The organism is Acidithiobacillus sp. AMEEHan (assembly GCF_030996345.1).
GTDB lineage: Bacteria > Pseudomonadota > Gammaproteobacteria > Acidithiobacillales > Acidithiobacillaceae > Igneacidithiobacillus.
This window is the reverse complement of sequence record NZ_CP118747.1, coordinates 468,254-578,240: the sequence shown is the minus strand read 5'-3', so window position 1 is coordinate 578,240 and position 109,987 is coordinate 468,254. Positions and strand designations below refer to the sequence as shown.

Here is a 109,987-nt window from a genome sequence, read left to right as displayed (position 1 = left end):
GCCTCCAGTGAGCACGACGCCGGCGGCGACGAGGTCTTCGAAGCCGGTGCGACGTAGTTCGGCCTGAATGAGTTCAAAGAGTTCTCGCACACGCGGCTCGATGATGTCATTGAGCACGCGACGCGAGATGGTACGCGGGGGACGGGCGCCGACACTCGGCACGGGGATGTCGTCATCCTGTTCAATCAGGTCGCCGAGGGCGCAACCATAGAGCTTCTTGATCTGCTCTGCCTCGACGGGTGGGGTACGCAAGCCCAGGGCGATGTCGTTGGTGATCTGGTCGCCGGCAATGGGAATGACCGCCGTATGGCGCACGGCGCCATCGCGGAAGATGGCGATGTCGGTGGTACCGCCACCGATATCGACCAGGCAGACACCCAGTTCTTTTTCATCCGCTGTCAGCACGGCATCGGCCGAGGCCAGCTGTTCGAGTACCAGCCCCTGCACCTGCAATCCGCAGCGTTCCACGCACTTGGCAATATTTTGGGTGGCGCTGATGGCGCCGGTGACGATGTGCACCTGAGCTTCCAGTCGGACCCCCGACATGCCGATCGGCTCGCGCACCCCCTCTTGGCTGTCGATGGTGAATTCCTGGGGTAGCACGTGGATCACATTCTGGTCCTGCGGAATGACGATGGCGCGTGCGGCATCCATGACCCGACCGAGGTCGTCATTGCTGACTTCCTTGTTCTTGATGGCAACGATGCCATGGCTGTTGTAGCCGCGGATGTGCCCACCGGCAATGCCCACGACCGCGCCGTGGATCTGTACCCCGGCCATGAGCTCGGCTTCCTGCACCGCGCGGTTGATGGCCTGCACGGTGGATTCAATGTCGACGACCACCCCTTTTTTCAGGCCACGGGAGGGATGCTGGCCAACGCCGATGATTTCCGCCTCGCCCGTGGAGCGTGCTTGCGCCACGATGCAGGCGACCTTGGAGGTACCGATGTCCAAGCCAACGATGAGTTCCTGATTGCCGCGTTTCATTTTCTTTCACTCCTTGGGGCTGCCGGCCCCTCACTGACACTCGTAGAAGGCGCCTCAGGCAAGGCGACCGCGAAACCGTTGTTGTAGCGCAAATCCATGCTGGCGCCGGGCACCATATATTGTTGGATCTCCGGGACGACGCTGACCCAGCGTTGCACACCCTCCATGATCTTTTCTCGACCGAGGACCAAGCGGACCCCGTTACTGAGGATGCAACGCCAGCCACCGCGCGGATCGAGCTCCAGAGCGTGAACCTGCAGATGCACGGGCGCCAGGGCTTGGTCCAGCTTTTGCCGCTCCTGCAGCATCTCTAGCCCTGCATCAGCCGGACCAATGAGGGCGGGGAGCTGCTGCGGGATCTCGTCTGCGGGTACTGGATAGACTTTACCGTCTTTCCCCAGGACCTCGCCGGCGCTCCCCAGCCAGCGGGCTGCCGGCAGCACCGCCTGCAGGTCGATGTCGATGCGATCGGGCCAGACCCGGCGCACATCGGCACTGGCCACCCAGGGCACTTGCTGCAGGGCGTCGCGCACCTGGGTGAGATTCAACCAGAGAAACCCCTGCCCCAGGAATGGAGCAATGGCGCGATTGATTCGATACACCGGGATCTTGGGCGAAAGTCCTTCGATGTGGATGCTATCGATGGGCATCAGCGAGGGTTGGCGTACCCAGTTCCAGGCCTGCCAGGCGCCGAGGCCGAGGGCGAGCAACAGCCCCCCCGCGAGGGTTCCGCGTATGGTTTTGCCCCAGGGGAAGGGGCGACTGGGAGCACTGGCCGCGGCCGGTTTTTGCCTCTCTTGCGGTGGCGGCGCCTTGGCGACCGGTTCCCGCCGGTATCCTTGCAAATCGCGAATGGCACTTACCATGATTTAACTCCCTCCCCTGCGTCCAGGATACGCCTGCATAACTGGCCAAAACTCCAGCCGATGGCCTGTGCCGCCATGGGCACCAGACTGTGGCTGGTCATGCCTGGCACACTGTTGATTTCGAGCAGCGCCGGCGCTCCGCTCGTATCCAGTAAGAAATCCACCCGGCCCCAGCCGCTGCCACCGATTTCGCTAAAGGCCTGCAAGGCAAGATCCTGCAGTCGGCGATCGAGCGCATCGCCGAGCCCCGAGGGTAAGAGGTAGCGGGTGTCGTTGGCGATATATTTGGCGTGGTAATCGTAAAACTGACCGCTGGCCTCGATGACGATCGGTGGCAGGGCACGTCCGTGGACGATGGCGACGGTCACTTCCTTGCCACTGATGGCGGCTTCCACCAGCACTTCGCTGTCGTGGGCGAAGGCCGCGCCGAGGGCAGTTTCCAGCTCCTGCGCGTTGCCCACGCGACTGACGCCAATGCTGGATCCGCCGCGGTTGGGCTTGACGAAAAGCGGCCAGCCCCAGCCGGACAGACTGTCGGGCAGGGCGTCATCGGCATGCAGCAGGATGCCGCGGGTGGTGGGGAGGCCAGCGCTCTGCCAGAGACGTTTGCAGCGCCACTTGTCCATCGACAGGGCACTGGCGAGTACTCCGCTTCCGGTGTAGGGGATACCCAGGTTGTCCAGACTCGCCTGCAGATGTCCGTCTTCGCCGAAAGCGCCATGACAGACGTTGAAGGCCATGTCGATGGCCGCATCGTGCAGTTGCGCAGCAATGTTTTGCGGCTCGACGTCGATGCCGCAGGCGTCCAACCCGGCATCCTGAAGCGCCCTGAGTACCGCCGCACCACTGAGCCGGGAGACTTCTCGCTCCTCCGAGGGACCGCCGTAGAGTACGCCAATGCGCTGCGGTTTCGACATCCTGTGCTCAGTCATCAAAATCCTCCCCCAGCACGCGCATTTCTGGCCGCAACACGACGTCGAAGCGTTTCCGTACTGCTTCCTGCACCTCCACGACGAGGGCCTCGATGTCGCGCGCGCGCGCCTGTCCGCGATTGAGAATGAAATTGGCGTGTTGCGTGCTCACCTCGGCATCGCCGATCCGGCGTCCCTTGAGTCCTGCCGCCTCGATCAGACGCGCGGCGTAGTCGCCTGGAGGATTGCGGAAGACCGAGCCACAACTGGGCCAGGCCAGAGGCTGCGTTGCCGCCCGCTGATTTTGCCAGGCGCGCAGCTGCGCGCGCAGTGCCTCGGGCTCTCCCGAGGGCAAACGCAGGCCGGCGCGCACAAAACAGGCATCGCCCTGGCCGCGTACCGACCGGTAGCCCACCTGAAATGCCGCTGCCGGTCGACGCTCCAGCTCACCGTTGGGGTGGAGCAGTTCGACCCATTCCACCAGAGGCCAAGTCTCTCCACCATGGGCACCGGCATTCATTGCCAAGCAGCCGCCCAGGGTTCCCGGAATCCCAGCGAGAAATTCGGCGCCCGCCAGACCAGCGCGGGCGGCAAAATGCGCCAGTTTCACCGCGGATACTCCGGCCTCGACAACCAGTTCGCCATGCTCGCCGGTCGCCATCTGATCCAGACCATGGGCGAGGCAGACGACCGTCCCAGGGATTCCTCCATCGCGTACCAGGACGTTGCTGCCAAGGCCCAGCCAAGTGATCGGCCCGTAGGAAAAATTCCGCAAAAAGCCGACCAGATCCTCTATGGTGGCGGGTAAATAGAAACGCTCTGCTGCACCCCCTACCCGCCAGCTGCTGTGCCGGGCCAGAGATTCACCGAGGCGCAGACGACCCCCGATCATGCCTGCCTCCCCCCAGCAAAGACGGCATCCCACTGACCGGCAAGCTGGCTGATATTGCCCGCTCCCATACAGAGCAGCACCGCATTCTCCGGTAGCTGGGCAGGGATCTGTGCCGGCTGCTGCAGGGCGCTGGGGAGATGTATTGCATCGACTCCCTGCTGCTCTAGGGCTGCTACCAGACTGGCGCTGTCGGCGCCGCTGATGGGAGACTCACCGGCGGGATAGACATCGAGCAGAATGCTGCGGTCGGCTTGCGCCAATACCGCAACAAAGTCGGTGAAAAGGTCCCGGGTTCGGGTAAAGCGATGCGGCTGAAAGAGGAGTACCAAGGGGCGTTGCGGCCAGATCCGGCGCGCGGCGGCGATGGTAGCGGCCAGTTCCCGGGGATGGTGACCGTAGTCATCGACAATGGTGTGGCCCTGCCAGTCGCCGAGCAGCTCGAAGCGCCGCGCCACGCCACGGAACTCGGCCAAAGCTTCGGCGATGGTCTCTTGGTTGACTCCGACCTTGCTGGCGATACCGATGGCGGCCAGGGCATTGAGGACGTTGTGTTCGCCGGGAATGTTCAGTTGCAGGTCGAACCAATGTACCGCCTGGCCATCGACCCGGCGCCAGATTTCTATCTCGCTGCCCAAACCGCGATAGCGGATGTTGCGTGCCTGCAGGTCACTATCCTCGGCCAGCCCATACCCGAGTACTGGAGTGCGTAACTCCGGCAGCAGGCCGCGCACCATGGGCTCATCGGTACAGAGTACCGCCAGGCCATAGAACGGCAGGCGTTGCAGGAATTGCAGAAAGGCGGCGCGTAATTGCCCCATGGTATTACCGTAGGTTTCCATATGGTCGGCGTCGATATTGGTGACTACCGCCATCACCGGAGACAGGTACAGAAACGAGGCATCGGATTCGTCGGCCTCGGCCACCAGATATTCACCGCTGCCGAGGGCGGCGTGGGTCCCGGCGCTTTTCAGGCGCCCGCCAATGACAAAAGTGGGATCCAGGCCCGCCGCTCCGAGGATGCTTGCCACCAGACTGGTGGTGGTGGTCTTGCCGTGGGTACCGGCGATGGCGATCCCCTGCTTGAAGCGCATCAGTTCTGCCAGCATCTCCGCACGGCGGATGACGGGGATACGCTGTTCGCGGGCGGCGACGATCTCGGGGTTATCAGCGGGGATGGCAGAGGAGACGACCACCACATCTGCGCCGCGCACATTGGCTGCTGCATGACCACTGAAGATGCTCGCGCCCAAATCACTGAGGCGCAGGGTTGCCGGACCAGGACGCAGATCGGAGCCGGAGACGGCGTAGCCCAGATTGAGCAAGACCTCGGCAATCCCCCGCATACCGGCACCGCCGATGCCCACCAGATGGATTTGTCGTACCCAGTTACGCATGTGCCATTCCTCCGCAGGCATCGGCGACATCCGCCGCGGCGTTGACCCGCGCCTGGCGGCGGGCCGCCTCGGCCCAGCGTAGTCGTAGCGACGGATCCTCGAGCAGCGGCAACAGAATACGGTGTAGTTGCGCCGCGTCGAGCCCCTCCTGACGCAGCATGCGACCGGCTCCGGCATCTTCCAGAAAGCGGGCATTGGCCGCCTGGTGATCATCCACGGCATAAGGAAAGGGGATCAGGAGACTCCCGAGGCCGGCGGCGCAGAGCTCAGCCACCGTCGCTGCGCCGGCCCGGCAAATTGCCAGATCGGCCCAGCCGAGGGCCTCGGCCATATCGTCGATGAAGGCATCGACCCGTGCGCTGACGCCTGCGGCCCGGTAGGCCGCCTGGGTCTTTTGCAGATGCGCTTTGCCACACTGATGCCAGATTTCCGGGCGTTGCTCTGGCGATAACTTGGCCAAGGCGGCAGAACAGATCTCGTTCAGGACCTGAGCTCCCTGGCTACCTCCCATGACCAGGACACGCGCCTTCCCGGTGCGTCGCGCAAAGCGGAGATCTGGTGCCGGCAGGGCGGCAATCTCCGCCCGCACCGGATTGCCCACCCAGCGGGCTTTCCTGAGCCCGGTATCGGGAAAACCGGCAAAGACCTCGGCTGCGAATGGCGCCAGCAAGCGATTGGCCAGTCCGGGAATGGCATTTTGTTCGTGCAGGCAGAGGCGCCGACCCAGGCTCCAGGCGGCAATCCCGGCAGGGGCCGAGACGTAGCCCCCCATGCCCAACACGGCTTGCGCATCGCACGCGCGCAAGATGCGCCGGGCCTGCAGTGTCGCTCGCCCCAGGCGCCAAGGAGCGCTGAGCCAGCGTTTCCAACCCTTGCCACGCAGACCCTGCATGTCCAGTTGGTGTAGAGGATAGCCAGCGGCGGGAACCAAATGCTGTTCCATGCCTTGCGCCGTGCCAATCCAGTCGACGGCGACGCCTCGCGCACGCAACTCCCGCGCCACGGAAAGGGCGGGGAAAATATGGCCGCCGGTGCCGCCGGCAGCAATGACGACGCCCCTAGCCATGCGCCACCTCCTCTGCCTTTGCCTGCTGCACCTTCGCCTGTTTGGCAAGCGGCGGATAGCGACGGCTTACCGCGAGCACCACCCCCAGGGTGGCGCAGAGGAAAACCAGGGCGCTGCCGCCATAACTGATCAGAGGCAGGGCAAAGCCTTTGGTCGGCAGGGCCCCCAAGTTGACGCCCATGGACATCACTGCCTCGCCCCCAAACCAGACCAGGGTGCCGTAACAGAACAGGGCATAAAAGGCGTCACCGGCGGCCGCGGCGCGGCGGCCAATGCGATAGATGCGCCAACAGGCCACCGCATAGAGGAGGATCAGGGCCCAGATACCGATCATGCCCAGTTCTTCGCCGATCACCGCCGGAATGAAGTCGGTGTAGGACTCCGGCAGGTAGAAATACTTCATGATGCCGTTGCCCAGTCCCACCCCAAACACACCGCCGCGACCGAAGGCGATCAGCGATTGCACCAATTGAAAGCCGCTACCGTAGGGATCGGCCCAGGGGTTGGAAAAAGAGGTGATGCGGGCAAGGCGATAGGGAGCGGATACGGCAAGTACCCCCAGAGCCGTACCGGAGGCGATGCCGGCAATGAGCACGTAGCGCATCGGCAACCCACCCAGGAAAAGTAATGTGCCAGTGATCGCCACGACCATGAAAAAGGAGCCAAAGTCGGGCTGCAAAAGTAGCAGCACGCCCAAAATGAAAAGCAGGATGAAGATTGGCCACAGACCGTCCTTGAAGCTGCCGAGCAACGCTCCTTTCCGCACCACATAGCGGGCCATGAACAGGAGCAAGGCAAACTTCAGTAGCTCTGAGGGTTGCAGGCGGACGATGAGAAAATTGATCCAGCGGTGCGAGCCATTCACTCCCACGCCGATGATCGGCACAAAGACGATCAGAAGAGCGATGAGAGAGATGCCCATGAGCGGAAAGGTCATTCGTTCCCAGAATTCCAGCTCGATGCGGCTGATGTAGTACATCCCTGCGAGTCCGAGGATGGCGTAGAGCACCTGTCGCTCGGCAAAAAAGAGGGGGTTGCCGGTTTCCTGTTGGGCGACCGGAGCGCTAGCGGAATAGACCATTACCAAGCCAAAACAGATCAGGATGATCAGGATCCACCACAGCAACGTATCGGCCTTGCCGTTTTCCGCCAACCACCAATTGGGCCTACGCATGGGCAGCTCCGGCCAGGGCATGGACGGCAGCGGCAAATTGCTGTCCGCGGTCATGATAGTCCTGGAACATGTCGAGGCTGGCACAGGCAGGGGAGAGCAGTACTTGATCGCCAGATCGGGCGAGGGCCGCGGCCTGACGCACGCATTCTTGCATGCCGCCTCTTCCGGTACGGCGGATGGGCAGCTTGCCAGCGAGGATTCCCGCCAGTTCCTCTTCTGCCGTGCCCAGAAGCACGGCGCCGCGCTGCCCGACGCAGGCCGCAGCCAGTGGCGTAAGGTCAGCACCCTTGGCGTCGCCTCCCAGAATCAACACCAGTGGTCCGGCGAGCGCCTCGATGGCACGCAGGCTCGCGCCGAGATTGGTACCCTTGGAATCATCGAAATAATCGACCCCATCTACCGATGCTACCCACTGCAAACGATGCGGCAGACCGGTGAAATTCTGCAGAGCCTGCCGGATGGCCGTCTGCGGAATCCCCGCCGCCTGTGCCAGAAGTGCCGCCGCTAAGGCGTTCTCCTGATTATGGAGTCCGGGAATACGGAGCGCACTGACGGGCAGGAGCATCTTGCCATCGATGACGATTTGCGCGTCGACGATCTCGCCTACGGCACCGGGGCCGAAGCGGCGTAATGAGAGCTCCGAAGAAAGGTTGGGGGAGGCGTTTGCAGCTCCGCATCCTGACTGGGCAGCACCAGGGTGTCCCCAGCGCCCATGCACCGGGCGATGCGCCATTTAGCAGCGACATAGCTGGCGAAATCGCCATGCCAGTCGAGATGATCAGGGCTGATATTGAGGATGGTCGCGGCGCGTGGGCGCAGGCTCTCACAGTATTCCAGTTGGAAGCTGGACAACTCGAGGACGTAGAGCTCGGGTTCCGGATCTCCTTCCTCCGCCAGCAGGTCCAACGCCGGCGTCCCGAGATTGCCCCCCACCGCCACCTGCAGCCCCGCCGCTTGCGCCATCTCGCCGACCAGGGTGGTGACGGTGCTCTTGCCATTGCTGCCGGTGATGGCAATGACGGGCGCCTCTGCGCATTGGGCGAAGAGTTCGATGTCGCCCCAGAGCGGAATCCCCGCGCGCCGCGCAGCCGCCAGGGCCGGCGTCATGGGCGACAGTCCCGGGCTGCACAGCACGCGCTCATAAGGCAAAAAGGCATCCTCTGGCCAGTCGCCAAAATGGATATGGACTCCCGGATAGCGTTCCCGCCAGGCTTGGGCGTCCAGTGTTGCACGGGTATCCCACAAAGAGCACTGGGCCCCCCGTGCCAAGGCAAAGCGCAACAGGGACTCTCCGGTCTTGCCGGCTCCGGCTATTGCCACCCTGCGTTCTCGCCAGTCGATCTTCTTCATCGGATTTTCAGGCTCGAAAGGCCAATCAAGACCAGGATCACGGTAATGATCCAAAAACGCACTGCCACCCGTGGTTCCGGCCATCCTTTCTTTTCGTAGTGATGATGCAAGGGAGCCATGCGGAAAACGCGTTTGCCGGTCAGGCGGAAGGATGTGACCTGGATCATCACGGAGAGAGTCTCGACCACGAAGACTCCACCCATGATCACCAGCACCAGCTCCTGCCGGGCGACGATGGCGACAATGGCCAGGGCCGCGCCCAGGGCCAGGGCGCCGGTATCGCCCATGAAAACCTCGGCGGGGTAGGTGTTGAACCACAGAAAACCCAGCCCCGCGCCGACCAAGGCGCCACAGAAGATGATCAACTGGCCCGCGCCAGGGACGAAGGGAACCTCCAAATAATTGGCAAAGACGGCATTGCCTGCCACATAACTGAAGATGCCCAGCGCCCCAGCCACCATCACGGTGGGCACAATGGCGAGACCGTCGAGACCATCGGTGAGGTTGACGGCATTGGAGGTGCCGACGATGACGAAGTAGCTGAAGACGATGAAGCCGATGCCCAGCGGAATCAGCACATGCGGGACGAAAGGCACGATCAGGCTGTGGGGTACGCTCCCCTGGCCCCAGATGTACAGGGCGGTGGCGGCGGCGATGGCGAAAAGCGACTGTAAGCCATATTTGCCGCGGGCTGAAAGTCCCTTGCTGTTCTTCCGGCGCAATTTGCGCCAATCATCGATGAAACCCACAGTGCCAAAAGCAAGGGTCGTCAGCATGGCGATCCATACCATGGGGTTGCCGAGATCGGACCAGAGCAGAGTGGTCAAGAGCACGACCAGCAGAATCAGGGCGCCGCCCATAGTCGGGGTGCCCTGCTTGCTCAGATGGCTCTCCGGTCCATCACTGCGCACCATCTGTCCGATTTTGTACTGGCGCAGACGGGAAATGACGATGGGGCCCAGACCCAGAGATAAGACCAGGGCGGTGAGGATGCTCAGGACCCCGCGCAGGGTCAGGTAAGAGAAGACGTGAAAGCCGTGGTAGACACTCTGTAGCTGGAGCAGAAGATAGTAGAGCATTCAGCTAGCCTCCTGCCGCAGGGCAGCGACCGCCCGTTCCATATGGGCGGCACGAGAACCCTTCACCAGCACCGTGACGTCGCTCGCCAGTCGTGGCTGCAGGGCGGCAACGAGGGCGCCGATATCGGCAAAGTGGCTGGCGCCGCTGCCGAAGGCGTCCACCGCTGCCGCGCTCAGGGGACCGGTGGCAAAGAGCCCGTCGATGCCCAACTCCCGCAGACGTTTCCCTGCCTGGGCGTGATAACTGCGTGCCTCCGGGCCCAGTTCAGCCATATCCCCCAACACCAGAAAACGTCGGCCCGGCTGTTGCGCCAGCACCTGCATCGCCGCCTCCAGGCTCGCCGGGTTCGCATTATAGCTATCGTCCAGGAGACGGCTGCCCTGCCGCCCCGCGACCCACTGCAGGCGTCCGGAGACGCCACGCAGCTGGGCGACGCTACGCACGATCGCGGCGATGGGAGTGTCGAGAGCCAGGGCCGCGGTGACCGCCGCCAGGACATTGGCACCGTTATGCCGGCCAGGCAGGGGGATTTGCAGGTCAAAGCTTCCCTGCGGCGCCCGTACCTGCATCTCCCCGCCCGTCGCACTCGCCCGCCAGCTGCCGCGCACACGCGCTGGCTGGTCTTCCAGGCTGAAACGCCAAACTTCACCCGGTGCTTGGGCCGCCCAGTCCGCACAAAAGCGGTCATCAGCGTTGAGCACGGCGATGCCATGGGCGCCCAATCCTTCGAGGATTTCTCCCTTGGCCGCGGCAATGGCCTCCACCGTCCCCAGATTTTCCAGGTGCGCCGTGCCGGCATTGTTGATGATCGCCAGGTCGGGTGCCGCAATACGGCTCAATGCCCGAATTTCGCCGGCGTGGTTCATGCCCATTTCCACCACCGCATAGCGATCCGTCGGACGGAGACGCGCCAGAGTCAAGGGCACGCCGATGTGGTTGTTGAGATTGCCCTGGGTGGCGATGCCCGGTCCGGTCTCCTGCAGGATTGCCGCCAGGATTTCCTTGACGGTGGTCTTACCGCAGGAGCCGGTGACGCCGATGATCTTGGCAGGACAAGCTTGGCGCCAGGCAGCGGCCAGGTCTTGCAACGCCTGCAGGGTATCGGGGACCAGGACCCCGGGCTCGGCTACCGCCCTGCTGACGAGTACTGCCGCTGCACCGTTGCTGCGTGCCTGGCCGACAAAGTCATGGGCATCGAAATGCGGTCCGGAGAGCGCAACGAAAAGCGAATCGGCTGGCGTGCTGCGACTATCGGTGCTGAGCCCGCGAATGCGCAGCTCTGCCGGGCTACCGGGAAGGACTTTCCCGCGACAGATCTTGGCGACTTCCCGGAGACTCAGCTCGATCATTGGCGTAATGCCTCCTCTGCGTGCTGTGCGTCCGCAAAGGGCTGTTTCTGCCCGCCGCGATCCTGATAGCTTTCGTGGCCTTTCCCGGCGATCAGCACCCAGTCGCCGGGCTGCGCTTCGGCGATGGCCAGCCGGATGGCGCGCGCCCGATCATGTTCTACGACCGCCCGACCGGCCGGGATCCCGGCCAGAATCTCGGTGGTGATCTGCTCCGGGTCTTCCCTGCGTGGGTTGTCGTCGGTGACGATCACCCGATCCGCCAGACGCGCGGCGATGGCGCCCATCTGCGACCGCTTGCCGCGGTCGCGGTCACCGCCGCAACCAAAGACCACCGTGATCTTCCCTTTGGCGATAGCACGCAGGTCTTGCAGGACGGCATCCAGGGCATCGGGGGTATGGGCGTAGTCGATCATCACCCGTCCCTTGCCTGGCACTGCCGGCAGACACTGGTAGCGTCCGGCCGGCAGGTCGAGGCGGGCAATCTGCTCGTCATCGAGCTCCCAGCCGAGGGCCGTCGCGCAGGCCAGTGCCGCCAGCAGATTGTAGGTGTTGCTGCGCCCGAGCAGAGGACTGCGCAGCCGACGTCTGCCCTGGGGCGTATCCAGCTCCAGCAGCGTACCGCTGGCACCCGGATGGTAGTCGCGCACGGCAATGGCACCCGCGCCGAATCCATAGTCCAGAATCTCGACCCGCGCGGCAATTTTTTGTCGCAGTTGCTCAGTGAAGGGATCATTGGCGTTGAGGATGGCATATTGCAGTTCCGGCATCTGAAAGAGCTGCGCCTTGGCCGCGCCATAGCTGGCCATGTCGCCGTGAAAGTCGAGGTGATCCTGGGTGAGGTTGGTGAAGACGGCGACGTGGAAGGGGACCGCGGCCACCCGCCCCAGGGCAAGGGCGTGGGAGGAGACTTCCATACTGACCGTCTGCGCCCCGGCGGCACGTGCTGCGACCAGCAGGCGCCACAACTCGACCGCCTCGGGGGTGGTGTTGGGCAGTGCCTGCAGCGCATCCACCGGCCCATGGCCGAGGGTGCCGATGATCTGTGCCGGCGCCGGCGCCAGTTGGGCGATCAGCCGTGTCACACTACTCTTGCCATTGGTCCCGGTCACCCCGATGAGCTGGGGGCTTGCGTCCGCATCCCAGCGGTGGTGGCGGCGCAAGGCCAGCCCCAGGAGCGCGCGGGCATCGGGGCGCGACCATACCGGACCGGCGTCGGTTGCTGTAAACCCTTCCTGCTCCGCTTCGACGATGGCAGCGACGGCACCCGCCTGCCAGGCATCGGGCAGAAAATGCGCAGCGGATCCATGGCGCGTGTTCAGGGCGACAAAGAGCCCACCATCGCGCAGGCGGCGGCTGTCGCTGTCGATGCCGGTAATCGGAATGGCTCGTGCAGGCTGCAATTCCGGGAGGAGCTGGTCGAGGGTGTCAATGTTGGACATCACCCGCTCCTTCTGCCCAGCGCTGCTGTTCGGCAAGGCTCCGTGGGCGAATGGCCTGGGCAGTCCCTCCCTGGGGCGGAATGCCGGCGTTGCGCAAGGCCACGCTCATGGTGCTGCGAAAGACGGGTGCCGCGACGACACCGCCATAGCGCCACCCTTGGGTAGGATCACGCACTGTCACGGCCATGACGAAGCGCGGATTCTGCGCCGGCGCAAAGCCGACGAAGCTGGTATTGACCTGATGCCGGTGAAAACCACCCTTGCCGTTGGCCATGGCCGCCGTGCCGGTCTTTCCGGCTACCGTGTAGCCGGGGATGGCCGCGAGAAAGCCGGTACCCCCCGGGGCGACGACCCCGGCCAGCCACTTGCGCAGATCGGCGGCGGTGCTGGCCGACATTACCTGCCGCTCGTTGCTTCGCTGTCCCAACAGCAAATGCGGTGTGACGTAGACGCCATCATTGGCGATTGCCGCATAGGCCGCGGCCAGTTGCAGGGTATTCACCGAGATGCCATAGCCGTAGGCGATCGCGGCATGCGCTGCTGGTCCCCATTGTTGATCGGCAGGCAGGCGGCCCGCGCTCTCGCCGGGCAACCCCAAGCCCACGGATTGCCCGAACCCAGCGCGGCTGAGCAAGCCATAGAGATCTGGCGCCGGGGTACGCAGCGCAATCTTTGCTGCACCGATGTTGCTGGAGTATTTGAGAATTTGGCCGATGTCGAGGGTGCCGTGCCGGGCGTCGTCCTGAATGCAATAATTGGCGACACGAAAGCAGTTGGTATTCACATCGAAGTGGCTAGTGGCCTGAATACTGCCGCTATCCAGAGCGGCGGCAACGGCAAAGGGTTTCATTACGGACCCGGGTTCGAAGGTATGGGTGATGGCGCGATCCGTGGCACCGGCGGGATCATAGTGCTCCCGATCGTTGGGATTGCTCGCCGGATAGTTGACCATTGCCAGTATGGCACCACTGTGGGCATCGAGGAGGACGGCTGAGCCGGAGCGCGCGGCAAAACGCTGCACGGCAGCCGCCAGCGCCGTGTAGGCGGCATACTGCAGGCGGCGATCGATCGTCAGGGTCAGGGGCTGGCCGGAGTGGCTGATATGTTCCGGGGCGCTGGACAGCAAGTGGCCGTGATTGTCGCGCAGAACTTCGCGCTGGCCAGCTCGGCTGCGCAGGACGTGATCATAGGCCAGTTCCAAGCCTTCACTACCAACTCCTTCGATATTGGTAAAACCCAGCAACGGACCAGTGATCTGCCCGCTGGGATAGAAGCGTCGGTACTCCTGCATTTCATGCAGCCCGGGGATGCCCAAGGCGAGCGCCCGTGCGGCCAGTTGCGGGTCGATCTGCCGAAGCAGATAGGCAAAGGCGCTACCGCTGTGTTGCAGGCGTTTACCAATCTCTGCTGGCGATATTCCCAAGACCTTGGCCAGCTCTGGCCAGCGCGCCTGCTGTTGCGCAAAAACCTTGGGGTCTACCCAGAGGGTGCTGCTGGGCACGGACAACGCCAGGGCTCGGCCATCGCGATCGAAGATCTCCCCGCGCGCTGGCGCTGGCAGTGGCAGTTGCCGCTGGTAGCGCTGCTGACCCTGGGCGCGCAGGAAACCGCTCTGCTCCACCTGGGTCTGCCAGGACTGGTAGAGAATGGCGCAAAATCCAGCGCCCAGCATCCCGAAGATCAGACGCGGTCGCCAAACCGGCAGGGGCGCTTGTGCCAGCGTGCTCACTGTGACTTCACCATGATGATCTGGCTGTTTTTCGGCGCCTCGAGCCCCAGCTTTTGGTGGGCGATGTCGCCAACACGAGTATCGGAGGCCAACGTTGCCTGCTCCAGCTGCAACTGCCCCCAACGGTTGTTGAGGCTGAAGATACGATTTTGCAGTGCCTGCAGATGGATGAATTGCGCCCGGCTGCTTTCCCGGGCGGCGACAATGCCAAACAAGGTCAGCGTGATCAGGATGACAAGAATGATCGTACTACGACGCATGGCGAAACTCCGGATTCTTGCTCGCCGCACGCAGTACCGCCGAGCGGGCACGAGGGTTGTGAGCGATTTCGGCTTCTTGGGCGCGTATGGCGGGGCTGATCTCCACCCACGGATGGGCGGGCAACTCCGCCGCACGCAACGGCAGGCGAGGATCGGGACGCGCTTCTTGCGCACGGAAAAAATGCTTGACCAGACGGTCTTCGAGGGAATGAAAGCTGATGATCGCCAGTCTGCCACCGGGGCGCAGGGCAACCAAAGCCTGGGGCAGGAAACGCTGCAGTTGGCCGAGTTCGTCATTTACCTGGATGCGAATCGCCTGGAAGCTGCGGGTGGCGGGGTGGATGCCTTTGCCTACGGGGAGCAGGTCCGCGATCAGCTCCGCGAGCTCGCGCGTGCGCAGCAGAGGTCTTTCCGCGCGTCGCGCGATGATCGCCTTGGCGATCCGCGTTGCCGCCCGCTCCTCGCCATACTCCTGTAGTACGCGCCGCAAATCGCGAAACTCCACTTGCGCCAGCCACTCGGCAGCAGACAGCCCCTGACTGGGGTCCATGCGCATGTCCAGTGGACCGTCGCGCAAAAAACTAAAGCCACGCTCGGCCTCATCCAGTTGTGGCGATGATACGCCCAGGTCGGCGAGGATCGCGTCCACCCGTCCGAGCCAGCCGCGTGCCACCAGCAATTGCGCCAGGGCGTCGAAGGGTGCTTGCACCAGATCCACGCGCGGATCGTCGGCAAAGCGTTTGGCAAGCGACTGAATGGCCGCCGGATCGCGATCGAAGATACAGAGCCGATCATCGACTTCCAGTTGTGCCAGGAGCAGGGCGCTGTGGCCGCCCCGTCCTCCGGTGACGTCCACCAGGCGTCGCGGCCCTGGGGCCTGCCAGACCGGTTGCAGCGCCGCAAGCACTTCCTTCGGCAGTACCGGCTGGTGAGCGCCGCTCATAGCCGCAACTCCCCAAGGCCGGCGAGCAGGTCTTCGTCAAGGGACAGAGACTGCTGTTGCTGCCAGAGCTCTGCATCCCAGATCTCGAACTTGCCGACTTGCCCCACTAGCACGACGTCGCGCTCGATCTGCGCATATTGCCGCAGATTGGCGGACAGGAGGATGCGGGACTGATTGTCGAGACGGAGTTCTTCCGAGTGGCCGATGAAGAGGCGCTGGAAGCGGCGGGTGCTGGCCTGGGTGCTGGGAAGATCGGCTACCTGCCGTTCGACTTCCTCCCAGCGGGGCAGGGGATAGGCCCAGAGGCAGCGCTCGGCAGCTTCGTTGGTGGGGTTGATGGTGAGCACGATCTGCCCGTCGCACAGGGCGTTGAGCTGGTCACGAAAGCGCGCCGGCACGCTGAGACGTCCCTTGCTGTCTAGAGTATGACAATGCGTGCCGCGAAACATGACCGGGTGGCTCTCCGTTTTTTACCACTTTGCCCCACTTCTTCCCACATCGACAAGGTTAAGGATCGGTCTTGTTTGTGTCAAGGCAAAAAGACTTATATTTTCTGTATCTTAGCGATTCCTGAAGTGATTTTCGTGCGACTTCTGAGGAAAAGTCGACAAGCATCTAAATTTACGTGGATTTTTTGCCTAGATGGCGAGAACGACTGGTCAGTGGGGAAAAGTGGAGTGAGTCGATAAGCCGGGTTCTGTCGTGGACGACCATTCCTCTAGGCCGACCCTTACGAGCCGGCTCCAGCAACCTACCCGCGCACGCTGCGGGCCACAGCCTGGTGCGCCTATTTGGTCTTGCTCCGGACGGGGTTTACCCTGCCACTCCCGTTACCGGGAGCGCGGTGCGCTCTTACCGCACCTTTTCACCCTTACCGGCGTTTGCACGCTTGGGCGGTATGTTTTCTGTGGCACTTTCCGTAGACTCACGCCTCCCGGCCGTTAGCCGGCGTCCTGCCCTGTGGAGCCCGGACTTTCCTCCCCGGATCGCTCCGCGGCGGTCGTCTGACTCACTCCACGGCGCACTATACGCACTTTGCTGCGCGGTACAACTCCGCGTCCCACTGGACGGGTACTATACTCAAAACACAAGTTGATGCGAGGAGGGACTGCCATGATCGATGACAAATTTCTGGATGAAGCGCGCGAACTGCCGTCGGTGACCCCCATAGAGCGGGTGGTGGCGTGGTCGGTGTTTCGCAGCAAGGACGCGGCGCGACAATTGCTGGAGCATGTCCATCTGGCGCCAGGTCAGGCGCTGGTGGGCGGGCATGGCAAGGACAGCGTGGCGGAGTATTGGTGGGTAGGGGTGCAGGTGCAGAATTTGGAAGCCTGGGGCCACAGCGCCTCAGTACACAAACATGGGCGCATGGGCGACTAGCCTGCAGCGCTGGATCAGCGCTGCAGGGCGGTGAGCTCTGCGGCGTAGCGTTCGGCGACCCGGCGCCGTTTCACCTTCAGGGTGGGTGTGAGGGTGCCGGCGCTTTCACTCAAAGGTTCACGCAAGATGGCGAAGCGCCGCACCTGCTCAAAGCTCGGCAGGCCATGCAGGGCGTGATCGACGGCTTGGCGGAGGGCCTGTTCGAGCTGCCGTGCATCGGGATTTTCCCCCAAAGTGTCGCGCACGATCTCCGGATCGGGGTAGAGCAACGCGATCAGGTAGGGAAGATGATCGCCGAAGACGACTGCTTGGGAAATGAGCGGCTGGCTGCACAGGCGCATCTCGATTTTTTGTGGCGCGATGTTTTCCCCGGCACTGTTGACGATGATCTCTTTTTTGCGCTCGGTGAGGTGCAAATATCCATCGGCATCCAGTTCGCCCACGTCACCGGTGTGTAACCAGCCCTCCACGATGGTCTCGTGGGTTGCGGTGTCGTTGTTCCAGTAGCCCTGCATGATGGAAGGACCACGGACGAGGATCTCGCCATCCTCGGCAATGCGCAGCTCGATATTGGGCAAGGGCTTACCCACGCTTCCCGGATGAATGGCGTGCAGTGGGTTGGCGGCGATGACCGGGCTCGCCTCCGTCATGCCATAGCCTTCGAGAATGGGTAAGCCGAGCTGCAGAAAAAACCGGGCAATGGCCGGGTCCAGAGCGGCGCCGCCGGAGACGAAGTATTGCAGCCGTCCTCCAAGCTTCTTGCGCAGCCGTTTGCGCAGCAGATAACTGCTCACCGCCTGTTGCCAATTCGCCCGCGCCTGTCCTTCTAGCCCCATGCCTTGGCGCAGAAATTTCCCCAGCCAGTCATGTCGATCATTGAGGGTCCGCAAAGTGCGATCGTAGAGCACTTGAAAAATGCGTGGAACGGCAATCAACAGATCGGGACGGGTGACGGCCAGATCGCGCAGCACGGTATCGGGCCGTTCGGCATAGGCGGTCTCCAGACCCAGGAGATAACCGCCAAAATGGCCGGTGGCACGTTCAAAGACATGACTGAGGGGTAAGACGGAAAGGAGTCGTTGCCCAGCGCGTAACGGTACCAGGTGCAAAAAGCCCTCGATGTTGCTGAGAAAGTTTCCGTGACTCAGCATGACGCCCTTGGGCCAGCCAGTGGTGCCCGAGGTATAGACGATGCTGGCGAGGTCTTGCCGACGCAACGGCTCTGCAGGGACCGCCGGTGACGCCTCCCCATCACCTCCCAAGGTGTCCAAGTCTTTCCAAGTGGCCATCCCCATCGCGGGCTCCTGCAGAAAGACATGGCTGGGCGCGACCCCCCAGGCCGCGGGCTCCAGACGGTTATAGATCTCCCCATTCTGCAGCAGGATCAGGCTGGGGCTGCAGTCACCGAGAACATAGTGAATTTCGCGTGCCCCAAGGCTCGCATAGAGCGGCACGGTAACCGCGCCAATGCTGAGAATGGCAAAATCGAGAATGGCCCAATCGACGGAATTGGCAGCCATGAGCAGAACCCGGTGCCCGCGGCGGATGCCCAGACGGGATAGCGCCCGCGCCCGGCGTCGCACGGTTTCCGCGAAGTCGGCGGCGCGCAGGGGAAGTAACTGCTCCCCCACCCGCTGCCAGGCGATATTTCCGCTGGGATCGCGCTGGCAACGGGCGAAGAGCCCGGCCGCGAGGTGATCGAGACCGGTTACCGAAAGTGCCATCAGCGCAGCGCTTTTTCTGCCGGGGTCAGGCTACGCTGGAAGCTTTCCAGAGCAAAAATCTGTTCCGCATAATCTCGGGTAGCCTTGGCCCCCTTGGGAATCTCGATGCCGAGACTTGGCAAGCGCCACAGCAGTGGTGCCAAGGCGCAGTCGGCGATGGACAGCTCATCACCAAAAAGGTAGCGTTGCTGGCTGAACAGGGTGCTGAGCTGAGCCAGGGAACGACGCAAGGAATCCTTGGCGGCGACTTTGTCCTGCTCGCTGTATCCAGGTCGGAATAAGGGGTTGAACCAGTCGCGATCAAATTGCATCAGTCCCACCCGGACGCGCGCGCGCGAGATGGGGTCGACGGGGATCAGGGGAGGGTGGGGAAAGCGCTCGTCGAGATATTCGATGATCAAGAAGGATTCGATGACGGCCAGGTCACGGTCCACCAGGGTGGGTACCTCGCCGTAGGGATTCAGTGCGAAGAGGTCTTCCGGCTTGTCAGCGAAGTCGATATCGACTACCTGATACTCCATGGCCTTCTCTTCCAGTACGAAGCGAACGCGATGGGCAAAGACGCAGTCCTGCGCAGAATACAGCGTCATCAGGGTCTTCTTGTTGCTCGGTGTTGCCATGCAAGGGTCCTCAAAATATCTAGTGGAATGTTTCGCCGCAGTGTTGGAATGATGAGTGTATCAGAACGTGTGGAGGAATGGGTGGGGAATCGTGAATGGATGTCAAATGTGATTGCGCGGCCCTGAGGGGTGGCGTTACACTGGCGCGACAGAAGAAAGTTGTAACTTCGCAACAGTCGTTGTATCGTTAGCTCTAGTGAAACGTGGGAGGGCGATCCCGGCGATCGCAAAAAGGTAGATGATTCAACAGCGCACTCTGAAAAACATGATCTGGGGCACCGGGATTGGTCTGCATAGTGGCAAGAAGGTGTATCTCGGTTTGCGCCCAGCGCCAGTGAATACGGGAATCGTCTTCCATCGTAGTGATCTCCCCGGCAAAGCCTACATCAAAGCCGATCCTTTGCATGTGGTCGACACGCGCTTGTCCACCAATATCGGCGATGGGGAAATGCGCGTTGGTACCATCGAACATCTGATGTCTGCCCTGGCTGGCCTCGGGATCGACAATGTGTATGTGGACCTGGACGGTGCCGAGGTGCCGATCATGGACGGTAGTGCCGCGCCCTTCGTCTTTCTCATCCAGTGTGCCGGTGTGGAGGAGCAGAACGCTCCCAAACGCTTCATCCGCATCATCAAGACGCTGGAGATGCGCGATGGCGACCGTTGGGTGCGTCTCGAGCCTTTCGATGGCTTCAAGGTCAGCTTTACCATCGATTTCGATCATCCGGTCGTGCGCAATGGCGGCCAGGAAGTCAGCGTCGATTTTGCCCACACCTCCTATCTGAAGGAAGTGTCGCGAGCGCGTACCTTCGGTTTCATGCGGGAAGTGGAGACCCTGCGACGCATGGGGCTGGCATTGGGCGGAAATCTCGACAACGCCATCGTTGTCGATGACTATCGCGTGCTGAATGAAGATGGCCTGCGCTACGCCAACGAGTTCGTCCGTCACAAAGTGCTCGACTCCATTGGTGATCTCTACCTGCTGGGGCATCCGTTGCTGGGGCATTTCTCTGGTCACAAGGCGGGGCACGCCCTCAACAATCAGCTTCTGCGCCTGCTGCTGCAGCGCGAAGATGCCTGGGAATATGTGGATTATTCCTCGCCGGAGAAAGCACCGTTTTCCTTTGTTGATTCACTGGCGACGGTCCCGGCCTGATCCAGGGTCCGTACCAGTCGTTGGAGGGCGGCGCCGAGGGCGCCGTCGCTGTTTTCTGCCAACTTGCGCAGGGCGTCCGGCGCGGGTCCGGCGATCTGCGTACGGTTGACTGGACGCGACGTAAGCATCGGCGGCCGCCACGGTCGCACCACGGCAACGATTCGTTCCACTGGTTCATCGGGAAAACGGCTATTCCACTGCTGGCAGATGCGTTTCTGGTTGCGTCGCAACCAGGCCAGCCAGACGCTGCTCTCCACCAGGACCTGCAGAGTTCCCTCCCGCCAGTCCAGCAACCAGCTGCGTTCCTGGGCCTCCAGGCTCAGCAGGGCATTCCAATCCATCTGCCGACCATGCAGCGCTTGTCCATGACGGAACACAGCAGCGAGAGCGGGCCCGATTTGGTCGCGGGCGCGGCGTTTCGTCCGCGCGGGCTTCGTGCTACCCTCGGGCATATTTTTTTGACTTAGAGTTTTGGCATTCATGCTGGGAACCATCATCCGTCATGTGGTGGGCAGTCGCAACGACCGCCTGATCAAGAAAGCCCGCGCCGTTGTCGCCAGGATCAATGGGCTGCAGGAGCAGTATCGCGCCATGAGCGATGCGGAGCTACAAGGGCAGACGATGCGCCTGCGCGAGCGGGTCGGAAAGGGGGAGTCGCTGGACGGCATCCTGCCCGAGGCCTTTGCTACCGTGCGCGAGGCGGCAAGCCGGGTGATGGGCATGTCGCACTATGATGTGCAGTTGATTGGCGGCTACATGCTGCACGAAGGCAAGATTGCCGAGATGCGGACCGGTGAGGGTAAGACCTTGGTCGCCACCCTTCCGGCCTATCTCAATGCCTTGTCCGGCAAGGGCGTGCACGTGGTGACGGTCAACGACTATCTGGCCAGGCGTGATGCGGAGTGGATGGGGCGCGTGCACCGCTTTCTGGGCCTATCCGTCGGGACCATCGTTGCCAATCTTTCGCCGGAGGAGCGCCGCGCGGCCTATGCCGCCGATATCACCTATGGCACCAACAACGAGTTCGGCTTCGACTATCTGCGCGACAACATGGCCTTCTCGCCCGCCGAGCGGGTGCAGCGTGGTCTGCACTACGCCATCATCGACGAGGTAGATTCCATCCTCATCGACGAGGCGCGCACGCCGCTGATCATCAGCGGACCCACTGAGGAAAACACCGATCTGTATCAAAAGGTGAATGCGCTCATCCCCCAGTTCGTCGCCGACGAAGACTTCACCATCGATGAAAAAGCGAAGCAGGTGCTGCTCACGGAAGAGGGGGTCGAAAAGGCCGAGCAGTTGATGATCGACAATGGCCTGCTTCGCGAAGGTAACCTCTACGACGTGCAGAATGTGAGCCTGGTACATCATCTCAATCAGGGCTTGCGCGCGCATCATATCTACCACCGCGAGACGGATTATATCGTCCGCGATGGCGAGGTCTGCATCGTCGACGAGTTTACCGGCCGTATGATGACTGGCCGGCGTTGGTCCGACGGGCTGCATCAGGCGGTGGAAGCCAAGGAAGGGGTGGAGATCCAGAACGAAAGCCAGACCCTGGCCTCCATCACCTTCCAGAATTATTTCCGCATGTACGAAAAGCTGTCGGGCATGACCGGCACCGCCGATACCGAGGCCTTCGAGCTCAATCAGATCTATGGCCTCGAAGTGGTCGTCATTCCTACCCATCGCCCCATTCAGCGCAAGGACCTTGCCGATCAGATCTACCGCACGGCGGAAGAGAAGTGGGATGCCATCATCAATGACATCAACGATTGCCAGCAGCGGGGGCAACCAGTTCTGGTCGGTACCACCTCCATCGAGCACAATGAGTACCTGTCACGGCGCCTGCACGAGCGCAAGATCGCGCACGCGGTACTCAATGCCAAACAACATGAGCGCGAAGCCGAGATCATCGCCCAGGCGGGCAAAACCCGTGCGGTGACCATTGCCACCAACATGGCGGGGCGGGGCACCGACATCGTCCTTGGCGGCAATGTCGCGCATCAGATCGAGATGATCAAGGCGCGGGAAGATCTCGACGAGGCCAGCAAGGAAGAGCAGATAGCTGCCCTGCGCGATGGCTGGCAGCAGGAGCACGAAGCGGCCCTGGCCGCCGGTGGCTTGCACATCATTGGCACTGAGCGTCATGAGTCGCGCCGCGTCGACAACCAATTGCGCGGTCGTGCGGGTCGTCAGGGAGATGTCGGCAGCAGCCGTTTTTATCTCTCCCTCGAAGACCCGTTGATGCGCATCTTCGGCAGCGATCGCCTCGGCGGCCTGATGCAGAAACTCGGCATGCAGCCGGGAGAGGCCATCGAGCATCCCTGGGTGACCAAGTCCATCGAAAATGCCCAGCGCAAGGTCGAGGCACGCAACTTCGATATCCGCAAACAGCTTCTCGAGTACGACGATGTCGCCAATGAGCAGCGCAAGATCATCTACGCCCAGCGTAATGCCTTCATGGACAGTGACAACTTGCACAGTGAAGTGGAATCCTTGCGGGTCGATGTGCTGGAAGCCCTGCTCGAAGACTATGCCCCGGCGGGCGTCATGGAAGAGCAGTGGGATATCGAGGGGCTGGAAATGTCCCTGGAGCGGATTTTTGCCGAAAAATTCCCGGTGGGGGAATGGCTAGCAGCCGATCGCACCCTGAACCATGAAGGGTTGCAGGAGCGGATTCTGGCGGCGGTGCATGCCCGCTGGCAGGAGCGCGAAGCACTGATGGGCGAGGAGATGGCTCGGCATCTGGAAAAGAGCGTCACCCTGCAGGTGCTCGATAGCCAGTGGAAGGATCATCTGGCGAGCATGGACCATCTGCGCGAAGGGATCCACCTGCGTGGCTACGCGCAAAAGAACCCCAAGCAGGAGTACAAGCGCGAATCCTTGACCTTGTTCAATGCCATGCTGGCGCGGGTACGCGAAGAAATTGTGAGCACCTTGTCGCATGTGCAGGTCAGCCCGGTCAGCGAGACGCCTGCCGAGGCCCTGGACTGGAGCAGTCTCTTCCCGAGTCGGCCGACGAATCAGGGCTTGGTCTTTCAGCATCCCGATCTGCCGGGTGGTTCCAGTGAAGACGAGGACCGCGACCTCCCCGCCGTAGCTGCCTTGGCTGGGTTGGCGGCGATGCCGGTGCACACGCAAAAGGTGGGTCGTAACCAGCCTTGCCCTTGCGGTTCCGGCAAAAAATACAAACACTGTTGCGGTCGCCTCGCCTGAGATCCTGTCATGCCCGTTGCTCTCGATCCTCCCAGTTCCCTTCTGCCGGTTGCTGGCGTGCGTATTGCCGTCGCCGAAGCGCAGATCCGCTATACCGCACGTCGCGACCTCACCTTGATGGAGCTCGCCCCGCGGACGCAGGTGGTAGGGGTCTTCACCCGCAACCGCTTTCGTGCAGCGCCGGTCTTGGTGGCCGAGGCGCACCTCGCCGCCGGCCAAGGCATCCGTGCCCTGATCATCAATACTGGCAACGCCAATGCCGGAACCGGGGAGGCCGGCCTGGCGGCGGCACAGGATTCCTGTCGCGTGCTGGCGGAGGCCCTGGGCTGTGCTCCTTCGCAAGTCTTGCCCTTTTCCACCGGGGTGATTGGGGAACCGGTCGATTTGGCGGGCAAGATCGCGGCAGCGTTGCCACGCTGTCTGCCAGCCTTGGCCGAGGACCGCTGGCTGGAGGCTGCCGAGGCGATCCGCACCACCGATACGGTAGCCAAGGGCGCCTCGCGCCAGTTCGAAGTCGCCGGTAAGCGCATAACTGTCACTGGCATCGCCAAGGGCTCGGGCATGATCCGCCCGGACATGGCCACCATGCTCGCCTACATCGCCACGGACGCGGCCGTTGCGCCGGAGGCGCTGCAGCCGATCTTGGAACGGGCGGTGAATCGTTCCTTCAATCGCATCACCGTTGATGGCGACATGTCCACCAATGATGCCTGTATACTCATCGCCACCGGTCAGGCGGGCAATGCGCCCCTGGCGCTGGGCGAGGCAGGCACCTTGATTGGCGCAATCACCGAGGTGGCAATGGAATTGGCGCAGGCTATCGTTCGCGACGGTGAGGGGGCCAGCAAGTTCATCCCTATCCGGGTCAGTGGTGGACGCAGCGAATCCGAGTGTCTGCAGGTGGCCTACCGGATGGCCCATAGCCCGCTCATCAAAACGGCGTTTTTTGCGTCGGATCCTAACTGGGGTCGTTTGTTGGCGGCTATCGGTTCGGCGGGGGTGGAAGATCTCCTTGTTGAACGGGTACAGATTCATCTTGGCGATCTATGCATCGTGCGCAACGGCGCCCGTGCGGCCGAGTACAGCGAGGAGGCAGGGCAGGCGGTCATGGCTCGGGCGGAGATTCCCATCCATGTCGATCTGGGACGCGGGTCGGCGGAAGAGCAGATCTGGACCTGTGATCTTTCCTACGACTACGTGCGCATCAACGCCGACTACCGGAGCTGATGCATGGCGGTCGTGCCCGTGGCCACAGGGGTTTTGCAGCGCGCCGATGGGAAGGTGCTGATTTCTCTGCGCCCGGAAGGTAAGCCATGGCCGGGGTTCTGGGAGTTTCCCGGTGGCAAGATCGAGCCCGGCGAGGCCCCAGAGGCGGCCCTGGCGCGCGAGTTGGCCGAGGAAATCGGTGTCCGGGTACAGGTAGCGGAGCCCCTGCTGCGCCGGGATCATCCGTACCCGGAGCGCACTGTTGCCTTGCACTTTTATTTGCTGCGTCGCTGGGAGGGCGAACCCTACGGACGCGAAGGCCAACAGATTCGTTGGGTTCATCCCTGGGAGATTGCCGCTCTCGACTGCCTCGCTCCCAACCTGCCGGTGGTGGCCAAGTTGCTGAATGACCTGCTGCCCCAGCCCCCCCTTTGGCTCATTGCCGACCCGGCGCGGGTGGCAACGGAGCGTTTTCTGCCTGCCCTGGGTGCCGCCATTGATGCCGGTCTGCGCGCCCTGGTGTTGCGCTGCAAGACACCTATCGCGGCGGAGTTGGCGCAGCGCTTGCCGGCCTTTCTGGGCGAGCTGCAGGATGCGGGGGTGCAGGTCTACCTGAACCACCCGGACCCCCTGCCGAATTGGCCTGTGGCCGGTCGTCACCTGACCGAGGCACAGCTCGCACACGGCTTGCGTCCCGAGCAAGCCTTTGGCGTCTCCTGCCACAGTCCCGCTTGCCTGCAGCAGGCCGCCCGTCTCGGCGCCCGCTATGCCTTTCTCTCGCCGCTTTTTGCTACCGCCACCCACCCCGGCGCCGAGGCCCTGGGTCCCGAGCGCTTTGCCGAATGGGTGGCGCCGGCTGCCTTGCCAGTGATTGCCCTCGGGGGAATGACACCGGAGCGGGTTGCGCTGGCACGACAGGCAGGTGCACAGGGAGTCGCCGTACTGTCGGGGATCCTCGAAGCCGCCGATCCTGCCCAAGCCACCCGCGCCTATCTCGCTGCCTGGAGCGAAAATGCCTGAATTGTCTGTCGTCATCCCGCTCTACAACGAAATCGACAATGTCGAGCCCTTGGTAGCCGCCCTGCGTGCCGCATTGGCTGATGCCAATGTCGAGGTCATCATTGTCGACGATGGCAGCCGTGATGGTAGCGCCGCCGCCCTCGATCGCGCCCAGGCGGAATGGCCAGAGGTACTGACGATCATCCATCTGCAGCGCAATTTTGGCCAGACGGCAGCGATGCAGGCGGGCATCGACGCCGCGCGGGGCGAGGTCATCGTCACCCTCGATGCCGATCTGCAGAACGACCCGCAAGATATCCTGCCCCTCGCACAACGTTTGCTGGCGGAAAATCTCGATGTGGTAGCCGGCTGGCGCAAGAACCGGCAGGATGGTCTGCTGCTGCGCAAAATCCCTTCACGCATCGCCAACCGCCTCATCCGCCGCCTCACCGGTGTGCATTTGCACGACTATGGCTGTACCCTCAAGGCCTACCGCGCCTCCGTCCTGCAGGGGGTGCGTCTGTATGGGGAGATGCATCGTTTCATTCCTGCCTGGCTCTCGACCCTCACCTATACCGATCGCATCGTCGAGGTCCCGGTGCGGCACCATCCGCGGCGGGCCGGCAAGAGCAAGTACGGCATCACGCGCACTTTCCGGGTCCTGGTGGATCTGCTTTTCGTCAAATTTTTCCTGGGTTACAGCCAGCGGCCCATGCATTTCTTCGGGGTGATTGGGCTGTTTTCCCTGTTCATCGGTAGCGGCATGCTGGTCTATCTTTTCATCGATAAATTTGCCGAAGGTGCCGCCATTTCCGGGCGGCCCATGCTCATTGCCGGGGTGCTCTTCTTCCTTGCCGGGCTGCAGTTCCTCAACACCGGCATCGTCGCCGAGATGCTGTCGCGCATCTATTTCGAAGGGCAGGGGAAGACGACCTACGTGATACGCCGTCGGGTGCCCGAAAAGCCCTGAGATGCCCGCCATCCCGATCCTGATGTATCACAACATCAAGCACGCGCCGCCACGGGTGCGCCTGCGCGGTCTCTACGTTTCGCCGCGGCGTTTTGCCCGGCAGATGGCCCTCTTGGCTTGGGCGGGGTATCGTGGCCTGTCCCTAGCAGATGCCATGCCCTACCTGCGCGGCGAGCGCGTGGGGAAAATCGCGGTCATTACCTTTGATGATGGCTATCGCGATAATCTCGAGCATGCCCTGCCGGTCCTGCAGCAGCGGGGCTTCAGCGCGACCTGCTTTGTGGTGTCTGGTGCCTTGGGTGCGCACAATCGATGGGATGCTGCCGAGCTTGGGGTCGAGAAGCCCTTGATGACGATTGCGGAGCTGCGGCAATGGGCGGATGCCGGGATGGAAGTCGGCGCTCATACCCGTGCGCATGTCCATCTGCCTGCTCTGTCTGCTCGCGAGGCCGAGACGGAGATTGCTGGTAGCAAGCAAGACTTGGAAGACTTGTTGGGCCGGGAGCTGGGGAGTTTTTGCTATCCCTATGGCGAATGGGGTACGCGGGAGAGGGATCTGGTTGCCAAAAGTGCGTTCCGAGCGGCGGTGAGTACGCGCCGGGGCCGGGCGCGGATTGGCGATGATCTCCTTACCTTGCCGCGCATTACCGTGGGCGGACACCATCTTCCCCATGTATTGCCACTGCAGCTCTGGACCCGCTATGAAGATCGCCCGCGGCCTTGAAGGATGCTGGGTGAAGAGGCAAGCGGGATGAGGGGGCCACTGCTCTGGGTGGGAACCAACCCCGGTGGCGGTGGCACCGAGACCCACATGATCACCCTGCTGCGCGCCCTCGCCGGGCAGGGGGTGGAATGCCACGCACTAGTCCATCCCCAAGGCAAGATCGCGGCGGCGCTTGCGGCTTCGCCAGTGCAGTTGCATCCCGGTATCTTCCACAACAGTGCCGATCCGCGCGGTATCGCTGCCCTGGATCGAGCCTTGCGGCAGCTGCGGCCGCAGCTGCTGGTGGGCAGTTTCAGCAAGGAATATTGGCCCTTGGCGCTGCTCAGTCGTCTGCACCGTATTCCCTTGCTGCTGTTCCGGCACATGGATCTGCGCCTACGCCCCAGTACCCGCTGGCTCCTCTCCCATTGGCCGCTGCGCCTCGTGGCCATCTCCCGGTACCTGCAGCAGCGCTTGCGGGCCCAGGGCATTCCTGCAGCACGGGTGGAATATCTACCCAACCCCGTGCGGCTTGCGGATTTCGTCCCGCCATCGGGGGCGCGGGAAGCGCGGCGGGCGGAGCTCGGCATCGGCGATGAGGTTTTTCTGCTCGGCTATGTGGGGGCCTGGCATCGCGGCAAAGGGATTTTTACCCTGGCCGATGCCATCGATGCCGCCCACGAGCAGGACTCGCGCATCCATGGTCTGTGGATCGGTGGTGGCGCGCACGAGGCGGAATTCCGTCAGTATCTGGCAGGAAAGCCTTGGCAGCATTTACTGGGTTGGACTGATGCCGTGACGCCTTGGTACGGCGCCATGGATGCCTTGGCTCTTCCTTCCGTTGAGCCCGATACCTTTGGGCGGGTGCTGGTGGAGGCCCAGGCTGCTGGCTTGCCGGTACTCGGGGCTGAGATCGGCGGCATCCCTGAGGCCTTTGCGCCGGGCAAATCTGGCCTCCTCCTGCCCCCCGGCGAAGTTGGGGCATGGCGCGAGGCCATTCTCGCCCTCGCCCAAGACCTTGCCATGCGAACCCGTCTGGCCGAGGAGGGACCGGTCTTCGTGCAGCGTTTTGCCGCGCAGAGGGTTGCCGAGGAATTTCTGCGTTCTGTTGAGGCCCCAAGGTCGATAGCCTGATATGTTGCGCCGCCCCCTTCCCAGCCATCCCCGGCGTATCCTGCTCATCAAGTCCCATAGTGCCGGCATTGGCGACATTCTGCGCAGTTCTGCAGCTTGGGCGGCCCTCAAAAGGCATTGGCCACAGGCAGAACTGCATCTGTTTTTTCTCACTCGCTGGCCAGGCTACCCCAGCGAGGAACTGATTGCCGAACACCACTTGCTCAGTAGCGCCCATTTCTTACCCCTCAGGGAGGGCCGCTTTGCCGGAATGCGGGGGGTGGGGCCGAAAGGCTGGCGATCATTGCTGCCGGAATTGCGTCGCCTTGGCCAGGAAATCCAGCCGGACTTGATCATCGACCATGAGCCGCATGGTATCGAGACCACGATTGCGACGCGGTATCTGCGCCGTTGGAGTTCACACGCGGTGACCGTCGGGGTGGCCCAAGTACCAGGACGTGGGCTCTTGTATGACTATGCCGGTCCGTCTTTAGAGCGCTATGCCCGGGAGCGCGCTTTGTCTTGGCCAATGGACTACACCGAGCGGGATTTTGCCGCGCTCTCGGCGCTGGGGATAGAGCGCGCGGGACAGCAGATTTGTTTGCAGGTAGGCACGGAAGGACGTGACTGGCAGCAGCGGAATCCGCGGATTTCTGGGATGCCGAGGGTGGGCTTGAACATCGGTTGCGGAACCCCGGACGCCGCGGCCAAAAGACCTTCCCTTAATCTTCTGATCGAGAGCTTCGGAAAACTGATGCAGTTGCGTCCCTTCCAGATGCTGCTCACGGGTGCCCCAAACGAGTGGGCCATCAATGAAGAATTCGTACACGGATACCGTCAACGCTGGGGAGAATCAGCAATCGAGAATCTCGCTGGTACCGGATCCCTCGGTCTTTTGAGCGGCATCATCGATAGCTGCGATCTTTTTGTCTCCAGCGATTCTGGCCCCTACCACATGAGTGTCGCTCTTGGCCGGCCGACCATCGTCCTGTTCCGCTGGCCTAACCCTGCACATTATCATCAGTCTGACAAGTTGAAGATTCTGGTCGAGCCCTCCCAGGAAATTCTGCTCGATGCCTCGTGCAAATTGCTGTCCATTCTTTGAGAGAACACTATGCGCATCCCCGATCCCTGGCTATTCAGCTTTTACGCCTTACCGCTGTTCTTCTTCCCCCTAAGTACCGCGGGATCCGGCATTGCCATGGGTTTGTTATTGCTTGCCTATGGGTTCAGTGGTCACTGGCGCAACTGGCGCTCGATTGGGGAGCGCAGCTGGTGGCTGCCCTGGCTGCTGCTGATGGCCTGGACCGCCATTGGTCTCCTATGGACGAGCAATATGTTCTTTGGACAGAAGGTCTTCGTCTCCACCTTCGATGCCATCTTTGCCTTCATCGGTGCAACGCTACCTTGGCAGGAGCGCTGGGTAAAGTGGGTGATTCGCTGGTTTCTGGCGGGGATTCTGGTAAACGAAGCATTGGCCTTTCTCATGACCTGGAAAATCCTGCCTTGGCACAATACCGATTGGATTCCCTATACCGGCTTCTGCGATCATATTTTCCTGTCTCTGGTCATCGCCCATGCCGTTCTCTGGCTCGTCTATGACCAGAAAATGCAGTGGAACTTCTCGCGCTCAGTCAATTGGCTGCTGATTTTTCTGTTGTTGACGCAGATGGCGTTGACGCCGGGGCGTTCGGGTCAGGTGCTTCTGGTCTTGCTGCTGCCCGTTGCCCTGTTTTTGCTTTACCCCGGGCGTTGGCGCTGGGCCTTGCCCCTCGTCGGATTTCTGGGTGCAATGCTGTTGCTTGCGATTCCAGAAGTCCGCCAACATCTGATGGTTGGTGTGCACGAACTGGTGAGCTTTTCCCCGGCGCAGGCGGACGTGAAGACGAGCTGGGGAATTCGTCTCGTTGCCATGTGGGGTGGCGCATTGCTGTTCTGGCTGCACCCGATCTTTGGAGTGGGTACCGGCGACTTCTACCCCGCTGTTCTACAGCTGCAGGCGCAGCATCTCCTTCCTGCCACTCCCGGCTTCATCATGAATACCGCTGCCAACAGTTTTCTGAGTGAGGCCGCAAGCCTGGGTATCATCGGCCTAGCTCTTTTCCTATGGGTTCTGTGGGCAATTGGTCGAGAGTCCTGGCGAGCGCGCTTCTCCCCCAGGGTTGGTTCGTCTTGAGTTACTTTGCCATTTACGTGATTGGCGGTCTTTTCGATTCCCTGAGCTGGGGCTACGCCGATGCGGTCAATATCGCCCTCTTCGCGGGCATGCCGTTGCTGGCACGTTGGCCGGCAAGGGGGCAGGGATGACGATAAAGCTGTCCTTGGTGTATGTGGCGCAAGATTGCGCCGCTGCCTTGGATCGCTCCCTGCGCAGCAGCGTTGCTGTTGCCGACGAGATCCTGGTGGTGGATGGCGGTTCCCGTGACGCTACGACGACGGTGGCCGCAAGCCATGGGGCGCGGGTTCTGCAACATCCTTGGTGCGGTTTTGCGGCGCAGCGGCAGTTTGCCGTGGAGGCGGCAGGCAACGATTGGATTCTCATGCTCGATGCCGATGAAGTTCTGCGCGCCCAGGGGCGGGAGGCCATTGTCGAGCTCCTGCGTACAGGGCCGGATGCCGGCGCGTACTTCTTGCGTCGCTGCAGCTACTTCCACGGCAAGCGCATCCGCCACGGCGATTGGGCAGGGGATCGGGTGCTGCGCCTCTTCGATCGTCGCCACGGCAGCTATGATCTGTCGGAGGCGGTGCATGAGTCCTGGCATTGCGTTGGGCCGACGGCAGAGCTGGGCGTCTTGGCCCTGGATCACTACTCCTACGAGACGTATCAGCAACTTTTGCAAAAAATGCAGCGCTACGCGCAGTTGAGCGCAGAAAAATTGGTAGCTCGAGGGCGGCCAATCGCCGCCCACGCCCCGATCTCCCACGGCCTGGCGGCGTTTCTCCGCGGGTATGTCTTCCGCCTGGGCCTTCTCGATGGTGTGGATGGTGCCGCCATCGCCGGGACCAACGCCCTGGGAGCGTTCATGAAGTATGCCATGGCCCGGGAAATGCTCCAGGCGGAGCGCAGATGAAAGTTCTCCTCGTCCGCCTGAGTTCCCTCGGCGACGTGCTGCATACCCTGCCGGCGCTGACGGATCTGCAGGCGGCGCGGGGGGATGTGTTGCTCGACTGGCTCATCGAGCCGGCCTTTGCGCCAGTGGCTTCCTGGCACCCAGTCGTGCGCCGGAGCTGGGAATTTTCCCTGCGCCAGCGCCCGCGGGGAGGGAAGGAACTGCTGCGCGCCGTGGGGCGACTGCGGCGGGAGCTGCGCGCCGAGGCCTATGACCTGGCACTGGACAGCCAAGGCCTCTACAAAAGTGCATTTCTAGCCCACCTTGCCGGGGCGAGGGTGGCGGGCCTTTCGACGCGCAGCGCCCGCGAGCCCTTGGCCAGTTATCTCTATGGGCAGCGTCATGTCGTCCCTTGGGGACCGACGGCAATCCAGCGTAATCGCGAGCTCTTTGCCCAGGTTTTCGCCTATCCGCGTCCGGCGGGTGCGGCGGATTATGGTTTGGCCAGCCAGATCGAGCGCTGGCGTGGGCCGGCAGCCGCAGGCATCGAAACCCTGCGCCAGAGTACCCCTTTTGTACTGGGCTTTCATGCCACTTCCCGCGCCTGGCAGAACAAGGAGTGGCCCGCAAATCATTGGGTCCGCCTGGCGCAGCGTCTGGGGGAGATTGGCTATCGGCTGCTGTTACCCGCCGTCGACGAGCGGGAGAGGCTTCGCGTAGAATCCATCACCATGGCGGCGCCGAATGTGCAAGCCCTGCCAACACTGAACCTGGAGGATTTGGGCAGAATCATGGTTGCGGCGCGGGCCTTTGTAGGCATGGATACGGGGCTTTCCTACTTGGCCGCTGCCCTCGGGCTGCCGGGCGTCACCCTCTATGGTCCGACGGCGCCAGAGCAGGCATCGCGGCAGATCACGGTTTTGCAGTCCGCGGAATCCTGCGCGCCTTGCGGTAGTACCCGCTGCCGGCGCATCGCCACGCCAGAAGAGCCGATTCCATGCCAGGAAAGTCTGTTACCCGAGAGAGTCTGGGCGGCTCTGGCCCCATTGCTGGCGGCCCCATGAACTCTGGCAGTGCCCTGAGCCGCGCAGAAACCCGGCGCTTCCGTCGCCACCAGTTCTGGACCGATCACGGCGTCTTCCGCGAACTCTTCTATGCCAATCTGCACGAGGTGGCCCCCGGACTCTTTCGCTCTGCCCAGCCTGCCCCCTGGCAGATACGGCGCTGGCAGGAGGCGCACCGTTTCGACGCCATCCTCAACATTCGTGCACCCGCGCCATCGGAGCCGCACTTTCGCCTCGAGCAGGATGCCTGCGATGCCCTTGGTATTCAGCATCTACCCATCCACGGTTTTGGTTCCCGCGATTTGCCACGTCGCGAGCCACTGCTGCGCTTCCTCGACCAGATTCCCACGCTTCCCCCCCGTCTGCTCGTGCACTGCAAGTCGGGAGCGGATCGGGCCGGCTTCATCGCCACCTTGCTGCTGCACCAGCGCTATGCCGTGCCGCTCACCGAAGCCCGCGCACAGCTGCGCCTTTGGCCCTATGGACACATTCGCCATGCCAACACCGGGATCCTGGACTGGTTTTTTGAGCGCGCCGTGGCGGAACTGACACAAAAGCCAGGGATGAGTCTGCGTTCCTGGGTAGAGATGGAATACGATCGAGAGGAAATCCTGGCTAGCTTTCGCCCTTGGTACCGTCTCGACTGGTTGACGGATCGGATCTTGCGCCGGGAATGATGCCGCAGCTCTACCGCCTGCTCACCTGGCTCCTCACCCCGGTGCTCTTGCTCTTCACCTGGCAGCGGATTCTTCGCCGCCCGGTCTATCGCGCCCATTGGCAGGAGCGCTTCGGCTGGGTGCCGCGGCGCCAGGATCGGCCCCTCTGGATCCATGCGGTGAGTGTGGGGGAGGGGATGGCTGCCCTGCCGTTGATCCGCCAGTTGCGTGAGCGGCACCCCGATCTGCCGATCCTTGTTACTAGCACGACTCCGACCGGGAGGACGTTGCTGGCACGGGAGTTGTCGGGGATGGTCGCACAAGCCTACCTCCCCTATGACCTCCCCGGCGCGGTGCAGCGTTTCCTGGAACGTAGCCAGCCGCGCCTTGGGGTACTGATGGAGACCGAACTGTGGCCTGGTCTCCTTGGTGCTGCGCGGCAACGAGGGATTCCGATGATGCTTCTCAACGGACGCCTGTCGGCGCGCTCGTTGGCAGGGTATCGCCGCTTTGCCTCACTCTTTGCCCCGGCCCTCGCGGGGCTGGACTGGGTTGGCGCGCAGAGTTCGGAAGACGCGCAGCGCTTCGCAGAGCTGGGCGCAACCGACGTCCGCATACAAGGGCAGATGAAGCTCGACCTGCAGATCGGTAGCGGCTCGCGAGAGCGGGCCGCGCTCTGGCGGGAGCGCTTTGCCGGCAGGCGGGTTTGGGTCTTTGCCTCGACCCATCCCGGCGAAGAGGAGCTGGCTTGGAATTCGTTGCCAACCTTGCGCAAGATCGAACCGCAGCTGCTGCTCGTGCTGATTCCGCGCCATCCGGAGCGGGGTGACGCCTTGGCGGAACAACTGCGCAGCATTGGGCTGTCCGCGTCGCGCCGCAGCCAGAGGCAGTTTCCCGGACCGGACGATCCCGTGTATCTGGTCGATACCCTGGGCGAGCTGATCGACCTCTATGGCGCAGCGGACCTGGTGTGGATAGGGGGAAGTTTCGTCGCGCGGGGGGGGCACAATCCCATCGAAGCGGCTGCCTGGGGCAAGCCCATTATCGTCGGACCGCACATGGAAAATTTTTTCGACACCCTGCGTTCTCTGCAAGCGGCAGATGGCATCTGCCAAGTGGCGAGTGCCGAGGAAGCTACGCGCCACAGTGCCGAGTATCTCGCCGCCCCCAAGCTGGCCCGCGCCTTGGGGGAACGTGCCGCCACCTGGCAAGCGCAGCAGGGCGGTCCCGTCGCGCGCGCCCTGGCGGCCATCGAAGAACGTCTATGAAAGCTGGCTGCGATCCTGCAGGCTAACGGCGCCGCCAGACGCTGACTTGAGCAATGCTATGCTGATACTTGCGCGCCGTCTCGCGGATGACGAAGGGCAGATCGCGGGGGAAATCCGCGTGGAGATCGAAATGCGCGGCGAGGATTTCCTTGAGGCCGGTCAAGGTATCACGGCTCTCGCCGTTTACCCGAAGGCCGCCAATCCAACGCTCCTTGGGAGTGAATTCCTCGAGCCAGGTGTAAGGGGAGCTCAAGACCAGCAGGCCGCCGGGGCGGATGCGCTCGGCGATGTCGCGCAGGAACTTGGCCGGATCACTGAGGCGGTCGATGAGGTTAGCTGCGAGAACGAGGTCGAGATCGCGATAGATCGGTTTGAGATTGCAGGCATCCCCCTGCACGAATTGGCAGCGCCCAGCCTGTTCCGCAAGGCCGAGGGCAGCCAAGTCGACCCAATGATGACTCTGCAGTTCGCCTTCCTCGGTGATGGCGTAGGGGAAGCGCAGCTTCTCCTGCAAACGCGCCGCCACCTGCACGAAGCGGGTGGAGAAATCGATGCCAATCACCTCCCGCGCCCGCTGGGCGAGGGCAAAACTGCTGCGTCCCACGGAACAGCCAATGTCGAGGGCGCGTTCCAGGGGGCGATCCCCCAGCAGTCGAGGGCGAGTTCGGCCATGGCCTGGGGATAATTGGCAACGCCGAAGTAGTCTGGGCCATAGTGAAAGTGACAATACTGGGCCACGGCGACATCGCTCTCGTAGACCGGCGTCTCGGGCAGGGCGTTAGAGGACTGCACATAGCGAAAACCGGCATGCTGGAAGAAATGCCGGCGGAAGGCATAACGGGCCTCTTTCTGGCTCTCGTTCCCCAAGCTGATGAAGGAGCCTCCCTTGATGAGGTTGTGGCGCTGATCGAAGGTGGGCACGGTAAAGTCGTCGTAGTACGGATGGACGCGAAAGCCCTCAAAGGGATAGATGGGCGTTTCCGTCCACTGCCAGACATTGCCGACGACATCGAAAAATTCGCCGTGGCGGTGGCGATCCACGGGGCAAGGAGAGGCGCCGTAGGCAAGGCCGATCTGCGCCGGGGCCAGTTCTCCCCAGCCATCGTTGTCTGGCAGAGCGGAGAGATCGCGCAGGCGCCGCCACTCGTCTTCGCTGGGCAGCCGCAAGGGAATGCCCGTCTGCGCCGATTTCCAGCGACAGAAGGCCGCTGCCTCGTGGTAGTTCACCTCTACTGGCCAGGACCAAGGTAGGGGGCGCTCCTCGGCAATCAGGCGCAAGCGCCAGCCCCCGGGGCTGCGCACCCAAAAGGTCGGATGCTCGGCGCCAGTGTAGCGGCGCCACTCGTCCCCCTCGCTGCTCCACCAACGCGCGTCGCGATAGCCGCCATCATCGACAAAGGCGCGGAACTCACCATTGCTGACCAGAAACCTGCTCGCCGCGAAGGGTTCCAAGTTTTGCACGTGACTACCGTATTCGTTGTCCCAGCCATAGTGGGGGTCGTCTTCTGCCTTACCCAGGCGGACTTGCCCGCCAGCCACGGGTAGCAGCCGGTTCTGCGGCCATTCGTCGCTGTGGTCGAGAGTCTCGGGGGTGAAGGCGGCTACTGGACGCACTCGTTCCAGGGGCAACTGTCGCATCAGTACGGAACTCGTCTCGATGTGGATGTTCTCGTGTTCGATGCCCATCAGCACCGCCCACCAGGGCGAGTCCCAGCTAATGGGCAGGTCCAGGGGCAAACGGCTGATCACCCCATCCACCATTTCCCGCACCCGATTGCGGTAGGCGCGCACCCGTTCCACGGGCGGCCAGTCATAGTGGGTCTCGTCGAGGTCATCCCAGGACATCTCATCGACACCGACTGCAAAGATCGCCTCGAGCTCGGGATCGATGCGTGTATCGATGAGCCCGGCAACGAGAAACTTGTTGGTGAAGAAGGTGGCGGTGTGGCCAAAATAGAAAATCAGGGGATGGCGCAAGGGGATGGCCTTTTCATACCAGGCGCGCTCGCCATGCAGGTGTTGGAAGAGCTCTTCGTCGAGGCTGAAGGTCTGGTGAAAAACCCGTCGAATTTCTTCCCGCTTCTCTTCCTGCCCTCGACCATCCAGGCGCAAGGGGTGAATGCGCATTCCGCTCATCGATCATCCTCCCGGATCTACAGCGTAACTCGGCCCATACATACCGTGGTCATCGGGTGCAACTGCGGGAAGCGGCTGCTGGGAGGCTGCTCAGGTGCGAGCGCCGCAGGCCGTCGGTGAAGCGTGCGGATCAGCCGCCCACTTGTTTGCGCCGAAGGCAAGTTGTGGGCGGTTCGCACGCGAACCTTACGGCCTGCCCGCGAGGACGTTTTGCGCCGCCTGGCTGCCGCTTCCCTGGAGTATCGATGGACCGGATCAGTAGGATAACACAGGATACCGGCCGGTCGGAAAGCAAAAAACCCCGCCGTAGCGGGGTTCGTTCTGGGCTCCTGCTTGCCTCAGACAGGTGCGGGGTGGCTGGGCTCGTGCAAGGCAACGACGCGGTCTTCGCCGCTGACTTCCTCCAAGGTTTTGCCGCTCGGCTCGGGGATGAAGAAGATGGTAAGGAGCAGGCCGGCCAAGGCGAAGAAGAAGGTGATCATCAGCGTCCCATGCAGACCGAAATCGTGCAGCAGGACAGGGAAGATGAAGGCACCGAGGAAGGCGCCCACCTTGGCGGTACCGGCAGAGAGGCCGTGGCCAGTGGTGCGCAGATTGACCGGAAAGACTTCGCCGGCGATGACGAAGGTGGTGGTATTGGGACCGTATTCCGCGAAGAAGTAGGACAGGCCGTAGATCACCAGAAAGACACCAATACTGGCGGAAATCGCTGGAAAGGCGCCGATGAGCAGGAACATCAGGCCCATCATGAAGAAACCGAGCATCTGCAGGGTCTTGTGACCGATACGATCGATGGTGAAAGCGGCCAGGAAGTAGCCGGGCACCGCCGCCACGGCAAAGACGATGAGACTGAGGGCGGTGCTCTGGATCACGTCGGCATGGGGGGCCAGGCGATGCATGATCATGGGCGTGGAGATGGTGTTGCCGTAGTAAGCGTAGTCAAAAACGAACCAACTGCCGGCGGTGCCGATGAGGGTCAGGAAATACTTGCTCAAGGGCTGCTTGACGATCTTGCTCTCGGGCTTACGGGCGGTAGCGGTGCCCAGGCTGAAGGAAGCCAGCTCCCGCGCTGCGGCTTCGCTATCCCCCTTGACCCGCGCCAGCCAACGCGGCGACTCGGGGAGGGTGCGGCGAATGTAGATCACCGCCAGAGCGGGCAGGGCGCCGAGCCCGAGCATCAGCCGCCAAGCGAGGTCATGGTTCATGCCTGCGGCAAGGAGGGTGAGAGCCACCACTGGCCCCGTCACCAAACCGATGGCCTGAGCGGAAAAGACCAGCGAGACCATGCGTCCCCGCGACTTGGCGTTGGCATATTCCGACATCAAGACGGCCGACATGGGGTAATCGCCGCCAATACCCAGGCCCAGAATGACGCGGGCGATGATCAGCACTGTAACATTCGGCGCCACCGCCGACATCAGGGCGCCGATGGTCATCAGCAGGGCCTCCAGCCCGTAAATCTTTTTGCGTCCGAGCTTGTCGGCCAGAATACCGAAGAGGTAGGCACCAGCAAAGGTGGCAATGAGGGAAATGGAGCCTACCAGACCGACTTCGTCTGGGCTCAGATGCCACTCTTCCTTGATCAGAACCAAGGCGGTACCGATGATGAAGAGGTCATAGGCCGAGGTGAAAAAACCCATGGAAGAGGCCCAAATGGCCTTGAGATGAAAAGGGCTGAAGCGCGCGGTGTTGAGCGCCTCGGCAATATCGCTGTCCTGTACGGCTGTCGTGCTCACGGGAAACTCCTGGGTAGCGGCGGTTTTGTAAGCCGAAACTCTACACCAAGATTGTGACATTTTGATGAAACTTTTATGTCACTTTTATGACAGCGTCATCTCCCCCGGGGTAACCGAGCTGGCGCCAGGCCTCGAAGACGGCGACGGCGCAGCTATTCGACAGGTTGAGGCTGCGTTGGCCAGGGCGCATGGGCAGGCGAAGCAGTGTCTCGGGAGAGAATTCGGTGAGGATTTCCTCGGGCAAGCCCCGGGTTTCGGGGCCGAAGACCAATACGTCCCCGGCTTGAAAGCGCGCCGCAGCAAAGCTACCAGGCTTCCCCTTGGTGCTGAAGGCAAAGAAACGTCGTCCCGCCAGATGGGCACGGCAATCGGTCCAGGAGGAATGGAGAAGGACCGTGGCGAATTCGTGGTAATCCAGTCCTGCTCGCCGCAGGCGACGGTCCTCCCAGGCAAAGCCCAGGGGCTCGATGAGGTGCAGCCCAACCCCGGTGTTGGCACAGAGGCGAATCACATTGCCGGTATTGGGCGGGATTTCCGGTTGATAGAGTACGAGTTCCAGCCAGGGAGGCGGATTCATAAAGCGCGAGCCAGAATCCACAGGTCCACCCGCGCCACCCCATGCTCGCGCAGCAATTGGGCGAGGGTTTCGGCGGTGCTGCCGGTGGTCATCACATCATCGACGAGGGCGACATGCTGTGGCAGACGGCCAGGTACGGTGAAGGCCGACTGCAGATTAGTGCGCCGTTGATCGCGGCTGCCGCCGACCTGATGCGGGGTATTGCGCACCCGGCGCAGGACATCGCGTACCGATACGTCGTAGTACCGACCCCAATGACGCGCAAGGAGTGCTGCCTGGTTGTAACCGCGCTCGCGCAGGCGCGCGGGGTGTGCAGGTACGGGCAAGAGGGCATCGGGGCGAGGGGGCGGTGTTTCCCAAGCCTCGATCCAGGCCTCGGCCAAGGGCCGGGTCCAATCGAGTCCGTCGTGAAACTTCCAGGCGCTGATGGCCTCCGCGAGAGGCGGCGCATACACGAAAGGGCAAAAAGTGTAGTCGTAGCTGGGCGCTTCGATGCTGCAGACCGGGCAGTCACCCTCGTCATTTACGGGCAAGGCGCACCAGCTACAGCGGTCGACGGGCAGCCGTGGCAGTTCCCGCAGGCAGTCAGCACAGAGGGGCGCTCCCGGCGCGGCGCAAAAGCGGCAGCTTTCGGGCAGCAACCACGGCAATAGTTTCTGGCGACTCCAACGCGACCATTCTGTCCCCCATGTTCCGATGCCACTGCGCAGCATGCCGTCCTCCCCAAGCAGCGGCCATTGTTGTCCCTCAGTCTGCCGTTGACAAGGTACGCGCGCCTCCCCTATACCGTCGCGATGAATCGACGCAGCATGGAAGACGGTTGGGCACAGGCCCTGGCGGAGCGTAGCGCCTTGGGCTTGCTGCGGCAGACCGAAGTCCTGCAGCCAGCGCCAGGAATGCGTCCCCTCTACCACGACGCTGCGGGTAGGCTGCTGCTTTCTTTCGCCAGCAACGACTATCTCGGTCTGGCACGGCACCCCGCGCTCCGTGAAGCAGCGCAACAGAGCTTCGCGGTCGGCGAGTTTGGCTCCGGGGCCGCCCCGCTGCTGGGCGGCGAGCGGCGGCAACATGCGGAACTCGCGGCAGCTCTGGCCTCGTGGCTAGGCGTGGAGGCGGTACTCCTCTTTGGCTCCGGCTACTTGGCGAACCTGGGTGTGTTCGGCGCCCTGACGTCAGCGCAAGATCACCTCTTTCTCGATCGTCTCGCCCATGCCTCCCTCATCGATGGCGCCCGCTTGAGTGGGGCGCGACTGCAGCGCTTTCGCCACAACGATCTCGAACACCTGGAGACCCTGCTGCGCAAGCCCCGCAGTGGCCGGGCCTGGATCGTCAGCGAAGGGGTGTTCAGTATGGATGGCGACCTTGCCCCCCTGCCGGAGCTACTGGCTCTGGCTCAGCGCTACGACGCCGCCCTGATCCTCGACGAGGCCCATGCCTTCGGTGTTCTTGGCCGGGAAGGGCGGGGTAGTGTGGAACATTGGCAATGCGATGGCGATGCCTTGATCCTGCGTATCGGCACCCTCGGCAAGGCCTTTGGTAGCTATGGGGCCTTCGTTGCCAGTTCCGCTTTCCCCATCTGCTGGCTGCAGCAGGCGGCGCGCAGCTATCTCTTTCACACCGCGCTTCCGGCATCCCTGGCGGCGGCTACCCTGGCGGCCCTGCCCCTGTTACAGCAGGCGCAAGACCGGCGTGAGCACTTGCAGAGGCTACGCCAGCGCTTGCAGGCCGGCCTGCACGGACGCCCCTTCCTGCCCAGCCAGACCCCCATCCAGGGCCTGATCCTGGGGAGCAATGCCGCCGCCTTGGCGGCAGCCGCAGCGCTGCGCGCGGCAGGAATCTACTGCCCGGCGGTACGACCGCCAACGGTACCCCAGGGGCAGGCGCGGCTGCGGATCAGTCTCAGCGCCGCCCACAGCATCGAGGACATCGAGCAACTGCTGCATGCCCTGGAGCGCGTATGAGTGTCCCTTGCGAGAGCAAGCCCTTGATCCTGCTCCACGGTTGGGGAATGGATCGGCGCATCTTTGCCCCTTGGCTACCCTATTTACAGCCTGACTTTCGCCCTGGGTGTTGGGATCTGCCGGGGCACGGCAGCCGTCCCTGTCCCCCGGAAGGCTGGGACTGGGAGGCAGAGCTGGCGCATCTGCGCGAGTGTCTGCTGGGGCTGCCCCAGCCGCCCATCCTCCTCGGCTGGTCTCTGGGAGGGCTGATCGCCCTTGCCCTGGCCTTGGGTCCGCAGCCGCCCATCGCCGGTCTGGTACTGGCAGCCAGCAGCCCATGCTTTGTCCAGCGCAGTGACTGGTCGGCGGGGATCCCGGCAGCGCAACTGCAGGCCTTTGCCGACGAACTCGAGGGCGATGCGGCGGCAGTACGGCGGCGCTTCCTCGCCCTGCAGGTGCTGGGCGATGCCGAGGCACGCCGGAATCTGCCGCGGGTAGAAGACTGGCCCTTACCCGATCGGCGCTGTCTGCGCGCGGGGCTGGGCTTTCTGCAGGGGCTCGACCTGCGCCCCGCCCTGCGGTCCTTGCCATTTCCGGTGCTCATCCTTTCCGGCAGCGACGATCGGATCGTGCCACCAGCGGCGGGCAGATATCTGCATCAAGCGCTCTCCGGCAGCGTACTGCACTGCCTCCCCAGCGGCCACGCCCCTTTTCTTGCCCAGCCTGCCGCTTGTGCCGCTGCGTTGCGCGAGGTCTTTCTCCCATGAGCGTGCAGAAGCATCTGGTACAGCGTCACTTTTCCCGGGCAGCGAAGGACTACGAGGCACTGGCCACCCTGCAGGATCAGGTCGGTCAGGAAATGCTTTCCCGTCTGGAGCTACTGAAGATCGATCCGCAGTTCCTCCTCGATCTCGGTGCCGGCACCGGTCTGCAGACCCGCCGCCTCAACCGCCATTTTCCCCGCGCCCGGGTCCTTGCTGTCGATCTGGCACTACCCATGCTGCAGGAAGCGCGGCGGCGCAAATCCTGGCTGCAGCGTCAGTGGTACCTGCAGGGGGATGCCGAGCATCTGCCTCTGCGCGACGCCACCGTGCAGATGATCTTCAGCAATCTCCTTTTGCAGTGGCTGCCGGACCCCCTGCCCGCCCTGCGGGAAATGCGCCGTATCTTGCCGCCTGAAGGGCTCCTTCTCTGCAGTTCCCTGGGGCCGGACAGCCTACGGGAGCTCCGCCAGGCTTTTCGCGCCGTCGACGATGAGCCGCATGTGCACACGTTTTTGGATATGCATGACCTTGGCGATGCCATGGTGCAGGCCGGTTTTGCCGACCCGGTGCTCGATGTCGAGCACTATGAGCTGCACTACGATGATCTGGATACGCTGCTGCGTGATCTGCGCGGTATTGGCGCGGGCAACTCCCAATCACGTCGTGGGCTTTTTACGCCGCGGAAGTTGCAACGGTTGCGCAGCGCGTATGAGGAATTGCGTACGCCCGAAGGCAAACTGCCTTTGCACTACGAGGTAGTCCATGCCCATGCCTGGCGCGCCGCCGAGCGGGCGACAGGAGACGTGCAGCCCTTGCAATTCGTTCCACGGAGGCGAAGTTGATGATAGCGGGATATTTCATCACCGGTACCGATACGGAAGTCGGCAAGACTCGCGTCACGGCAGCTCTTGCCCGCGCCTTTGCCAAGCGCGGCCTGACGGTGGCGGCGCTCAAGCCGTACGCCTCGGGTCAGGACGCCGATGCTACTTGGACCGACATCGAGCAATTGCGCATCGCTAGCCATCCGCAACTGGCGCGCAACGAGTGCAATCTCTACCGTTTTGCGCCGCCCATCGCACCGCATTGGGCCGCCAAGCTCGCGGGGCAGGAGATGGATCGTGCGCGGATGACGGCTTTCGTGCAGGCGCGTGCGCAGCGTGTCGAGCGCATCTTGGTAGAAGGGGCGGGGGGGCTGCTCGTGCCTTTGGGAGCCGGCTGGGACACCCTTGACTGGGTCGAGGAACTGGGATTGCCGTTGATCCTGGTGGTGGGCTTGCGCCTCGGAGCCATCAACCATGCCCGCCTCAGCGAGGCCGTCATACTGCAGCGCGGGGCACCGTATGCGGGATGGATCGCAAATCATTGTCAGGAGCAAGTGGCCGCCGGCACCTTGGAAACCTTGCAGCAATGGATGCGCGGTAGCTTCCTTGGCCACTTGCCCTTTCAAGCCACGGAGCTTGATGGTGTCACGCTTCCGTAATGCCTGAGATCTGTTACACTCCTGACAATGATAAAAAGTGCGCTGCAGGCGCTACCATGCCGCAAACAGTACAGAGACGGGAGCGTGTGGAATGGTGTGGATCAGGGCGTTGCTGTGGTTGTTGCTAAGCGCTTTTCTGCTAACGGTGGAGATGGTGCTGCTGATCTCGCTGGCGCTGCTGCCGTTCTCCAGCAATGGCCTTGCGTATTCGCTGCACACTCTGCTCCCATGGCTGCCGCTCCTGGTTTTTGGATTGAGCCTATTCGCTGCCCTGTTTTTTGGCCTGCTTACGCCTTTGGTGGTCCAGCGCGGGCTGGACTTGCAGCAGCTGGGCGCAATGCCGCGAGAGCGCTTCGCCAGTACCGTTGCCCATGAGCTTGCACAACGCTTGGGAATGCCGACGCCGCAGCTCTACCGCTTTGCCGCCGAGGCTCCCAATGCCTTCGTTCTCGGCTTGGGTCAGCAGCGAGCTTGGCTGGTTTTGTCTTCCGGCCTGTTGCAATCGGCCTCGGATGCGGAATTGCGTGCCGCCATCGCGCATGAAATGGCGCATGTGTATTTCGGAGATATGCTGGGCATGCAGCTTTTGCTGGGCACCAGTATCGTTTCTGCCTTCACCCTTGCGCAGATTTTGGCAACGCTTTTTCACGCCCAACAGCCCTTCCGCTCGCTGCTATTGGTGTTGTTGCAGGCACTGATCTTTCTGTTTGCGCTGCTTCCCATCGCCTGGCTTTCACGGCGCCGGGAATATGCAGCCGATCGTTTCGCCGCCGAGCAATATGGCGCTGCAGGAATGATCTCTTTGCTGCGCCGGCGGGCTTCCAGCATTACTCAGGATGATTGCTGCGGGCCCCTGGCAGCCCTGGCCACCTTCGGCGAGAGTCGAGGAATTCTGGCCGGACATCCGACCCTCGAACAACGTATCTCCGCGCTGCAACGCCAAGACCTGATGCGCTGACGCGAACCATTTACCTCTGCTTGTTCCGCGGAGAACTTCGGTTACGTGCCTCAAAACTCCCTGCTTCCCCGATGCTCGCGTACCTGATCTGGTAGTTTCAGTGAGTACCATGGTGACCAGCAATCTGCATTGGAGTGGGGCGAAGTTTTTTCGGTCAATCGGGGCTTGGGTGTCGCCACCATCGAGCGATTCCGTCGCCATCCTCATCGACTTGTGCCATTTCGGGCGGTGCTGATATTCCGGAGAGATTCCGCGACTTCCGCTGCAAAGCCTCGTCAAAGAATTCCGGGGATAATTTTCTTCGTTACAAGCGCTTGGTATTCAAGGTAGCCAGGAAGGCTTTTCGTCAATATGGATTCTTCGTTTTTGATTCTTAAGAGCTGCAAAGATAATACGGAAAGAAAAAGCAGGACAAATACCGTCCAATAACCGGAGAGAATCCCAATCCCTGATAAAGCGAGAAGGCCGCCAGTGTAGGAAGGATGACGGACGTAACGATATGGACCTCCCGTGACCAGGCGTTGACCATCCTCCACACGCAGCATTATCGAAAAGTTTTTGCCCATGATATGGATGGAATACAATCTAATCGCGTATCCAAACAAAACAAACAATATTCCAATAATCTTCCATGCAATGTATTTTATATCGGGAAGTTCAAATAATCGATTAAGAAAGATTCCGATACCAAAGCTAACATAGATGTCCGCGCCAAGAATCCAAAAATAGTAGCGATCAAAATATGCTTTAGAATGGGTTTTATCTGGATCGTAACTTCGGAAACGAATGCCAATAAAAGTTTCTATGAAAATAACTGATAAACAGACTACCAGGTTTGCTCGATCCATACGTCACCACCTGTTTTTGAAAAGTGTATGTGTTCAAAGAATGGTGCAATAAATTTCCCTTGATTAGCTTGGCAAGATAGTTTGCAGCGATCCATCGTATCCTTTGGCCATCAATTGGCACGTCAAGAAATTATTCTGATCAATGATTTCTTGTAATCATCGAATTCATCAATACCAGACGCCGTTAAACTGAGCAACGTTTTTGGCCTCCTCTTGTGAAATTCTTTTACTACGGAGATATACCCGGCTTTCTCCAATACTTCTATTTGCGCCCCAAGATTTCCATCCGTAGCCCCAGTGATCGCCTTTAACCGGGAAAAATCCAAGGATGAATGGCTGCCATTGCTGGCTAGTGGCCTAAGCGCAGCCATGATTTTCAACCGCACTGGCTGGTGGATGATCTTGTTTATTTCCACGCTTTCAGCCATCAGATTTTCCTTAAGAAGAAACCGCCACCAATCAGAGTGGTGCTGCCCACGATTGCCATCCACCAAGAGAAATAATATGGCATGAAGAAATAACCGATCATGGTTGCCAAGATAACAGCGAGCCCTATTAACACCATTTTACCATGGTTTGACAAGGCGTATATCAAGCCAATAGTTAGTGGAATTACGGATTCCGCACTGACCTTGCTCGGCATCATATTGCTGACAAAATATATGAACAAAGCGACAACGATGATTGGCAATACCGAAAACCACTGAGATTTCCTGGCCACGCCTTTTGCGAGCATTATGGTCCCGGCCACGCCTGCAGTGACCAGTGCCAACCACACCCATGACTCCCACTGGGGAAACAACGCAGCGGAGCCATAACCCAAGAACCAGATGACTCCCCACAGAAATAAAAATGGAGCAGTGAGGATTCCATGGAGTGCTGCCGCGCTCTTCCCTTCTACACGCTTGATGGTATCAAGCGTCTGCTTGGCTTTCGACTGATCAAGTGTCATGACCCACCTCCTGTGTACTCTATTATATAGAGTACTCTGAATAAATAAAGAGGGGTGTACTACGGACTCTAGAAGAAGATCTCGCTTGGGACTTGTTGCCCGAAGGTGATTGCTGCCGCCGCGTAGTCAGCGACAGCGCCGTTGGTAGCACCCGATGTTTCATCAGCTCATCGACAGGAAGCGGTAACTCATGACCTCTGGCCTGCCGGCACGGGTTGCGGTTTGGGATGAGGCAATGTTCAAGTGATGAATAGTGCCGATGATGAGGGACTCGCTACCGTGCGTCTCACTCAAGCGGGCCGTGAGCAGGCGTTGGGCCTGGGCAGCATAGCCATGGCCGCGACGGGTGGGGGCCATGATTTCTTCGATCACCACGTAGCCTCGCACCCAGTCGATTTCGCCCGGTTCTGTTGCGATGAGGCCGGCAACGACGCCATCGATGGTAATAAAATCAAGCGTGCCATTGGTTGCACATGCAGTGAGGTCGTCTAAGTCGGCTGGGTGGACTTCGGCGGCGAGCACGGGCTGATCGATTCTGAAAGCCCGGTACCATTCGACAACAGTAAGCGTACGACGAACCCATCTTCACGCTCGTCGCGTTGCGGTGAAACGGCTTGGCAAGCCTGCTATAGTCCCTGCTTCTTTTCCGCTTCGAGAAGGCTATGCAGTACGCTGCGACCGGCTTATTCAGTCATTTTTCGCCGTGGGCGATTGCGGGCGTCTTTGGTCTCCTGGGCAGTGCCTGGGCGCTTTCTGCCTGGCAGCGGCTGGGGGTAGGGCGGGAGCTCTGGTGGTCGGCGCTGCGCGCCACCGTCCAGCTCGCCATCATGGGCTTTGTCCTGGGCTGGCTGTTTCGGCAGGAGTCACCGCCACTACTGATTCTGTTTCTTGCCCTGATGATCTTCACTGCCGGGTTCTTCAACCGCAAACGCGGGGCGGGGATTCCCCATGCCTATTGGGTGGGAACCGCAAGCATCTTCCTGGCTACCACGCTCACCCTGGCGTGGATGCTGGTCTCTGGTCTGGTCACCTGGAAAGGGCAGTCCCTGGTGCCGATTGGTGGGATGATCATCGGCAACTCGATGAATGCCGTGTCCCTGGCCCTGAATCGTTTACGCAGCGAGGTCGATCAGCGCGAGGATTTGCTCCTTGCCATGCTTGCCTTGGGTGCCAGTGAGCGTCAAGCGATGCGCCAGCTCTACGCGATGGTGGTGCGTAGTTCGCTGATTCCCACCTTGGACAGCCTGAAGAGCGTGGGCATGATCCATATCCCGGGTATCACTGCGGGGATGATTTTGGCGGGTATGGCACCGCTCGCAGCGGTATCGATGCAGTTGGTGGTGATGCTAATGTTGACCGCCGCGGTGAGCCTCAGTGTCGCCAGTGCCGTCGTCCTTGCCGGACCCCGCGCCTTGCGCTTTCCTGCGCGAATGGACGCAGCATGAGCGTGACCCCGATTGCTGGCCGCGTGCGCGGCTTTCTTCCGGTTGTCGTCGATGTCGAAACTGCTGGTTTCGACTGCCAACAGCATGCCCTGTTAGAAATTGCTGCGGTGGTGATTGCCGGGGAGAGTGGCGCGCTGCAACCGGTACAGACCCTGCACTATCACATACAGCCTTTTGCCGATGCCGTTCTTGATCCCCGTGCCCTGGCCTTCAATGGCATCGACCCTTACCACCCCCTGCGCGGTGCCATCCCAGAAGGTGAGGCCCTGCGTGACCTCTTTCGCGCCCTGCGACGCCAGGTGCGGGAGCAAGGTTGCCGTCGCGCGGTGTTGGTCGGACACAATGCCCATTTTGATCTTTCCTTTCTTCTCGCTGCCGCAGCACGAGAAAATCTCAAAAACAATCCCTTTCATCCCTTCAGCACCCTTGATACCGTTAGTTTGTCTGCCCTTGCGCTGGGCGAAACCGTGCTCGCCAAAGCAGTGCGCAAGGCCGGTTTGGATTGGGATGGAAAACAGGCGCATTCGGCCCTATATGATGCAGAAAGGACGGCTGCTTTGTTTTGCTCGATCTGGAACTGCTTTGATCAGAGCGAAATTTCGCCCTTTTCTCCACTTTCCGGGTCGGCGTCTCTTCTCGACAGGAGTAGTACATGACTTATCGTTTACGCATCGAACCGAGTGGCCACGAAATGGACATCGAGGCCAACGAAACGATCCTTGAGGCAGCCCTGCGTCATGGCTATGCCTTACCCTACAGTTGTCGCAGTGGCACCTGTGCCACGTGTAAAGGCAAGATCCTTGCGGGATCGGTCGATTATGGGGACGTTGATGAGAAGATGTTGCCGGATGAAGAAATGGAGGCAGGTTTTGCCCTCTTTTGTCAGGCGACGCCATTAACCGATTTGTCGATCGAGGCGCGCGAGGTAGGTGCTGCCGCCGGGATCGAGATCAAGACAATGCCATCGCGGGTGGCGCGTATCGTTGACCTCGCGCCCGAGGTGCGAGCCCTGTTTTTACAGTTACCAAGCACGCAGGAATTTCGCTTTTTACCTGGCCAGTACATCGATATCTTGCTCAAGGACGGCAGTAGACGAGGCTTTTCCATTGCCAATATGCCGGGACCTGGCGCGCAGCTGGAGCTGCACGTCAAGCATGTTCCCGGTGGCCAGTTCACTGGCCACGTCTTTTCCGGGATGAAAGAAAAAGACATCCTCCGCTTTGAAGGTCCCCTTGGCACCTTCTTCATCCGTGATGACTGGCCGGAGCGCCCGTTGCTCCTGGCGGCAACGGGAACTGGCTTTGCGCCGATCAAGGGAATGCTGGAGCAACTTTTTGCCAATGACGATAGCCGCGACATCCATTTTTACTGGGGGGTGCGCTACGCCCAGGAATTTTATTATCAGGAGCTGTTGCAGGAATGGCAGGCAGCGCAGCCTAAGTTTCACTTCCATCCCGTGGTTTCACGTCCGGACGCCTCCTGGAGCGGAAGAACTGGTTATATCACTGCGGCAATCAGTGCGGATTTTCCCCAGCCAAAAGACCTTGTCGCCTATCTTTGTGGGCATCCGGATATGGTCTTCGACCTGGCCGAAAGTCTGGAGAAATCGGGTCTCGATTCGCAATACATATTTTCTGACGCTTTTGTATTTGCGAAAAGTAAAACGAGCTGACATAATCGCCAACGTTGGCGTAGATGACGCCAAATCTTCGGTAATAGGGAGCTCGGAAAATGGAAAAGCAGAAAAGACATCGGCGTACGGCAGAAGAACGTTTGGCAGATCTGGAAGCCAAAAAACAGCAGATGGAAGCGCGCATGCGCGAGCAGATGAACAAGATTGAGGAGCAGAAGCGCCGCTTGCAGGAGAATCCCAAGCTCAAGCGTGAGCGTGATGCACAGCGACGGATGCTGGTCGACCGAATTTCTCGTTTGGCCAATGGCTGGGAGGCAACGCAGATACTCGCTGCCGTTGCCGAGGTCTACGAAAAAGTGAACGGCAACGAGGCAAAGATGGAAGAGCTGCACAAGCGCGGTGAAGCGTTGATGCAGGAACTGAAGCCTCGTCGCGGACGTCGCCCGCGCAACAGTATTTGATCGCGCGGTTCCCAAGCAAAAAGGGCCTGCTGAATGCAGGCCCTTTGGCTTTGCCCGCATCATTTCCTGCGCCATCGCGACAGGGTGGCAATCCGGTGCGCCATATATGCGCGTACGTACCAGGGCTGACCGCGCTTGCGCAACAGGTTGCGGGCGCGCTGCTGCATTTGTGCCAGTTGCAGATCGGGCTCCTTGAATTTCCCAGAAGCGTAGCAATAGCTGCAGTACGTCTTGCTGCGGCTGCCGTCTGCTTCGCTACCTCCGCCCTCGGGATCGAAGCAGAGAGGCATCCCGCAGCTTTGGCAACGTTGCTTCTCTAATTCCCACTGCCGTCTTAATTTTTTCATAAGATCCTTCCTTACAGGTCTTCTGGAGCTTCCAGTTCCAGGGCCTCCAGGTAGAGGTGAGCCATGCCCAACAGAAATACGACGTTGGGCAACAAAAAAGTGAGAATGCCCGCGGCAAACCAGGACAGGCGTTGCCCGCTATGGGTCCAATGGACGATGGGGGAGACGCTTTGCTGCCATTGCTGCACCGCGACATGCAAATTGGGGAGCCAATCGAGCAAGAGCGCCTCGCCGCCACCATGGTCGTACAGCGCATTCGCCAGAAATGGCGTTGCCGCCGCCAGCGTCAAGGCGTAGCCACCGTATAGAAGCAGGACGATTACCAAGGCTACGGCGCTGCTCAATACGGCGAGTAATAGCATCATCAGCAATACGGAGCCAGGCCGTTTCCGAGCGATGGTAATGGTATGTCGCAAGGCCTTTGCCACGCCCTCGCCATGCCAGAGCGCTGGACCCGACAAATTGAAGACGATGATTGCGAGGATGAGCAATGCGGCGTTGAAAAGGACCGCCAAAGGAAAGAGCGGTACGACGAGATAGGGACCAAAACCCGGAATGCGCGTCAGGCCAAAGGCCAGCATTTCGACGACACCGATCCCCAGCAGAAGCAGTCCCTCCATGACCACTAGCAAGAGAAGGCGCGGCCAGGCCCGCAATGCGAATAGGATACTGCGCCAAATACCAGGGGTGCGCTCGCCTCGGGCGTCGTAGACCAACAGACGTCCGGCGGCCAAGTAGCCAATCAATATGGCCAGGGCAAAGAGGGCCGCACCCAGAACCGCACCTGTCGCGTCCTGCCCCCAGCTGGCCAATGCCTCCCAAAGGATGGCCCCGGCGAGGATGCATCCGCCGTAGACGACATTGGGGCGCCAGAGGGTGACACCACGCAATGCCTGCAAAAGCAGGGTGAAAGAAAAGTCGCTGTGGCTGTTATGTTGGTGGAACATTGGGCACCATACAGAAGAACGGCGCTAAGAATAGCAAATGGCAAAGCCGACTGCATCGCGTGGATGGCGTTTGGAGGCGCTCCAGTGCTAGACTGACCGACGAGTCAGTATCGGTTGTGTGGGTTACCAGAATGGAAAATGACACGCCTTGCGCGAGCAGCGAAGGAGAGGGTTGCCGCAGAATCATCGCGGCGGCAGAGAAGCTGTTTGCCGATCACGGCTTCGATGCGGTTTCCATGCATGCCATCGCCACTGATGCCGGTATCAGCAAGGCCAATATCTATCACTATTTCCCCAATAAAGACGCTCTTTACCTGGCGGTGCTGCAGAGTGCCGCAACCAGTCTGCGCGCCCTGCTCCAAGCCGCGGTGGACGAGAACGGTACGGCCAGCGAGGCCTTGCACCATTTTGCCGTGCATCATCTGCAGCATTTGTTGGCGCGTCCACGATTGGTGCGTCTATTTCTGCGTGAGTTGCTGGAAAAGGGTGAGCCACGCGCCCGCGACCTGGCGGATGCTGGGCTGGCGGATCTTTTCGCCAGCCTGGTGCAGATTCTTCAGCTCGGCCAGGAACGGGGAGAGCTGCGTAAGGATTTCGATCCGGCGCTGGTGGCGACCATGTTGCTCGGTGCTAACGTCATTTTTTTCCAATCGCGCGAATTGCTGCGACAATATCCTGCCGTGACCTTTGTCGATCGCCCCGAAGAATACGACCGGGCGATGGTCGAAGTGCTATTACGCGGGATTCGCAACCGTTCTGAGCCATAGGATATTTCTTCATGAGCATCGACCCTCGTCAGCAGGCCGAATTCCTCATCGAGGCCTTACCGTACATGCAACGCTTCCAGGGCAGCACCCTGGTCATCAAATATGGCGGCAATGCCATGACCGAGCCCGCATTGCAGGAACAGTTCGCCTACGACGTCACACTGCTCAAACAGGTCGGGATGAACCCGGTCATCGTCCATGGCGGTGGTCCGCAGATCAATGCGTTGCTGCAGCGCCTCGATCTGCCTTCGAAAATGCTCGATGGCATGCGCGTGACCGATGACGCGACGATGGAAGTGGTGGAGATGGTGCTCGGTGGATTGGTCAACAAGCAGATTGTCCAGGGAATTCAGCGTGCCGGTGGAAAAGCGGTGGGGCTGACCGGCAAGGATGGCAATCTGATCCAGGCAGATAAGCTGCAGCGGGATGACGGTGTGGACCTGGGGTGGGTGGGGGAGGTGACGCGGGTCAATGCCGAGCTGATCCGCTTTCTCGATGCCGGCGGGGTGATCCCAGTCATTGCCCCCATCGGCGTCGGCGCCGGCGGAGAATCCTACAATATCAATGCCGATTTGGTGGCGGGCGCTCTGGCCAGCACCCTGCATGCCGATAAGTTCGTCCTCATGACCAATGTTGCCGGTGTGCTCGATCCGGCGGGCAAACTCTACGAGCGCTTGCGCATTGCGCAGGTCCAGCAACTGATGGGCAACGGTGTGATCACCGGTGGCATGATTCCCAAGTTGCGTTGCTGCCTAGATGCGCTTGCGGGAGGGGTGCGTGCCGCCCATATCATCGACGGTCGGGTGCCGCATGCGCTCCTGCTGGAGGTGTTTACTCGCTTGGGCGTGGGTACCCTCATCTCGGATCTCGATTGAGGAAACGACGCGGACAGCGACGCGGGGCAGCTCGTGCCGACGCCATTCTGCCCCGCTATCTTGGGCTGCGTCGCCGTCCCTGGCCGGTTTATCTCTTCGATCTCGACAATACCCTCTATGATGCCAATGTACACTGCTTTCCGCAGATGCATGGCTACATGCATGCCTATCTGCAAGAGAGGCTCGGTCTCGGGCGGGCCGCAGCCGAGGCCTTGCGACAGCAATACTGGCGCCGCTACGGGACCACTCTGGCGGGATTGATGCGGCATCACGACATTGATCCCCACGAATTTTTGCAGGCCATTCATCCGCCCGCATTGGCTGCCACGGTACCCGCCAATCCGTCCCTCGACCGCTGGCTGGGCAGCCTCGACGGGCCCGCATATATCTTTACCAATAGTATCGCGGCGCATGCCGAGCGGGTCTTGGCACGCTTGCAGGTGACGCGACATTTCCTGGGAATTTTCGACCTTTCGGCGGCGGGTTTGCGCGGCAAACCCGATGTCCACGCCTATCGCAGCTTGCTGCGGCGTTACCGTGCCGCTGCCCGCCACTGTCATTTTTTTGATGACAGCCGTCCCAACCTGCGTACTGCGCGTCTTTTGGGTATGCGCACCACCTGGATTCACCCGCGTCGCCGCCAGCTTGGGCAATTGGCGAAGCTGCCACCGGCTTGCCGCAAGTCATTGATAGGCGCAAAGTAGATGCACGCAAAACGGAGGTGTCGCCATGAAAATACGCAACGTATCCAGTTCGGTCGGTCTCTTGCTGCTTCTGCCAGTCGCCAGTATGGCCGCCTCGTATCATAATCTGGATGGTAACCCCGATGGCCAGTATCGGATCGATCCCGCCCACAGCGGCGCCTATTTCACTATCGGTCATGTAGGGATTACCGAGCTTACCGGACGCTTCAACAAAATTTCCGGAACCTATCGCTTTGACACCCAGAATCCGGCTCTCGACCGGGTGGACATCAGCATTCCTGTCGCCAGCATCGATACCGACAACCAGGCGCGGGATGCCATTCTGCGCAGCAGCAAATTTTTCGACGCCAAGAAATACCCCGAGATCCACTTTGTCAGTGGCAGCTACCATCCCACTGGCGCAAAAACCGGTTTGCTTACCGGCAAACTCAGTTTTCACGGCGTCACCCATCCGGTGACGTTCCGGGTGCGGGAGATCGGCGCGGGAGACGTACCCTATCTGCCCAAGCCGTGGGGTGGTTACCTTTCCGGCTATGTGGCGACGACCAGCATCGAGCGTTCCAACTACGGCTTAATGGCCTACCTGCCGCAAGGCCTGTCGAACAAAATCGAGATCAAAGTGGAAATCGAAGGCAAGCGCATCGGGCCTGCCTGAGTCAAAGATCAGAAAAACGGTTGCAAGAAGGTTACCCAGCCCGGGATGTCTTTGGTGCTGACGGTAACCGTTGCGCTCGTACCGATGCGCAGGGGGAGCTTCGGATCGGGATTGAGCACGTCGACACGCACCGGCACGCGTTGCGTGACCTTTACCCAATTACCGGTCGCATTTTCCGGGGGTAAGAGAGAAAAGGCATTGCCGGCGCCACCACTGATGCTCACTACCTTGCCTTTGAAGCTGTGGTTGGGGTACATGTCGATGTTGATGGTCGCTGCGAGTCCCGGATGGATGCGGTCGAGATCGGTCTCTTTGTAGTTCGCCTCGATCCAGTAGGCTTGGTCGCCAATCAGCGGGAAGAGATCCTGATTGACGGACACCACATCTCCCACATGGATTTTATCCACCTTGCTGACCACCCCAGCGATCGGGGCGTAGATCGTCGTCTCCGAAAGATCCAGCTTGGCCATACGCACTGCTGCCTCGGCTGCGGCGATCCTCGCTTTGTTCAGCGATTTTTCTGACACGGCCCCGGCAAATGTGGCGCGATTGGCCTGCAATTGCGCTTGCAACTCAGCCGCTTTGGTCTGTGCGTCATCTGCTGCCTGCACCGACAGATACCGTTTGGCGGCCAGCGCCTTGGCGCGATCGGCATTGCGTGCGGCGTTGGCATAATTGATCTGATTGGCGCGGATTTGCGCCTGTGCCGAGGCGATCTTGGCAGCGATGCTGGCACGCTGCCGCTGTGCCTGGGCGAGTTCAGCCTCGGCCTGCTCTAATTTATACTCATAGGCCCGCGGATCGATTTTGAGGAGAGGCTGTCCCCGCTGGACGATCTGGTTGTCGCGCACGTAGAGGGCCACGATATGACCAGTTACCCGCGGAGCGATGTTGACGACATGGGCGTGTACATAGGCGTCATCAGTACTTGGGTAGTAGTCGGAGATCTGAAAATAGGCATAGGCGCCGAAGGCAACCAGCACCACAATGATGAGCACCGCAAACCGCTTGATCCATCGCATGGCGATTTCCCTTCTCCCGCAGCAATACGTAGGGCGTGTCTTTCGGCCTTGGTACCTGTCCAGCGTTAGAATCTTTGACGGAATTCGTAACACAAGACATACTGACCGTTCGGTCGATAAGGTAGCGCATGGCGCGCCTGCGGGCAAGTAATTTTTGAACAGAGACTAAGGAGTAGCGAATGCGGATTTCTTCCCCGAAGAGGTTATTTGTAGGTGCCGCAATGCTGGCTTTTGCGCCTTTTGCCAGCGCCGAAGGGTTGCATGTGATCCAGAGTGGGCCGGCCTACCTGAGCGCCGGTGTGGGGGTTTTCAACGGGGTCGGGATTCACCCCATTTCCGGCCCCAATCCGCGCGTACCGGAGATCAACGTCGAGTACCAGTCGGCCTCGAAACTTTTTGGGATTGGCGCCGTCTGGGGCCTCATGGCCAACACTCGGGGCGGATTCATGGGCTATACCGGCTTTTACTCGGATATTGCCTGGGACCGTTGGGTCTTGACCCCGGTTCTCGGCTTTGGTGGCTATGATGCTGGGAAGAACGGCAAAGATTTGGGCAGCATCTTTGAATTTCGTCTGGAATTGGGCCTCGCCTATCAGTTTGCCAATGGCGGGCGGCTCGGGGTCAAGATCGCGCACATTTCCAATGCCTACATCGTCAGTCAGGATCCTGGCGAGAACGAGGCTCTCGTCACCTATTCCTTCCCGCTCTCCTTCGGTGATCAGTAGGGCGCTGCTTGCAGTCCTAATTTGGCGAAGAGACCTGCGTCGTGATCGCTGCTGGCATTGTTGGTTGTCAGCAGACGATCTCCCAAGAAAATACTGTTGGCGCCGGCCAGAAAGGCCAATGCCTGTAATGCGTCACTCATCTTTTCCCGACCGGCGGCCAAGCGCACGTAACTTTTGGGAAATAGAATGCGCGCTACGGCAATGGTGCGCACGAATTCAATCTCGTCGATGGGTTCGGCTTCGGCGAGAGGAGTACCGGCAATGGGCACCAGGGCGTTGATGGGAATGCTTTCCGGCGCCGGCTCCAGAGCGGCCAGGCTTTGCAGCAGGCGGGCGCGGTCACGCCGACTTTCTCCCATACCCAGGATTCCGCCACTGCAGACTTTGATTCCGGCGTTGCGCACCGCCTCCAGGGTTTCCAGACGTTCCGCGTAGCTGCGCGTGTGAATCACCTCGCCATAGAACTCTGGCGAGGTATCGAGATTGTGGTTGTAGTAGTCCAGACCGGCCGCCTGCAGGCGCTCCGCCTGACCGGGCTTGAGCATCCCTAAAGTGACACAGGTTTCGAGGCCCAGGTCCTTCACTGCCTGCACCATCTCCGCCACTTTCTCCAGGTCCCGTTCATGCGGGCTGCGCCAGGCCGCTCCCATGCAGAAACGTTGTGCCCCCGCATCCTTGGCAGCTTGTGCGGCAGCAAGCACGTCCGCCAGGGGCATCAGCGGGGTAACCGGCAGTTTGGCCTCATGATGCACGCTTTGCGCGCAGTAGCCGCAGTCCTCTGGGCAGGCACCGGTCTTGATCGACAGCAACGTGGAACATTGCACGGCATTCGGCGTGAAGTGCTCTCGATGCACCTGCTGCGCGCGAAAAAGGAGATCGTTGAAGGGGAGGGAGAAGAGTTCGAGAATTTCTTCCAGGGAGGGTTGAGTCATGATCTTGGTCCAAAACGGTCAAAGCGGAAAGAGAATACTAGAAACCGCCAAAGAGCAGGCGTGGCAGAAGCATTTTTGCTGCCTCGATGAGGAGCATCGCCACCAGCGGGCTGAGATCGATTCCGCCGAGAGGCGGCAGATGTTGCTGCAGTGGGCGCAGGATGGGATCGGTCACGCGGTCGAGAAAGCGCACCACTGGATTGTAGGGGTTGGGTTGCACCCAAGACAGGATGGCGCGGAGGAAAATGGCCCAGAATAGCAGGGTCAGGGCAAATTCCAGCAGGCGGTAGAGATCGAAAAGTAGCATCTCAGAGCTCTTTGGCCAGGAGTGCCGCGAGCTCCCGACTGCGCTGGCTGGCGGCGTCCAAGGCACGTTTGGCGAGGGGGCGTAGACCCTCTTCCCAGGCCGCGACAGCCGCCGCCGTCGTCCCGCCGGGACTGGTGACCTGGTGGCGGAGCAAGGCCGGTGCCAGCCCGCTCTGCTGCGCGAGTTCCGCTGCCCCGCGCAGAGTGGCAATCGCCAGACGGCGGGCCTGATCACGGTACAGTCCGCCAGCCACCGCGGCGTCTTCCAATGCTTCCAGCAACAGAAAGACGTAGGCTGGGCCACTTCCGGCAAGGGCGGTGGCCATGTCCATGCTTTCCTCGTCGGGCAGCCACTCTGCCAGCCCGGTGCTCTGCACCAGTTGTTCAGCCTGTCGTCGCCGCGCGGCGCCCAGCTCCGCTGGCGCATAGAGAGTGCTCGCACCAGCGCCAATCTGCGTGGGGGTATTGGGCATGACCCGGACGACGTCGACTTCCGGTACCAGCGCCTGTATGGAGGCGAGGCGCACGCCAGCAGCAACCGAGATCAACAAGACTCGGGCAGCGCGCAGCTCGTACGCCCAGGCAGTGAGTATGGCCCGCATCTGTTTGGGCTTGGCGGCATATACGACCACGGCTTCTGGCGGCAGGGGACAAGGCTCGGCGCTGCGGCTGTGAACCCCGAATTCCGCAGCCAAGGCGTCGCGGCGTTCGGGATGGGGAGCATGTACCTGAATCTGCTGCGCAGGGAAACCATCATTGCAGAGGCCGGCGATGAGGGCTCGGGCCATGTTGCCCGCGCCGAGAAAAATGATCTGCTGCTGCAATCGTTACTCCTTGGGGCGGCCGCCAAACAGCGCGGTGCCCAGTCGAATTTCCGTTGCCCCATGGGCTAGGGCTTCAGGATAGTCGCCTGAGGTGCCCATGGAAAGGGTGTCGATCTGCTGATCGGTAAATCGTCCCCGCAATTGTTCATAGAATTCCCGCATCTGCGCAAAATTTTTGCGGGCCTCGCCGGGAGTTGGATGCACCAGAGCCATCAGGCCGCGTAACCGAAGATTGTCGCAGGCGACGATCTGCTCCGCCAAGGGGAAAATGTCCTCTTTCGTGCAGCCCCCCTTGTCCTTCTCGCCGCTGATGGCAACCTCGATCAAGACCTGGAGGGGTGGGAGTCCGGCCCGCTCGCGATCCAGACGCTCGACCAGAATGCTGCGGTCGATGCTCTCTACCCAGTCAAAATGCCGAGCGATCTCGCGGGTTTTGTTGCGCTGGATGCGGCCAATGAAATGCCAAGAAATTTTCAGGTCCGCCAGGGCCGCCATCTTGGCCAGGGCCTCCTGCAAGTAATTTTCCCCAAAATGGTGCAGGCCCAGTGCGTAGGCGGCACGTATACGCTCAGCAGGCACCGTTTTGCTGACCGCCAGCAGGCGGCAGGGCACATCGCCCTGAATCTCTTGTTGAAGTTGCTGTAGGCGTGGTGCAAGGTCCATTCGACTCTCTTTGGGCGGAATCCGGAAGATCGCCTATAGTAATGGCGTAATACTGTTTGCCCAAAGAAGGAAGTCGCCGATGAGCCAAATGGATGTCACCGATCTGCTCGGTTTCGCGGTAAAAAACAATGCGTCGGATATCCACGTTTCCGCTGGCTTGCCGCCCATGCTGCGTATCAACGGCGAGATCAAGCCAGCCAACGTGCCACCTCTGAGCAAGGAGATCGTGCATGCCATGATCTACGACATCATGAACGATGCCCAGCGGAAATGGTACGAAGAGAATCTGGAGATCGATTTCGCCATCGATGTACCTCAGGTGGCGCGCTTTCGTATCAATGCCTTTCAGCAGGATCGTGGTCCAGCAGCAGCGTTTCGCACCATCCCTGCCAAGGTCCTGAGTCTGGAAGAGCTGAATGCGCCGCCGGTATTCAAGGAAATCATCGACGTGCCGCGCGGGCTGGTGCTGGTGACCGGGCCGACGGGATCGGGCAAATCGACCACCCTCGCGGCCATGGTGAACCACATCAACAACCATCGTCAGGACCATATCATTACCATCGAGGACCCGATCGAGTTTCTGCATACCCCCAATAAGTGTCTGATCAATCAGCGTGAGGTCGGGCCCAACACGAAATCCTTTGAAAACGCCCTGCGCTCCGCCCTGCGTGAGGATCCGGATGTGATTCTGGTAGGTGAGTTGCGTGATCTCGAAACCATGCGTCTGGCTCTCACTGCGGCGGAGACCGGGCACGTGGTCTTTGGTACCCTGCACACCAGCTCTGCTCCGAAAACCATCGACCGAATCATCGATTCCTTCCCCGGCGGGGAGAAGGATATGGTGCGGGCCATGCTCTCCGAGTCCCTACGCGCGGTGATCGCGCAAACCCTCATCCCGACCGCCGACCATCGCGGGCGGGTAGCGGCGCACGAAATCATGATTGCCAACCCGGCGATCCGCAATCTGATCCGGGAAAACAAGGTGGCACAGATGTATTCCGTCATTCAGACAGGCCAGAATCAGGGGATGCAGACCCTCGACCAGTGTTTACTCGGCTTGGTCCGGGCGCACAAGATCAGCCGCGACGATGCACTGCGTAGGGCGCAGAACAAAGAGAGCCTCGCCAACGTCGCTTGATGGGAGAAAACCATGCCAGTGCTTGATGACCTGTTACGGTTGATGATGGAAAGAAACGGTTCCGACCTGTATTTCACGGTGGGCGCGCCGCCGGTGATGAAGATCGATGGGCGCGCCGTTCCCGTTGGTGATGAGCCCCTGAGGCCCGCCCAAAGTCTGGCCTTGGCGAAGGAGATCCTGGGTTTGGAGCGTCTGCAGGATTTCCAGCACGAAAAGGAGGCCAATCTCGCCTTGTCCGTCCCCGGTGTGGGTAGGTTTCGGGTCAACGGATTTTTTCAGCGAAACGAGATTTCCTTTGTTATCCGTGCCATCAAGACGCAGATCCCGACTCTCGACCAGTTGCACATGCCGCCGATTCTGAAGGAACTGGCGATGACCTCCCGCGGCTTGGTACTGTTTGTGGGTGCTACCGGCTCCGGAAAAAGCACCTCTTTGGCGTCCATGCTGCAACATCGTAATGCCAGTTCTGCAGGGCATATTCTGACCATTGAAGATCCCATCGAGTATCTCCACAAAAATATCAAGTCGATCGTCAATCAGCGCGAAGTCGGCATTGATACCCTGAATTATGAGAATGCCCTGGAAAATGCCCTGCGTGAGGCCCCCGACGTCATCCTGATCGGCGAAGTGCGAAGCCGCGCGACCATGGAGCATGCAGTGGCCTACGCGGAAACCGGCCACCTTTGTATGTCCACTTTGCATGCCAACAATGCCAATCAGGCGGTGGAGCGCATCATCAACTTTTTCCCGGAGGAGCGTAAGAGGCAGTTGCTCATGGACCTCTCCCTGAACCTCCGCGCCGTAGTTTCGCAGCGTCTTCTCCCTCTCAAGGGCCGACCAGGACGAATTGCGGCAATGGAAGTCCTGATCAATACGCCGACGATCGCCGATCTCATCTATCGCGGGGAAGTCGGCTTGTTGAAAGATGCCATGGCACGGCCCAACGATGTCGGTATGCAGACTTTCGATCAGTCGCTGGTGAAGCTGTTTATGGAAGGCATGATCGAGTACGAGGATGCCATCCGTGGCGCCGATTCCCAGAATGATCTACGCCTTGCGATCAAGATGGAGTGCATGAAGCGCGGCCTGGAGGACCCTGGTTCCAAGGTCGAGGAAGCGACCCAATGGCGTATCGGTGGCAATGCCTGATGTCCTTGGCGTTTGCGGTTGCGGTTTTTCTGGCTTGGATCGTCCTGTATTTGGCCCGAGGAGCATTCTGGCGCGCCGATCAGCGCCTTGTCGTAGGGGAGATTGCCGAGTGGCCGGCAGTCACTGCCGTGGTCCCCGCGCGGAACGAGGCCGCCGGGATTGCTGCCTGTGTGCGCGGGATTCTCGCTCAGGACTACCCCGGAACGCTGTACTTGATCGTGATTGATGACCAAAGTGTCGATGACACCGCGGAGCTGGCGCAGTCTGCGGCTGCCGAACTGGGTGCCGCATCGCGACTGACGGTCCTGCGCGGAAAAGACCTCCCGGCAGGCTGGGCGGGTAAGGTCTGGGCCATGCAGCAAGGAGTGGAAGCAGCGGCCGGCGACACGCCTTACCTGTGGTTCACCGATGGTGACATCGTCCATGCGCCGCAGGTCTTACGCGCCCTCGTCGCCAAGGCGGTAGCAGAGAAGCGCGTTCTGGTTTCACTCATGGTACGTCTTTCTTGCCAAACTCTGTGGGAGCGCTGGCTCATTCCACCTTTTCTATTCTTTTTTCAGAAGTTGTATCCCTTCGCCTGGGTCAATGATTCGCGCCGTAGGCTCGCCGGTGCGGCGGGTGGTTGCATGCTGGTGGCCCGCGCGGCGCTGGAGACGAGCGGCGGGCTGCCGGCCATGCGCGGCGCACTCATCGACGATTGCACCCTAGCCGCGCAACTCAAGGCAGAGGGGCCCATCTGGCTGGGTCTGGCCGATCACAGCATCAGTTTGCGTCGTTATACCCATCTACAAGAAATCTGGCGGATGGTGGCGCGTTCGGCCTACGTCCAGCTCGAGTTCCGCCCGAGCCGGCTGCTGATTGCCACGCTCGCCATGCTGTTCCTGTACCTCTTGCCCTGGGTTCTGTTGGTACTTGGGCTAATGAACGGCCAGCCCTGGGTCTGGGGTCTGTCCCTGGCCAGCCTGTTACTCTCCTGGCGGATATTCTGGCCTACCCTGCACGATTATCGACTTTCGCCAATGTGGGCCTTGAGCCTACAACCGGCGGCCTGGCTGTATACCCTGATGACCCTGGACTCCGCCCGCCGTCACTACGGCGGACGGGGTGGTGCCTGGAAGGGGCGGGTTTACCCGGCAGAACGGGGACGATAGGGGGCCAGATAGCGCCATTCGAAGGCACGTTTGGCCAGATGCCACCAGGAGCCGGGCACGACGCGCGCCGTGTTGGGGGTGCGATACACGAGATTGCCGCCGTCGAGGCTGTCGACGATGCAGATGAGTTCCTGGCGGAATGTCTGATCTGCCGCTTTCCCTTGCAGATGGCAAAGGGCATTGTGCACCGCAGTCTTGGCCTGGAGGTCGGCGCTGTGCCCCTGTTTGGGTAGCCAGTCCGGACTGTCACCGTAGGATGCTGCATCCCCCACCACATAGACCCCAGGCAGTCCGGGAACCTGACAATGATTGTCGGCCTGCAGGAATCCCCCAGGTGAAAGCGGCAGACCGCTGTTGGCAGCAAAGGACGGGCCGGTCATGCCAGGCATGAAAAGGATCAGGTCGGCATCGATGTCGCCTCCTTCGGTATGCACCTGCTGCGCATCGAAGCCCATAATCTTATGCCCGAGATGGGTATGAATCTGGCGCTTTTCCATCTCTGCCAGCAACCCCGCGACGGCGGCGGCACCGAGACGATTGCCCGGCTCGCGCATGGGGTTGAAGAAGGTCAGGGTAAATTTGTTGCGGATACCCTGTCGACGCAGGTAGGTATCGATGCCGAAGAGCAGTTCGAAGATGGGGCCTCCGCGCACAGCACTGGGTTCCTGAGGGTTGCCGGCAAAACCAAAGGCAATGCTGCCGCCCGCTATACCCTGCAGACGCTTGCGAATCTCCTGTGCGGTCTCGATACCGTCACAGATGGCGAGACTGTGCTCGATTCCCGGTAATTTGCGCAGGCCGCGTCCACCGGCGGCAATGATCAGCGCGTCCTGCTCGAGCTGAGTGCCGGATTCCAGCTGTACGCGTCCCTGGGCATCGATAGACTGCACGGTGTCGGCAACGAAATCCACGCGTTGGCGCTCGAAGAAGTCGCGCAGGTCGATGCGCAGTTCCTCGCCCTGGCGCAAGCCGGTAGGTACCCAGATGAGGCTGGGGTAGTAAATGAACTCCGGCTTGGGGGCAACGAGGCGGATCTCCAGCTCTGGACTGCGACGGCGCAGCTCGCGCACCGCCGTCAAAGCACCAAAGCCGCTGCCGATGATGGTGAATTGGGCCATTCAATCCTCCTGTGACTCTCTCTATGCTGGTGGTCAGGATAGCTCAGGCGAGCACGCGCCGGTAGCTGTCCGGCAACGGACTCTCCTGCTGTGCTTGCGCGCCGCCTTTGGCGACGAAGAGGTTGATGACCTGGCCGTGGGCCTTGATCAGCTCGACCACGTTTGGGTCTTCGCTGGTCTCCTCGATCAGTACGCCATCCGGCAGCAGGGTGAGCTCCATGCGGATCTTGTCGTGCTGGGCAAAGAGCTCGGCAAAGGCTGGATCCCAGAAGCGCAGGCCAAAGTTCTCTTCCAACCGTTGCTTCATGGAGGGTACATGGTCGTGCAGGAGCGCGACGATTTCGGGATTGTCGGAACGGGTGCGGGCGCGCACCCCATTCGGCAACAGTTCCAGATCCCGTTCGATCTGCTCGTGCAGGGCCAGGAGACGATGAAAAACCGCTTGGTCATGTTGGTGCCGTGCGGCTCGGGCAGGATCGCCACCGGCGCGCCCGCCACCACCCTGGCCACGAACGCGGAACATTGTAGAATCGTTCTGGTACATTGCTGACTCTCCTTGTCTTACTTTTCTCTGCCGCCCCCGAAGAGGGCGGAATCTCGTCAATGGCGATATCTTGCCCAGGGCAAGGCAAGCACGCATTGATAAAGATCAATCTGGAGTCAACCGGTCGGATTTGGCCGTGGCGATTCCCTGCAGTTTCTGCGGGGCAAGGATTTCGAGTTGGTTGCGGCTCTCGCGCAGCAGTTCCTGACGTTTGAACTCCGCCATGAGACGGCTGACATGCTCTACCGATAGGCCGAGAAAGTCGGCAAGGTCCTGGCGGGTCAGCGGGAAGGGCAGGACACGCAGCCGCGGATAGCGTTGCGCCCATTGCAGCAAAAAAGCAGCCAAGCGAGCGTCTGCCTTCTTGGCTCCCAGTTCCACTACCCGCTCCTCGCTGGCGCGCAGGGCTTGCTGCCAGCGCTGAAAGATGGCCTCACGAATTTTCAGCAGACGCTCCGACAGGCGCTGTAGTTCGATCAGATCGAGGCGACAGAGTTGGCCGGGAGCGAGGCTGATGGCATCGTGGCGGTGCACAGCCTCGTGCATCCCTTCAAAACCGAAAAGATCACCGTGATGCAGCAAGCGCAGAATGATCTCCTGACCGTTGCTCAGGGACTTTACCAGTTTTACCGCCCCTTCCCGCAAAGTGTAAGCGTAGCGGGCTGGTTCTCCCGCCCGGTAGAGGGTTTCTCCAGCGATACAATCGACATCCTGCACCTTCATTCCCAGGGTGCAGAGTTCCACCGGAGTGAGGCCGGCGAAAATGCTTTCGCCGCGCATCTGGCAGTTCAGGCAATCGGAAATGCGCGGTGAGCTCATGTCTTGCGACAAACAAAGCGCAAATCGAAGACCTGGTGGCCAAGGGCCATGCCGCGGCGCTCGAAGCGGGTTGGGATGCGGTTTCCCGGGGGACGGCGTAGTTCCCAGGGCCGGCCAGATTCTCCCAAGCGGAATCCGCCTCCAAGAGCATCAGCATCTGTTCGGCGTAGGGCTGCCAATCGGTGGCCAGCTGCAACTCGCCGTCCGGCTGCACGACCCGGTGCAACACTTGCAAAAAGTCCGGTTGAATGATACGACGTTTGTGGTGGCGTTTTTTGGGCCAGGGATCCGGAAACTGGATGACCACCAAAGCAAAGACACTGTCTGGCAGGGCACGCAGCCACGGTACGATGTCGTCGTGCAATACCCGCAAATTTTGCAGCTCCAGCGCTTCAGCGCGCAGCAACAGGGCGCCGACGCCGGGGCCGTGGACCTCTGCACCCACACAGCCCCAGTCCGGATGCTGCTGCGCAAATTGCGCGAGGTGCTCGCCATTGCCAAAGCCAATTTCCAACATCAGGGGCTGGGAGCCGGGCCAGGGCGACTGCCAGGGCTCCCTGGCATCGATAATGTAATGGCTGCCGCGATCTCGTAATATGCGCTCTTGCGCGTCGGTGAGACGGCCTTGACGCAGGACGAAGCTGCGGACAGGACGAAATTCGGGCTTGAGAGTCGCATTCATGCTCGGCATTATAGCTGGTTTCCGGCGCGTCGCCGAAGGAGAGAATGATGCAGGAAAAGCCGATCATCGGCGTCGTCATGGGCAGTGTGAGCGACTGGGAGGTGATGCAGTCGGCGGCCCAGATCCTGACCGATTTGCAGATAGCACACGAGACCCGGGTCGTCTCCGCCCACCGCACCCCGGATCTCCTCTTCGCTTATGCCGAAGAGGCTGGCACGCGCGGATTGCAGGCCATCATAGCCGGCGCCGGCGGTGCCGCCCACCTGCCGGGGATGCTGGCCGCCAAGACACTGCTGCCGGTGCTCGGCGTGCCCGTACCTTCCCGACACCTGCAGGGGCAGGACTCCCTGCTTTCCATTGTGCAGATGCCCAAGGGGGTACCAGTCGCCACTTTTGCCATCGGCGCGGCAGGGGCAGCCAATGCGGCGCTCTTTGCTGCAGCACAATTGGCCCTGCACGACCCGGCCTTGCACGCGCGTCTGCAGCGCTTCCGGGCAACGCAAACGGAACAGGCCTTGCACAGCCAAGTGCCGCCGCCGGCATCATGATTCCACCCGGCGCTACCTTGGGTGTTCTGGGGGGGGGGCAGCTCGGGCTGATGTTTGCCCTGGCTGCCCGGCGGCTCGGCTATGATGTTTGGGTGTTTGATCCAGACCCGCACGCACCAGCGGCAGAGGCCGCGGCCCGACATTTCTGTTCCCCTTTCACTGCGGAGACGGCGTTGGCAGAGTTCTGCGCTGACGTGGCGGCCATCACCGTCGAGCGCGAGCAGATCCCGCTTTCCACTCTCGTCTACTGCGCCGAGCGTCGCCCCCTGCGGCCAGGTCCGGAAGCCTTGCGCATTGCCCAGGATCGACGTCTGGAGAAGGGTTTTTTTCGGGATCTGGGATTGGCAACCGCCCCCTTTGCCCTCCTCGAGCGAACTGCTGATCTGCCGGCTGCCATGCAGATTCCTTTCCCGGCAATCCTCAAGACCGCCCAGGACGGCTACGATGGCAAGGGGCAGGTGGCGGTAGGCAGCGCTGCGGATCTGGCACGCGCCTGGCAGGAGCTCGGGCAGCGTCCGGCGCTGCTGGAAGCTCGGGTGGCGCTACGCCAGGAGTTTTCGGTGCTTCTCGCGCGCAGTGGCGAGGGACTGGCGGTCTTTTATCCCATTGCTGAGAATCGGCACCGGCAGGGCATTCTGGACCTCAGCATCGTTCCCTGCGAGCTTTCCGAGGAACGGCAGGAACAGGCGCGGCGCGCAGCCCTACGCATTGCCGAGGCGTTACAGTATGTTGGGGTTCTCGCGGTCGAGTTTTTCCTCAGCGCCGACGATGAGCTGCTCGTCAACGAGATGGCGCCACGGCCGCACAACAGTGGCCACTATACCCTCGACGCCTGCGTGCAGAGCCAGTTCGACCAGCAGGTACGGGCCCTGACCGACTTGCCGTTGGGCGATACCCGCCTGCTCTCACCGGCACTGATGCTGAATCTGCTGGGTGAACTTTGGCAGGAGCCTGGTCTGGACTGGCACGCCTGGCTTTGCCATCCGCAAGTGAAACCCTACCTCTATGGAAAGAGTGAGGCGTGGCCGGGGCGCAAGATGGGCCACCTGAACATTCTGGCCGAAAGCCGGATGGCCGCCCTGCGCACGGTGGCGGAGCTGCGCGGCAGCGAAGAAGTCGACTGAGCTATGGATCTGGCGCGACTGCTGGAGCGGGAGATGGGCGGCGACTGGCAGGTGGAAGCCAGTGGCGCCAGCGATTTTTTTCGCATATATCGCGCCCATAGGGCGGATCAATCCCTGTTCCTCAAGGTCGGTAAGGAGCAGGCCCAAGTAGAAGCCGAAGCCGACGGCTTGCGCGCCCTGCAGGCAGCGGGTGTGCCGGTGCCCCGCGTCTATGGACTCTGGGAGGCGGCAGGCGACACAATCCTTGCCTTGCAGCTGCTGAGCTTTGCGCGCAAGGACGATGCTGCCTGGGCTGCGCTGGGCAGCGTTCTGGCCGCTCTGCATGGCCCGGCCTGGCCGCAGTTTGGTTGGCCGCATGACAATTTTCTCGGCGCTACCCGGCAGCGGAATCGACAGACGGGTGGGAGTAGCCCGGCAGACTGGCTGAGCTTTTTTCGGGAGCAGCGTCTGCAGTTTCTCCTCGGGCAGATCGACCTGGAGCGGGACGAGGCCAAGCTGTTCGCGGATCTTTTGGCGGCCCTGCCCGAGATCCTGCGCGATCATGCCCCACAGGGCTCCCTCACCCACGGCGATCTGTGGTCCGGTAATTGGGGCGCGGGGACCGAAGGAGGTGTCTGGCTCTTTGATCCTGCGGTAGCGGTCTGTGATCGAGAAATGGATCTTGCCATGCTGGAACTGTTCGCCCAGCCGCCAGCATCGTTTTGGCAGAGTTATCAAGAATTGGCAGCGCCGGCCTTCCACGCCGAGGCCTATGCCACTCGGCGTCCCCTCTACCAACTGTATCACCTGCTCAATCACTGGTTGCTCTTTGGCCGTTCCTACGCGGGACAGGCTCAGGTAGCCGCCCGGGATGCCCTCAAGGTCGCCGGGTACTGAAGAAAATCGCCAGGAGCAGCCACAGCGCACAGAGCAGAAAGACGGCAACACTCCAATGGGTGATCGGCAGGCCCCAGAATCGCTGCTGTCCCGCAATTGCACAGGAGCCGTGCCCGGCCAGGGCGCTTGCCAAGTTTCCGGCAAAGCTCCCGGATGAGAAATTTTCTTGCGACAGTAATTGAACTGCCGCGCAGGCCTGAACCTTGCGCGTCGCCGCATGCGCCAGATGCCACTGCCATCCCGCCAGTGCTGCCCCGGTCAGTGCCGCCAAGGCAGCCAGAGACCAGAGCCAGCGCCGTCCGACAAAAAAGCCGATGCCGATCGCCGAAAGCATCGCCAGATCCGCCACCCGCTGATAAATGCAGAGACTGCAGGGCTGGATGGCACCGACGAATTGCAGGTACAGCACCGTGCCCAGGGCGGCCAGGCCAGCGAGTAGCGCCAGGATGGCCAGTATCGGGCTCAAGAACCGTGGATGATCTGCTGCCATTGCTGATGGTCAGGGAGCCCGAGGACGTACTGTACCTGCTTGCCACTGCGATACACCAGCATCGGCGTGCTTACCCCCGACTGCTGCACACCCTGCGGATCGAGCAGGGACTCCTTGCCCGCTAGAAAGGCAAAGTTGCGCTGCAGTTTGCCGAGCTGCTTCTGAGACAGTGCGGCGCTTGCTGGCGCAATGCCGCCCTCTGGCGCACCATCGCGGATGGCAAAGCCCTTCTCGTTTTCCTTGAGCGCCTGCACGGGGTCTTTGGCGCCGAGAATCGCCGCTGCTTTGCCCATGCTGGAAGGGGAGTTCGGGAAACCAATGATGATGACGCGTAGGCGGAGCTTGCCCGTGCTGACGGGATTTTGCAGCCAGTCATAGAGCACATGACAGTAGGGACAGTCAGGTTCCAGAAATAGGTAGACCAACGGACCTCGGGTTCCTTCCTGCACATAGTAGGAGTGGCCGAGGGCTTCCCAGAATTGCAGATCGTGATCTGCGGCCTGGGGCGCGGCGTCTTGCGCTCGTACGGGTTGCGAGGGAAACATCACCAGGCTGCCGAGGAGCAGCAGGAAGGCGAGCAAGAATCTATTTCGCATCGATACGCACCAAAGAAATATTTTGTCGGCTGTACATCTCATAGCCAGTATAGAGGACTTTTGCCGATTCCCCAGTATCCAGTTGCTGGCGCAACGCATCGATATCTTTTTGCGGCAGGACCAGAAACAGAGGCCCGTGGCTGGAGCGCAAGATTTCCGGGATTTGTTGTCGGGGCTGTTGGATCTGCGTCGCGGTCATGGCCCCGCGACCGGCGTAAAACAGGAAACTCGGATCCCACCACTGCCAGGTGGCGATGGCGTAGGGCCGCTCTCCTTCCATACTGCGCACCATCTCGCCCATGAGCACCGAGGGCTTGAGGCGATCGAGGGCCGGCATGAGCAGCAGAATCATACAGAAGGCTAGGGCAACGGCCCCCACTCCCAAGCTGCCGATCACGCCCAGGAATTGCTGGCGATAGACAAAATATAGGCCGACCAGGGCGGCAATTAGATAGGGCAGGCCCAGGTAGGCGACCGATCCCAAGGGCGGCAAGCTCTGGGGTACCAGGGTGGCACCCAGCCCGAGCAGGATGCCGCCGACCGCCGCCAGACCCAACAACGAGGCGATGACGCCACGTCCGCAAAAGGCGTGTACACCACTCAAGGCAAGGTCCATGCGCCAGGCGAGGAGGGCGAGTAGAGGCGGATAGGCCTCCCATACATAATTGGGCAACTTGGTCGCACCCAGACTGAAAAAAGCGATCCAGATCCCCGCCCAGAGGCCCAAAAAGAGCAGATCCGGGCGCGAACGGAAATACTCTTTCCGTTGCAGCCACAAGGTGGCAAACATCTGGGGGAAAAATACCGACCAGGGTAGCAGGCCGAGAAAGGTCGTAACGAGGTAATAGACAATAGGCCCTTGGTGTCCCTGCATGGCGCCGGTGTAGCGGTCCACATTCTGTTGGGCAATGAAGAGCAGATCCCAACGCCAGTGAGTCGCGAGGCCAACGGCAACATACCAGGGCAAACAGAGCAGCAAAAAGATCGACAGGCCCCAGCGTAATTGCCCTTCGCGCCAAAGATGCGGAAGATCGCGACGCAGCAGCAGGAAGACGACGATGATCAGGCCAGGCAACAGGAAAAAGATCGGCCCCTCCGTGAGGGTGCCCAAGGCCATGGCGGCATAGGAAAGAAGATATTGCCAGCGCCGCTCCTCCGGGTACATGTAGCCGCGCAGATAGGCCAGGAGAGCGACGGTAGTAAACAGGATGACCAGGGGGTCGGGGACGGCGGCGCGGAAGATGATCTGACTGTGCAATGCAGTGGCGGTAAACAGGCCGCCGAGCAAGGCCGCACGCGCCCCAAGCAGGCGCCGCAGCGCCAGCGTCAGATACAGTACCAAGAGCGCGCCCATGAGAACCGAACCGATGCGCAGGCCCCAACTGTTCATGCCCAGGGCGCGTACTCCCAGGTCCATCAACCAATAATTGAGAATGGGTTTGTCCGGTCGCAACTGACCATTGAAAGTCGGCACCACGTAATTGTTGTGGGCGATCATTTCCTTCAGGCACTGGGCGTTGTTCGGCTCGTCGATGTCCCAAAGACTCGCGTCGCCGGTATGAAAAGCAAAGAGCCAGAGGGCAAAGACGAAGAGCAAGAGGGCATGGAGAAGATGGTGCTCGCCGGTCTCCTGCGCCTTAGCCATCGCGTGCGCCACCTTTCAGAATGCGCGCCTTGTCCCGTTGCCACTCGCGTTCTTTGAGCGTGGCACGCTTGTCGTGCGCCTGCTTCCCCTTGACCAGGGCGATCTCGGCCTTGGCGCGCCCCTGCTTCCAGTACATCGCCAGGGGGACGATGGTAAAGCCCTTGCGCTCGACGGCACCAATCAGGCGATTGATTTCCTGGCGATGCATCAACAGTTTGCGGGTACGGGTCGGGTCTGGTTGGATGTGGGTGCTGGCAGTGGGTAGGGGGCTGATGTGCGCGCCCAGCAGCCAGAGCTCTCCATTTTTCATCACCACATAGCTGTCCTTGAGCTGCAGGCGTCCGGCCCGCAGGGACTTCACTTCCCACCCTTCAAGGGCGATACCGGCCTCGAAGCGCTCCTCGATGAAGTATTCGTGTCTCGCCTCACGATTGAGGGCAATGGTGCTGCTGCTCATGACATCCCAAGCTGTGGATCAGAGCGCGATCTTAGCGCAAAGCGCGACGCGGCGCACAAGGTGCGGGGCGCCATAGTCCCGATATGGTGCCTGGGGTAGACTGCCGGCAGGAAGATCCGGCGCAAGGTTGAGCAATGGCGAAAATGGTGAAGGGCAAAGATGGCGCGGCGTAATCCGGCCTGGCTACCCGCTATGGACTGGACACTGCTGACGGAGATGCCAGTCATTGCGCGCCATCTGGTGGAAAAGCTACGTGCTGCGGAGCAGGAAATTCTGTTCGAGAACTATATTTTTCAAGCGGGCAATTGGCCGGAAGAAATTTTCGACATCCTCTGCGCGAAGGCGCGTGACGGTGTATTGGTGCACCTGCGTCTCGATGCGGTGGGTAGTCGTGGATTCCCCGACCGCTGGATTCAGAAGTTGCGTGCCGCTGGTGGCACTTTCGAGTGGTATCACCGCCTTGCCTGGCGCGGTTGGGAGAGGAGCCTGCGCCGCAGCCATCGGCGCATCGTGCTCATCGACCAACAATGGTTGGCGGTGGGCGGCGTTGCCCTTGCCGATGCTTGGCTGCGTGGCGATCCGGGGCAGCTTCCCTACCGTGATACACTCTTTGCCTGTCGCGGGCCGATCGTGCCTCTGGTCCGCCGCCTGTTTCTGAAAAACCGCCCGCTGTCGCACAAGGAATTGCGCGCCTTTCCCGACGGATCCATCGATCGGAGCACCGATGCCATAGTGCGCCTGCTGGCGGGTTCGCCACCGGATCGCTATACGATTCGCCGCCGCTATCTCGCCGCTTTCCGCTCGGCGCGGGAGAGTCTGTGGATCGCTACCCCCTACTTCAATCCCGATCCCATCGTTCTCTCGGCCCTGTATGGCGCCGTGCGTCGCGGCGTGGATGTACGCGTGCTGCTGGCGGGCCGAGTGACGGATCATCCCCTTTTGCGCCTGGGCATTCAGGCGTATTATCAAAAGCTGTTGCGACATCGTGTGCGGGTGTACGAGTATCAGGAAAGTTTCCTGCATGCCAAATATGTTTTGGTGGATGGTCAGTGGGGCGCGGTCGGTTCGGCCAACCTCGATTTTCTGAGCCTCTGGTTCAACCGCGAGCTCAATCTCGAAGTAAAAGGTCTGCCTCCCCTGGCTCTGCTGCGCACCCTGTTTCTGCGCGAATTTGCTCGCTCTCAGGAGATTTCTGCGGAGCACTGGCAACGCCGGTCCATTTGGCGACGGCTGCTGGAGTGGCTGCTGGCCCAGATCGATCGTCGCATTCAGGCGCGGGCGTTGGGCTCGCGTCGCTACTGAGTCGAGGAGCTTGATGCACCATATCCGCAAGACGGCGGTGTTACCCTACAGCGCCGAAGAGATCTTTGCCCTGGTCGAAGATATCCGCAGTTATCCGCAATTCCTGCCCTGGTGTGGCGCCACCCGTATCCTGCAGGATCGTGGCGATGAAGTGGTTGCCGAGATCCGCATCGCCCACAATTCCTTCGGAAAAGCCTTTTCCACGCGCAACCGCTACCAGCGTCCGAAACTGGCCGAGGTGCGTCTGGTCGATGGCCCCTTTCGCTTCTTGGAAGGACTTTGGCAGCTGGAGCCCGTGGAAGGTGGCACGCGAGTGACTCTGGACATGCGCTTTGAATTTGCCAGCCGCCTAATCGGCGCGTTCCTGGAACCGATCTTCAAGCAAGCAGCGGAAACCATGGTGCAGCGCTTCGGACAGCGGGCACGGCAGGTCTATGGTAACCAGCGTCTGGCAAAAAATTCCGGCTGAGCGTTTTGCGTTTTATTTGCTTGCCAGAGCCTTCACGTCGCCGCTGATGCTTTGTAAGCTGCCGTTTCGGGTGAAATGCAGGATGATGTTGCGCACCGTGGTACTGCCATAGGCCGGTTTGTCACTGTAGCTGTAAACCCATTCATCGGAATTCCAGGGGTCCTGCAACAAAGGCGCACCCAGCACTGCGCTGACCTCGGCCTTGTCCATGCCTTTGTGGATTTGCGCCAGTTCTTTCTGACTGACGACATTACCTTGCTGCACGTTGACGCGATAGATGCTGCAGGCGCTCAGGGCGGTGCAGAGAAGGAGGGTGCTCGCGAGAAAAGAGAATGTGCGCATGATCCTTGTCTTGGGCGTACGGTGCCACTATGCTACTAAAAGAACGCGCCACTTGCCATTGGATCGGATGAATAGTGAAGAACTGAAACGGGCTGGTCTGAAGGCCACCCTACCGCGCCTGCGGATCCTGCAAATTCTCGAGGCCAGCGAGACGCGGCACCTGACGGCAGAAGAGGTCTACCGACAGCTGCTCGACGCCGGAGAAGAGGTAGGCTTGGCAACTGTCTACCGCGTCATGACGCAGTTCGAAATGGCGGGCCTGGTACGTCGCCACCATTTCGAAGGCGACCGCGCCGTCTTCGAGCTCAATGAAAGTGGCCATCATGACCACATGGTCTGCACCGCCTGCGGCAAAGTCCTCGAATTTTTTGATCAAACACTGGAGAACCGCCAGTTGCAGATCGCTGCCGAGCGGGGCTTTCATATCACCGATCACAGTCTTTCCCTCTATGGTACCTGCAAGGGCATGCAGGAAAATGGCGTCTGTTCCCTGGAAGGGCAGGGAAGCTGAAGGCCCGCTTCTGGTAACGTCCCTTCCCTAGCTCTGCTGCCGCAGGGCAGCGATGCGCTCCTCGAGCGGAGGATGGCTCATGAACAGGCGCGAGATGCTGCCATGTCCGAGAATGCCGAAGGCGGTCAAGGCCTTGGGTAGATGACTTTCTTCGTGGGACGCACGCAGGCGTTCCAAGGCCGCGATCATTTTGTTGCGTCCGGCAAAGCGGGCGCCGGCGGCATCGGCACGAAATTCCCGCTGGCGGGAAAACCATAGAACTATGCTGCTGGCCAGCAGACCAAGAACCATCTCGGCCACGATGGTGGTAATCCAATAGGCGGGCCCACTGCCCTCGTCATTGCGAAACACGACGCGGTCCACCAAATTGCCGATGATGCGGGCGAAAAAGAGGACGAACGTGTTGACCACGCCCTGAATCAGGGTGAGCGTGACCATGTCGCCATTGGCGATGTGACCGATTTCATGTCCGAGCACGGCTTCCGCCTCATCGGCGTTCATCTGCTGCAACAGGCCGGTACTGACGGCAACCAGGGCGTGATTGCGACTGGCGCCGGTGGCAAAGGCGTTGATCTCGGGCGAGGGATAGATCGCGACCTCCGGCATGCCAATTCCGGCGGCAGTCGCGTGGCGCTGCACGGTTTGCAATAGCCAATGTTCCGTGGGATTGCTTGGCTGTTGGATGACTTCGGCACCGACGCTGCGCTTGGCTACCCACTTCGACATCAATAGGGAAATGAACGCACCACCAAACCCAAAAAGCAAAGAAAAAACCAGCAGAGTCGGTAAGTGGATTCCCGCGCTGGCCTGATCAAAGCCGAAGAGCTGCGACAGAATGGTCCAGGAAATGCTGAGCACCAGCAGGATGGCTAGATTGGTTGCCAGGAAAAGTATGATGCGCTTCATGGTTTGACTCCGTGCGCAGACGCTCTAGTCGTATTAATGCAGCTCTGCGCCGGGATTGCAAGCGTCTGCAGCGATGCGTACACTACGACAATTACATCTCTGGGAGGGGAAATGCAGCACGTGGCGGGAGATTTGGAGCATCACGAGCAATTGCACGGGCATGGTCACCATGGCCACCAGCACCATGTGCCAGCAAATTTTGGGCGGGCCTTCGCTATTGGCATCGCTCTGAACGTCGCTTTCGTTTTGGTGGAAATCGCGTTTGGCATTCTGGGAGACTCCTTAGCCTTGTTGGCAGACGCGGGACACAACTTTGCGGATGTCTTTGGCCTGCTGCTGGCCTGGGGGGGGAGTAAGCTGGCGCAGCGTTCTCCTTCACTGCGCTTCACCTACGGTCTGCGTGGCGCCTCGATCCTCTCCGCCTTGGGCAACTCGGTGCTTCTGCTCCTGGTCACCGGTGGCATCATCTGGGAAGCCATCCTGCGTTTATTGCATCCGGCGCCAGTCGCAGCCTGGGATATCATCATCGTGGCAGCGGTCGGTGTGCTCATCAACACCGCGACGGCTCTCCTGTTCGTCGCCGGGCAAAAAGAGGATCTCAATCTGCGCGCCGCCTTCCTGCATATGGCGGGGGATGCCACACTATCGCTCGGGGTGGTAGGCACGGGAATCGTCATTCTGTTTACCGGCTGGGTCTGGCTCGATGCCGCCGCGAGTATTCTGGTCAGTGCCTTCATTGTTTGGTTTACCTGGGGCGTGCTGCAGGAGTCGATTGGTCTTGCCCTCAATGCCGTACCCAAAGGGATCGATCCGCTGGCCGTGCGGCATTTTCTCCTTGCCCGGCCGGGCGTGCAGGAGGTGCACGATCTGCACATCTGGGCCATGAGCACAAGTGAAAACGCCCTGACGGCTCATCTGTTGATGCCAGACGGACCAAGAGGTGACGATTTTCTGCACGAGCTTGCCGAAGAGCTAGCTGAGCATTTCCAGATTCACCATCCCACCCTGCAGGTGGAAACCGGCGACAGCGAGCAACCCTGCGTGCTTGCCCCGGAGGGGCACATCTAGAACCGTCAGGGGAGCAGGGCGAGGTTGTCGCGGTGGATGAGCTCCACCGCCTCCTGCTCGCCAAATAGCTCCGTAATCTCGGCGCTGTTTTTCCCCAGGCGGGCCAGCACTTCGGCGCTGGCGAAATTGATCAGTCCGCGGGCAATCTCTTGCCCCTCGGGATCCAGGCAGGAGACCAGGTCGCCACACTGAAATTCTCCCTCGATCCCGGTTACCCCTACCGGTAGCAGGCTGGAGCCTTTTTCCCGCAGGACGCGGACCGCGCCTGCATCGAGCCGCAGTCGGCCCATAGGCCGTAACTGCCCAAGGAACCAGCGCTTGCGCGCAGCAAGCCGAGGGATTTGTGGCTGAAAACGGGTGCCGAGCACCTCCCCGCGGTACAGGCGCAGCAACACGTCAGGTTCATGGCCACTGGCAACGATGGTGGCGGTGCCGGAACGTGCCGCCCGGCTTGCGGCCATTACCTTGCTGCGCATGCCCCCGGTACCGACCTTGCTACCAGCGCCGCCGGCCATGGCCAGCAATTGCGGATCGCCGGCGCGCACTTCGTGCAGAAGCATGGCGTCGGGCTGCTGGCGCGGATCGGCTTCATACAGACCCGCCTGATCGGTGAGGATGATCAGCAGGTCGGCCTCCAGCAGGTTGCTCACCATGGCAGCGAGGGTGTCGTTGTCGCCAAAACGCAGTTCTGCGCTGGCAACGGCGTCATTTTCGTTGATGATGGGTAGGCTGCCCATCTCCAGCAGGGTACGTAGGGTGGCGCGGGCGCTGAGGTAACGCTGGCGGTCGCGCAGATCTTCGTGGGTGAGGAGGACCTGGGCGCCGATCATGCCGCCCGCCTGCAGATATCCTTGATAGACTTGGACCAGGGCGGCCTGGCCAATACTGGCCGCGGCCTGAAGTTCGGCCAGGGCGCGCGGACGGGTTTGCCAGCCGAGGCGTTCCATGCCTGCTGCCACGGCGCCGGAGCTGACCAGGATCAGCTCCAGTCCCTGGCGGTGCAACTCGGTGAGCTGCGCAACCCAGGCCGCAATGGCGGGGTGGTTCAGTCCTTTGCCGTCATTGGTGAGCAGGCTGCTGCCGATCTTTACGACCCAACGATGGGTTTCGGCGAGTTCGCTGCGGGTCATTCCTCTTCCTCATCCTCCCAATCGGTGTCGCCCCAATCCTCTTCGTCCCAATCACTCTCTTCGGCGGCGCCTTCCTCGTCATACCAGTCGATATCGCCGCTGGGTTCTGGGGCCGGCGGAATTTCCGGCAGGGCACGCCAGATGGCCTGCGTCACCTCCTTGCAGCCGGCGCCCGTCGCCGCCGAGACGAGAAAGGCCGGACCTTCCCAGGCAAGTTCTTTGCAGATTGCCTGAAAGCGTTGTGCGGCTTCCGGGAGGGGCAGGAGATCGGCCTTGTTGCCGATCAGCCAGCGCGGACGGCCGGCTAGTTCGCTGCTGTACGCCTCGAGCTCCGCCGCCAGGGCGGTTACGCTCTGTGCCGGATCGCTCTCTTCGAGCGGGGCTATGTCGACCAGGTGCAGCAGCAGCCGAGTACGGCGCAAATGACGCAGAAAGCGGGTGCCAAGACCTGCGCCCTCGGCGGCACCGGGAATCAAGCCAGGGATATCGCCGAGGACGAACGACTCGTGTTCGCCCACCCGGACGACGCCGAGCTGCGGGTGCAGGGTGGTGAAGGGGTAACTGGCGACCTTGGGTTTGGCAGCACTGACGGCGCGGATGAAGGTGCTCTTGCCGGCATTGGGCAGGCCCAGCAGGCCGACGTCGGCAAGCAGGCGCAGTTCCAGCCGCAGGTTGCGCTCTTCCCCAAGTCCACCCTTTTCAAACTGACGGGGTGCGCGGTTGACGCTGGTCTTGTACCAGAGATTGCCATGCCCACCGCGTCCACCCTTGGCGATCAACAGGCGCTGTTGGTTTTCGCGCAGGTCACCAAGTAGTTCGCGAGTATCTTCGTCATAGACCAAGGTGCCGACGGGGACGGCAATTTCCAGATCCTTTCCGGCCCGCCCGGTCATTTGTCGACCAGCGCCACCGTGACCATTTTCGGCACGATAGCGCCGCTGGTAGCGGAAATCGATGAGGGTGTTGAGGTTTTCCTGAGCCACGAGGTAGACGTCGCCCCCTCGCCCGCCATCGCCGCCATCGGGACCGCCGAAGGGGATGAATTTTTCCCGACGGAAGCTGACAGAGCCGTGGCCCCCATTGCCGGCTCCCACCGTGATACGGACTTCGTCGAGAAATTGCATGAAAAAACCCCGCCCCGCAAAACCGGGGCGGGGCCTTCCCGATGGCTATACTCAGCCGTTGATGACGCTTACGGTGCGCACCTGACGCGGACCTTTGCGTTCGAAATGTACCACACCATCGCTCAGGGCGAAGAGGGTATGATCCTTGCCGATGCCGACGTTAGCACCAGGGTGATACTGCGTACCCCGCTGGCGGATGATGATGTTGCCAGCGATGACCGCCTGTCCGCCATAACGTTTGACGCCCAGACGCTTGGATTCGGAGTCGCGCCCGTTACGCGAGGAACCGCCTGCTTTCTTGTGTGCCATATTCGTTTGCTCCTGGGTTAGGCGTCGATGCTGGAGATGCGGACTTCGGTGTAGTACTGACGATGACCTTGCCGTTTCCGGAAATGCTTGCGACGACGCATCTTGAAGATGTGGATCTTGTCGGCGCGACCTTGGCTCAGCACCGTAACCTTGACACTGGCACCGGCGACGAGCGGCTGTCCCACCTGGACTTCTTCGCCTTCGCCGAGCAGCAGTACACGGTCGAGAACCAGCTCGCTGCCAGCCTCGGCTTCCATCTTCTCCAGGCGCAGCTTGTCACCTACTGCCACTCGATACTGCTTACCGCCATTCTCGACTACTGCGTACATCAGAACCTCCACCAATGGGACTGCCGGCGTGGTGCGCCGGAAAGGAGCAGAATATTATGGAGAAAGCCCAGACCCGTCAAGGGGCCGTGTACCTCCCGCTCCTTCACCGACCGCAGTGTTCGGGGCGTTGTTGTAGGAATGAGAAAGGCAGGTCGCCAGGTGCTGGAAACCGGTAATCATCAGCAACTACTGCAGGCCGGTGGGCATTACGCAGAACTTTGGACCCGGCAAAGTCGTCCCCAGAAGCATTGATGCCCCCAGAAGCATTGATGTCAGACGCGGTTTGTTTGCTTGAGAAGCGATTGAACGGGCAGTGATTCTTCTCAAATCCGCTATTCCAGCCCCGCAAGACCAGTCACCCAAGGCACTGACCTGCCATTACCGTCTTTCAAGCCGGTAGTGTTGTTGACATTTGCGTGCGAATCGCTACCATGCTATGCAACAGTGTTGCAAAAAGGCGCAAAGCATGTCAGATTCCAGTACGTTACAGCGTGATGTCGTGAGCTTCTGGGGCTTGGTGGGCCAGAGCATATCCGGCATGGCGCCGACCTGTGATGTGGTCGCTTTCATGACTGCCGGTGCTGCTTTCGCCTTGGTAGCCATGCCGCTCTCCTATCTTGCAGCCTTCATCCTGATGTTCATCGAGGTGAACACCATCTACCACCTGACCAAGCATCGGGCCTCGGCCGGCGGATATTATAGTTTTGTCTCGGCAGGTTTGGGGGCGCCAGCGGCGCTGGTGACGGGTTTCATGGTGATCTTCTATCAAACCCTGAGTGTCGGGGCGATCCCCGTCTATGTGGGCGGCGTCTTTCTGCCTGGACTCGCGCGCAGCCTGGGCATCGCACTACCTTCCTGGTTCTGGATTGCCAGTATTTTGTTCTTTGTGGGTGTCCCGTGGCTGCTCAGTGTGGCTGGCATTCGGCCCAGCATTCGTACGGTGGCACTCACCAGCCTGATGGAAATCCTGTTTTTGGTGGGTAGTTCGCTGTTCATCATCAGTCGTGCCCTGCCCGCCCATCCGTGGGCGCCCTTCAGCACCGCGGACGTCGGCTTCAAGGGCGTAGCGATGGGAATGATCTTTGCGATCACCAGTTTTATCGGCATTGGTAGCCACACACCCTTGGCCGAGGAGGCGCGTGGGGTACGCACCCAGAACGGACGGGTGATCGGCAAGGCGGCACTGGTATCCCTGAGTCTGGTCGGCGCAGCGCTGGTTCTGTCAGCCTATGCCTTGACCGTGGGCTGGGGGATGCACGACATGCGCAGCTTTGCTGCCAACGGCGCTCCGGGGGTGCTGGTATTTGAAAAATATCTCGGGTTCTGGGGTGCGGCGGCGTTGGTGATCCTGGCCATCAACAGCGCCATGGCCGACGGTCTGGCCTTGTTGAATGGTTCGGCACGGGTGCTCTTCGCCATTGCTCGCGATCGCTTGCTGCACACTCGCTTCGCTTTGGTAAACGGGCAACGTGCCCCCCAGGGCGCCATCAACTTTCTCACCGCGTTGGCGCTGGCCTTGGCAATCCTGTTTGGCCTAGTTTTCGGGCCCAGCAATGGCTTCAATGTCATGACGACGGCCGTACTGATTGGGCTGGTGACTGCCCATACCCTGATGAATCTGGCCTTGATGCGTCTGCCAGCGGGTGATGACTCCCGCACCGGTCGCGTCTTCTTCCATTTTCTCTTGCCGGTCGTGGCTACGCTGCTCTTCTGGTGGGTGCTTTGGGAATCCCTCTTTCCTTTGGCCTATCCCCTCGGCTGGTCCCTGGCCCTCTGGATAGCGGCGATCCTGCCCGCGCTGTTCTACGCCAGTTGGCGGGCGCGCCGGTTGCCTCGCGAACAGGCGCGCCGTCTGGGGACGCCAGCGCCTTAGCGATCCGCTTGCCTCCTCATCCGATCGGCAAGGCAGGGAGTCCTAGATTACAGCGCGTTCTCGGCTTGATGCCAGAGAGTGCCGATCGTGCCCGCAGGTTTGGCAGCCTCAGCAGCCACCAGCGGGGTTTCGCCAAGCACTTTACCGTGCAGGGTAATCTGTAAGTGGCCCACGACGGCGCCGGCAGCCACTGCTTTGTCCCCCAGCTTGTCGTAGCTGACTGTGCGCTGCAGATCCTTCTGCTCCCCCTCCGGTACGGTTACCCAGACATCCTCTGCCGCCTTGACCGCGAAATCCTCCGGGTCCAGTTGCGGATCGCTGTATTTGCCCAGCACGGTCCCTGCCTTCACTGCTTCCACATCGCCGGTGAAGGTGTAGCCATAGTCGAGCAGGGCGACGACATCGTTCACGCCGGCAGGCCAGTTCGGCGCCCCCATGACGACGGCGATCAAACGCCGTCCGTGGCGAATGGCGGTGGTATCCATGCAGTGACCAGCGGCATTCGTGTGGCCGGTTTTCAGCCCGTCGATGCTCGGATGGCCAAAGAGGGCGGGATTCCAACTGCGCTGCGTGATGTGGTTGTAGCGATAATATTTGATCTTGGAAATGTCGATCACCTGCGGGTATTTCTGGATCAGATTGCGGGAAATGGTCGCAATGTTCATGGCCGAAAGATGCAGGCCGGGGTCAGGCAGACCATCGACATTGCTATAATGCGCCCCTTCGAGTCCCATTTTCTGCGCCTCGGCATTCATCTCCTCGACAAAAGCGGCGCGATTGCCAGCGACCGCCTGGGCTAGGGCGACAGCGGCGTCGTTGCCGGAGTCGATGATCAGCCCGTGCATGAGCTGGCTAACGGTGACCGGCAGGTTGGGCTGAATGAACATGCTGGATCCGCCGGTGTGCCAGGCCACGTTACTGACGGGTATCTGCTGATTCCAATGCAGGCGTCCCTCAGCGAGGGCGCGATAGGTCAAATACGCGGTCATCAATTTGGTGAGACTCGCAGGTGGCAGCTGCAGGTCTGGATCTTTTTCGGCAATGATGGCGCCGGTGCGAAAATCCATCAGCACGTAGCTCTTGCAGTCGGGAATGGGCGGCGGCGGAGGCTGCAGGTCCGCCGCTTGCGCCAGAGAGACGCCCATGGGAGAGAAGCACAACGCCAGCAGAGGCGCCCGCAGGCGCCGCAGGGAGAGATTCATCTGTCGATTTCCTTACTCTTTGGGCAGATGGATGACCACGAAGAGACTGTTATGCCCCTGACGGATCAGCACGGAAATCGGCTGATGCGCCGGAAGACCTTTGACGATGCTCTCCAGCTGCTGGGGACTGTCGACGGCCTGTTGATTGATCTCCTGAATGGCCATGCCCTCATGCAGGCCGATTTCTGCCGCTGGGCCGGGATAGACGCTCTCGATGAGGACACCGTGGCGAATCCCCAGGGCCTTTTTCTCGGCCGCATCCAGGCTGCTTACCCGCAGGCCCAGCCGATGAATATCCACCACCTTGTCCATCTCGGCATGGCGCATTTTTTGTGGCATGGTGCCAATGACGGCATCGATGGTTTCCGGTTTGCCATTGCGCAGGATGCCGATGGGAACCCTCGTCCCCGGCGGCGTGTCGCCCACCAGCGGAGGCAGGGAGCCGACACTGTATACCGGTTTGTGGTCATAGGTGACGATGACATCGCCAGTCTTCAGTCCCGCCTTAGCCGCTGCTTCATTGGGTTCCACATTGGCTACCAGCGCCCCTACCGGCTCTTTCAGATGCAGAGCCTGTGCCATTTGCGGTGTCACTTCCTGCACATCGACGCCCAGCCAGCCAAAACGTAACTTTTTGTGGGCAAGGAAAGCATCCACGGCGCGCATGGCGGTATTGATGGGGATGCTGAATGAGAGGCCCATATAGCCACCATCGTTGGTGTAGATCTGATCGTTGATTCCGACCACCTGCCCGGACATATTGAAGATGGGGCCGCCAGAGTTACCTGGATTAATCGGCACATCGCTCTGGATGAAGGGGATATATTCATCATCGTGCGGCAAAGAACGATCCAGAGCGCTCACCACGCCCTGGGTCACGGTGTTATAGAAGCCGAAGGGCATGCCGATGGCCAGCAGCCACTGGCCAACTTTCAGGTCGTTGGCGTTCCCCAGTTCCACCGTTGGCAGATTGTGGGCGTCGATTTTTAGCAGGGCCGTATCATAACGCACCGAGAGACCGACCACCTTGGCCGGATACGCGCGATGGTTCGTGAGGGTGACGATGATGTGGTGCATGCCGCGCACCACATGGCCGGCGGTGACGATGTAGCCGTTGGGGGAAATGATGAAACCCGAGCCGAGGGCCTCTTCTTTCTCCCTCTGCGGTGGCTGCACGCCGGGGAAGTTCTGGAAAAACTGATAGAACGGAGAGTTCTTCGGGAAGGGGTTCTGCCCCTGGGCGCCACCGACGACCTTGGTATCGGAATCATCGATTTTGACAATCGCATTACCATACTTCTCGACGATTGGACTGAAATCCGGTACCGGTACCATCTTTGGACCGGGCGCATGCAGAACCGGCTTGGGGATGGGCATCTCCTCGTTGGCGGCAAAAGAGACGCCAACGGCTCCCAAACCCACGGCAAATACGGCGCTGCCGACAGCAAGGATCATTTTGCGAGATTTTGCGGATTTTGCGGTCATAATTCGGCTGTTCCCCTGTTGTTTGACGTAGACTATGACGGGCAGGCCACGGGGAAGTTCCCAGACAGCCTGTGAACGGTGATGAATATCCCTGTTGGTGCCGGGAACTCTTTGCCCTTTCTGTCCTCTATTCCTTGCACATGGATACGCATCGGGACGAGTCGCGTCGCTTCCGCCGACGCCTGGGGTGGGCGGCGCTGGTTTTGCTAGTGCTGCTGCTGGTACTCGCCGCCCGGGTGATCGACCTGCAGGTCTTTCAGTATCGGCGCTTTCGTCAGTTGGCTCGTGCCAATCATACCGCCATCGTCCCTCTGGCGCCGCCCCGCGGTCTGGTTCTGGCGGATCATGGCCAGGTGTTGGCGGCTAATCGCGCGTACTACGTCCTCGAGCTGATCCCAGATGAAATTCATCACCTGCATGCCACCTTGCACAGGCTGCAGCAGGACTTCCCGATCCCGCAAAAGACCATACGTCACCTTTTGCATACCATCGATGACAAGCCAGCCTATCTGCCGCGCGTCCTGCTCGCCCACCTCTCGCCCGAACTGCTGGCGCGCTTTGCCGTGCGTGAGGAGGCATACCCGGGAGTTCGTCTCGCCGTGCGTTGGCACCGCTATTACCCTTATGGCAGTCTCTTTGCCAACACGATCGGCTATGTCGGGCCGGTCACGCAACGAGACCTGCAAGGGTTCGATCCGCAGCAGTATCTATATCGGCATACGATTGGCGTCAGTGGCTTGGAGTATACCCTGGAACGGCAATTGCGTGGGCGGTTTGGCTATGACATCCGCAGCGTGAATGCTTTAGGGGACCCGGTGGCGCCTCTGCGTCGGGTGGCGCCCAAGCCAGGCGATACGGTACACACGACCTTGCGTCTGCGGGTGCAACAGGCCGTTGCCCACGTCATGGAAAAGGAGCACTACCGGGGGGCCCTGATCGCCATTGACCCCAATACCGGCGCGATCCTCGCCAGTGTCAGTAATCCCAGTTTCAATCCCAACTGGTTTGTCGCTGGTATCAGCAGCAAGCATTGGCAATCGCTGCTGCACGACCCCGACCATCCGTTGCTCAACCGAACCGTGGCTGGGCTCTATCCCCCCGGCTCCACCATCAAGCCCTTCTATTCCCTCGAAGCCCTGCAGAAAGGCATCATCCGTCCAGATTTCCATACCTACTGCCCCGGCTATATCAAAGTCGGCGGGCACGTCTTCTGGGACTGGTATCGCGCAGGTTTCGGTGAGACCGGACTGCGCAAGGCGCTGGCTTGGTCGGTCGATGTTTTCTTTTATAAATTGGCGTTGAGAATGGGGATTCAGCTGCAGGACCAGACCCTGTGGCGCTTCGGTTTTGGTAGACCGGCACCCATCGACATCGCCGGCAGCGCTGCCGGATTCGTACCCACACCCTCTTGGAAAATCAGTCATCTACATGCGCCTTGGTATACCGGTGATACGGTGATCCTAGGGATCGGCCAGGGGTATCTCTTGGTCACCCCAACCCAGCTGGTGCGTGCGGTTGCTGCCATTGCCAATGGGGGTCATTTGCCCTACCTGCATTTACTGAAGGACCTGAAAAACCCGCAAACGGGTCAGATCACCGAGCCCGATTTTCCGCCGGCACGCCGCTTGCACATACCGGGATTCGCCTTACGTGCCGTGCGCGAGGGGATGCGCGCCTGTGTTACTTCGGGCACCTGTAAGACCGTCGCCTATCCGGGCTTGAGCGTCGCGGGCAAGACCGGCACCGCCGAGGTCCCGGTGGGCTACAAAGACGGACGCACTATCTATAACGATGATTCCCTGTTTATCGGCTGGGCGCCTTATCATCACCCGAAAATCGCTGTGGCGGCGGTGGTGGAGGATGGTGGCGGCAATGCCTGGCAGGCCTTGCCACTGGCGAAGGCCGCGATCCTCTCCTATTTGCGTCCCAAGCTGAAATTGCATACGTTTACCAACATCGTCGTCAATCCGGCGCAGGCCTTCGGCTGAGCTCGATTGGAATTTGAGTAAACGTTCGTGTTCTAATATTGTCTCAAGTCGATAGTAAGAAACTAGGAGAGTAGTCATGTTTTATGCTTTGTTTATCGTGCTGAGTCTGCTCTGGGTCGTCGCCATGGTAATGGGAATGAAGAGTACCTTTACCAGCGATGATGGTAACGAGCACCCATAACGTGAAGGTCGGTAGCGGGGATTTTTGTCCATGATCCGCGCTACTGAACTGTTTCATTTTTCTCCCTGGCAGCGCTTGCGCCGCTGGGGCACGCGCACGCGCGCCGTTTTGCGTCTCGATCGTTGGTTCCCGCAAATTCCTTTGGCTTTGGCGGTGGCGGCGTTGGGCGCGCTCTCTTTGCTGCATGCCCTGCCGGCCTTGAAGTCGTTGATCCCAGAATTGTCGGTGATCACTCCCAGCAGCAACCTCACAGATCTGCCGATCATGTCTCAGCTTGGCGCCATTCCAGCGCTAGTCGTGGGTGCGGTGCTCCTGATCATGGCCTTTGGGCTGGTGTTCCGCTCCCGCCTCTCCTGGGCCCTGACGCTGATGATTTCGGCGATCAGTCTCGCGCTTTTGCTGCACCGATACCAGCATCTCAGTGTCGCCATGCTGGCATTCAACGGCTTGATTTTGCTGGGTTTACTGGTCTTTCGCCGACATTTTTCCCGGTCGAGTGTCGCCGCCGGTACCCTTTTTGCGTTTCTTTCCATCGTGTTACTGCTGAGCTACGCAGTCTTTGGTTCCTATGTCCTGGGAGCCGGTTTCAGCCCGCAAATCAAATCGTTGGAGTCGGCCCTCTATTTTGCCGTGGTGACCATGTCTACGGTCGGCTACGGTGACATCGTCCCCAAAAGCCCGGAAGCACGCTATTTCGTCATCTCCATCATCATCCTTGGGATCACCGTTTTCGCCACTTCGATCTCGGCCGTGGTGGTACCGCTGATCAATGGGCGGATGCAACGCCTGCTACTGGGAGAGAAAAAATCCGACTGGAGTGACCATTATGTCCTCATCGGTGACAATCTCTTCGCGCAGAATACCTACCGGGCCCTGCGCCGCCGCCACCTGCGTGTGCTCGTGGTCGCGCCGGCACGACCGGAACCGTTGTGGTTACCGGAGGACGACCTTTTCGTGGGTGACCCTACAGATCCCGAAATTCTTCGTCGCGCTGGTGCGATGCGGGCTTTGGGAGTTCTGGCGCTGCGCAATGACGATAGTGAAAATGCCTTCATCGTCCTTACGGCCAAGGAGATGGCGGTCCCCGGGAAAACTGTGGCTCTGGTGGGAAACCAGCGGCATTTGCAGCGCTTGCGTCAGACCGGGGTCGATCTGGTAATCGCGCCCGAGGTGCTGGGCGGTCAGCTGCTGGTGGAAAGCCTCATGGGTGAGGAATTTCGGGGAGATGCGGTGCTCGATACCATCTTCAGTACGAGCACCGAGGCCTGATCAGTCGACGCTTTTTTGACTGAGCTGAAAATCGCCCAACTGTAGGCGGCGTAGGCTGTGTACATAGCTCTCGGTATTGTCAGTGCTTGCCAATGGGCCGATCTTGACCATATAGCCCTGGGCAGCGGGGACCAGATGTGCCGTCGTAATTCCGAAAGCCTGTAATTTTTGCTGCTCCTCACGTGCTCGCTGCAATTCCATGGGTTGGCTGCTGATCAGATATATCACATCTTCGAGCTGTGGGGCGGAAAGCACCGGCCGCACAGCTGTCGTGATTGGCTTCGCCGCTGGCTTTGCGGGAACCGATATCGGTTGCTGGGGACTGGCAAAAGCGCTGGCCACCACCGAGCGCAGCTTTGCTTGGGAATTTGCTGCGCCGGAGCCAGACAACTGCAGGGCGGGGGGCACACTGGGTGCGACCGGTCGAACGTTCTGTACCGGAACCAGTTGCGGAATTACCTGCGGACGATAGGGCGCTGGTGCGGGAACGCTGCTCTGCACTGCTTGAATCTGTACCTGCGCCGTTCCTTGGTTGACGATGCCTAGGGCACGCGCGCTGCCAATCGATAAATCCATGATGCGTCCAGCAACGAAGGGGCCGCGATCATTGACCAAGACCAAAATGCTACGGCCATTTTGCAGATTGGTGACGCGCACGCATGTGGGTAGCGGCAGCACCCGGCTTGCAGCCGTCAAGCGGTTGTCGTGAAAGGCAGTACCCATGGCCGTGACGTGACTGGAAGATGCGATGTCATACCATGAGGCCGTGCCCGTCTGGTTATACCCCTGGGCACTTTGCAGTGGGTGGTACCACTGCCCATTGATCTCGTAAGGCTGGTTGTAGGCCGCCTGCAGATTGGGAGAAGGGGCGTAGCAGGTAGTGCCGGTGGAGTAGGCCACTCCAGAATTCGAACTGCGTGCTATCGAAGATGGCGGTGGTGTGGATACGCTGGCACAGCCGGCCAGAGTCGCGAGTCCTGCAGCAACGCAAGACCAGCGCAGCAGACGGTTAGGTGCCGATTCCTGCATTCCCCTCTTCACCTCCATTTTCAACGGTGAACTGGCTCGCCTCGATACTTACGGTAATACGCGAGATATCAATCTTATTAACAGGAAAGATAGAAGAAAAAAACCGGGTTGCCAAGGTGCCTGCGAGTGCCGGCACGGATGCGAACCGGTTATTGGCCGATAGACAGGTATTTTTGTCGGCTCTGCAACCAGCCTCGCATGTTACGCAGATCCCGCCGCAGCAGGCTGGCCATGATGGCCAGCGAAAAGACCAGGACGCCGAACGCCGCCCACCACAAAAATGTCGGCATGCCAAAGATGAGGTTTACCAGAAAAACCCCCAATATCGGTCCAAAGAGGAACAGGCTCAGCATCCATTCGCGCCGGAGTAATTCGACGCCTGCCCCAAAACGATCGAGGCGTAAGGGATGGACGACATCGTCCGCATTTTTCAGCGCGATGACTTCGTTACTGTGCAACAGAATTTCGCAACGCTCCTGCGCGGTTTTCTGCCACGCCGAGGGTATCTGCATGGCCATCTGTCGCCCATTGAGATCAATATGTGCCCAGCGAAGCGGCCCAGAACCGGCAACGACGATCCCCTGTCGTTGCCAGAACGGAACACTTCCCTGCCAGTTGAGGACGGCTTGCTGCCATGTTTGCTGTTCAGGCTGCGTGCCGTTCTGTGCCAAAGCGCCGTCTGCCCTCAATTGGCGGTGCAGGTATAGCCTGGGGGGCAGCTGGGTGGCGTCTGATATTGTGGCGCGGTCGGCGTGCAGGTATACCCCGGCGGGCACTGCACATTGTTGGCAGGGGGTGCGTAATAGCCCGGCTGCGCTGGCTGGGGGGCCTGCTGTTCCTGCGATCGGGAAATGCCGTAGCCGGCCAGCCCGCCAAGCCCCGCACCGATAGCAGCCCCCGCCAATGGCGACCCGGTCTGATTGCCAATGACCGCGCCAGCGATCGAGCCCAGCAGTGCCCCGCCCGCGGTATTGGCCGTGGTTGCGTTACTGGCATAGGGATTATTGGCACAGCCCGCCAGGACGGCAGGAACCACTGCGATGACTATCCAACGTATTTTCGTCATTGATGACTCCCTCTCTCTACCGTTACAGTTGGCTTTACTCGTAATCAATATGGTAGCATTTTATGCCATGCGCAAGTAGGTGCCTTGGCGCTTCCCCAAGGTGATCAGAGATCCCCGGATGAGAGGATGATTACTTGAAAAGAAACGTAATAATGCTGCCGCTGTTGCTTGGCATGGCGGGCTCTCTGAGTGCCTGTAGTTCCACCATTGCGCCGCAGATCAATCCGGTGCCCTACTACACCTACTACCCTGCCTCGCTGGCTACGGTCGTGAGTGCCACGGAACGCGCCCTGCCGGCTGCCGGTATGCGTTTTACTGGTACAAAAACTGTGAATCCGCAGACGGTAGAGTTGCGGGGATACACGGCGGGGGGAGATGCAATCCTGATCACCTTGCATGGACTGGGGGCGTCCGTCACCAAATTTGAGGCGCGGATTGGCTTGTATGGCCACCTGCGCGACGTGCAGGACATCGAGCATTGGGTCGGCAAGTATGTCGGAGAAGCCATTTCGGCGCCTGCCAACTGAAAATGTGCAAGAACTCGGACGTCGTCAGGCCACCACGGACCGTCAGGAAGATCCTGATTGCCGGGCATGTCGGCGCGGGCAAGACCACCGTGCTGCATACGCTCTTTGGTGACCAAGCGCTCACTACCGATGCGCTCCACAGTGAGGCGGTCTCGGACAACAAGACTACGACGACGGTCGCCTTGGATTACGGGGTGATCGATTGCCCTTTGAGCAATGACCGTTTGCATGTCTATGCAATTCCGGGTCAAGAGCGTTTCCAATTCATGTGGGAAATTCTCAGCCGGAATGCCAGCGGCATACTACTGTTGATGGATGCGCGCATACCCAAACCGCTGCAGGGAATCCATCTGTACCTGGACCGAATTTTACCTTACCTGCACCAACCCGTGGGAGTGGTTGCGCTCAACAAGCTTTCCGGAGTGGAGCGCGAAGAACTGCGTCTTCCGCCCTATCTTCGACACGGTGACCTCCGCTTGCGTCTCACTACTACGGACGTTCGCGATCGGGAAGAAGTGCTGACGTTACTGCGGCTCCTCCTTGGTGAAATTGGACAGAGGAACGCCATGCACGATGAATTTTCCTTGGGTGGTATCCAACACGGGGTACCCTAATCCCCTCCCGGTAAATTTTTCATTTTCGACTAAGTGCCCATGCACAGAGTGGCAAGTCAGGAGCGAGATACGTGCAGGGTTTGATGTTGATCCTGGAAATCGTTGTGGTGGTGCTGGTCGCCATTGAGGTGTACATCCGCTTCACTGGACGGCGCAAAGGCAAGAAAACGGCGCGTAGCGCCGAGCTTCCCCCAGTTCCGCCTGCGCCCGAAGAGCAGCCCGTCGTCGCGGCGTCTCCTTCTGCCCCGGGGACGGTCGCGCCGCGGCAGGTCGTGCAAGAAGAAGCCCTGAGCGGGGAAGATCTGCTGCGGGAAGCGGATATTTACATGCAGTACGGCCATTATTCACAGGCTGCGACGGTCCTGCGCTGGTATGTGGATCTGCAGCCCGGCGATGGTCGGGCCATCAATCAGCTCCTCGACGCCTACCTTGCTCTGGAAGACATGAATGCCTATACGCAGCTGCTTGAAAGCCTTGGCGAATCGAGTGCCGCGCCCGGCGACGAGCTGTGGTGGAAGCAACGCGTCGGCGACGGCTTGCGTCGCGACCCTGGAAATCTGGAATTGCTGGTCCTCGCGGAGAAGATGGGCATGCCCATTCCCTCGCCAGAGGCGCAGCTGCAAGAGCCAATGACGGCGGCCAAGGCGCTGGCATTGGTGTCACGCAATGCCGATCCGCACTACGGCGTTGCCATACTGCAAGCCGCCATCCAGGAAGAGCCGCTAAGACTGCCGCTATACGCGGAACTGCTGCGTATCACGCACAACCAGCGAGATATCGAGGGCTATATCGATGCCTTGATCCTGATGAATCTGGCGCTCGGTGAGGGTGGCGGAGGCATCCGCGAACGGATGTTGCGGGCGGGTATGAACCTCGGGCCGCATCCGCTGTGGGAACGCCTTGCCAGAGATGGCAAGAACGCGGACGCCCTGCGGCGTTTGGCAATTGAACGTAATCTACCGTTATCCACCAAACTGCCGCAATGATCAGGTCTGCGCTCTTAGTACCGGGTTATCGAAATTCCGTTCCGAGACCTGAATCTGGCGCAGGGGGGCAGACTCTTCAAAATTGCGGATGACCTCCAGCACGTCGTGATCGATGAAGGTCACCAGCGCTCCGTCGAGGATGAGGGTGCTCCCTTGCGGTAAAGAGTCCAGTAAACGAGCCAGACGCGCCTTGTTTACGAAGGTCAGCTCGCGCTTGAAACGCAGCAGGTACTGATGGGTGCCGTCCTGACGAAGCTCCAAGGCGCTATGATAATTGGCGCGCAAAACGAAAAACAGACCAGTCACCAGGCCCACGGCGACGCCGATCAACAGATCGGTAGAGAGTATGGCGACAATGGTAATGACAAACGGAAGCACCTGTGTCTTGCCCAGGGAATACATATGGCGAAAGACCTTGGGGTGGGCGAGTTTGAAACCCACCATCATTAGCACAGAAGCCAGCGCCGCCAGCGGAATCCGATTGAGAAAAGGTGCCAGCAAAAGAGCGGCAACGAGGAGAAAGACTCCATGGAGAAACGCCGCCGCCTTGGTTCTGCCCCCGGCGCTGATGTTGGCGCTGGAGCGCACGATAACCGCCGTGACGGGTAGTCCTCCGAGCAGTCCACTGATGATATTGGCTACCCCCTGACCGTAGAGTTCGCCATCCAGGGGGTACGTCGCTTGAAAGGATCGAGCTTGTCGGCGGCCTCGATGGACAGCAAGCTCTCCAAGCTCGCGACGATGGCGATAGTCACGCCAACGATCCACACCTGCTGCTGACCCAGCGCCGACCAATCGGGAAACTGTACGAGCTGGCCGAGCTCTCCCACGGAGTGGATGACGGGTAGTTGCACCAGCTTGTCGGCGCCGAGTTGCAGCTCTGGGAATGCAGCGCCAAACAACAGGTTGAGCAGCGTACCGGCAAGTACGGCTATCAGAGGGCCGGAAAACCAGGTTTGTCTTTTTAGAAACGGGACCTGGTCCCAGAACAGAAGAATGGTCAGACAGACCACGCTGATCAATAGCGCACCCCAATGCACGTGCCCCAGCGCACTGAAAATGCCGGAGAAGGTGTTTTCCGTTCCCCCGCTACTGAATTCCTGGCCGCCAAATTGTCCTAGATCGAAGCCCACTGCATAGGGAAACTGTTTCATGATCAGGATGATGCCGATGGCCGCAAGCATGCCTTCGATGACCGCAGATGGGAAAAAATAGGCAATGCCGCCGGCGCGCAGAACGCCCATGAGGATCTGTAGGACGCCGGCAATGATCACTGCCAGCAAGAAAATGGGAAAGCTGTGCAGGTCTTCGATGGCGACCACAATGATGGCCGTGAGTCCGGCAGCGGGGCCGCTGACCGAGAGGGGCGATTTGCTGAACAGCGGCACGACCATGCCGCCGACGATGCCCGCCAGGATGCCCGCCATCAGTGGCGCCCCCGACGCCAGGGCCACGCCAAGACAGAGGGGGATGGCCACCAAGGCTACGACCAGGGCGGCAGGAACGTCGAAACGGAAATTGGCAAGTGGTGAAAGATTGATGTTCCCGACAGCAGAACGCTGCCCGGCGGAAGAGGTCTGAGGCAGACTCATCCAGTGGCTCCCCTTAGCAGATCTGGCGGGCCGTTAGAGTAACAGAGGTGGAACGAGTTCCCCAGCCATATAAAAACCCCCGCAGGGCGGGGGTTGCTGGGTTTGGGTAACCGCTGTGTTCAGGCGAGGCGCTGGCGAATTTCCTGGGTGGCCTTGACCATGTTTTCCAAGGCGGGAGTCACCTCGGCCCACTTACGGGTTTTGAGGCCACAGTCGGGGTTCACCCAAAGCCGTTCGGCTGGCACCACCTTGGCTGCCTTCTCCATGAGCTGCACCATCTCTTCCACACTGGGTACCCGCGGAGAGTGGATATCATAGACGCCCGGCCCGATTTCGTTGGGGTAGTTGAAGGTAGCGAAGGCATCGAGCAGCTCCATCTGCGAGCGGGAAGTCTCGATGGTGATCACATCGGCGTCCATCGCTGCAATGGCCGGCAGAATGTCGTTGAACTCCGAGTAGCACATGTGGGTATGGATCTGCACGTCATCGGGGGCGATCTGCGCCGAGATGCGGAAGGCACGGGAGGCCCAGTCCAGATATTTATTCCAATCCTTGCGCTTGAGGGGCAGGCCCTCGCGGTACGCCGGCTCATCGATCTGGATGATGCCGATTCCGGCGTCGATCAGATCCTTGACTTCGTCACGGATGGCCAAGGCGATCTGCAGGGCGGTACGCTCGCGCGGCTGATCGTCGCGCACGAAAGACCACTGCAGAATGGTGACGGGACCGGTAAGCATGCCTTTCATCGGTTTCTGGGTAAGAGACTGCGCATATTTTGCCCATTCCACCGTCATCGGATGCGGACGCGAGACATCACCGAAGATGAGCGGCGGCTTCACATAGCGGGAGCCATAACTCTGCACCCAGCCGTGGCGGGTGAAGGCGAAGCCGGCGAGCTGCTCACCAAAGTATTCGACCATGTCGTTGCGCTCGGGCTCACCGTGTACCGGTACGTCCAGGCCCAGGCGTTCCTGCTCCTTGACTACCAGGGCTACTTCGGCCTCCATCATCTTGTGGTATTCCGCGTCAGACAGCTCACCTTTGCGGTGCTGCAATCGCGCCTTGCGGATTTCAGGGGTCTGCGGAAAGCTGCCGATGGTGGTGGTGGGGAAGGGTGGCAACTTGAAACGCGCCGCCTGAGCCTTGGCACGGACCGGGAAGGGACTGCTGCGCCGGCCATCATCATTGCCCAGCTGCTCCAGGCGGGCGTTGACGGCCGCGTTGTGGATGCGTGGCGAGCTCTTGCGGGAGGCGACGGCCTTGCGCGCCGCTTCCAGTTCCTGGGCGGCCGCTGACTCTCCCTTGTCGATTGCGCGGGCGAGCACCGAAAGCTCATCCAGCTTCTGCACGGAGAAAGCCAGCCAGGATTTGAGTTCGTCATCCAGTTCCGTTTCCTGAGCCAAATCTACCGGGCTGTGCATCAGACTGCAGGAGGGGGCAATCCACAAACGATCGCCGAGCGCCTGCTGGGCAGGAGCCAAGAGTTGCAGCGCGGCATCGAGATCGGTCCGCCATACGTTGCGGCCGTCAACGATACCGAGGGAAAGGATCTTGTTGGCCGGATAGCTCTGCAAGAAAACGTCGCGCTGCTCCGGCGCCCGTCGCAAATCCAGGTGCAGTCCCGCAACCGGCAGCGCTTTGAGACGTGCAGCATGATCGGCGACGGACTCGAAATAGGTGGCCAGCAGGATCCTGGGTGTCTTACCCTGAGCCAGTTCTGCATAGGCCTCGTCTAGTGCGTCCAGCCATTCTTGGGGCAGGTCGAGGACCAGCGCCGGTTCATCCATCTGCACCCACTCGACGCCAGCATCGGCCAGCTTGCCAAGGATTTCGGCATAAACGGGGAGAACCTTGGGCAACAGACGTAGACGGTCAAAACCCGCGTGACGCGGCGCCTCGCCATGGCCAGCACAGCCCTCGTCATGGCGATGACCAGCCTCGCCATGGGCGGTGGACAGATCTTTTTCCTTACCCAGCCACAGGTAGGTCAGCGGGCCGATGAGGACCGGCTTGGCATTCAAACCCAAGGCCTGGGCCTCTTTTACCTGAGCGAAAATCCGCTCGCTGCTCAGCCGGAACTCCATATCCTCATGGAATTCGGGGACGATGTAATGGTAGTTGGTATCGAACCATTTGGTCATTTCCATGGCCGGCTGGGTCTTGGAGCCGCGCGCCATGGCAAAGAAGGTGTCGCGATCGACTTGGCCACCGCTAAAACCATAGCGAGGCGGAATCGCGCCCAAAGTGCAGCTCATGTCGAGCATTTGGTCGTAAAAGGTGAAATCGCCCACGGGTACCAGATCGACTCCGCAGGTCTGTTGGATGCGCCAGTGACGCTCCCGCAGTTGCGCACCTCGTGCCTCCAGCTCGGCACCGTCGATTTCGCCAGACCAATAAGCCTCGGTGGCCTTCTTCAGCTCACGTTTGTGGCCGATGCGGGGAAAACCAAGATTGTGCACCCGGGTCATGTCATCACTCCTCTGCCAAAATTGCCGCCATCATGCTCCGCTAGTGGGTGCGGCTCAAGTGGGAAATTTTACGCTGGGGGATGAATCCCCTTCACTGGCAGAATCAATCGAGACGAAAGCCGCGGTGGATGGCGACAATGCCACCGGACAGATTATGCACGTCGACCCGCGCAAAACCGGCATCCTCCATCATCATACGGAAGGTATCCTGATCGGGAAAGCGGCGAATGGATTCCACCAGATACTGATAACTGTCGCGGTCTTTGGCGACGATCTCGCCAATCTTGGGCAGGATGTTGAAGGAATAAAGGTCGTAGATCTGCTGCAGGCCCGGCCAACGCGGGTGCGAAAACTCCAGGATCAAGGCGCGGCCGCCAACCTTGAGTACTCGGTAGATCTCCGCCAGTGCGCGCTCTGGGTGCGTCATGTTGCGGATGCCGAAGGCCAGGGTAACGAGATCGAATTGTTGGTCGGCGAAGGGCAGTTCTTCGGCATTGGCCTCGACGAACTCGACGCCGCCAAGCATGCCCTTGTCGGCGAGGCGCTTTTCGCCCACCGCCAGCATCTCCGGGTTGATATCGGAGACGACGATGCGGCCATTTGGCTGCAGACGTTTATAGAGGAGCGCCGCCAGATCTCCGGTGCCGCCGGCCAGATCCAGCACCTGCTGCCCCGGACGGGGCCGGGCCAGATCTACCGTGTAGCGTTTCCACAGCCGGTGTACCCCCAGCGACATCAAATCATTCATGAGGTCGTAGCGGTTCGCAACGCTGCTGAACACCCCGCGCACCAGCTTTTCCTTTTCCGCCTCCGGAACTTCCTGATAACCAAAATGCGTAGTGGCAGACTCTTGCTCGTTTTCCGGCAGGTCGTGATCGGTCATCCCTCTCTCCATTAGATTGAACGCAGCAGTAAACTGCCCTTCTCGCTCAAATAGTTACGCAGCAGGTTGGCGAAATCTGCCCGTACCGAGCCAGCGACTTCCGGCAACTCCATGAGTTGCGCGGTCCACCGCCGTAGTTTGCCGAGACTTTCCCAGCTCGGCAATGGCCGCAGGGCATGGAGGATTTCCATGCGCATGAATAGCGGGGCGAACGCGGCATCGACCAGACTGAAGCGCTCTCCAGCGAAAAAAGGTCCGTCGCCCATTGCTGTTTCCAGTCGCTGCAATTTGTCGAAGAGCTGGCGGTGGGCAGCAGTGAAGCGTTCCTCTCCCTGCGCCACCATCATCTGAAACTGATCCCCCAGGGCCTCGCCTCCCAGGGCGATCCAGGCCCGGTGCCGGGCCCTTTCCAAGGGGTTCGCAGGGTGCAAAGGCGGTGGCAAGGTCTCGTCGAGATATTCGTTGATGACCTGCGATTCAAAAAGAACGATGTCGGTGTCGACGCGCAGACAGGGAACCTTACCCAAGGGTGAGATGGCCAGAAACCACTCTGGCTTGTGGGCCAGATCGATGTGGGTCAGGGTAAAGAGAACCTCTTTGTGCAGCAGGGTGATGACCGAGCGCTGCACATAGGGACAAAGGGGAAAGCTAATCAATTCCAGGGTCATGGCTGGCTCCCGCGGTCTGCGCTCAATCCGCCTTTGCGCATCGATAGAGTGCCACTTCTCCAAGAAGATTGGGCAGCATGCGGTTGCTCGTGGTGTTGCGACGGCGATCGTCCAACACCACGCGCTCACGCACCTCGATGCGATTCTGGTGGCACAGGGCGTCAAAGTCGCGAATGGTACAAAGATGGATGTTGGGGGTATCGTACCACGTATGCGGCAAAACGTCGGTTATGGGCATGTGGCCACCAACGCCGAGTTGCCAGCGCGCGCGCCAATGTCCCATGTTGGGGAAGGTGACGATCCCTTCGCGGCCCACTCGCAACATCTCCAACAGAAGATCAAGAGGGTAATGCACCGCCTGCAGAGTCAAGGACAGAACCACCGTATCCACGCTGCCGCTGGCAAATTGCCGCAGTCCACTATCTAGGTCCTGTTGCAGGACCGGCACGCCCCGCCGTAACGCCGCCGCCACCCGCTCATCGTCCAGTTCGATGCCGTAGCCCTTGACCTGCTTTTGCTGCTGCAGATGCGAGAGCAGTTCCCCTTCGCCGCAACCCAGGTCGAGCACGCGGCTCCCTGGACGAATCCAGTCGGCAATGATCTGCAAGTCGCGTCGCAATGTCTGGCTCATACGCCGATCTCCTCTGCCATGCGCTCCAGATAGGAGCGCATGACCCGCAAGTACTGGGGAATCGGGAGCAAAAACGAGTCGTGGCCATGATGGGATTCGATTTCGGCATAGCTCACGTGAGCGCCAGCGGTATACAGGGCCTGCACGATCTCGCGCGAACGCTCGGGCGAAAAGCGCCAATCGCTGCTGAAGCTGACAACGAAAAATTTTGCTTGGACTTTGGCGAACGCGGCCGCGAGATTGCCCCCGTAGGCGGCAGAGGGATCAAAATAGTCGAGTGCCTTGGTGATGTAGAGGTAGCTGTTGGCATCGAAGTGTTCGACAAATCGGGATCCCTGATAGCGGAGGTAGCTTTCGACCTCGAAATCAATATCGAAGCCGTAGGAAAGGCTCTTGCCCAGGCGAGTTTCTCGACCAAATTTCTTCCCCATGGCATCGTCGGAGAGATAAGTGATATGCCCGATCATGCGTGCCAGAGCAAGGCCGTGGCGTGGTTTGCTCCCGTAGCGGTAATAGTGTCCATCATGAAAATCGGGATCACTCATGATGGCCTGGCGACAGACCTCGTTGAAACCGATGTTCTGCGCACTCAGATTGGGCGCTGCAGCAATGACCAGGGCATGGCGCAATCGCTCCGGATAATCGATTGCCCATTGCAATACCTGCATGCCGCCCAGACTTCCGCCAATGATCGCCGCCCAGCAATCGATGCCGAGATGATCACTGAGGGTGACTTGCGTATGCACCCAGTCCGTCACGGTAACCATGGGAAAGTCCATCCCCCAAGGCTCGCCGGTTGCCGGGTTGATGCTTGCCGGGCCGGTGGAACCCTTGCAGGAGCCAATGAAATTGCTGCATACCACAAAAAAATGTCGCGTATCGATGGGTTTGCCGGGGCCGATCATGCTGTCCCACCAGCCCGGCCTTTTGTCCTCCTGGGAATGGTAACCGGCAGCATGGTGGTCGCCAGACAATGCATGACAGATCAAAACGGCGTTGCTGCGAGTGCTGTTCAACGTTCCATAGCACTCGTAGCGCAGGGTGTAGCCGGGCAGAATGCGGCCACATTGCAAGAGTAGATCTTCTGTGATGTGGAGGTCCTGGTACTGTACCAGTCCCACGCAATCATCGGCTATGCGCTCCGGCATCAACGTCCCGCCTGGCTTGTAAGAAAGGCTGAGTCTACTCAGGGGGCGCATGACGGACAAGCGCTCGACAGGAATTCGATCGGCAATCCCCGGGGGCGATGTGATCTGCCTGTTCCTGAGTAGTTCTTAGCTGACAAGCGAGCGGGCGGTGCGGACGGTTCGCCTCTCTGGCGCAGCCCGTTTTTCGGGACTTGGGTCGGGGCGCGGAACGGGAATTCCAGCGACAAAGGAAAGGGCCTAAACATCGGTTCAGGCCCTTGATGGATATGGGGTGACTGATGGGGCTCGAACCCACGACAACCGGAATCACAATCCGGGGCTCTACCTGCTGAGCTACAGTCACCGAAGCGCTGGAATGATAACGCCCGAAGACGCAGCTCCGCAAGATCTTCGGCGAAATCTTCGGCGAAATCCCCGGGCGGGAGATCAATCCCAGCTCAGGGCGCCACCGGTTTGATACTCGGTGACCCGGGTCTCGAAGAAGTTCTTTTCCTTCTTGAGATCCATCATCTCGCTCATCCACGGGAAGGGGTTCTGCACACCTTCCCACTGCGGCTTGAGCCCGATCTGGCTGAGTCGCCGGTTACCGATGAAATGTACATAGTCCTTGAACATTGGCGCATTCAGTCCGAGCACGCCGCGCGGCATGGTATCGTCAGCGTAGGCACACTCCAGCTCCACGCCTTCGCGGATGAGGGCAATGATTTCTTCCTGAAATTCCTCGGTCCACAGGTGCGGATTTTCGATCTTGATCTGGTTGATCATGTCGATGCCAAAGTTGCAGTGCATGGATTCGTCGCGCAGGATGTACTGGTACTGCTCGGCGGCACCGACCATCTTGTTCTGCCGCCCCATCGCCAGGATCTGGCTGAAGCCGACATAAAAGAACATGCCTTCCATGATGGTGGCAAAAACGATCAGGGAACGCAGCAGCAACTGGTCATTTTCTGGGGTGCCGGTCTTGAAATTCGGGTCGGCCAGAACTTCGATGAAGGGGATGAGGAAATCATCCTTGGCGCGTACCGAAGGGACCTCGTGATACATATTGAAGATCTCGCCCTCATCGAGTCCCAGGGATTCGACGATGTACTGGTAGGCGTGGGTATGAATGGCCTCTTCAAAGCCCTGGCGCAGCAGATACTGGCGGCACTCGGGCGCCGTGATGTGGCGATAGGTGCCGAGCACGATGTTGTTGGCCGCGAGACTATCCGCCGTCACAAAAAAGCCGAGATTGCGCTTGACGATACGGCGCTCATCCTCGCTTAGGCCCTTGGGATCCTTCCATAGGGCGATATCGCGGGCCATCTGCACTTCCTGCGGCATCCAGTGGTTGGCGCAGGCCGCCAGATATTTGTCCCAGGCCCATTGGTATTTGAAGGGCACGAGCTGGTTGACATCGGCCTTGCCATTGATGATGCGCTTGTCCTCGGCGCGCACGCGGGCAAAGCTGCTGGCCTGGATGCCGATATTGGCGCCTACCTGACCCTGTTCGTGGTAGGCAGGCAAGGTGATGGACTTCGGTTGTTCTTCTGCAAAATCTAGCATCGCTTTCTCCAAATATTCGGCCGCCTTACTGGCAGGCCTCGCAGGTGGGGTCGTCAATGGCGCAAGCCTTGAGGCTGCCGGGCACCGCATTGAGGGCGCCAGTCTGCACCGTGGACTTTTCTGCCGCCGTGGCGCCCAGGGAACGCAGGTAATAGGTCGTTTTGATGCCGCGCTGCCAAGCCAAGCGATAGGTATCATCGATCTTCTTACCGCTAGGCTTGCCAAAGTACAGATTGAGGCTCTGCGACTGATCCAGCCACTTCTGCCGCCTGCTGCCGGCCTCGATCAACCAGACGGGATCGATCTCGAAGGCATTGGCATACAGGGGCTTGAGAGAGGCCGGAATACGGTCGATGGGCATGACCGAGCCATCGAAGTACTTGAGATCGTTGACCATGACTTCGTCCCACAAATCCAGGCGCTTGAGGTCCTCCACCAAATACTGATTGACTACGGTGAATTCGCCAGAGAGGTTCGATTTCACGTAGAGATTCTGGTAGATCGGCTCAATCCCCTGGCTGACCCCAACGATATTGGAGATCGTTGCCGTTGGAGCAATGGCCAGGCAGTTGCTGTTGCGCATGCCACCTTGCACCTTTTGCCGCAATCCCGACCAATCGAGTCGCTGGGTCCGATCCAGTTCCACCCCTTGGCGGCGACTGCGTGCCAGAATCTCGATGCTGTCGATGGGCAGTACCCCCTGACTCCACAAGGATCCAGGGAAACTTTGATAGGCGCCGCGTTCGCGGGCGAGATCGGCCGAGGCATCGATGGCATGGTAGCTGATCAGCTCCTGGCTGATATCCGCGAAGCGCACCGCGGCATCCGAGGCATAGGGAATGCGCAGGGCGAGAAGGGCGTCGGAGAAACCCATCAAACCCAACCCCACGGGGCGATGGCGCAGATTGCTGTTACGCGCCTTGCCGAGGGCGTAGTAGTTGATGTCGATGACATTGTCGAGCATGCGCATGGCGACCCGGATGGTGCGCGCCAACTTTTCGCCATCGATGGCGGCGAGGATCTGCTCTGCGCTCAGGTCGGGGTTCAACGACTGTGGGTCCTGATTCTCGGGCAGACGCAGATGCGCGACGAGATTCACCGACCCCAGGTTGCAGACAGCGATTTCCTTATCGCTGGTGTTCAGGGTGATCTCCGTGCAGAGATTGGAGCTGTGCACCACGCCAACATGTTGCTGCGGGCTGCGCAGATTGCACGGGTCCTTGAAAGTGATCCACGGATGCCCAGTCTCGAAGAGCATGGTCAGCATCTTGCGCCACAGTTGCACGGCCGGCAGACGCTTGTAGAGCTCGATGCGGCCTGCCAGTGCCTGCTCTTCGTATTCCTCGTAACGAGCGCGGAAGGCATCGCCGGTCAGATCATGGAGGTCGGGGACGTCGTTGGGACTGAAGAGAGTCCAGTCGGCGCCCGCCTCTACCCGTTCCATGAACAGGTCGGGGATCCAGTTGGCAGTGTTCATATCGTGGGTACGCCGGCGATCGTCGCCGGTATTCTTGCGCAGCTCGAGAAATTCTTCGATGTCCAGATGCCAGGTTTCGAGGTAGGCGCAGACGGCGCCCTTGCGCTTGCCGCCCTGGTTTACGGCAACGGCGGTATCGTTTACCACCTTGAGGAAGGGTACGACGCCCTGACTCTTGCCATTGGTACCCTTGATGTAAGAACCCAGGGCGCGCACCCGCGTCCAGTCGTTGCCGAGGCCACCGGAATACTTGGAAAGCAAGGCATTGTCCTTGATCGACTCGTAGATGCCATCCAGATCATCGGCGACGGTAGTGAGAAAGCAGCTCGATAGCTGTGGCCGTAGTGTGCCGGAATTGAACAGTGTAGGGGTGGAACTGACGAAATCGAACTGGGAGAGCACCTCATAGAAGGCGATGGCCTGCTCCTCGCGATCAATCTCCTCGACGGCCAGACCCATGGCTACTCGCATCCAGAACGCCTGTGGCAGCTCGATACGTCGTTCGCGCACGTGCAGGAAATAGCGATCATAGAGGATCTGCAGGCCCAGATATTGGAAATTCAGGTCGCGCTCCGGGCGAAGCGCGGCAGTAATGCGGTCAAGATCGAATTGTCCCAGGCGCGGGTCAATCAGTTCGTGCTCGATGCCGGTGGCCAGATAGTCGCGGAAATAACTGCTGTAGCGCGCTGCCATCTGGGCCTGGGTACACGGCTGCTCGAGCACTTCGCGCCGGATCCGGTCCAGGAGCAGGCGTGCCGAGACATAGGCATAGGCGGGGTCACGCTCGATCAGGATGCGACTGGCGAGAATGGGGGCTTGATAGAGTTCCGCCTCACTGATGCCATCGTAGAGATTCTTGAGGGTGGACTGTAGGATCGGCTCCGGGGAGACCGCGGTGCCCAAACCGGCACAGGCCTCCTCGATGACCGCCTGCAAGCGTTCGCGGTCAAGGGGTTGACTGCTGCCGTCGGCCTGTCGGACCTGCAGTTCCGTACGTTCGTCCTGTTCTTGTCGCTGTTGACTGGCACGCTCGCGGGCACGCTCTTCCCGGTACAAAACGTAGGCGCGCGCAACCTCATGTTCGCCAGCGCGCATGAGCGCCAATTCCACCTGATCCTGGATATCTTCAATGTGGAAGGTGCCGCCGCCCGGCTGCCGACGCTCCAGGGCGCCGATCACTTGTTTCGTGAGTCGCGCGACCTGTTCCCGGACACGCGCACTGGCGGCCCCATTGCTGCCTTGTACCGCGAGGAAGGCTTTGGTCATCGCGACCTGGATCTTGCTGGCGTCAAAAGGCACTACCGCTCCATTGCGGCGGATGACGCGATGCTGGGACTCGAGTGGATCTTGGGTAACGGCTGGGGCAGTACTGGGCATGGTCTCCTCCTTGGCTATGACACAAAATATAGTTATCCATTTGCGCTTGTCAACACTATATATAGTGTTGACAAGCTGTGGATGGCTTGGGGATTGGCGGTGCAGAAATCATCTAACAAATTTAGACTTGTTCTATATCGCCGGCCGGCGCATACTCTTTTACAACATCCAATCGGAGAAGCACGTCATGACGAAAAACGCCCTCGATCTCGCCCGAGAAAATTTGCTGCAACCTGCGGGGATCGACGAGATGGCATTGGAGCGGACCTTTGCCCAATTGCGTCGCCGTGCCCTCGACGATGCGGATCTGTACTTTCAATACAGCCGTAGCGAGTCTTTCAGTTTGGAAGAAGGAGTGGTCAAATCGGGCAGCCACAGCATCCAACAAGGAGTTGGGGTGCGCGCCATCCAGGGAGAACGCCAGGGCTTGGCTTACTCCGATGAAATTGCGGTGGAGGCACTGCTGGGCGCAGCCGCGGCGGCGCGCAGCATCGTGCATCACCCGGGCGAGCAGCGGGCTCTACAGTGGCGCTCGCATAGCGGTTTGCAGCTCTACCCGAACGTAGATCCCCTGGCGAGCATCGATAATCGCGAAAAAATCGCCCTGCTCGAACGCCTCGAAGCGGCAGCCCGTGCCGCCGATCCCCGCGTGGTGCAGGTCATGGCCAGTCTGGCTGCGCGCTATGAAGTGGTATTGGTGGCGCGCCTGGACGGCAGTCTGGCCGCGGATTTGCGACCGTTGGTGCGTTTGCATGTCACGGTGATCGCCGAGGAGAATGGTCGGCGAGAGCAGGGAAGCGCTGGCGGTGGCGGGCGTCATGACTATCGTGAATTTCTCGCAGGTGATATTGTGGAAAGCTACGCCCGCGAGTCGGTACGGCAGGCGCTGGTCAATCTTGAGGCGGGGGCCGCTCCAGCCGGCAGTATGGAAGTCGTCCTCGGGCCTGGCTGGCCGGGTATTCTGTTGCACGAGGCCATCGGTCATGGTCTGGAGGGGGATTTCAACCGCAAGGGAACCAGTGCCTTTGCGGGTCGGGTTGGGCAGCGGGTAGCGGCGCCCGGTGTCACGGTGGTGGATGATGGCACCCTGGCTGGGCGGCGCGGCAGTCTCAACCTCGATGATGAGGGGCACCCCACCCAGTGCACCGTACTGATCGAAGATGGGATTTTGCGCGGCTATCTGCAGGACAGTCTGAACGCGCGGCTCATGGGGGTTGCTCCCACCGGCAATGGTCGGCGCGAATCCTATGCTCATCTGCCCATGCCACGAATGACCAATACCTATATGCGTAATGGTCAGCACGATCCGCAGGAAATCATCGCCAGTGTCAAAAAGGGGCTCTACGCAGTGAACTTCGGCGGTGGGCAGGTCGACATCACCAGCGGCAAGTTCGTGTTCTCGGCCTCGGAAGCGTATCTGATCGAGAATGGCCGCATCACGCGTCCGGTCAAGGGGGCGACCCTGATCGGGAACGGGCCGGATGTGCTCACGCGGGTTGAAATGATCGGCAACGACCTCCAATTAGATCCAGGAGTAGGAACCTGCGGGAAAGATGGGCAGAGCGTGCCGGTGGGGGTCGGTCAGCCAACGCTGAAGATTCGCGACCTCACGGTTGGCGGCACGCAATGATGCTGAGTTTTTTGCTGCTCTATTGTCAGTTTTTCGGCAGGGGTCTAAGATCGTACACGTTGGGGTACTCTGTACCCAATCTAAACTCCCGATGGGGGAGGTGAGGGAATGAATAACGTTTTCAAGAACGTGCTCTTGTGGGTGGCGATTGGGGTCATTCTCATTTTCGTCTTCCAGAATCTGAATTCTTCGAGTTCGACGCCAGCTCAGGCGATGAACTTCTCGACTTTTGTCAACAGCGTCAAACAGGGACAGGTTGCCAATGTCACGATGGATGGCAACCATCTGACCGGTGCGCTCAGTTCTGGGCAACAGTTCAGTGTCTACACGCCGCCCAACGATACCCAGTTGGTGCCACAGCTCCTGGCTGCCGGGGTGAAGATCGACGTCAAGCCGCCGCAAGGGCAGTCCTTGTTGTTGGCCCTGTTGATCAACTGGTTCCCGATGCTGTTGCTCATCGGTGTGTGGATCTTTTTCATGCGCCAGATGGGGGGCGGAGGCGCTGGCGGCCGTGGTGCCATGAGCTTCGGGCGCAGCCGTGCCCGCATGCTCAGTGAGGAGAACAACAAGATCACTTTTGCAGACGTGGCCGGTGTGGAAGAGGCCAAGGAGGAAGTAGCCGAAATCGTCGACTTCTTGCGGGATCCCTCCAAATTCCAGCGTCTTGGTGGCCGAATCCCCAAAGGTGTGCTGCTCATGGGTTCACCGGGCTCTGGCAAGACCTTGCTTGCCCGCGCCATTGCCGGCGAGGCCAAGGTGCCGTTCTTCTCGATCTCCGGGTCGGATTTTGTCGAAATGTTCGTCGGTGTGGGTGCTTCGCGCGTACGCGACATGTTCGAGCAGGCGAAAAAGCACGCTCCCTGTATCATCTTCATTGACGAGATCGACGCCGTGGGCCGTCAGCGCGGTGCTGGCCTCGGCGGTGGCAACGACGAGCGCGAGCAGACCCTCAACCAGATGTTGGTGGAAATGGATGGTTTCGAGGGTACGGAAGGGATCATCGTCATCGCGGCCACCAACCGCCCGGACGTGCTTGATCCTGCCTTGCTGCGGCCCGGCCGTTTCGACCGGCAGGTGACCGTGCCGCTGCCGGATATTCGTGGTCGCGAGCAGATACTGCAAGTGCACATGCGTAAGGTGCCTCTCGCCCCGGATGTCGATCCCAAGATCATCGCCCGCGGCACGCCCGGGTTCTCTGGTGCGGATCTTGCCAATTTGGTCAACGAGGCGGCCCTCATGGCGGCGCGCAAGAGTAAGCGCCTAGTTGATATGCACGACTTCGAGGATGCCAAGGACAAGGTGATGATGGGCGCCGAGCGCAAGTCGGTGGTGATGAGCGACAAGCAGCGCGAAACCACCGCCTACCATGAATCTGGGCACGCGGTGGTGGCGAAGTTGCTTCCGGGTACCGATCCGGTGCACAAGGTCACCATCATCCCGCGCGGCCGCGCCCTCGGGCTGACCATGCAGTTGCCGACTGAAGACCGCTTCAACTATGAGCGCCAGGAGATCCTGCACAACATCTCCATTCTCATGGGTGGGCGGATTGCCGAGGAGGTATTCCTCAATCAAATGACCACCGGCGCGGGCAATGACATCGAGCGAGCTACGGACCTAGCCCGTAAGATGGTCACGCAGTGGGGTATGTCCACCATCGGACCGATGGTGATTGGCGAGAAAGAGGAAGAGATGTTCCTCGGTCGGGAAATCACCAAGCACAGTAATGTCTCCGAACGGACTGCGCAGACCGTGGATGAGGAGGTACGCTCCATCATCCAAGAGCGCTACCAGGTGGCGCGCAAGCTCATCGAGGACAACCGCGACATCGTCGAGCGTATGGCCCAAGCGTTGCTCAAGTTCGAGACCTTGGATGCCGGCCAGGTCAATGACCTCATGGCTGGGCACGATCCGCGCCCGCCGCAGGACAACAGCCCCGGTACACCGGCGGTTAGTGGTAACAGCGGCGTCGGCAGTCCTGAGCAGGTTCCCAACAATCTGCCCAAGCTCAACCCGGGAGAGCATCCCGTTTGAATTCTGCTGTGTCGTATCGAAGACGCCCCTGGCTGCAGGGGCGTTCTTGTATCATGGGGATCATCAATCTTACCCCAGACTCTTTTTCTGATGGTGGTCGCTATGTTTCGGTGAGCGCGGCTTTGGCCCATGCCCGTCGTCTGTGGGCGGAGGGGGCGGACATGCTTGATCTCGGTGCCGAGTCGACGCGGCCAGGGGCGATGGAAATCTCGGTAGAGGAGGAACTCGACCGCCTCCTGCCGGCCTTGGAGGCGATCCGCGCGGAGATTCCTTTGCCCATTTCCGTGGATACCCGTAAGGCGACGGTGATGCGTGCCGCCCATGCTTACGGTGCTACCCTCATCAACGATGTCAGTGCGCTGAGCTTTGATCCCGCGGCGTTGACGACAGTTGCAGAGTTGGGGCTTGATGTCTGCCTGATGCATATGCGAGGTACTCCCGCCACCATGCAGACCCTCACCGCCTACGAAAATGTACTGACAGAGGTGCGTGACTATCTTGTGCAGCGGCGTGATGCATGTCTGCAGGCAGGAATCCCTGCTGAGTCCATTCTCCTCGATCCGGGGATCGGTTTTGCCAAGGAGCAGGCTGACAACCTTCGCCTGCTGCGGCATCTCGACCAATTGGCGACTCTTGGACACCCCATTCTGCTGGGGCTGTCGCGCAAAAGATTTTTGGGCCAGATTGCTGGTGTGGAAAACGCCAGTGAGCGTGTGGTGGCGAGTGTGGCGGCCCTCCTCTGGACCCGACAGCTTTGCCGCAGTTCTATCTATCGGGTGCACGATGTTGCTGCTACGCGGCAGGCACTCAACATTTGGGAAGCGATGGAAGCGACAGGATAATACGACTATGACCAGAAAATTTTTCGGAACCGACGGTGTTCGCGGCCGGGTGGGAGAAATGCCGATGCGTGCGGACTGGGTCCTGCAGCTCGGATGGGCTGCGGGTAGGGTGCTCACCAGGGGGGTATCCGGCAGGCCGCAGGTGCTGATTGGCAAAGACACCCGCCTCTCCGGCTACCTCCTCGAATCTGCTCTGGAATCCGGGCTGGCGGCGGCAGGAGTCGATGTGCTGCTGGTTGGTCCGCTGCCAACACCTGCGATCGCTTACCTGACCCGCACTCTGCGGGCCCATGCGGGCATTGTCATCAGCGCCTCGCACAATCCCTACGAAGATAATGGCATCAAATTTTTTTCTGGCGATGGCTACAAGCTCCCGGATGCGGTGGAGGAGGCCATTGAGGCCGAGCTGGAAGAACCCATGCGCTGTGCTGCTGCAGACTCTTTGGGGAAGGCGCGTCGCGTGGATGATGCTGCCGGTCGGTATGTCGAATACTGCAAGACGACCTTTCCGGCGTCGGCCGACCTGCGCGGTTTGCGGATCGTCGTCGATGCTGCCCACGGCGCCGGCTATAAGGTCGCGCCCATGGTGTTCAGCGAGCTGGGTGCTCAGGTAGAAAGCATCGGAGCGCGCCCCAATGGCGTCAATATCAATGATGGTGTCGGTTCGACAGCACCGCAGGCGCTCATTGCTGCCGTGCAGGAGCGACAGGCCGATTTGGGGATCGCCCTGGATGGTGACGGCGATCGCGTCCTGCTCGTGGATGCGCGGGGTAATGCCTGGGATGGCGACGCCGTTCTCTGGCTGCTAGCGCAGGCCTTCCAGGAGCGGGGCGTCCTGTCCGGGGTTGTTGGTACGGTGATGAGCAACCTCGCCCTGGAAAAGGCCCTTACGGAGCAGGGAGTGCCTTTCGTGCGCAGTGCCGTGGGAGACCGCTATGTGCTCGAGACCATGCGCCGCCTGGGCTATCCCTTAGGCGGGGAGAATTCCGGTCACCTCATCACTCCAGCAAATACCACCGGCGATGCCATTCTCGCGGCGTTGCAGGTACTTGCCTTTTTGCAGCAGAAAGGCAGGAGTCTGCATGAGTTGGCCGATGGCCTGAAGCTGTATCCGCAGGTTTTGCGCAACTTGCGTCTGCCGGATGCGCGACAGCACTTGGAGCGCCCGGATGTGCAGCAGTTGTTGCAGGCGGCGGAAGCGCAGCTCGCCGGGCGCGGACGACTTCTCGTGCGTGCCTCTGGCACCGAACCACTGTTGCGTATCATGGTAGAGGCGACCGAATCCTGGCTGGCGCAGAGCGTTGCCGAGGAGTTGCAGGCGCAAGTGGCCGCTTGCGTAACCGAATCCGCGGCGGTCTAAAGCGCAACCGGGGGAAATTGACCCTCGTCGGCGGACTCTTTACACTGCCCATCCTATTAGCAATTGATGTCAAATTTGAGGAAGGGCGACGTGCGGTCGATCATGGTAGCGGGCAATTGGAAGATGAATGGCTTGAATGCGGATGCCGAGCACCTCATTCAAGCCATTCTCGGTGCGGGTCTGGTGCCAGCCTCGCCGGAGGTTGTGGTATTTCCGCCCTTCACGCTATTGCCGGCAGTGCACCATCTGGCCAAGGGCAGTTTCTTGCGCTGGGGTGGGCAAAATCTCTTTTGGGAAGCTTACGGAGCCTATACCGGTGAGATCTCGGGAGCTATGCTGCGCGACCATGGCTGCCGTTACGTCCTGGTTGGACACTCGGAGCGTCGTCAGATTTTTCAGGAGTCAGATGAAATCGTCCTGAAAAAGGTGAAGGCGGCCCTCCTGTCCGGTCTGATTCCCATGGTCTGCATCGGTGAAACCGAGCAGGAAAGAGCACAGGGCCATACCGAAGAGGTGTTGCGGCGTCAGGTAGGGGCCATTCTCCCGGCTTTGGGCAGTAACGGGCAGCAGGCCAATATGGTCCTTGCTTATGAGCCAGTCTGGGCCATCGGCACCGGCAAGACGGCCAGCCCGGAGCAGGCGCAGGAAGTGCATGCTTTTGTGCGTGGCCTGATCGCTGCAAAAAATCCCGACATCGCCCGCAAAATCCTCATTCTCTACGGTGGTAGTGTCAAGGCCGGCAACGCCCAGACCTTATTTGCCCAGCCGGATATCGACGGCGGTCTGGTCGGTGGAGCCTCGTTGCAGGCAGTCGAGTTTTTGCAGATCTGTCAGGCCGCCCATGCGGTAGCCCGGGGTATTTGATCATGTATACGGTGTTATTGATTTTTCAGGTGCTGATCTGTGTCGTCCTGGTAGGGCTGGTGCTGATTCAGAAAGGACAGGGCGCGGATATTGGCGCGGTCTTTGGCGGTGGCGGTTCGCAGACCGTTTTTGGCGCTGCAGGAGCGGGCAACTTTCTGAGCCACGTCACTGCAATTCTTGCTGCGATTTTCTTTCTCAACAGTTTAGCATTGGCCTATCTGTCAGAGCATGAAGCGCACGCGGCAGGCGTGGGTATTGCGCTGCCAAGCTCGACGGCAGCGGCACCTGCCGCCGCACCGGCATCGGCGCCGACCGCATCCGTAGCTACTAGCGTGGCGAGCGGCCAGAGCCCCGTTTCTGCCTCCGCAACATCCGCCGTGCCCGAAAAGAGCGTCGCCACTGGAAATTCATCCTCGTCGAAGCCTTGACGTCCTTGGCGGGGCATGAGAAAGTTTTGATTCACTTGCCGAAGTGGTGAAATTGGTAGACACACCGTCTTGAGGGGGCGGCGGCGCAAGCCATACCGGTTCGAGTCCGGTCTTCGGCACCAAATCACAGCCCGCGTGGCTGTTTTTTTGTCTCTGCAGCTTTCCAGAGATTTGATTATACAGAAAAAAAGTTTTTTATGGCGACCCTGATGGGTACGTAATGACTTTGACGGAGGGGCCGGGTGCTCGGACATTATTTGCCTGTGCTGATATTTTTGCTGATCGCCTTGGTGGTCGGCATCGTGCCCTTGATCCTGGGCAGCAAGCTTGGTCCCAATCGGCCAGACAGCGAAAAGCTGTCTCCCTATGAATGTGGATTCGAGGCCTTCGAGGACGCCCGCGTCAAGTTTGATGTGCGTTACTACCTGGTCGCGATTCTTTTCATCCTCTTCGATCTCGAGATTGCATTTCTGTTTCCCTGGGCCGTTGTTTTTGACTCTATCGGCACGACCGGGTTCCTGGCGATGATGGTGTTCCTCACCATTCTGGTAGTGGGCTTCGTCTACGAGTGGAAGAAGGGGGCTCTGGAATGGGAATAGAAGGGGTTCTCGAAAAGGGTTTCGTCACCACCAGCATCGATACGGTGGTCAACTGGAGTCGCACGGGGTCTTTATGGCCAATGACCTTTGGTTTGGCCTGTTGCGCGGTAGAAATGATGCACGCGGGAGCGG

General features: G+C 60.4%; 115 protein-coding genes, 2 tRNA genes, 1 other RNA gene and 1 pseudogene (2 of these 119 cut by a window edge). 54 read left to right on the top strand and 65 right to left on the bottom strand.

Annotated features, from left to right (window positions below):
- The 17 genes from ftsA to rnpB form a co-directional block, all read right to left on the bottom strand.
- On the bottom strand, positions 1-987 hold the 5' portion of the coding sequence (ftsA, locus tag ORD17_RS02970; protein ID WP_308389416.1) for a cell division protein FtsA. The gene continues 294 nt to the left of window position 1, outside the view; only the first 987 of its 1,281 coding nucleotides appear in the window; it begins with the start codon at positions 985-987; its stop codon lies beyond the left edge, outside the window.
- Positions 984-1,853 (bottom strand): cell division protein FtsQ/DivIB, encoded by an 870-nt coding sequence (locus ORD17_RS02965; protein ID WP_308389415.1) that lies wholly within the window; start codon positions 1,851-1,853, stop codon positions 984-986. Before ORD17_RS02965 ends, ftsA begins: the two co-directional genes overlap by 4 nt.
- Positions 1,847-2,785: a D-alanine--D-alanine ligase gene (locus tag ORD17_RS02960; protein WP_308389414.1), complete on the bottom strand. Its 939-nt coding sequence runs from the start codon at positions 2,783-2,785 to the stop codon at positions 1,847-1,849. Before ORD17_RS02960 ends, ORD17_RS02965 begins: the two co-directional genes overlap by 7 nt.
- Positions 2,778-3,656: a UDP-N-acetylmuramate dehydrogenase gene (murB, locus tag ORD17_RS02955; protein WP_308389413.1), complete on the bottom strand. Its 879-nt coding sequence runs from the start codon at positions 3,654-3,656 to the stop codon at positions 2,778-2,780. The genes ORD17_RS02960 and murB overlap by 8 nt, the downstream gene beginning before the upstream one ends.
- On the bottom strand, positions 3,653-5,050 hold the full coding sequence (gene murC / locus ORD17_RS02950) for a UDP-N-acetylmuramate--L-alanine ligase (RefSeq protein ID WP_308389412.1): 1,398 nt from the start codon (positions 5,048-5,050) through the stop codon (positions 3,653-3,655). Before murC ends, murB begins: the two co-directional genes overlap by 4 nt.
- A complete protein-coding gene (gene murG / locus ORD17_RS02945; RefSeq protein WP_308389411.1) occupies positions 5,043-6,116 on the bottom strand; it encodes an undecaprenyldiphospho-muramoylpentapeptide beta-N-acetylglucosaminyltransferase in 1,074 nt (357 codons plus the stop codon). The genes murC and murG overlap by 8 nt, the downstream gene beginning before the upstream one ends.
- Positions 6,109-7,290 (bottom strand): putative lipid II flippase FtsW, encoded by a 1,182-nt coding sequence (ftsW, locus tag ORD17_RS02940; RefSeq protein WP_308389410.1) that lies wholly within the window; start codon positions 7,288-7,290, stop codon positions 6,109-6,111. The genes murG and ftsW overlap by 8 nt, the downstream gene beginning before the upstream one ends.
- Positions 7,283-7,855, bottom strand: coding sequence for a glutamate ligase domain-containing protein (locus ORD17_RS02935; protein ID WP_308389409.1), 573 nt, complete (start codon positions 7,853-7,855; stop codon positions 7,283-7,285). Before ORD17_RS02935 ends, ftsW begins: the two co-directional genes overlap by 8 nt.
- 38 nt (positions 7,856-7,893) lie before the next feature.
- Complete coding sequence (gene murD / locus ORD17_RS02930) at positions 7,894-8,640, bottom strand: UDP-N-acetylmuramoyl-L-alanine--D-glutamate ligase (protein WP_308389408.1); 747 nt, start codon at positions 8,638-8,640, stop codon at positions 7,894-7,896.
- On the bottom strand, positions 8,637-9,719 hold the full coding sequence (gene mraY / locus ORD17_RS02925) for a phospho-N-acetylmuramoyl-pentapeptide-transferase (protein WP_308389407.1): 1,083 nt from the start codon (positions 9,717-9,719) through the stop codon (positions 8,637-8,639). The genes murD and mraY overlap by 4 nt, the downstream gene beginning before the upstream one ends.
- Entirely contained in the window at positions 9,720-11,069 is a 1,350-nt protein-coding gene (gene murF / locus ORD17_RS02920; RefSeq protein WP_308389406.1) for a UDP-N-acetylmuramoyl-tripeptide--D-alanyl-D-alanine ligase, read from the bottom strand. It abuts the gene before it with no gap.
- Complete coding sequence (locus ORD17_RS02915) at positions 11,066-12,508, bottom strand: UDP-N-acetylmuramoyl-L-alanyl-D-glutamate--2,6-diaminopimelate ligase (protein ID WP_308389405.1); 1,443 nt, start codon at positions 12,506-12,508, stop codon at positions 11,066-11,068. Before ORD17_RS02915 ends, murF begins: the two co-directional genes overlap by 4 nt.
- Positions 12,495-14,237 (bottom strand): penicillin-binding protein 2, encoded by a 1,743-nt coding sequence (locus tag ORD17_RS02910; RefSeq protein WP_308389404.1) that lies wholly within the window; start codon positions 14,235-14,237, stop codon positions 12,495-12,497. The genes ORD17_RS02915 and ORD17_RS02910 overlap by 14 nt, the downstream gene beginning before the upstream one ends.
- Entirely contained in the window at positions 14,234-14,497 is a 264-nt protein-coding gene (gene ftsL, locus ORD17_RS02905; RefSeq protein ID WP_308389403.1) for a cell division protein FtsL, read from the bottom strand. Before ftsL ends, ORD17_RS02910 begins: the two co-directional genes overlap by 4 nt.
- Complete coding sequence (gene rsmH, locus ORD17_RS02900) at positions 14,487-15,440, bottom strand: 16S rRNA (cytosine(1402)-N(4))-methyltransferase RsmH (RefSeq protein ID WP_308389402.1); 954 nt, start codon at positions 15,438-15,440, stop codon at positions 14,487-14,489. The genes ftsL and rsmH overlap by 11 nt, the downstream gene beginning before the upstream one ends.
- Complete coding sequence (gene mraZ, locus ORD17_RS02895) at positions 15,437-15,889, bottom strand: division/cell wall cluster transcriptional repressor MraZ (RefSeq protein ID WP_308389401.1); 453 nt, start codon at positions 15,887-15,889, stop codon at positions 15,437-15,439. Before mraZ ends, rsmH begins: the two co-directional genes overlap by 4 nt.
- Positions 15,890-16,110: 221 nt before the next feature.
- An RNA gene (gene rnpB / locus ORD17_RS02890) (RNase P RNA component class A) lies at positions 16,111-16,456 on the bottom strand.
- Positions 16,457-16,553: 97 nt separating this feature from the next.
- On the opposite strand from rnpB, the gene ORD17_RS02885 reads away from it, so the two are divergent.
- A complete protein-coding gene (locus tag ORD17_RS02885) occupies positions 16,554-16,820 on the top strand; it encodes a hypothetical protein (protein ID WP_308389400.1) in 267 nt (88 codons plus the stop codon).
- A gap of 14 nt (positions 16,821-16,834) precedes the next feature.
- Here ORD17_RS02885 and ORD17_RS02880 read toward each other — a convergent pair whose 3' ends face one another.
- Positions 16,835-18,544, bottom strand: a complete 1,710-nt coding sequence (locus ORD17_RS02880) for an AMP-dependent synthetase/ligase (protein ID WP_308389399.1) — start codon at positions 18,542-18,544, stop codon at positions 16,835-16,837.
- Complete coding sequence (locus tag ORD17_RS02875; protein WP_308389398.1) at positions 18,544-19,164, bottom strand: glutathione S-transferase N-terminal domain-containing protein; 621 nt, start codon at positions 19,162-19,164, stop codon at positions 18,544-18,546. Before ORD17_RS02875 ends, ORD17_RS02880 begins: the two co-directional genes overlap by 1 nt.
- A 238-nt stretch (positions 19,165-19,402) precedes the next feature.
- Between ORD17_RS02875 and lpxC the strand changes: the two genes are divergently transcribed.
- A complete protein-coding gene (lpxC, locus tag ORD17_RS02870) occupies positions 19,403-20,320 on the top strand; it encodes a UDP-3-O-acyl-N-acetylglucosamine deacetylase (RefSeq protein WP_308389397.1) in 918 nt (305 codons plus the stop codon).
- Here the strand turns inward: lpxC and ORD17_RS02865 are convergent.
- On the bottom strand, positions 20,257-20,802 hold the full coding sequence (locus ORD17_RS02865) for a DciA family protein (protein ID WP_308389396.1): 546 nt from the start codon (positions 20,800-20,802) through the stop codon (positions 20,257-20,259). The two genes, lpxC and ORD17_RS02865, sit on opposite strands and share 64 nt — an antisense overlap.
- Here ORD17_RS02865 and secA point away from each other — a divergent pair.
- From secA to ORD17_RS02800, 13 genes are read left to right on the top strand one after another with little or no spacing between them, the layout of a single operon-like run.
- Positions 20,801-23,539 (top strand): preprotein translocase subunit SecA, encoded by a 2,739-nt coding sequence (secA, locus tag ORD17_RS02860; RefSeq protein WP_308389395.1) that lies wholly within the window; start codon positions 20,801-20,803, stop codon positions 23,537-23,539. The genes ORD17_RS02865 and secA overlap by 2 nt on opposite strands.
- 9 nt (positions 23,540-23,548) lie before the next feature.
- Positions 23,549-24,766: a bifunctional glutamate N-acetyltransferase/amino-acid acetyltransferase ArgJ gene (argJ, locus tag ORD17_RS02855; RefSeq protein ID WP_308389394.1), complete on the top strand. Its 1,218-nt coding sequence runs from the start codon at positions 23,549-23,551 to the stop codon at positions 24,764-24,766.
- Positions 24,767-24,769: 3 nt separating this feature from the next.
- Positions 24,770-25,765 carry a Nudix family hydrolase gene (locus ORD17_RS02850; protein ID WP_308389393.1) on the top strand — a complete coding sequence of 332 codons (996 nt, stop codon included), beginning with the start codon at positions 24,770-24,772 and terminating at the stop codon, positions 25,763-25,765.
- Positions 25,758-26,714, top strand: coding sequence for a glycosyltransferase family 2 protein (locus tag ORD17_RS02845; RefSeq protein WP_308389392.1), 957 nt, complete (start codon positions 25,758-25,760; stop codon positions 26,712-26,714). Before ORD17_RS02850 ends, ORD17_RS02845 begins: the two co-directional genes overlap by 8 nt.
- 1 nt (position 26,715) lies before the next feature.
- Positions 26,716-27,438, top strand: a complete 723-nt coding sequence (locus ORD17_RS02840; protein ID WP_308389391.1) for a polysaccharide deacetylase family protein — start codon at positions 26,716-26,718, stop codon at positions 27,436-27,438.
- Between the two features lie 27 nt (positions 27,439-27,465).
- Positions 27,466-28,551, top strand: a complete 1,086-nt coding sequence (locus ORD17_RS02835) for a glycosyltransferase family 4 protein (protein WP_308389390.1) — start codon at positions 27,466-27,468, stop codon at positions 28,549-28,551.
- Between the two features lies 1 nt (position 28,552).
- Positions 28,553-29,635, top strand: coding sequence for a glycosyltransferase family 9 protein (locus ORD17_RS02830; protein WP_308389389.1), 1,083 nt, complete (start codon positions 28,553-28,555; stop codon positions 29,633-29,635).
- Between the two features lie 9 nt (positions 29,636-29,644).
- On the top strand, positions 29,645-30,706 hold the full coding sequence (locus ORD17_RS02825; RefSeq protein WP_308389388.1) for an O-antigen ligase family protein: 1,062 nt from the start codon (positions 29,645-29,647) through the stop codon (positions 30,704-30,706).
- Positions 30,703-30,837 carry a hypothetical protein gene (locus ORD17_RS02820; protein WP_308389387.1) on the top strand — a complete coding sequence of 45 codons (135 nt, stop codon included), beginning with the start codon at positions 30,703-30,705 and terminating at the stop codon, positions 30,835-30,837. The genes ORD17_RS02825 and ORD17_RS02820 overlap by 4 nt, the downstream gene beginning before the upstream one ends.
- Complete coding sequence (locus tag ORD17_RS02815; RefSeq protein WP_308389386.1) at positions 30,834-31,601, top strand: glycosyltransferase family 2 protein; 768 nt, start codon at positions 30,834-30,836, stop codon at positions 31,599-31,601. The genes ORD17_RS02820 and ORD17_RS02815 overlap by 4 nt, the downstream gene beginning before the upstream one ends.
- On the top strand, positions 31,598-32,644 hold the full coding sequence (waaC, locus tag ORD17_RS02810) for a lipopolysaccharide heptosyltransferase I (RefSeq protein WP_308389385.1): 1,047 nt from the start codon (positions 31,598-31,600) through the stop codon (positions 32,642-32,644). The genes ORD17_RS02815 and waaC overlap by 4 nt, the downstream gene beginning before the upstream one ends.
- A complete protein-coding gene (locus tag ORD17_RS02805) occupies positions 32,578-33,321 on the top strand; it encodes a protein tyrosine phosphatase (protein WP_308389384.1) in 744 nt (247 codons plus the stop codon). The genes waaC and ORD17_RS02805 overlap by 67 nt, the downstream gene beginning before the upstream one ends.
- Positions 33,318-34,568, top strand: coding sequence for a 3-deoxy-D-manno-octulosonic acid transferase (locus tag ORD17_RS02800; protein ID WP_308389383.1), 1,251 nt, complete (start codon positions 33,318-33,320; stop codon positions 34,566-34,568). The genes ORD17_RS02805 and ORD17_RS02800 overlap by 4 nt, the downstream gene beginning before the upstream one ends.
- Positions 34,569-34,590: 22 nt before the next feature.
- Here the strand turns inward: ORD17_RS02800 and ORD17_RS02795 are convergent, their stop codons facing one another.
- From ORD17_RS02795 to ORD17_RS02775, 5 genes are all read right to left on the bottom strand, one after another.
- On the bottom strand, positions 34,591-35,172 hold the full coding sequence (locus ORD17_RS02795) for a putative 4-mercaptohistidine N1-methyltransferase (RefSeq protein WP_374693387.1): 582 nt from the start codon (positions 35,170-35,172) through the stop codon (positions 34,591-34,593).
- Positions 35,127-36,704, bottom strand: a complete 1,578-nt coding sequence (gene ovoA, locus ORD17_RS02790) for a 5-histidylcysteine sulfoxide synthase (RefSeq protein ID WP_308389382.1) — start codon at positions 36,702-36,704, stop codon at positions 35,127-35,129. The genes ORD17_RS02795 and ovoA overlap by 46 nt, the downstream gene beginning before the upstream one ends.
- Positions 36,705-37,042: 338 nt before the next feature.
- Positions 37,043-38,440: an MFS transporter gene (locus ORD17_RS02785; RefSeq protein WP_308389381.1), complete on the bottom strand. Its 1,398-nt coding sequence runs from the start codon at positions 38,438-38,440 to the stop codon at positions 37,043-37,045.
- A 73-nt stretch (positions 38,441-38,513) separates the two neighbouring features.
- Positions 38,514-39,017 carry a tRNA (cytidine(34)-2'-O)-methyltransferase gene (locus tag ORD17_RS02780; protein ID WP_308389380.1) on the bottom strand — a complete coding sequence of 168 codons (504 nt, stop codon included), beginning with the start codon at positions 39,015-39,017 and terminating at the stop codon, positions 38,514-38,516.
- Positions 39,014-39,730, bottom strand: coding sequence for a ComF family protein (locus ORD17_RS02775; RefSeq protein WP_308389379.1), 717 nt, complete (start codon positions 39,728-39,730; stop codon positions 39,014-39,016). The genes ORD17_RS02780 and ORD17_RS02775 overlap by 4 nt, the downstream gene beginning before the upstream one ends.
- A 96-nt stretch (positions 39,731-39,826) precedes the next feature.
- Here ORD17_RS02775 and ORD17_RS02770 point away from each other — a divergent pair, with 96 nt between their 5' ends.
- The 5 genes from ORD17_RS02770 (at position 39,827) to ORD17_RS02750 (ending at position 44,159) form a co-directional block, all read left to right on the top strand.
- Positions 39,827-40,978 carry an 8-amino-7-oxononanoate synthase gene (locus tag ORD17_RS02770; protein ID WP_308390038.1) on the top strand — a complete coding sequence of 384 codons (1,152 nt, stop codon included), beginning with the start codon at positions 39,827-39,829 and terminating at the stop codon, positions 40,976-40,978.
- Positions 40,975-41,724 (top strand): alpha/beta fold hydrolase, encoded by a 750-nt coding sequence (locus ORD17_RS02765; RefSeq protein ID WP_308389378.1) that lies wholly within the window; start codon positions 40,975-40,977, stop codon positions 41,722-41,724. The genes ORD17_RS02770 and ORD17_RS02765 overlap by 4 nt, the downstream gene beginning before the upstream one ends.
- On the top strand, positions 41,721-42,563 hold the full coding sequence (gene bioC / locus ORD17_RS02760; protein ID WP_308389377.1) for a malonyl-ACP O-methyltransferase BioC: 843 nt from the start codon (positions 41,721-41,723) through the stop codon (positions 42,561-42,563). Before ORD17_RS02765 ends, bioC begins: the two co-directional genes overlap by 4 nt.
- Positions 42,563-43,201, top strand: a complete 639-nt coding sequence (gene bioD, locus ORD17_RS02755) for a dethiobiotin synthase (protein WP_308390037.1) — start codon at positions 42,563-42,565, stop codon at positions 43,199-43,201. Before bioC ends, bioD begins: the two co-directional genes overlap by 1 nt.
- A gap of 91 nt (positions 43,202-43,292) precedes the next feature.
- Positions 43,293-44,159 (top strand): M48 family metalloprotease, encoded by an 867-nt coding sequence (locus ORD17_RS02750; RefSeq protein WP_308389376.1) that lies wholly within the window; start codon positions 43,293-43,295, stop codon positions 44,157-44,159.
- Between the two features lie 275 nt (positions 44,160-44,434).
- Here ORD17_RS02750 and ORD17_RS02745 read toward each other — a convergent pair whose 3' ends face one another.
- From ORD17_RS02745 to ORD17_RS02730, 4 genes are all read right to left on the bottom strand, one after another.
- The gene (locus ORD17_RS02745) at positions 44,435-45,007 is read right to left on the bottom strand and encodes an isoprenylcysteine carboxylmethyltransferase family protein (protein WP_308389375.1); all 573 of its coding nucleotides are present in this window, start codon (positions 45,005-45,007) and stop codon (positions 44,435-44,437) included.
- Positions 45,008-45,129: 122 nt separating this feature from the next.
- Positions 45,130-45,435, bottom strand: coding sequence for a transcriptional regulator (locus ORD17_RS02740; protein WP_308389374.1), 306 nt, complete (start codon positions 45,433-45,435; stop codon positions 45,130-45,132).
- Complete coding sequence (locus tag ORD17_RS02735) at positions 45,435-45,959, bottom strand: hypothetical protein (RefSeq protein ID WP_308389373.1); 525 nt, start codon at positions 45,957-45,959, stop codon at positions 45,435-45,437. Before ORD17_RS02735 ends, ORD17_RS02740 begins: the two co-directional genes overlap by 1 nt.
- Positions 45,960-46,121: 162 nt before the next feature.
- Positions 46,122-46,481 carry a GNAT family protein gene (locus ORD17_RS02730; protein WP_308389372.1) on the bottom strand — a complete coding sequence of 120 codons (360 nt, stop codon included), beginning with the start codon at positions 46,479-46,481 and terminating at the stop codon, positions 46,122-46,124.
- Between the two features lie 140 nt (positions 46,482-46,621).
- On the opposite strand from ORD17_RS02730, the gene fetB reads away from it, so the two are divergent.
- Genes fetB through ORD17_RS02710 form a run of 4 tightly spaced genes read left to right on the top strand, consistent with a single transcriptional unit; the run spans position 46,622 to position 49,498 of the window.
- The gene (gene fetB, locus ORD17_RS02725) at positions 46,622-47,404 is read left to right on the top strand and encodes an iron export ABC transporter permease subunit FetB (RefSeq protein WP_308389371.1); all 783 of its coding nucleotides are present in this window, start codon (positions 46,622-46,624) and stop codon (positions 47,402-47,404) included.
- Positions 47,401-48,060, top strand: a complete 660-nt coding sequence (gene rnt / locus ORD17_RS02720; protein WP_308389370.1) for a ribonuclease T — start codon at positions 47,401-47,403, stop codon at positions 48,058-48,060. The genes fetB and rnt overlap by 4 nt, the downstream gene beginning before the upstream one ends.
- Positions 48,057-49,076 carry a CDP-6-deoxy-delta-3,4-glucoseen reductase gene (locus ORD17_RS02715; RefSeq protein ID WP_308389369.1) on the top strand — a complete coding sequence of 340 codons (1,020 nt, stop codon included), beginning with the start codon at positions 48,057-48,059 and terminating at the stop codon, positions 49,074-49,076. The genes rnt and ORD17_RS02715 overlap by 4 nt, the downstream gene beginning before the upstream one ends.
- A gap of 59 nt (positions 49,077-49,135) precedes the next feature.
- A complete protein-coding gene (locus ORD17_RS02710; protein ID WP_308389368.1) occupies positions 49,136-49,498 on the top strand; it encodes a hypothetical protein in 363 nt (120 codons plus the stop codon).
- Positions 49,499-49,557: 59 nt separating this feature from the next.
- Here the strand turns inward: ORD17_RS02710 and ORD17_RS02705 are convergent, their stop codons facing one another.
- Entirely contained in the window at positions 49,558-49,845 is a 288-nt protein-coding gene (locus ORD17_RS02705; RefSeq protein WP_308389367.1) for a zinc ribbon domain-containing protein, read from the bottom strand.
- Positions 49,846-49,856: 11 nt separating this feature from the next.
- Positions 49,857-50,792 carry a hypothetical protein gene (locus tag ORD17_RS02700; RefSeq protein ID WP_308389366.1) on the bottom strand — a complete coding sequence of 312 codons (936 nt, stop codon included), beginning with the start codon at positions 50,790-50,792 and terminating at the stop codon, positions 49,857-49,859.
- Positions 50,793-50,923: 131 nt separating this feature from the next.
- On the opposite strand from ORD17_RS02700, the gene ORD17_RS02695 reads away from it, so the two are divergent.
- From ORD17_RS02695 to ORD17_RS02680, 4 genes are read left to right on the top strand one after another with little or no spacing between them, the layout of a single operon-like run.
- Entirely contained in the window at positions 50,924-51,559 is a 636-nt protein-coding gene (locus tag ORD17_RS02695) for a TetR/AcrR family transcriptional regulator (protein WP_308389365.1), read from the top strand.
- Between the two features lie 11 nt (positions 51,560-51,570).
- Positions 51,571-52,434: an acetylglutamate kinase gene (argB, locus tag ORD17_RS02690; RefSeq protein WP_308389364.1), complete on the top strand. Its 864-nt coding sequence runs from the start codon at positions 51,571-51,573 to the stop codon at positions 52,432-52,434.
- The gene (locus tag ORD17_RS02685; RefSeq protein ID WP_308389363.1) at positions 52,431-53,138 is read left to right on the top strand and encodes a pyrimidine 5'-nucleotidase; all 708 of its coding nucleotides are present in this window, start codon (positions 52,431-52,433) and stop codon (positions 53,136-53,138) included. The genes argB and ORD17_RS02685 overlap by 4 nt, the downstream gene beginning before the upstream one ends.
- A 25-nt stretch (positions 53,139-53,163) precedes the next feature.
- Complete coding sequence (locus tag ORD17_RS02680; protein WP_308389362.1) at positions 53,164-53,793, top strand: YceI family protein; 630 nt, start codon at positions 53,164-53,166, stop codon at positions 53,791-53,793.
- Between the two features lie 8 nt (positions 53,794-53,801).
- Here ORD17_RS02680 and ORD17_RS02675 read toward each other — a convergent pair whose 3' ends face one another.
- Entirely contained in the window at positions 53,802-54,815 is a 1,014-nt protein-coding gene (locus ORD17_RS02675) for an HlyD family secretion protein (protein WP_308389361.1), read from the bottom strand.
- A gap of 221 nt (positions 54,816-55,036) precedes the next feature.
- On the opposite strand from ORD17_RS02675, the gene ORD17_RS02670 reads away from it, so the two are divergent.
- Positions 55,037-55,540, top strand: a complete 504-nt coding sequence (locus ORD17_RS02670; RefSeq protein WP_308389360.1) for an acyloxyacyl hydrolase — start codon at positions 55,037-55,039, stop codon at positions 55,538-55,540.
- On the opposite strand, the gene bioB is transcribed toward ORD17_RS02670, so the two are convergent.
- From bioB to ORD17_RS02650, 4 genes are read right to left on the bottom strand one after another with little or no spacing between them, the layout of a single operon-like run.
- On the bottom strand, positions 55,534-56,472 hold the full coding sequence (gene bioB / locus ORD17_RS02665; RefSeq protein ID WP_308389359.1) for a biotin synthase BioB: 939 nt from the start codon (positions 56,470-56,472) through the stop codon (positions 55,534-55,536). The two genes, ORD17_RS02670 and bioB, sit on opposite strands and share 7 nt — an antisense overlap.
- Before the next feature lie 37 nt (positions 56,473-56,509).
- Positions 56,510-56,779, bottom strand: coding sequence for a YggT family protein (locus tag ORD17_RS02660; RefSeq protein WP_308389358.1), 270 nt, complete (start codon positions 56,777-56,779; stop codon positions 56,510-56,512).
- A 1-nt stretch (position 56,780) separates the two neighbouring features.
- A complete protein-coding gene (proC, locus tag ORD17_RS02655) occupies positions 56,781-57,602 on the bottom strand; it encodes a pyrroline-5-carboxylate reductase (RefSeq protein ID WP_308389357.1) in 822 nt (273 codons plus the stop codon).
- A 3-nt stretch (positions 57,603-57,605) separates the two neighbouring features.
- Entirely contained in the window at positions 57,606-58,265 is a 660-nt protein-coding gene (locus tag ORD17_RS02650) for a YggS family pyridoxal phosphate-dependent enzyme (RefSeq protein WP_308389356.1), read from the bottom strand.
- A gap of 88 nt (positions 58,266-58,353) precedes the next feature.
- Here ORD17_RS02650 and ORD17_RS02645 point away from each other — a divergent pair, with 88 nt between their 5' ends.
- From ORD17_RS02645 to ORD17_RS02635, 3 genes are read left to right on the top strand one after another with little or no spacing between them, the layout of a single operon-like run.
- Positions 58,354-59,403 (top strand): type IV pilus twitching motility protein PilT, encoded by a 1,050-nt coding sequence (locus ORD17_RS02645; RefSeq protein WP_374693399.1) that lies wholly within the window; start codon positions 58,354-58,356, stop codon positions 59,401-59,403.
- A 12-nt stretch (positions 59,404-59,415) separates the two neighbouring features.
- A complete protein-coding gene (locus ORD17_RS02640; RefSeq protein WP_308389354.1) occupies positions 59,416-60,552 on the top strand; it encodes a PilT/PilU family type 4a pilus ATPase in 1,137 nt (378 codons plus the stop codon).
- Entirely contained in the window at positions 60,528-61,703 is a 1,176-nt protein-coding gene (locus ORD17_RS02635) for a glycosyltransferase (protein WP_308389353.1), read from the top strand. The genes ORD17_RS02640 and ORD17_RS02635 overlap by 25 nt, the downstream gene beginning before the upstream one ends.
- Here ORD17_RS02635 and ORD17_RS02630 read toward each other — a convergent pair.
- The 4 genes and pseudogenes from ORD17_RS02630 to trmB all read right to left on the bottom strand — a co-directional run.
- A complete protein-coding gene (locus tag ORD17_RS02630) occupies positions 61,679-62,821 on the bottom strand; it encodes an FAD-dependent oxidoreductase (protein WP_308389352.1) in 1,143 nt (380 codons plus the stop codon). The two genes, ORD17_RS02635 and ORD17_RS02630, sit on opposite strands and share 25 nt — an antisense overlap.
- A gap of 43 nt (positions 62,822-62,864) precedes the next feature.
- A complete protein-coding gene (locus ORD17_RS02625) occupies positions 62,865-63,344 on the bottom strand; it encodes a hypothetical protein (RefSeq protein ID WP_308389351.1) in 480 nt (159 codons plus the stop codon).
- 126 nt (positions 63,345-63,470) lie between these two features.
- The gene (locus tag ORD17_RS02620; protein ID WP_308389350.1) at positions 63,471-64,145 is read right to left on the bottom strand and encodes a Crp/Fnr family transcriptional regulator; all 675 of its coding nucleotides are present in this window, start codon (positions 64,143-64,145) and stop codon (positions 63,471-63,473) included.
- A 211-nt stretch (positions 64,146-64,356) separates the two neighbouring features.
- Positions 64,357-64,701, bottom strand: a pseudogene (gene trmB, locus ORD17_RS02615) (tRNA (guanosine(46)-N7)-methyltransferase TrmB); the annotation flags it as partial.
- A gap of 212 nt (positions 64,702-64,913) precedes the next feature.
- On the opposite strand from trmB, the gene purE reads away from it, so the two are divergent.
- From purE to ORD17_RS02600, 3 genes are read left to right on the top strand one after another with little or no spacing between them, the layout of a single operon-like run.
- A complete protein-coding gene (purE, locus tag ORD17_RS02610; RefSeq protein WP_374693398.1) occupies positions 64,914-65,414 on the top strand; it encodes a 5-(carboxyamino)imidazole ribonucleotide mutase in 501 nt (166 codons plus the stop codon).
- Positions 65,411-66,538, top strand: coding sequence for a 5-(carboxyamino)imidazole ribonucleotide synthase (locus ORD17_RS02605; protein WP_308389348.1), 1,128 nt, complete (start codon positions 65,411-65,413; stop codon positions 66,536-66,538). The genes purE and ORD17_RS02605 overlap by 4 nt, the downstream gene beginning before the upstream one ends.
- A 3-nt stretch (positions 66,539-66,541) precedes the next feature.
- Entirely contained in the window at positions 66,542-67,414 is an 873-nt protein-coding gene (locus ORD17_RS02600; RefSeq protein ID WP_308389347.1) for a fructosamine kinase family protein, read from the top strand.
- Here ORD17_RS02600 and ORD17_RS02595 read toward each other — a convergent pair.
- The 4 genes from ORD17_RS02595 to smpB are packed head-to-tail and all read right to left on the bottom strand — an operon-like array spanning position 67,395 to position 70,602.
- Entirely contained in the window at positions 67,395-67,880 is a 486-nt protein-coding gene (locus ORD17_RS02595; protein ID WP_308389346.1) for a disulfide bond formation protein B, read from the bottom strand. The two genes, ORD17_RS02600 and ORD17_RS02595, sit on opposite strands and share 20 nt — an antisense overlap.
- Positions 67,877-68,500, bottom strand: coding sequence for a thioredoxin fold domain-containing protein (locus tag ORD17_RS02590; protein WP_308389345.1), 624 nt, complete (start codon positions 68,498-68,500; stop codon positions 67,877-67,879). Before ORD17_RS02590 ends, ORD17_RS02595 begins: the two co-directional genes overlap by 4 nt.
- The gene (locus ORD17_RS02585) at positions 68,490-70,145 is read right to left on the bottom strand and encodes a glycosyltransferase family 39 protein (RefSeq protein WP_308389344.1); all 1,656 of its coding nucleotides are present in this window, start codon (positions 70,143-70,145) and stop codon (positions 68,490-68,492) included. The genes ORD17_RS02590 and ORD17_RS02585 overlap by 11 nt, the downstream gene beginning before the upstream one ends.
- Positions 70,138-70,602 carry an SsrA-binding protein SmpB gene (gene smpB, locus ORD17_RS02580; protein ID WP_308389343.1) on the bottom strand — a complete coding sequence of 155 codons (465 nt, stop codon included), beginning with the start codon at positions 70,600-70,602 and terminating at the stop codon, positions 70,138-70,140. Before smpB ends, ORD17_RS02585 begins: the two co-directional genes overlap by 8 nt.
- Before the next feature lie 159 nt (positions 70,603-70,761).
- On the opposite strand from smpB, the gene ORD17_RS02575 reads away from it, so the two are divergent.
- Both ORD17_RS02575 and ORD17_RS02570 read left to right on the top strand, forming a co-directional pair.
- Complete coding sequence (locus tag ORD17_RS02575; RefSeq protein WP_308389342.1) at positions 70,762-71,904, top strand: phospholipase D-like domain-containing protein; 1,143 nt, start codon at positions 70,762-70,764, stop codon at positions 71,902-71,904.
- 13 nt (positions 71,905-71,917) lie between these two features.
- Positions 71,918-72,373, top strand: coding sequence for a type II toxin-antitoxin system RatA family toxin (locus ORD17_RS02570; protein ID WP_308389341.1), 456 nt, complete (start codon positions 71,918-71,920; stop codon positions 72,371-72,373).
- Between the two features lie 12 nt (positions 72,374-72,385).
- Here the strand turns inward: ORD17_RS02570 and ORD17_RS02565 are convergent, their stop codons facing one another.
- On the bottom strand, positions 72,386-72,715 hold the full coding sequence (locus ORD17_RS02565) for an outer membrane protein assembly factor BamE (protein WP_308389340.1): 330 nt from the start codon (positions 72,713-72,715) through the stop codon (positions 72,386-72,388).
- 67 nt (positions 72,716-72,782) lie between these two features.
- On the opposite strand from ORD17_RS02565, the gene fur reads away from it, so the two are divergent.
- Positions 72,783-73,226 (top strand): ferric iron uptake transcriptional regulator, encoded by a 444-nt coding sequence (gene fur, locus ORD17_RS02560; RefSeq protein WP_308389339.1) that lies wholly within the window; start codon positions 72,783-72,785, stop codon positions 73,224-73,226.
- 27 nt (positions 73,227-73,253) lie between these two features.
- Here fur and htpX read toward each other — a convergent pair whose 3' ends face one another.
- Positions 73,254-74,132 carry a protease HtpX gene (gene htpX, locus ORD17_RS02555; protein WP_308389338.1) on the bottom strand — a complete coding sequence of 293 codons (879 nt, stop codon included), beginning with the start codon at positions 74,130-74,132 and terminating at the stop codon, positions 73,254-73,256.
- A gap of 111 nt (positions 74,133-74,243) precedes the next feature.
- Between htpX and ORD17_RS02550 the strand changes: the two genes are divergently transcribed.
- Entirely contained in the window at positions 74,244-75,200 is a 957-nt protein-coding gene (locus tag ORD17_RS02550; RefSeq protein ID WP_308389337.1) for a cation diffusion facilitator family transporter, read from the top strand.
- A gap of 5 nt (positions 75,201-75,205) precedes the next feature.
- Here the strand turns inward: ORD17_RS02550 and proB are convergent, their stop codons facing one another.
- From proB to rplU, 4 genes are read right to left on the bottom strand one after another with little or no spacing between them, the layout of a single operon-like run.
- The gene (proB, locus tag ORD17_RS02545) at positions 75,206-76,330 is read right to left on the bottom strand and encodes a glutamate 5-kinase (RefSeq protein ID WP_308389336.1); all 1,125 of its coding nucleotides are present in this window, start codon (positions 76,328-76,330) and stop codon (positions 75,206-75,208) included.
- The gene (gene cgtA / locus ORD17_RS02540) at positions 76,327-77,454 is read right to left on the bottom strand and encodes an Obg family GTPase CgtA (RefSeq protein WP_308389335.1); all 1,128 of its coding nucleotides are present in this window, start codon (positions 77,452-77,454) and stop codon (positions 76,327-76,329) included. The genes proB and cgtA overlap by 4 nt, the downstream gene beginning before the upstream one ends.
- Before the next feature lie 51 nt (positions 77,455-77,505).
- On the bottom strand, positions 77,506-77,763 hold the full coding sequence (gene rpmA, locus ORD17_RS02535; protein ID WP_308389334.1) for a 50S ribosomal protein L27: 258 nt from the start codon (positions 77,761-77,763) through the stop codon (positions 77,506-77,508).
- A 17-nt stretch (positions 77,764-77,780) separates the two neighbouring features.
- Positions 77,781-78,092, bottom strand: coding sequence for a 50S ribosomal protein L21 (gene rplU / locus ORD17_RS02530; RefSeq protein ID WP_308389333.1), 312 nt, complete (start codon positions 78,090-78,092; stop codon positions 77,781-77,783).
- A 466-nt stretch (positions 78,093-78,558) separates the two neighbouring features.
- On the opposite strand from rplU, the gene ORD17_RS02525 reads away from it, so the two are divergent.
- On the top strand, positions 78,559-79,965 hold the full coding sequence (locus ORD17_RS02525) for an APC family permease (RefSeq protein ID WP_308389332.1): 1,407 nt from the start codon (positions 78,559-78,561) through the stop codon (positions 79,963-79,965).
- Between the two features lie 47 nt (positions 79,966-80,012).
- On the opposite strand, the gene ORD17_RS02520 is transcribed toward ORD17_RS02525, so the two are convergent.
- Complete coding sequence (locus ORD17_RS02520) at positions 80,013-81,167, bottom strand: D-alanyl-D-alanine carboxypeptidase family protein (RefSeq protein WP_308389331.1); 1,155 nt, start codon at positions 81,165-81,167, stop codon at positions 80,013-80,015.
- A gap of 12 nt (positions 81,168-81,179) precedes the next feature.
- A complete protein-coding gene (locus tag ORD17_RS02515) occupies positions 81,180-82,652 on the bottom strand; it encodes a Do family serine endopeptidase (RefSeq protein WP_374693386.1) in 1,473 nt (490 codons plus the stop codon).
- 71 nt (positions 82,653-82,723) lie between these two features.
- On the opposite strand from ORD17_RS02515, the gene mrdA reads away from it, so the two are divergent.
- Together mrdA and kch are read left to right on the top strand one after the other, a co-directional pair.
- Entirely contained in the window at positions 82,724-84,640 is a 1,917-nt protein-coding gene (mrdA, locus tag ORD17_RS02510; RefSeq protein WP_308389330.1) for a penicillin-binding protein 2, read from the top strand.
- Positions 84,641-84,851: 211 nt separating this feature from the next.
- Positions 84,852-86,090, top strand: a complete 1,239-nt coding sequence (kch, locus tag ORD17_RS02505) for a voltage-gated potassium channel protein (RefSeq protein WP_308389329.1) — start codon at positions 84,852-84,854, stop codon at positions 86,088-86,090.
- On the opposite strand, the gene ORD17_RS02500 is transcribed toward kch, so the two are convergent.
- From ORD17_RS02500 to ORD17_RS02490, 3 genes are all read right to left on the bottom strand, one after another.
- Complete coding sequence (locus ORD17_RS02500) at positions 86,091-87,119, bottom strand: septal ring lytic transglycosylase RlpA family protein (RefSeq protein WP_308389328.1); 1,029 nt, start codon at positions 87,117-87,119, stop codon at positions 86,091-86,093. It abuts the gene before it with no gap.
- Positions 87,120-87,268: 149 nt separating this feature from the next.
- A complete protein-coding gene (locus ORD17_RS02495; RefSeq protein ID WP_308389327.1) occupies positions 87,269-87,790 on the bottom strand; it encodes a hypothetical protein in 522 nt (173 codons plus the stop codon).
- A gap of 14 nt (positions 87,791-87,804) precedes the next feature.
- Entirely contained in the window at positions 87,805-88,185 is a 381-nt protein-coding gene (locus tag ORD17_RS02490) for a glycine zipper domain-containing protein (protein WP_308389326.1), read from the bottom strand.
- Between the two features lie 134 nt (positions 88,186-88,319).
- On the opposite strand from ORD17_RS02490, the gene ORD17_RS02485 reads away from it, so the two are divergent.
- The 3 genes from ORD17_RS02485 to ORD17_RS02475 all read left to right on the top strand — a co-directional run bounded on the left by ORD17_RS02485 (position 88,320) and on the right by ORD17_RS02475 (position 90,312).
- On the top strand, positions 88,320-88,712 hold the full coding sequence (locus ORD17_RS02485; RefSeq protein ID WP_308389325.1) for a hypothetical protein: 393 nt from the start codon (positions 88,320-88,322) through the stop codon (positions 88,710-88,712).
- Between the two features lie 2 nt (positions 88,713-88,714).
- Positions 88,715-89,326, top strand: coding sequence for an ATP/GTP-binding protein (locus tag ORD17_RS02480; RefSeq protein WP_308389324.1), 612 nt, complete (start codon positions 88,715-88,717; stop codon positions 89,324-89,326).
- A gap of 71 nt (positions 89,327-89,397) precedes the next feature.
- Complete coding sequence (locus ORD17_RS02475; RefSeq protein ID WP_308389323.1) at positions 89,398-90,312, top strand: hypothetical protein; 915 nt, start codon at positions 89,398-89,400, stop codon at positions 90,310-90,312.
- Here ORD17_RS02475 and ORD17_RS02470 read toward each other — a convergent pair whose 3' ends face one another.
- From ORD17_RS02470 to ORD17_RS02425, 10 genes are all read right to left on the bottom strand, one after another.
- On the bottom strand, positions 90,313-90,933 hold the full coding sequence (locus ORD17_RS02470; protein ID WP_308390035.1) for a SulP family inorganic anion transporter: 621 nt from the start codon (positions 90,931-90,933) through the stop codon (positions 90,313-90,315).
- Positions 90,934-90,950: 17 nt separating this feature from the next.
- A complete protein-coding gene (locus ORD17_RS02465; protein ID WP_308389322.1) occupies positions 90,951-91,904 on the bottom strand; it encodes a SulP family inorganic anion transporter in 954 nt (317 codons plus the stop codon).
- Positions 91,905-92,023: 119 nt separating this feature from the next.
- Entirely contained in the window at positions 92,024-94,372 is a 2,349-nt protein-coding gene (gene metE / locus ORD17_RS02460) for a 5-methyltetrahydropteroyltriglutamate--homocysteine S-methyltransferase (protein WP_308389321.1), read from the bottom strand.
- 103 nt (positions 94,373-94,475) lie between these two features.
- Positions 94,476-95,255 (bottom strand): bifunctional demethylmenaquinone methyltransferase/2-methoxy-6-polyprenyl-1,4-benzoquinol methylase UbiE, encoded by a 780-nt coding sequence (ubiE, locus tag ORD17_RS02455; protein ID WP_374693385.1) that lies wholly within the window; start codon positions 95,253-95,255, stop codon positions 94,476-94,478.
- Between the two features lie 11 nt (positions 95,256-95,266).
- Positions 95,267-95,923, bottom strand: coding sequence for a glutathione S-transferase family protein (locus ORD17_RS02450; RefSeq protein WP_308389320.1), 657 nt, complete (start codon positions 95,921-95,923; stop codon positions 95,267-95,269).
- A 22-nt stretch (positions 95,924-95,945) separates the two neighbouring features.
- Positions 95,946-96,554, bottom strand: a complete 609-nt coding sequence (gene metW / locus ORD17_RS02445; protein WP_308389319.1) for a methionine biosynthesis protein MetW — start codon at positions 96,552-96,554, stop codon at positions 95,946-95,948.
- On the bottom strand, positions 96,551-97,702 hold the full coding sequence (locus ORD17_RS02440; RefSeq protein WP_308389318.1) for a homoserine O-acetyltransferase: 1,152 nt from the start codon (positions 97,700-97,702) through the stop codon (positions 96,551-96,553). Before ORD17_RS02440 ends, metW begins: the two co-directional genes overlap by 4 nt.
- A 267-nt stretch (positions 97,703-97,969) precedes the next feature.
- Positions 97,970-98,045 (bottom strand) — tRNA-His (locus tag ORD17_RS02435).
- Positions 98,046-98,128: 83 nt separating this feature from the next.
- Positions 98,129-99,247 carry a ribonucleotide-diphosphate reductase subunit beta gene (locus ORD17_RS02430; RefSeq protein WP_308389317.1) on the bottom strand — a complete coding sequence of 373 codons (1,119 nt, stop codon included), beginning with the start codon at positions 99,245-99,247 and terminating at the stop codon, positions 98,129-98,131.
- Positions 99,248-99,272: 25 nt separating this feature from the next.
- Positions 99,273-102,101, bottom strand: a complete 2,829-nt coding sequence (locus ORD17_RS02425) for a ribonucleoside-diphosphate reductase subunit alpha (RefSeq protein WP_308389316.1) — start codon at positions 102,099-102,101, stop codon at positions 99,273-99,275.
- A gap of 187 nt (positions 102,102-102,288) precedes the next feature.
- Between ORD17_RS02425 and tldD the strand changes: the two genes are divergently transcribed.
- The 9 genes from tldD to ORD17_RS02380 all read left to right on the top strand — a co-directional run.
- The gene (gene tldD / locus ORD17_RS02420; protein WP_308389315.1) at positions 102,289-103,731 is read left to right on the top strand and encodes a metalloprotease TldD; all 1,443 of its coding nucleotides are present in this window, start codon (positions 102,289-102,291) and stop codon (positions 103,729-103,731) included.
- Positions 103,732-103,839: 108 nt separating this feature from the next.
- Positions 103,840-105,762, top strand: coding sequence for an ATP-dependent zinc metalloprotease FtsH (ftsH, locus tag ORD17_RS02415; RefSeq protein WP_308389314.1), 1,923 nt, complete (start codon positions 103,840-103,842; stop codon positions 105,760-105,762).
- Between the two features lie 53 nt (positions 105,763-105,815).
- Positions 105,816-106,604: a dihydropteroate synthase gene (folP, locus tag ORD17_RS02410; protein ID WP_308389313.1), complete on the top strand. Its 789-nt coding sequence runs from the start codon at positions 105,816-105,818 to the stop codon at positions 106,602-106,604.
- A 7-nt stretch (positions 106,605-106,611) separates the two neighbouring features.
- Positions 106,612-107,964 (top strand): phosphoglucosamine mutase, encoded by a 1,353-nt coding sequence (gene glmM / locus ORD17_RS02405; protein ID WP_308389312.1) that lies wholly within the window; start codon positions 106,612-106,614, stop codon positions 107,962-107,964.
- A 90-nt stretch (positions 107,965-108,054) separates the two neighbouring features.
- Positions 108,055-108,828, top strand: coding sequence for a triose-phosphate isomerase (tpiA, locus tag ORD17_RS02400; RefSeq protein WP_308389311.1), 774 nt, complete (start codon positions 108,055-108,057; stop codon positions 108,826-108,828).
- A gap of 2 nt (positions 108,829-108,830) precedes the next feature.
- Positions 108,831-109,256 carry a preprotein translocase subunit SecG gene (gene secG / locus ORD17_RS02395; RefSeq protein ID WP_308389310.1) on the top strand — a complete coding sequence of 142 codons (426 nt, stop codon included), beginning with the start codon at positions 108,831-108,833 and terminating at the stop codon, positions 109,254-109,256.
- Positions 109,257-109,293: 37 nt separating this feature from the next.
- Positions 109,294-109,378: transfer RNA gene (locus ORD17_RS02390), tRNA-Leu, on the top strand.
- 120 nt (positions 109,379-109,498) lie between these two features.
- Entirely contained in the window at positions 109,499-109,855 is a 357-nt protein-coding gene (locus ORD17_RS02385; RefSeq protein ID WP_308389309.1) for an NADH-quinone oxidoreductase subunit A, read from the top strand.
- Positions 109,846-109,987, top strand: partial view of an NADH-quinone oxidoreductase subunit B family protein gene (locus tag ORD17_RS02380; protein ID WP_215871631.1) — the start only. Its footprint extends 335 nt past the window's final position; the window shows 142 of its 477 coding nt (coding positions 1-142); it begins with the start codon at positions 109,846-109,848; its stop codon lies off the right edge, out of view. Before ORD17_RS02385 ends, ORD17_RS02380 begins: the two co-directional genes overlap by 10 nt.

Bases quoted from the DNA above. Each gene is read 5' to 3' on its own strand.
- ORD17_RS02500 (WP_308389328.1), bottom strand. From the start codon at position 87,119: ATGCAGGAATCGGCACCTAACCGTCTGCTGCGCTGGTCTTGCGTTGCT.
- smpB (WP_308389343.1), bottom strand. From the start codon at position 70,602: ATGAGCAGCAGCACCATTGCCCTCAATCGTGAGGCGAGACACGAATAC.
- ORD17_RS02780 (WP_308389380.1), bottom strand. From the start codon at position 39,017: ATGAATCCGCCTCCCTGGCTGGAACTCGTACTCTATCAACCGGAAATC.
- ORD17_RS02715 (WP_308389369.1), top strand. From the start codon at position 48,057: ATGACTTATCGTTTACGCATCGAACCGAGTGGCCACGAAATGGACATC.
- ORD17_RS02850 (WP_308389393.1), top strand. From the start codon at position 24,770: ATGGCGGTCGTGCCCGTGGCCACAGGGGTTTTGCAGCGCGCCGATGGG.
- ORD17_RS02915 (WP_308389405.1), bottom strand. From the start codon at position 12,508: ATGTCCAACATTGACACCCTCGACCAGCTCCTCCCGGAATTGCAGCCT.
- rsmH (WP_308389402.1), bottom strand. From the start codon at position 15,440: ATGAGCGGCGCTCACCAGCCGGTACTGCCGAAGGAAGTGCTTGCGGCG.
- ORD17_RS02880 (WP_308389399.1), bottom strand. From the start codon at position 18,544: ATGGCACTTTCGGTAACCGGTCTCGATCACCTCGCGGCCGGGCTCTTC.
- metE (WP_308389321.1), bottom strand. From the start codon at position 94,372: ATGACCCGGGTGCACAATCTTGGTTTTCCCCGCATCGGCCACAAACGT.
- ORD17_RS02450 (WP_308389320.1), bottom strand. From the start codon at position 95,923: ATGACCCTGGAATTGATTAGCTTTCCCCTTTGTCCCTATGTGCAGCGC.
- ORD17_RS02440 (WP_308389318.1), bottom strand. From the start codon at position 97,702: ATGCCGGAGCGCATAGCCGATGATTGCGTGGGACTGGTACAGTACCAG.
- ORD17_RS02520 (WP_308389331.1), bottom strand. From the start codon at position 81,167: ATGAATCTCTCCCTGCGGCGCCTGCGGGCGCCTCTGCTGGCGTTGTGC.
- cgtA (WP_308389335.1), bottom strand. From the start codon at position 77,454: ATGCAATTTCTCGACGAAGTCCGTATCACGGTGGGAGCCGGCAATGGG.
- ORD17_RS02465 (WP_308389322.1), bottom strand. From the start codon at position 91,904: ATGAGTCTGCCTCAGACCTCTTCCGCCGGGCAGCGTTCTGCTGTCGGG.
- ORD17_RS02775 (WP_308389379.1), bottom strand. From the start codon at position 39,730: ATGCTGCGCAGTGGCATCGGAACATGGGGGACAGAATGGTCGCGTTGG.
- ORD17_RS02625 (WP_308389351.1), bottom strand. From the start codon at position 63,344: ATGTTCCGCGTTCGTGGCCAGGGTGGTGGCGGGCGCGCCGGTGGCGAT.
- ORD17_RS02865 (WP_308389396.1), bottom strand. From the start codon at position 20,802: ATGAATGCCAAAACTCTAAGTCAAAAAAATATGCCCGAGGGTAGCACG.
- ftsW (WP_308389410.1), bottom strand. From the start codon at position 7,290: ATGCGTAGGCCCAATTGGTGGTTGGCGGAAAACGGCAAGGCCGATACG.
- ORD17_RS02800 (WP_308389383.1), top strand. From the start codon at position 33,318: ATGATGCCGCAGCTCTACCGCCTGCTCACCTGGCTCCTCACCCCGGTG.
- metW (WP_308389319.1), bottom strand. From the start codon at position 96,554: ATGAGCCAGACATTGCGACGCGACTTGCAGATCATTGCCGACTGGATT.
- ORD17_RS02965 (WP_308389415.1), bottom strand. From the start codon at position 1,853: ATGGTAAGTGCCATTCGCGATTTGCAAGGATACCGGCGGGAACCGGTC.
- ORD17_RS02550 (WP_308389337.1), top strand. From the start codon at position 74,244: ATGCAGCACGTGGCGGGAGATTTGGAGCATCACGAGCAATTGCACGGG.
- bioB (WP_308389359.1), bottom strand. From the start codon at position 56,472: ATGACTCAACCCTCCCTGGAAGAAATTCTCGAACTCTTCTCCCTCCCC.
- ORD17_RS02660 (WP_308389358.1), bottom strand. From the start codon at position 56,779: ATGCTACTTTTCGATCTCTACCGCCTGCTGGAATTTGCCCTGACCCTG.
- ORD17_RS02430 (WP_308389317.1), bottom strand. From the start codon at position 99,247: ATGCTAGATTTTGCAGAAGAACAACCGAAGTCCATCACCTTGCCTGCC.
- htpX (WP_308389338.1), bottom strand. From the start codon at position 74,132: ATGAAGCGCATCATACTTTTCCTGGCAACCAATCTAGCCATCCTGCTG.
- ORD17_RS02565 (WP_308389340.1), bottom strand. From the start codon at position 72,715: ATGCGCACATTCTCTTTTCTCGCGAGCACCCTCCTTCTCTGCACCGCC.
- ORD17_RS02825 (WP_308389388.1), top strand. From the start codon at position 29,645: ATGCGCATCCCCGATCCCTGGCTATTCAGCTTTTACGCCTTACCGCTG.
- ORD17_RS02740 (WP_308389374.1), bottom strand. From the start codon at position 45,435: ATGGCTGAAAGCGTGGAAATAAACAAGATCATCCACCAGCCAGTGCGG.
- argB (WP_308389364.1), top strand. From the start codon at position 51,571: ATGAGCATCGACCCTCGTCAGCAGGCCGAATTCCTCATCGAGGCCTTA.
- ORD17_RS02805 (WP_308389384.1), top strand. From the start codon at position 32,578: ATGCCAGGAAAGTCTGTTACCCGAGAGAGTCTGGGCGGCTCTGGCCCC.
- murD (WP_308389408.1), bottom strand. From the start codon at position 8,640: ATGAAGAAGATCGACTGGCGAGAACGCAGGGTGGCAATAGCCGGAGCC.
- glmM (WP_308389312.1), top strand. From the start codon at position 106,612: ATGACCAGAAAATTTTTCGGAACCGACGGTGTTCGCGGCCGGGTGGGA.
- ORD17_RS02840 (WP_308389391.1), top strand. From the start codon at position 26,716: ATGCCCGCCATCCCGATCCTGATGTATCACAACATCAAGCACGCGCCG.
- ORD17_RS02645 (WP_374693399.1), top strand. From the start codon at position 58,354: ATGGATGTCACCGATCTGCTCGGTTTCGCGGTAAAAAACAATGCGTCG.
- ORD17_RS02630 (WP_308389352.1), bottom strand. From the start codon at position 62,821: ATGGCCCAATTCACCATCATCGGCAGCGGCTTTGGTGCTTTGACGGCG.
- ORD17_RS02705 (WP_308389367.1), bottom strand. From the start codon at position 49,845: ATGAAAAAATTAAGACGGCAGTGGGAATTAGAGAAGCAACGTTGCCAA.
- mraZ (WP_308389401.1), bottom strand. From the start codon at position 15,889: ATGTTTCGCGGCACGCATTGTCATACTCTAGACAGCAAGGGACGTCTC.
- ORD17_RS02575 (WP_308389342.1), top strand. From the start codon at position 70,762: ATGGCGCGGCGTAATCCGGCCTGGCTACCCGCTATGGACTGGACACTG.
- ORD17_RS02480 (WP_308389324.1), top strand. From the start codon at position 88,715: ATGTGCAAGAACTCGGACGTCGTCAGGCCACCACGGACCGTCAGGAAG.
- ORD17_RS02695 (WP_308389365.1), top strand. From the start codon at position 50,924: ATGGAAAATGACACGCCTTGCGCGAGCAGCGAAGGAGAGGGTTGCCGC.
- ORD17_RS02675 (WP_308389361.1), bottom strand. From the start codon at position 54,815: ATGCGATGGATCAAGCGGTTTGCGGTGCTCATCATTGTGGTGCTGGTT.
- ORD17_RS02765 (WP_308389378.1), top strand. From the start codon at position 40,975: ATGAGTGTCCCTTGCGAGAGCAAGCCCTTGATCCTGCTCCACGGTTGG.
- ftsL (WP_308389403.1), bottom strand. From the start codon at position 14,497: ATGCGTCGTAGTACGATCATTCTTGTCATCCTGATCACGCTGACCTTG.
- murG (WP_308389411.1), bottom strand. From the start codon at position 6,116: ATGGCTAGGGGCGTCGTCATTGCTGCCGGCGGCACCGGCGGCCATATT.
- ORD17_RS02700 (WP_308389366.1), bottom strand. From the start codon at position 50,792: ATGTTCCACCAACATAACAGCCACAGCGACTTTTCTTTCACCCTGCTT.
- proB (WP_308389336.1), bottom strand. From the start codon at position 76,330: ATGACCCGCAGCGAACTCGCCGAAACCCATCGTTGGGTCGTAAAGATC.
- secA (WP_308389395.1), top strand. From the start codon at position 20,801: ATGCTGGGAACCATCATCCGTCATGTGGTGGGCAGTCGCAACGACCGC.
- ORD17_RS02750 (WP_308389376.1), top strand. From the start codon at position 43,293: ATGGTGTGGATCAGGGCGTTGCTGTGGTTGTTGCTAAGCGCTTTTCTG.
- ORD17_RS02640 (WP_308389354.1), top strand. From the start codon at position 59,416: ATGCCAGTGCTTGATGACCTGTTACGGTTGATGATGGAAAGAAACGGT.
- ORD17_RS02650 (WP_308389356.1), bottom strand. From the start codon at position 58,265: ATGGACCTTGCACCACGCCTACAGCAACTTCAACAAGAGATTCAGGGC.
- ORD17_RS02570 (WP_308389341.1), top strand. From the start codon at position 71,918: ATGCACCATATCCGCAAGACGGCGGTGTTACCCTACAGCGCCGAAGAG.
- ORD17_RS02960 (WP_308389414.1), bottom strand. From the start codon at position 2,785: ATGACTGAGCACAGGATGTCGAAACCGCAGCGCATTGGCGTACTCTAC.
- ORD17_RS02815 (WP_308389386.1), top strand. From the start codon at position 30,834: ATGACGATAAAGCTGTCCTTGGTGTATGTGGCGCAAGATTGCGCCGCT.
- ORD17_RS02885 (WP_308389400.1), top strand. From the start codon at position 16,554: ATGATCGATGACAAATTTCTGGATGAAGCGCGCGAACTGCCGTCGGTG.
- purE (WP_374693398.1), top strand. From the start codon at position 64,914: ATGCAGGAAAAGCCGATCATCGGCGTCGTCATGGGCAGTGTGAGCGAC.
- ORD17_RS02735 (WP_308389373.1), bottom strand. From the start codon at position 45,959: ATGACACTTGATCAGTCGAAAGCCAAGCAGACGCTTGATACCATCAAG.
- tldD (WP_308389315.1), top strand. From the start codon at position 102,289: ATGACGAAAAACGCCCTCGATCTCGCCCGAGAAAATTTGCTGCAACCT.
- ORD17_RS02680 (WP_308389362.1), top strand. From the start codon at position 53,164: ATGAAAATACGCAACGTATCCAGTTCGGTCGGTCTCTTGCTGCTTCTG.
- ORD17_RS02525 (WP_308389332.1), top strand. From the start codon at position 78,559: ATGTCAGATTCCAGTACGTTACAGCGTGATGTCGTGAGCTTCTGGGGC.
- ORD17_RS02620 (WP_308389350.1), bottom strand. From the start codon at position 64,145: ATGCGCGGCGAAAGCATTTTCGCCGGCCTCACTCCGGTGGAACTCTGC.
- ORD17_RS02670 (WP_308389360.1), top strand. From the start codon at position 55,037: ATGCTGGCTTTTGCGCCTTTTGCCAGCGCCGAAGGGTTGCATGTGATC.
- ORD17_RS02935 (WP_308389409.1), bottom strand. From the start codon at position 7,855: ATGCTCCTGCCCGTCAGTGCGCTCCGTATTCCCGGACTCCATAATCAG.
- ORD17_RS02770 (WP_308390038.1), top strand. From the start codon at position 39,827: ATGGAAGACGGTTGGGCACAGGCCCTGGCGGAGCGTAGCGCCTTGGGC.
- ovoA (WP_308389382.1), bottom strand. From the start codon at position 36,704: ATGAGCGGAATGCGCATTCACCCCTTGCGCCTGGATGGTCGAGGGCAG.
- folP (WP_308389313.1), top strand. From the start codon at position 105,816: ATGGGGATCATCAATCTTACCCCAGACTCTTTTTCTGATGGTGGTCGC.
- ORD17_RS02605 (WP_308389348.1), top strand. From the start codon at position 65,411: ATGATTCCACCCGGCGCTACCTTGGGTGTTCTGGGGGGGGGGCAGCTC.
- ORD17_RS02585 (WP_308389344.1), bottom strand. From the start codon at position 70,145: ATGGCTAAGGCGCAGGAGACCGGCGAGCACCATCTTCTCCATGCCCTC.
- ORD17_RS02845 (WP_308389392.1), top strand. From the start codon at position 25,758: ATGCCTGAATTGTCTGTCGTCATCCCGCTCTACAACGAAATCGACAAT.
- ORD17_RS02590 (WP_308389345.1), bottom strand. From the start codon at position 68,500: ATGCGAAATAGATTCTTGCTCGCCTTCCTGCTGCTCCTCGGCAGCCTG.
- rnt (WP_308389370.1), top strand. From the start codon at position 47,401: ATGAGCGTGACCCCGATTGCTGGCCGCGTGCGCGGCTTTCTTCCGGTT.
- kch (WP_308389329.1), top strand. From the start codon at position 84,852: ATGATCCGCGCTACTGAACTGTTTCATTTTTCTCCCTGGCAGCGCTTG.
- ubiE (WP_374693385.1), bottom strand. From the start codon at position 95,255: ATGACCGATCACGACCTGCCGGAAAACGAGCAAGAGTCTGCCACTACG.
- fur (WP_308389339.1), top strand. From the start codon at position 72,783: ATGAATAGTGAAGAACTGAAACGGGCTGGTCTGAAGGCCACCCTACCG.
- ORD17_RS02745 (WP_308389375.1), bottom strand. From the start codon at position 45,007: ATGGATCGAGCAAACCTGGTAGTCTGTTTATCAGTTATTTTCATAGAA.
- ORD17_RS02490 (WP_308389326.1), bottom strand. From the start codon at position 88,185: ATGACGAAAATACGTTGGATAGTCATCGCAGTGGTTCCTGCCGTCCTG.
- rplU (WP_308389333.1), bottom strand. From the start codon at position 78,092: ATGTACGCAGTAGTCGAGAATGGCGGTAAGCAGTATCGAGTGGCAGTA.
- ORD17_RS02835 (WP_308389390.1), top strand. From the start codon at position 27,466: ATGAGGGGGCCACTGCTCTGGGTGGGAACCAACCCCGGTGGCGGTGGC.
- waaC (WP_308389385.1), top strand. From the start codon at position 31,598: ATGAAAGTTCTCCTCGTCCGCCTGAGTTCCCTCGGCGACGTGCTGCAT.
- ORD17_RS02710 (WP_308389368.1), top strand. From the start codon at position 49,136: ATGGAAAAGCAGAAAAGACATCGGCGTACGGCAGAAGAACGTTTGGCA.
- lpxC (WP_308389397.1), top strand. From the start codon at position 19,403: ATGATTCAACAGCGCACTCTGAAAAACATGATCTGGGGCACCGGGATT.
- bioC (WP_308389377.1), top strand. From the start codon at position 41,721: ATGAGCGTGCAGAAGCATCTGGTACAGCGTCACTTTTCCCGGGCAGCG.
- ORD17_RS02600 (WP_308389347.1), top strand. From the start codon at position 66,542: ATGGATCTGGCGCGACTGCTGGAGCGGGAGATGGGCGGCGACTGGCAG.
- murC (WP_308389412.1), bottom strand. From the start codon at position 5,050: ATGCGTAACTGGGTACGACAAATCCATCTGGTGGGCATCGGCGGTGCC.
- ORD17_RS02830 (WP_308389389.1), top strand. From the start codon at position 28,553: ATGTTGCGCCGCCCCCTTCCCAGCCATCCCCGGCGTATCCTGCTCATC.
- rpmA (WP_308389334.1), bottom strand. From the start codon at position 77,763: ATGGCACACAAGAAAGCAGGCGGTTCCTCGCGTAACGGGCGCGACTCC.
- ORD17_RS02515 (WP_374693386.1), bottom strand. From the start codon at position 82,652: ATGACCGCAAAATCCGCAAAATCTCGCAAAATGATCCTTGCTGTCGGC.
- ORD17_RS02425 (WP_308389316.1), bottom strand. From the start codon at position 102,101: ATGCCCAGTACTGCCCCAGCCGTTACCCAAGATCCACTCGAGTCCCAG.
- secG (WP_308389310.1), top strand. From the start codon at position 108,831: ATGTATACGGTGTTATTGATTTTTCAGGTGCTGATCTGTGTCGTCCTG.
- argJ (WP_308389394.1), top strand. From the start codon at position 23,549: ATGCCCGTTGCTCTCGATCCTCCCAGTTCCCTTCTGCCGGTTGCTGGC.
- ftsH (WP_308389314.1), top strand. From the start codon at position 103,840: ATGAATAACGTTTTCAAGAACGTGCTCTTGTGGGTGGCGATTGGGGTC.
- ORD17_RS02635 (WP_308389353.1), top strand. From the start codon at position 60,528: ATGGCGTATCGGTGGCAATGCCTGATGTCCTTGGCGTTTGCGGTTGCG.
- ORD17_RS02875 (WP_308389398.1), bottom strand. From the start codon at position 19,164: ATGGCAACACCGAGCAACAAGAAGACCCTGATGACGCTGTATTCTGCG.
- bioD (WP_308390037.1), top strand. From the start codon at position 42,563: ATGATAGCGGGATATTTCATCACCGGTACCGATACGGAAGTCGGCAAG.
- murF (WP_308389406.1), bottom strand. From the start codon at position 11,069: ATGATCGAGCTGAGTCTCCGGGAAGTCGCCAAGATCTGTCGCGGGAAA.
- murB (WP_308389413.1), bottom strand. From the start codon at position 3,656: ATGATCGGGGGTCGTCTGCGCCTCGGTGAATCTCTGGCCCGGCACAGC.
- mraY (WP_308389407.1), bottom strand. From the start codon at position 9,719: ATGCTCTACTATCTTCTGCTCCAGCTACAGAGTGTCTACCACGGCTTT.
- fetB (WP_308389371.1), top strand. From the start codon at position 46,622: ATGCAGTACGCTGCGACCGGCTTATTCAGTCATTTTTCGCCGTGGGCG.